This is a genomic window from Pseudomonas sp. TH04 (assembly GCF_016651355.1).
Lineage (GTDB): Bacteria > Pseudomonadota > Gammaproteobacteria > Pseudomonadales > Pseudomonadaceae > Aquipseudomonas > Aquipseudomonas fluorescens.
In genome coordinates, this window is record NZ_JAEKEA010000001.1 from 6,058,953 (window position 1) to 6,171,972 (window position 113,020).

General features: G+C 59.7%; 104 protein-coding genes, 1 tRNA gene and 4 pseudogenes (2 of these 109 only partly in view). 42 read left to right on the plus strand and 67 right to left on the minus strand.

What is annotated here, in order from left to right; translation table 11 throughout:
- The 16 genes from nuoH to JFT85_RS27440 all read right to left on the minus strand — a co-directional run.
- Window positions 1–759, minus strand: partial view of an NADH-quinone oxidoreductase subunit NuoH gene (nuoH, locus tag JFT85_RS27365; protein WP_053256843.1) — the 5' portion only. It extends 249 nt beyond the left edge of the window; 759 of the gene's 1,008 nt are visible here — the first part of the coding sequence; its start codon is at window positions 757–759; the stop codon falls past the left edge of the window.
- Entirely contained in the window at window positions 756–3,470 is a 2,715-nt protein-coding gene (gene nuoG / locus JFT85_RS27370) for an NADH-quinone oxidoreductase subunit NuoG (RefSeq protein ID WP_069552849.1), read from the minus strand. The genes nuoH and nuoG overlap by 4 nt, the downstream gene beginning before the upstream one ends.
- A gap of 135 nt (window positions 3,471–3,605) precedes the next feature.
- Window positions 3,606–4,961, minus strand: coding sequence for an NADH-quinone oxidoreductase subunit NuoF (gene nuoF, locus JFT85_RS27375; RefSeq protein ID WP_053256841.1), 1,356 nt, complete (start codon window positions 4,959–4,961; stop codon window positions 3,606–3,608).
- Window positions 4,958–5,455: an NADH-quinone oxidoreductase subunit NuoE gene (gene nuoE / locus JFT85_RS27380; RefSeq protein WP_003174721.1), complete on the minus strand. Its 498-nt coding sequence runs from the start codon at window positions 5,453–5,455 to the stop codon at window positions 4,958–4,960. The genes nuoF and nuoE overlap by 4 nt, the downstream gene beginning before the upstream one ends.
- A gap of 2 nt (window positions 5,456–5,457) precedes the next feature.
- Window positions 5,458–7,242: an NADH-quinone oxidoreductase subunit C/D gene (gene nuoC, locus JFT85_RS27385; RefSeq protein ID WP_201230760.1), complete on the minus strand. Its 1,785-nt coding sequence runs from the start codon at window positions 7,240–7,242 to the stop codon at window positions 5,458–5,460.
- 72 nt (window positions 7,243–7,314) lie between these two features.
- A complete protein-coding gene (locus JFT85_RS27390; protein WP_012724951.1) occupies window positions 7,315–7,989 on the minus strand; it encodes a NuoB/complex I 20 kDa subunit family protein in 675 nt (224 codons plus the stop codon).
- A 10-nt stretch (window positions 7,990–7,999) separates the two neighbouring features.
- Complete coding sequence (locus JFT85_RS27395) at window positions 8,000–8,413, minus strand: NADH-quinone oxidoreductase subunit A (RefSeq protein ID WP_003219575.1); 414 nt, start codon at window positions 8,411–8,413, stop codon at window positions 8,000–8,002.
- A 655-nt stretch (window positions 8,414–9,068) separates the two neighbouring features.
- Window positions 9,069–10,394 carry an isocitrate lyase gene (gene aceA, locus JFT85_RS27400; RefSeq protein WP_053256839.1) on the minus strand — a complete coding sequence of 442 codons (1,326 nt, stop codon included), beginning with the start codon at window positions 10,392–10,394 and terminating at the stop codon, window positions 9,069–9,071.
- A 502-nt stretch (window positions 10,395–10,896) separates the two neighbouring features.
- A complete protein-coding gene (locus JFT85_RS27405; RefSeq protein WP_053256838.1) occupies window positions 10,897–11,634 on the minus strand; it encodes a secretin N-terminal domain-containing protein in 738 nt (245 codons plus the stop codon).
- 212 nt (window positions 11,635–11,846) lie between these two features.
- Entirely contained in the window at window positions 11,847–12,269 is a 423-nt protein-coding gene (locus JFT85_RS27410) for a GNAT family N-acetyltransferase (protein WP_053256837.1), read from the minus strand.
- Window positions 12,262–13,428, minus strand: a complete 1,167-nt coding sequence (locus tag JFT85_RS27415; RefSeq protein ID WP_053256836.1) for a ribosomal protein uL16 3-hydroxylase — start codon at window positions 13,426–13,428, stop codon at window positions 12,262–12,264. Before JFT85_RS27415 ends, JFT85_RS27410 begins: the two co-directional genes overlap by 8 nt.
- A gap of 85 nt (window positions 13,429–13,513) precedes the next feature.
- A complete protein-coding gene (purB, locus tag JFT85_RS27420) occupies window positions 13,514–14,884 on the minus strand; it encodes an adenylosuccinate lyase (protein ID WP_069552852.1) in 1,371 nt (456 codons plus the stop codon).
- A gap of 125 nt (window positions 14,885–15,009) precedes the next feature.
- Window positions 15,010–15,633 carry a high frequency lysogenization protein HflD gene (gene hflD / locus JFT85_RS27425; RefSeq protein ID WP_016969254.1) on the minus strand — a complete coding sequence of 208 codons (624 nt, stop codon included), beginning with the start codon at window positions 15,631–15,633 and terminating at the stop codon, window positions 15,010–15,012.
- Window positions 15,630–16,754, minus strand: a complete 1,125-nt coding sequence (gene mnmA, locus JFT85_RS27430) for a tRNA 2-thiouridine(34) synthase MnmA (protein WP_069552853.1) — start codon at window positions 16,752–16,754, stop codon at window positions 15,630–15,632. The genes hflD and mnmA overlap by 4 nt, the downstream gene beginning before the upstream one ends.
- A 59-nt stretch (window positions 16,755–16,813) precedes the next feature.
- Window positions 16,814–17,260 (minus strand): NUDIX hydrolase, encoded by a 447-nt coding sequence (locus JFT85_RS27435; RefSeq protein WP_053256833.1) that lies wholly within the window; start codon window positions 17,258–17,260, stop codon window positions 16,814–16,816.
- Window positions 17,261–17,488: 228 nt separating this feature from the next.
- Window positions 17,489–19,714 (minus strand): NADP-dependent isocitrate dehydrogenase, encoded by a 2,226-nt coding sequence (locus JFT85_RS27440; RefSeq protein WP_078826793.1) that lies wholly within the window; start codon window positions 19,712–19,714, stop codon window positions 17,489–17,491.
- 493 nt (window positions 19,715–20,207) lie between these two features.
- On the opposite strand from JFT85_RS27440, the gene icd reads away from it, so the two are divergent.
- Window positions 20,208–21,464 (plus strand): NADP-dependent isocitrate dehydrogenase, encoded by a 1,257-nt coding sequence (icd, locus tag JFT85_RS27445; protein WP_053256831.1) that lies wholly within the window; start codon window positions 20,208–20,210, stop codon window positions 21,462–21,464.
- Window positions 21,465–21,548: 84 nt separating this feature from the next.
- Here the strand turns inward: icd and cspD are convergent, their stop codons facing one another.
- Complete coding sequence (cspD, locus tag JFT85_RS27450) at window positions 21,549–21,830, minus strand: cold shock domain-containing protein CspD (protein ID WP_053256830.1); 282 nt, start codon at window positions 21,828–21,830, stop codon at window positions 21,549–21,551.
- Between the two features lie 223 nt (window positions 21,831–22,053).
- Here cspD and clpS point away from each other — a divergent pair, with 223 nt between their 5' ends.
- Entirely contained in the window at window positions 22,054–22,422 is a 369-nt protein-coding gene (gene clpS / locus JFT85_RS27455) for an ATP-dependent Clp protease adapter ClpS (RefSeq protein ID WP_053256829.1), read from the plus strand.
- Between the two features lie 29 nt (window positions 22,423–22,451).
- Complete coding sequence (gene clpA / locus JFT85_RS27460; protein WP_053256828.1) at window positions 22,452–24,722, plus strand: ATP-dependent Clp protease ATP-binding subunit ClpA; 2,271 nt, start codon at window positions 22,452–22,454, stop codon at window positions 24,720–24,722.
- Window positions 24,723–24,959: 237 nt separating this feature from the next.
- Here the strand turns inward: clpA and infA are convergent, their stop codons facing one another.
- From infA to aat, 3 genes are all read right to left on the minus strand, one after another.
- Complete coding sequence (gene infA, locus JFT85_RS27465) at window positions 24,960–25,178, minus strand: translation initiation factor IF-1 (protein ID WP_002553999.1); 219 nt, start codon at window positions 25,176–25,178, stop codon at window positions 24,960–24,962.
- A 100-nt stretch (window positions 25,179–25,278) separates the two neighbouring features.
- Entirely contained in the window at window positions 25,279–25,986 is a 708-nt protein-coding gene (locus JFT85_RS27470; protein ID WP_053256827.1) for an arginyltransferase, read from the minus strand.
- A gap of 56 nt (window positions 25,987–26,042) precedes the next feature.
- On the minus strand, window positions 26,043–26,723 hold the full coding sequence (gene aat, locus JFT85_RS27475; protein ID WP_201230761.1) for a leucyl/phenylalanyl-tRNA--protein transferase: 681 nt from the start codon (window positions 26,721–26,723) through the stop codon (window positions 26,043–26,045).
- Between the two features lie 498 nt (window positions 26,724–27,221).
- On the opposite strand from aat, the gene JFT85_RS27480 reads away from it, so the two are divergent.
- From JFT85_RS27480 to cysG, 6 genes are read left to right on the plus strand one after another with little or no spacing between them, the layout of a single operon-like run.
- On the plus strand, window positions 27,222–29,630 hold the full coding sequence (locus JFT85_RS27480; RefSeq protein WP_053256825.1) for a DNA translocase FtsK: 2,409 nt from the start codon (window positions 27,222–27,224) through the stop codon (window positions 29,628–29,630).
- 54 nt (window positions 29,631–29,684) lie between these two features.
- Entirely contained in the window at window positions 29,685–30,308 is a 624-nt protein-coding gene (gene lolA / locus JFT85_RS27485; protein WP_064452889.1) for an outer membrane lipoprotein chaperone LolA, read from the plus strand.
- Between the two features lie 27 nt (window positions 30,309–30,335).
- The gene (locus tag JFT85_RS27490; RefSeq protein WP_053256823.1) at window positions 30,336–31,658 is read left to right on the plus strand and encodes a replication-associated recombination protein A; all 1,323 of its coding nucleotides are present in this window, start codon (window positions 30,336–30,338) and stop codon (window positions 31,656–31,658) included.
- The gene (gene crcB, locus JFT85_RS27495; RefSeq protein WP_034098661.1) at window positions 31,658–32,032 is read left to right on the plus strand and encodes a fluoride efflux transporter CrcB; all 375 of its coding nucleotides are present in this window, start codon (window positions 31,658–31,660) and stop codon (window positions 32,030–32,032) included. Before JFT85_RS27490 ends, crcB begins: the two co-directional genes overlap by 1 nt.
- 16 nt (window positions 32,033–32,048) lie before the next feature.
- Window positions 32,049–33,329 carry a serine--tRNA ligase gene (serS, locus tag JFT85_RS27500; protein WP_053256822.1) on the plus strand — a complete coding sequence of 427 codons (1,281 nt, stop codon included), beginning with the start codon at window positions 32,049–32,051 and terminating at the stop codon, window positions 33,327–33,329.
- Window positions 33,330–34,724: a siroheme synthase CysG gene (gene cysG, locus JFT85_RS27505; protein WP_053256821.1), complete on the plus strand. Its 1,395-nt coding sequence runs from the start codon at window positions 33,330–33,332 to the stop codon at window positions 34,722–34,724.
- A gap of 113 nt (window positions 34,725–34,837) precedes the next feature.
- Here cysG and JFT85_RS27510 read toward each other — a convergent pair whose 3' ends face one another.
- From JFT85_RS27510 to tusD, 6 genes are all read right to left on the minus strand, one after another.
- A complete protein-coding gene (locus JFT85_RS27510) occupies window positions 34,838–35,833 on the minus strand; it encodes a glutathione S-transferase family protein (RefSeq protein ID WP_201230762.1) in 996 nt (331 codons plus the stop codon).
- 88 nt (window positions 35,834–35,921) lie between these two features.
- Window positions 35,922–36,923, minus strand: coding sequence for a glycosyl transferase family protein (locus JFT85_RS27515; RefSeq protein ID WP_201230763.1), 1,002 nt, complete (start codon window positions 36,921–36,923; stop codon window positions 35,922–35,924).
- Entirely contained in the window at window positions 36,920–37,255 is a 336-nt protein-coding gene (locus JFT85_RS27520; protein WP_053256818.1) for a TusE/DsrC/DsvC family sulfur relay protein, read from the minus strand. The genes JFT85_RS27515 and JFT85_RS27520 overlap by 4 nt, the downstream gene beginning before the upstream one ends.
- A complete protein-coding gene (gene tusB, locus JFT85_RS27525; RefSeq protein WP_053256817.1) occupies window positions 37,252–37,530 on the minus strand; it encodes a sulfurtransferase complex subunit TusB in 279 nt (92 codons plus the stop codon). The genes JFT85_RS27520 and tusB overlap by 4 nt, the downstream gene beginning before the upstream one ends.
- Window positions 37,530–37,880 (minus strand): sulfurtransferase complex subunit TusC, encoded by a 351-nt coding sequence (gene tusC, locus JFT85_RS27530; protein ID WP_053256816.1) that lies wholly within the window; start codon window positions 37,878–37,880, stop codon window positions 37,530–37,532. Before tusC ends, tusB begins: the two co-directional genes overlap by 1 nt.
- Before the next feature lies 1 nt (window position 37,881).
- On the minus strand, window positions 37,882–38,274 hold the full coding sequence (gene tusD / locus JFT85_RS27535) for a sulfurtransferase complex subunit TusD (RefSeq protein ID WP_053256815.1): 393 nt from the start codon (window positions 38,272–38,274) through the stop codon (window positions 37,882–37,884).
- A gap of 157 nt (window positions 38,275–38,431) precedes the next feature.
- Here tusD and JFT85_RS27540 point away from each other — a divergent pair, with 157 nt between their 5' ends.
- Window positions 38,432–39,613: a CaiB/BaiF CoA transferase family protein gene (locus JFT85_RS27540; RefSeq protein WP_201230764.1), complete on the plus strand. Its 1,182-nt coding sequence runs from the start codon at window positions 38,432–38,434 to the stop codon at window positions 39,611–39,613.
- 33 nt (window positions 39,614–39,646) lie between these two features.
- Here the strand turns inward: JFT85_RS27540 and JFT85_RS27545 are convergent, their stop codons facing one another.
- Window positions 39,647–40,141, minus strand: a complete 495-nt coding sequence (locus JFT85_RS27545) for a SprT family zinc-dependent metalloprotease (RefSeq protein WP_053257992.1) — start codon at window positions 40,139–40,141, stop codon at window positions 39,647–39,649.
- A gap of 127 nt (window positions 40,142–40,268) precedes the next feature.
- Window positions 40,269–40,871, minus strand: coding sequence for a Yip1 family protein (locus JFT85_RS27550; RefSeq protein WP_053256813.1), 603 nt, complete (start codon window positions 40,869–40,871; stop codon window positions 40,269–40,271).
- A gap of 301 nt (window positions 40,872–41,172) precedes the next feature.
- On the opposite strand from JFT85_RS27550, the gene ttcA reads away from it, so the two are divergent.
- Together ttcA and JFT85_RS27560 are read left to right on the plus strand one after the other, a co-directional pair.
- The gene (gene ttcA / locus JFT85_RS27555; RefSeq protein WP_053256812.1) at window positions 41,173–41,997 is read left to right on the plus strand and encodes a tRNA 2-thiocytidine(32) synthetase TtcA; all 825 of its coding nucleotides are present in this window, start codon (window positions 41,173–41,175) and stop codon (window positions 41,995–41,997) included.
- A gap of 67 nt (window positions 41,998–42,064) precedes the next feature.
- Window positions 42,065–42,736 (plus strand): DNA-3-methyladenine glycosylase I, encoded by a 672-nt coding sequence (locus tag JFT85_RS27560; protein ID WP_201230765.1) that lies wholly within the window; start codon window positions 42,065–42,067, stop codon window positions 42,734–42,736.
- Window positions 42,737–42,860: 124 nt separating this feature from the next.
- On the opposite strand, the gene JFT85_RS27565 is transcribed toward JFT85_RS27560, so the two are convergent.
- From JFT85_RS27565 to arsC, 3 genes are read right to left on the minus strand one after another with little or no spacing between them, the layout of a single operon-like run.
- Entirely contained in the window at window positions 42,861–43,268 is a 408-nt protein-coding gene (locus JFT85_RS27565) for a DUF2069 domain-containing protein (protein ID WP_053256810.1), read from the minus strand.
- Window positions 43,252–43,866, minus strand: coding sequence for an NAD(P)H:quinone oxidoreductase (gene wrbA, locus JFT85_RS27570; protein ID WP_053256809.1), 615 nt, complete (start codon window positions 43,864–43,866; stop codon window positions 43,252–43,254). Before wrbA ends, JFT85_RS27565 begins: the two co-directional genes overlap by 17 nt.
- On the minus strand, window positions 43,863–44,216 hold the full coding sequence (gene arsC / locus JFT85_RS27575) for an arsenate reductase (glutaredoxin) (protein ID WP_201230766.1): 354 nt from the start codon (window positions 44,214–44,216) through the stop codon (window positions 43,863–43,865). Before arsC ends, wrbA begins: the two co-directional genes overlap by 4 nt.
- 115 nt (window positions 44,217–44,331) lie before the next feature.
- Between arsC and JFT85_RS27580 the strand changes: the two genes are divergently transcribed.
- Window positions 44,332–44,793 carry a TlpA disulfide reductase family protein gene (locus JFT85_RS27580; RefSeq protein ID WP_053256807.1) on the plus strand — a complete coding sequence of 154 codons (462 nt, stop codon included), beginning with the start codon at window positions 44,332–44,334 and terminating at the stop codon, window positions 44,791–44,793.
- Between the two features lie 137 nt (window positions 44,794–44,930).
- Here JFT85_RS27580 and JFT85_RS27585 read toward each other — a convergent pair whose 3' ends face one another.
- The 4 genes from JFT85_RS27585 to JFT85_RS27600 form a co-directional block, all read right to left on the minus strand.
- Complete coding sequence (locus JFT85_RS27585) at window positions 44,931–45,335, minus strand: META domain-containing protein (RefSeq protein ID WP_201230767.1); 405 nt, start codon at window positions 45,333–45,335, stop codon at window positions 44,931–44,933.
- Window positions 45,332–45,772, minus strand: a complete 441-nt coding sequence (locus tag JFT85_RS27590; RefSeq protein ID WP_053256805.1) for a hypothetical protein — start codon at window positions 45,770–45,772, stop codon at window positions 45,332–45,334. The genes JFT85_RS27585 and JFT85_RS27590 overlap by 4 nt, the downstream gene beginning before the upstream one ends.
- Before the next feature lie 71 nt (window positions 45,773–45,843).
- Complete coding sequence (locus JFT85_RS27595) at window positions 45,844–46,833, minus strand: 2-hydroxyacid dehydrogenase (RefSeq protein WP_053256804.1); 990 nt, start codon at window positions 46,831–46,833, stop codon at window positions 45,844–45,846.
- A 77-nt stretch (window positions 46,834–46,910) separates the two neighbouring features.
- Window positions 46,911–49,664, minus strand: coding sequence for a response regulator (locus JFT85_RS27600; RefSeq protein ID WP_069552753.1), 2,754 nt, complete (start codon window positions 49,662–49,664; stop codon window positions 46,911–46,913).
- A gap of 205 nt (window positions 49,665–49,869) precedes the next feature.
- Here JFT85_RS27600 and JFT85_RS27605 point away from each other — a divergent pair, with 205 nt between their 5' ends.
- Window positions 49,870–50,598, plus strand: a complete 729-nt coding sequence (locus tag JFT85_RS27605; protein ID WP_069552727.1) for a response regulator transcription factor — start codon at window positions 49,870–49,872, stop codon at window positions 50,596–50,598.
- A complete protein-coding gene (locus JFT85_RS27610) occupies window positions 50,585–51,943 on the plus strand; it encodes a sensor histidine kinase (RefSeq protein ID WP_053256802.1) in 1,359 nt (452 codons plus the stop codon). Before JFT85_RS27605 ends, JFT85_RS27610 begins: the two co-directional genes overlap by 14 nt.
- Here JFT85_RS27610 and JFT85_RS27615 read toward each other — a convergent pair.
- Complete coding sequence (locus JFT85_RS27615) at window positions 51,940–52,461, minus strand: DUF2062 domain-containing protein (protein WP_069552728.1); 522 nt, start codon at window positions 52,459–52,461, stop codon at window positions 51,940–51,942. The two genes, JFT85_RS27610 and JFT85_RS27615, sit on opposite strands and share 4 nt — an antisense overlap.
- 135 nt (window positions 52,462–52,596) lie before the next feature.
- Between JFT85_RS27615 and JFT85_RS27620 the strand changes: the two genes are divergently transcribed.
- The 9 genes from JFT85_RS27620 (at window position 52,597) to JFT85_RS27660 (ending at window position 60,784) form a co-directional block, all read left to right on the plus strand.
- On the plus strand, window positions 52,597–54,822 hold the full coding sequence (locus tag JFT85_RS27620) for a DNA internalization-related competence protein ComEC/Rec2 (protein ID WP_078826786.1): 2,226 nt from the start codon (window positions 52,597–52,599) through the stop codon (window positions 54,820–54,822).
- A gap of 109 nt (window positions 54,823–54,931) precedes the next feature.
- On the plus strand, window positions 54,932–55,567 hold the full coding sequence (locus JFT85_RS27625) for a MotA/TolQ/ExbB proton channel family protein (RefSeq protein WP_053256799.1): 636 nt from the start codon (window positions 54,932–54,934) through the stop codon (window positions 55,565–55,567).
- The gene (locus JFT85_RS27630; RefSeq protein WP_053256798.1) at window positions 55,564–55,992 is read left to right on the plus strand and encodes an ExbD/TolR family protein; all 429 of its coding nucleotides are present in this window, start codon (window positions 55,564–55,566) and stop codon (window positions 55,990–55,992) included. The genes JFT85_RS27625 and JFT85_RS27630 overlap by 4 nt, the downstream gene beginning before the upstream one ends.
- On the plus strand, window positions 55,992–57,002 hold the full coding sequence (lpxK, locus tag JFT85_RS27635; protein WP_078826785.1) for a tetraacyldisaccharide 4'-kinase: 1,011 nt from the start codon (window positions 55,992–55,994) through the stop codon (window positions 57,000–57,002). The genes JFT85_RS27630 and lpxK overlap by 1 nt, the downstream gene beginning before the upstream one ends.
- A 23-nt stretch (window positions 57,003–57,025) precedes the next feature.
- The gene (locus JFT85_RS27640) at window positions 57,026–57,211 is read left to right on the plus strand and encodes a Trm112 family protein (RefSeq protein WP_003174668.1); all 186 of its coding nucleotides are present in this window, start codon (window positions 57,026–57,028) and stop codon (window positions 57,209–57,211) included.
- On the plus strand, window positions 57,208–57,972 hold the full coding sequence (gene kdsB / locus JFT85_RS27645) for a 3-deoxy-manno-octulosonate cytidylyltransferase (protein WP_078826784.1): 765 nt from the start codon (window positions 57,208–57,210) through the stop codon (window positions 57,970–57,972). Before JFT85_RS27640 ends, kdsB begins: the two co-directional genes overlap by 4 nt.
- Window positions 57,972–58,436, plus strand: coding sequence for a low molecular weight protein-tyrosine-phosphatase (locus tag JFT85_RS27650; RefSeq protein ID WP_053256795.1), 465 nt, complete (start codon window positions 57,972–57,974; stop codon window positions 58,434–58,436). Before kdsB ends, JFT85_RS27650 begins: the two co-directional genes overlap by 1 nt.
- The gene (gene murB / locus JFT85_RS27655; protein WP_053256794.1) at window positions 58,433–59,452 is read left to right on the plus strand and encodes a UDP-N-acetylmuramate dehydrogenase; all 1,020 of its coding nucleotides are present in this window, start codon (window positions 58,433–58,435) and stop codon (window positions 59,450–59,452) included. Before JFT85_RS27650 ends, murB begins: the two co-directional genes overlap by 4 nt.
- A 109-nt stretch (window positions 59,453–59,561) precedes the next feature.
- Window positions 59,562–60,784, plus strand: a protein-coding gene (locus JFT85_RS27660; protein WP_167422752.1) for an IS3 family transposase whose coding sequence is annotated in 2 segments (ribosomal slippage) — window positions 59,562–59,913 and window positions 59,913–60,784 — 1,224 coding nt in all. Because the reading frame shifts where the segments join, the coding sequence is not laid out codon by codon here.
- A gap of 46 nt (window positions 60,785–60,830) precedes the next feature.
- On the opposite strand, the gene JFT85_RS27665 is transcribed toward JFT85_RS27660, so the two are convergent.
- A complete protein-coding gene (locus JFT85_RS27665; protein WP_053256786.1) occupies window positions 60,831–61,502 on the minus strand; it encodes a Bax inhibitor-1/YccA family protein in 672 nt (223 codons plus the stop codon).
- A gap of 152 nt (window positions 61,503–61,654) precedes the next feature.
- Between JFT85_RS27665 and JFT85_RS27670 the strand changes: the two genes are divergently transcribed.
- A tRNA-Ser gene (locus tag JFT85_RS27670) sits at window positions 61,655–61,745 on the plus strand.
- A 94-nt stretch (window positions 61,746–61,839) separates the two neighbouring features.
- On the opposite strand, the gene JFT85_RS27675 is transcribed toward JFT85_RS27670, so the two are convergent.
- Together JFT85_RS27675 and JFT85_RS27680 are read right to left on the minus strand one after the other, a co-directional pair.
- Window positions 61,840–62,400 (minus strand): tyrosine-type recombinase/integrase, encoded by a 561-nt coding sequence (locus tag JFT85_RS27675; RefSeq protein WP_446739708.1) that lies wholly within the window; start codon window positions 62,398–62,400, stop codon window positions 61,840–61,842.
- Window positions 62,401–62,650: 250 nt separating this feature from the next.
- The gene (locus JFT85_RS27680; RefSeq protein ID WP_242486559.1) at window positions 62,651–62,977 is read right to left on the minus strand and encodes a hypothetical protein; all 327 of its coding nucleotides are present in this window, start codon (window positions 62,975–62,977) and stop codon (window positions 62,651–62,653) included.
- Window positions 62,978–63,000: 23 nt separating this feature from the next.
- Here JFT85_RS27680 and JFT85_RS28530 point away from each other — a divergent pair.
- A pseudogene (locus JFT85_RS28530) lies at window positions 63,001–63,758 on the plus strand (DUF4113 domain-containing protein); the annotation flags it as partial.
- Between the two features lie 165 nt (window positions 63,759–63,923).
- Here JFT85_RS28530 and JFT85_RS27690 read toward each other — a convergent pair.
- The gene (locus JFT85_RS27690; RefSeq protein ID WP_201230769.1) at window positions 63,924–65,147 is read right to left on the minus strand and encodes a hypothetical protein; all 1,224 of its coding nucleotides are present in this window, start codon (window positions 65,145–65,147) and stop codon (window positions 63,924–63,926) included.
- 372 nt (window positions 65,148–65,519) lie between these two features.
- The gene (locus tag JFT85_RS27695) at window positions 65,520–67,202 is read right to left on the minus strand and encodes an RNA-binding domain-containing protein (protein ID WP_201230770.1); all 1,683 of its coding nucleotides are present in this window, start codon (window positions 67,200–67,202) and stop codon (window positions 65,520–65,522) included.
- A 343-nt stretch (window positions 67,203–67,545) separates the two neighbouring features.
- Between JFT85_RS27695 and JFT85_RS27700 the strand changes: the two genes are divergently transcribed.
- From JFT85_RS27700 to JFT85_RS27735, 7 genes and pseudogenes are all read left to right on the plus strand, one after another.
- Window positions 67,546–67,743, plus strand: a complete 198-nt coding sequence (locus tag JFT85_RS27700; RefSeq protein WP_201230771.1) for a hypothetical protein — start codon at window positions 67,546–67,548, stop codon at window positions 67,741–67,743.
- A 116-nt stretch (window positions 67,744–67,859) separates the two neighbouring features.
- A complete protein-coding gene (locus JFT85_RS27705; protein ID WP_201230772.1) occupies window positions 67,860–68,084 on the plus strand; it encodes a hypothetical protein in 225 nt (74 codons plus the stop codon).
- A gap of 1,082 nt (window positions 68,085–69,166) precedes the next feature.
- Window positions 69,167–69,400: a hypothetical protein gene (locus JFT85_RS27715; protein WP_053256713.1), complete on the plus strand. Its 234-nt coding sequence runs from the start codon at window positions 69,167–69,169 to the stop codon at window positions 69,398–69,400.
- Window positions 69,401–69,532: 132 nt separating this feature from the next.
- Window positions 69,533–69,730, plus strand: coding sequence for a hypothetical protein (locus JFT85_RS27720; RefSeq protein WP_069552733.1), 198 nt, complete (start codon window positions 69,533–69,535; stop codon window positions 69,728–69,730).
- Between the two features lie 84 nt (window positions 69,731–69,814).
- Window positions 69,815–70,001: pseudogene (locus JFT85_RS27725) on the plus strand (zinc finger domain-containing protein).
- A gap of 8 nt (window positions 70,002–70,009) precedes the next feature.
- On the plus strand, window positions 70,010–70,408 hold the full coding sequence (locus JFT85_RS27730) for a 3-methyladenine DNA glycosylase (RefSeq protein ID WP_242486560.1): 399 nt from the start codon (window positions 70,010–70,012) through the stop codon (window positions 70,406–70,408).
- A gap of 157 nt (window positions 70,409–70,565) precedes the next feature.
- On the plus strand, window positions 70,566–70,898 hold the full coding sequence (locus JFT85_RS27735) for a phage holin, lambda family (RefSeq protein ID WP_069552734.1): 333 nt from the start codon (window positions 70,566–70,568) through the stop codon (window positions 70,896–70,898).
- 44 nt (window positions 70,899–70,942) lie between these two features.
- Here the strand turns inward: JFT85_RS27735 and JFT85_RS27740 are convergent, their stop codons facing one another.
- A complete protein-coding gene (locus JFT85_RS27740) occupies window positions 70,943–71,383 on the minus strand; it encodes a hypothetical protein (RefSeq protein ID WP_053256709.1) in 441 nt (146 codons plus the stop codon).
- Between the two features lie 503 nt (window positions 71,384–71,886).
- On the opposite strand from JFT85_RS27740, the gene JFT85_RS27745 reads away from it, so the two are divergent.
- Window positions 71,887–72,348: an anti-virulence regulator CigR family protein gene (locus tag JFT85_RS27745; protein WP_053256708.1), complete on the plus strand. Its 462-nt coding sequence runs from the start codon at window positions 71,887–71,889 to the stop codon at window positions 72,346–72,348.
- 275 nt (window positions 72,349–72,623) lie between these two features.
- Window positions 72,624–73,082: an Hsp20 family protein gene (locus JFT85_RS27750; RefSeq protein ID WP_053256707.1), complete on the plus strand. Its 459-nt coding sequence runs from the start codon at window positions 72,624–72,626 to the stop codon at window positions 73,080–73,082.
- A gap of 159 nt (window positions 73,083–73,241) precedes the next feature.
- On the opposite strand, the gene JFT85_RS27755 is transcribed toward JFT85_RS27750, so the two are convergent.
- Together JFT85_RS27755 and JFT85_RS27760 are read right to left on the minus strand one after the other, a co-directional pair.
- A complete protein-coding gene (locus tag JFT85_RS27755; RefSeq protein ID WP_053256706.1) occupies window positions 73,242–73,802 on the minus strand; it encodes a fasciclin domain-containing protein in 561 nt (186 codons plus the stop codon).
- Between the two features lie 205 nt (window positions 73,803–74,007).
- Window positions 74,008–74,526: a GNAT family N-acetyltransferase gene (locus JFT85_RS27760; RefSeq protein WP_053256705.1), complete on the minus strand. Its 519-nt coding sequence runs from the start codon at window positions 74,524–74,526 to the stop codon at window positions 74,008–74,010.
- A 913-nt stretch (window positions 74,527–75,439) separates the two neighbouring features.
- On the opposite strand from JFT85_RS27760, the gene JFT85_RS27765 reads away from it, so the two are divergent.
- The gene (locus JFT85_RS27765) at window positions 75,440–75,745 is read left to right on the plus strand and encodes a putative quinol monooxygenase (protein WP_201230773.1); all 306 of its coding nucleotides are present in this window, start codon (window positions 75,440–75,442) and stop codon (window positions 75,743–75,745) included.
- Between the two features lie 8 nt (window positions 75,746–75,753).
- Here JFT85_RS27765 and JFT85_RS27770 read toward each other — a convergent pair whose 3' ends face one another.
- From JFT85_RS27770 to JFT85_RS27830, 13 genes are all read right to left on the minus strand, one after another.
- A complete protein-coding gene (locus JFT85_RS27770) occupies window positions 75,754–76,803 on the minus strand; it encodes a hypothetical protein (protein WP_201230774.1) in 1,050 nt (349 codons plus the stop codon).
- A gap of 11 nt (window positions 76,804–76,814) precedes the next feature.
- Entirely contained in the window at window positions 76,815–78,623 is a 1,809-nt protein-coding gene (locus JFT85_RS27775) for a hypothetical protein (protein WP_073637777.1), read from the minus strand.
- A gap of 3 nt (window positions 78,624–78,626) precedes the next feature.
- Window positions 78,627–79,913 carry a hypothetical protein gene (locus tag JFT85_RS27780; protein ID WP_053256701.1) on the minus strand — a complete coding sequence of 429 codons (1,287 nt, stop codon included), beginning with the start codon at window positions 79,911–79,913 and terminating at the stop codon, window positions 78,627–78,629.
- Between the two features lie 19 nt (window positions 79,914–79,932).
- Window positions 79,933–80,856 (minus strand): hypothetical protein, encoded by a 924-nt coding sequence (locus tag JFT85_RS27785; protein ID WP_053256700.1) that lies wholly within the window; start codon window positions 80,854–80,856, stop codon window positions 79,933–79,935.
- A gap of 58 nt (window positions 80,857–80,914) precedes the next feature.
- Entirely contained in the window at window positions 80,915–83,278 is a 2,364-nt protein-coding gene (locus JFT85_RS27790) for a hypothetical protein (protein WP_053256699.1), read from the minus strand.
- Between the two features lie 10 nt (window positions 83,279–83,288).
- Window positions 83,289–84,428 (minus strand): hypothetical protein, encoded by a 1,140-nt coding sequence (locus JFT85_RS27795; RefSeq protein ID WP_201230775.1) that lies wholly within the window; start codon window positions 84,426–84,428, stop codon window positions 83,289–83,291.
- On the minus strand, window positions 84,407–85,843 hold the full coding sequence (locus tag JFT85_RS27800; protein WP_201230776.1) for an alkaline phosphatase family protein: 1,437 nt from the start codon (window positions 85,841–85,843) through the stop codon (window positions 84,407–84,409). Before JFT85_RS27800 ends, JFT85_RS27795 begins: the two co-directional genes overlap by 22 nt.
- On the minus strand, window positions 85,833–87,053 hold the full coding sequence (eboE, locus tag JFT85_RS27805; protein ID WP_201230783.1) for a metabolite traffic protein EboE: 1,221 nt from the start codon (window positions 87,051–87,053) through the stop codon (window positions 85,833–85,835). The genes JFT85_RS27800 and eboE overlap by 11 nt, the downstream gene beginning before the upstream one ends.
- On the minus strand, window positions 87,050–87,934 hold the full coding sequence (locus JFT85_RS27810) for a TatD family hydrolase (RefSeq protein ID WP_069552741.1): 885 nt from the start codon (window positions 87,932–87,934) through the stop codon (window positions 87,050–87,052). Before JFT85_RS27810 ends, eboE begins: the two co-directional genes overlap by 4 nt.
- Window positions 87,935–87,966: 32 nt before the next feature.
- Window positions 87,967–88,650 (minus strand): EboA domain-containing protein, encoded by a 684-nt coding sequence (locus JFT85_RS27815; protein ID WP_201230785.1) that lies wholly within the window; start codon window positions 88,648–88,650, stop codon window positions 87,967–87,969.
- Window positions 88,647–89,516 carry a UbiA family prenyltransferase gene (locus JFT85_RS27820; RefSeq protein ID WP_201230940.1) on the minus strand — a complete coding sequence of 290 codons (870 nt, stop codon included), beginning with the start codon at window positions 89,514–89,516 and terminating at the stop codon, window positions 88,647–88,649. The genes JFT85_RS27815 and JFT85_RS27820 overlap by 4 nt, the downstream gene beginning before the upstream one ends.
- Before the next feature lie 5 nt (window positions 89,517–89,521).
- A complete protein-coding gene (locus tag JFT85_RS27825) occupies window positions 89,522–91,387 on the minus strand; it encodes a 3-dehydroquinate synthase (protein WP_201230787.1) in 1,866 nt (621 codons plus the stop codon).
- Between the two features lie 412 nt (window positions 91,388–91,799).
- A complete protein-coding gene (locus JFT85_RS27830) occupies window positions 91,800–92,738 on the minus strand; it encodes a LysR family transcriptional regulator (protein WP_053256691.1) in 939 nt (312 codons plus the stop codon).
- Window positions 92,739–92,847: 109 nt separating this feature from the next.
- Here JFT85_RS27830 and JFT85_RS27835 point away from each other — a divergent pair, with 109 nt between their 5' ends.
- Window positions 92,848–94,347, plus strand: coding sequence for a CoA-acylating methylmalonate-semialdehyde dehydrogenase (locus JFT85_RS27835; RefSeq protein ID WP_078828494.1), 1,500 nt, complete (start codon window positions 92,848–92,850; stop codon window positions 94,345–94,347).
- 210 nt (window positions 94,348–94,557) lie between these two features.
- On the opposite strand, the gene JFT85_RS27840 is transcribed toward JFT85_RS27835, so the two are convergent.
- On the minus strand, window positions 94,558–94,854 hold the full coding sequence (locus JFT85_RS27840; RefSeq protein ID WP_053256690.1) for a DUF6124 family protein: 297 nt from the start codon (window positions 94,852–94,854) through the stop codon (window positions 94,558–94,560).
- 517 nt (window positions 94,855–95,371) lie between these two features.
- Here JFT85_RS27840 and JFT85_RS27845 point away from each other — a divergent pair.
- Together JFT85_RS27845 and JFT85_RS27850 are read left to right on the plus strand one after the other, a co-directional pair.
- Window positions 95,372–96,310 (plus strand): pectate lyase family protein, encoded by a 939-nt coding sequence (locus JFT85_RS27845; RefSeq protein WP_053256689.1) that lies wholly within the window; start codon window positions 95,372–95,374, stop codon window positions 96,308–96,310.
- A gap of 252 nt (window positions 96,311–96,562) precedes the next feature.
- Window positions 96,563–97,810 carry a glycoside hydrolase family 68 protein gene (locus JFT85_RS27850; protein ID WP_053256688.1) on the plus strand — a complete coding sequence of 416 codons (1,248 nt, stop codon included), beginning with the start codon at window positions 96,563–96,565 and terminating at the stop codon, window positions 97,808–97,810.
- A 53-nt stretch (window positions 97,811–97,863) separates the two neighbouring features.
- Here JFT85_RS27850 and JFT85_RS27855 read toward each other — a convergent pair whose 3' ends face one another.
- From JFT85_RS27855 to xylA, 4 genes are all read right to left on the minus strand, one after another.
- Window positions 97,864–99,000: a sugar ABC transporter permease gene (locus tag JFT85_RS27855; protein ID WP_053256687.1), complete on the minus strand. Its 1,137-nt coding sequence runs from the start codon at window positions 98,998–99,000 to the stop codon at window positions 97,864–97,866.
- Window positions 99,001–100,545, minus strand: a complete 1,545-nt coding sequence (xylG, locus tag JFT85_RS27860) for a D-xylose ABC transporter ATP-binding protein (protein ID WP_176152417.1) — start codon at window positions 100,543–100,545, stop codon at window positions 99,001–99,003.
- Between the two features lie 5 nt (window positions 100,546–100,550).
- Window positions 100,551–101,552 carry a D-xylose ABC transporter substrate-binding protein gene (xylF, locus tag JFT85_RS27865; RefSeq protein ID WP_053256685.1) on the minus strand — a complete coding sequence of 334 codons (1,002 nt, stop codon included), beginning with the start codon at window positions 101,550–101,552 and terminating at the stop codon, window positions 100,551–100,553.
- A 101-nt stretch (window positions 101,553–101,653) separates the two neighbouring features.
- Window positions 101,654–102,970, minus strand: coding sequence for a xylose isomerase (gene xylA, locus JFT85_RS27870; RefSeq protein ID WP_069552749.1), 1,317 nt, complete (start codon window positions 102,968–102,970; stop codon window positions 101,654–101,656).
- Window positions 102,971–103,110: 140 nt separating this feature from the next.
- Between xylA and JFT85_RS27875 the strand changes: the two genes are divergently transcribed.
- Window positions 103,111–104,292, plus strand: a complete 1,182-nt coding sequence (locus tag JFT85_RS27875) for a XylR family transcriptional regulator (protein WP_069552750.1) — start codon at window positions 103,111–103,113, stop codon at window positions 104,290–104,292.
- Between the two features lie 306 nt (window positions 104,293–104,598).
- Here JFT85_RS27875 and JFT85_RS27880 read toward each other — a convergent pair whose 3' ends face one another.
- The 5 genes and pseudogenes from JFT85_RS27880 to JFT85_RS27895 all read right to left on the minus strand — a co-directional run bounded on the left by JFT85_RS27880 (window position 104,599) and on the right by JFT85_RS27895 (window position 111,704).
- Complete coding sequence (locus tag JFT85_RS27880; protein WP_201230789.1) at window positions 104,599–105,864, minus strand: carbohydrate porin; 1,266 nt, start codon at window positions 105,862–105,864, stop codon at window positions 104,599–104,601.
- Between the two features lie 69 nt (window positions 105,865–105,933).
- Complete coding sequence (locus JFT85_RS27885; RefSeq protein WP_201230791.1) at window positions 105,934–108,342, minus strand: glucose/quinate/shikimate family membrane-bound PQQ-dependent dehydrogenase; 2,409 nt, start codon at window positions 108,340–108,342, stop codon at window positions 105,934–105,936.
- 379 nt (window positions 108,343–108,721) lie between these two features.
- A pseudogene (locus JFT85_RS28835) lies at window positions 108,722–109,258 on the minus strand (methyl-accepting chemotaxis protein); the annotation flags it as partial.
- A gap of 324 nt (window positions 109,259–109,582) precedes the next feature.
- A pseudogene (locus JFT85_RS28840) lies at window positions 109,583–110,665 on the minus strand (HAMP domain-containing protein); the annotation flags it as partial.
- Between the two features lie 148 nt (window positions 110,666–110,813).
- Window positions 110,814–111,704 carry a bestrophin family protein gene (locus JFT85_RS27895; RefSeq protein ID WP_053256679.1) on the minus strand — a complete coding sequence of 297 codons (891 nt, stop codon included), beginning with the start codon at window positions 111,702–111,704 and terminating at the stop codon, window positions 110,814–110,816.
- Window positions 111,705–112,140: 436 nt separating this feature from the next.
- Between JFT85_RS27895 and JFT85_RS27900 the strand changes: the two genes are divergently transcribed.
- Together JFT85_RS27900 and JFT85_RS27905 are read left to right on the plus strand one after the other, a co-directional pair.
- The gene (locus tag JFT85_RS27900) at window positions 112,141–112,725 is read left to right on the plus strand and encodes a papain-like cysteine protease family protein (RefSeq protein WP_201230800.1); all 585 of its coding nucleotides are present in this window, start codon (window positions 112,141–112,143) and stop codon (window positions 112,723–112,725) included.
- Between the two features lie 13 nt (window positions 112,726–112,738).
- Window positions 112,739–113,020, plus strand: the start of a protein-coding gene (locus JFT85_RS27905; protein WP_201230802.1) for a hypothetical protein. It continues 318 nt past the right edge of the window; the window shows 282 of its 600 coding nt (coding positions 1–282); the start codon lies at window positions 112,739–112,741; its stop codon lies beyond the right edge, outside the window.

Genomic DNA, 113,020 nt, shown 5'->3' on the forward strand with positions numbered 1-113,020 from the left:
CAGCAGGGCCGAGATCAAGATGATGCCGATGTACTCGCCAACGAAGAACATGCCCCATTTCATGCCGGCGTATTCAATGTGGTAACCGTCGGCCAGTTCCTGTTCCGCTTCCGGCTGGTCGAACGGGTGACGGTGAGTCACGGCGACGCCAGCGATGAAGAAGGTGCAGAAGCCAAAGAACTGCGGAATGATGAACCACAGGTTCTGCGCCTGGTACTCGACGATGTCGCGCATGTTGAACGAGCCGACCTGCACCACGATGCCCATCAGCGCGAGGCCCATGAACACTTCGTAGGACACGGTCTGGGCCGAAGCCCGCAAGCTGCCCAGCAGGGCGAACTTGTTGTTACTCGACCAACCGGCGAACAGCACCGCGTAGACCGACAGACCGGCCATGGCGAAGAAGAACAGCAAGCCGATGTTCAGGTCCGCCACGCCCCAGGTCGGGGTGATCGGGATAACGGCGAAGGCGATCAGCAAGGCGCTCATGGCCACGACCGGTGCCAGGGTGAAGATCACCTTGTCGGCAAACGGTGGGGTCCAGTCTTCCTTGAAGAACATTTTCAGCATGTCGGCGGCGATCTGGAACATACCAAACGGGCCAACGCGGTTCGGACCGTAACGGTCCTGCCACCAGCCCAGCAGGCGACGCTCGACGAAGCTGAGCAGGGCGCCCGCGACGACCACGGCCAACAGGATCACGATGGCCTTGACGACCGAGATGATCACGTCGATCACTTCAGGGGTGAACCAGGTCATTGCGCTGCCTCCTGCAGACCGTCAACGGTTTGGCCAAAGATCGCAGGCGGGATACCGGCGAGGCCTTTCGGCAGTGCCACCAGACCCGCACCCAACTCGTCGTTGATACGCAGCGGCAGACGCAGGGTCTTGCCACCGACGTTCAGGCTGAGCAGGGCGCCGTCGTTGACACCCAGGCGATCGGCTTCGGACTTGGCCACGGACACGTAGGCGGCCGGAATGCGCTCTTGAACCGGTGCGGCTTTGGAAGAGGTTTCTTCGCTGCCGAACAGGTGGAAGAACGGCACAACCTGCCAGGTGCCCTGGGCCGGGTTGAACGGACGCGGGACGGCGGCGAACCAGTTCAGCGCATCACCGGTGCTTTCGATCAGGCGGGTGCCTGGGTCGCCAGCGCGGATATGACCACCGACTTCGTCCTGGAACTTGTTCCAGGCCTGCGGCGAGTTCCAGCCCGGCGACCAGGCAAACGGCACCTGTTGACGCGGCTCGACCGAACCCGAATAACCTTCCATGGAGAAGGCGAACGCGGTGTCGTTGTCCTGCGGTGTACGCGGTTCGTGCACGCTGATGTCAGCACGCATGGCGGTACGCCCGGAGTAACGCAGCGGCTCACGGGCCAGCTTCATGCCCTTGATGCGGAACGCGGCGGACGGTGCCGCGTCGACAATGCGCGCCAGTTGCGGGGCGCTTGCGGCGACGGCTGCGGTGACGTGGTCGAGCTGGGTCCAGTCGAGTGGCTGGTTCAGCAGGGTCGAGCGCAGGGCATGCAGCCAGCGCCAGCCTTCGTGAACCAGGATGCTGGCGTCCATGTATTTCGGATCGAACACCTGGAAGAAGCGCTGGGCACGGCCTTCCTGGCTGACCAGGGTACCGTCGCCTTCGGCGAAGGTGGCGGCTGGCAGCACCAGATCGGCACGCTCGCTGGTGGCGGTCTTCTGGTGATCGGCAACGATCAGCACCTTGGCGGCGTCCAGCGCGGCGTCAACCTTGGCCGAATCGGTGCGGGTGTACAGGTCGTTTTCCAGTACCACGATGGCGTCGGCTTTGCCGTCGGTCACAGCCTGCAGGGCGGCGTCGAGGGACTCGCCACCGAGCATGGCCAGGCCAAGGCTGTTGGCTTCCGGCACAACCAGGCTGATGGAACCGTTCTTGTCGCGCAGCTTGAGGGCTTTGGCGATGTTGGCGGCGGCTTCGATCAGCGCCTTGGAACCCAACGAGGTGCCGGCAATGATCAATGGACGCTTGGCGGCCAGCAGGGCGTCGGCGATGCGCTGGGCCAGTTCCGCGGCTTCCGTGTCCAGGCCTTCGACGGCAGGCGCGCTGGCATCGAGGGCGTGGGCCACGGCGAAACCGATACGCGCCAGGTCATCCGGCGCGGCGTGCACGCATTCTTCGGCGATGTCGTCGAGCTTGGTTTCAGCCAGGCTTGCGATAAACAGCGGGTTCAGCGCGTGCTGGCCGATGTTTTTCACCGCGGCGTCAAGCCAAGGCTGTACGCGCATGGCGTCGGCCATGTCTTCGGCCTTGCCTTTGACCGACTGACGCAGCGACAGCGCGATACGCGCAGCGGTCTGGGTCAGGTCTTCGCCGAGGACGAAGATCGCATCGTGGTCTTCGATGTCGCGCATGTTCGGAACCGGCAGCGGGCTGTCGTTCAGCACCTGCAGGACCAGGCGAATGCGCTCCAGCTCAGCGGCTTCGATACCGGAGTAGAAGTGCTCGGCACCGACCAGCTCGCGCAACGCGAAGTTGCTTTCGAGGCTGGCGCGTGGCGAACCGATACCGACGATGTTGCGGCCGCGCAACAGGTCGGCGGCTTTATCCAGTGCTTCGTCGGTGCTCAGCTTGGCGCCACCGGCCAACAGCGGCTGGCGTGGGCGGTCTTCGCGGTTGACGTAGCCATAGCCGAAACGGCCACGGTCGCACAGGAAGTACTGGTTGACCGAACCGTTGAAGCGGTTTTCGATCCGGCGCAATTCGCCGTAGCGCTCGCCCGGGGAGATGTTGCAACCGCTGGAGCAGCCATGGCAGATGCTCGGTGCGAACTGCATGTCCCACTTACGGTTGTAACGCTCGGAGTGCGTCTTGTCGGTAAACACACCGGTCGGGCAGACCTCGGTGAGGTTGCCGGAGAACTCGCTTTCGAGCACGCCGTCTTCAACGCGACCGAAGTACACGTTGTCGTGGGCGCCGAATACGCCCAGGTCGGTGCCGCCGGCGTAGTCTTTATAGAAACGCACGCAACGGTAGCAGGCGATGCAGCGGTTCATTTCGTGGGAAATGAACGGGCCGAGGTCCTGGTTCTGGTGAGTGCGCTTGGTGAAGCGATAACGGCGCTCGTTGTGGCCGGTCATCACCGTCATGTCTTGCAGGTGGCAGTGACCGCCTTCCTCACAGACCGGGCAGTCGTGGGGGTGGTTGGTCATCAGCCATTCGACAACGCTGGCGCGGAACGCCTTGGATTCTTCATCTTCGATGGAGATCCAGGTGTTGTCGGTGGCTGGGGTCATGCAGGACATGACGATACGACCACGGGTGTCGTTTTCGTCGGTGTACTGCTTGACCGCACACTGGCGGCAGGCACCCACGCTACCAAGCGCGGGGTGCCAGCAGAAATAAGGGATGTCGAGGCCTAGTGACAGACATGCCTGTAACAGGTTGTCCGCCCCATCGACTTCGAGCGCTTTGCCGTCTACGTGGATAGTGGCCATGGTTCAAAGTTCTTCGTTGGCCCGTTGTCAGCGGGCGTGGCTAATGGAATCTTGTTATTCATGTGCATCTACACAGCCATACAGGCGTCAGCACATGAGCAGGCGAAGGGCACGGACCCTTCGCCTGGTTAAGCGTTACGCGCCGACTACGATCGGCCTCGCCAGAGGCGGGACGGCGGCGCTGGTAGGCGCGATGCCGGCTTCGAACTCCGAACGGAAGTATTTGATTGCGCTGCCCAATGGCTCCACGGCGCCCGGTGCGTGAGCACAGAAGGTCTTGCCTGGGCCGAGGAAGCCGACCAGACCCAGCAGGGTCTCGATGTCGCCTGGCTGGCCTTCGCCTTTCTCGATCGCCATCAACAGCTTCACACTCCATGGCAAACCGTCACGGCACGGGGTGCAGAAGCCGCAGGATTCGCGGGCGAAGAACTGCTCCATGTTGCGCAGCAACGACACCATGTTCACGGTGTTGTCCACCGCCATCGCCAAGCCAGTACCCATACGGGTGCCGACCTTGCCGATGCCGCCGGCGTACATTTGTGCGTCGAGGTGCTCGGGCAGCAGGAAGCCGGTGCCGGCGCCGCCTGGTTGCCAGGCCTTGAGGGTGTAGCCGTCGCGCATACCGCCGGCGTAGTCCTCAAACAACTCGCGGGCGGTCACGCCGAATGGCAATTCCCACAGGCCCGGGTTCTTGACCTTGCCGGAGAAGCCCATGAGCTTGGTGCCCATGTCTTCGCTGCCTTCGCGGGCCAACGATTTGTACCAGTCCACGCCGTCGGCGATGATCGCCGGCACGTTGCACAGGGTCTCGACGTTGTTCACGCACGTCGGCTTGCCCCACACGCCGACGGCGGCAGGGAAGGGCGGCTTGGAGCGCGGGTTGGCGCGGCGGCCTTCGAGGGAGTTGATCAGTGCGGTTTCTTCACCGCAGATATAACGCCCGGCGCCGGTGTGCACGAACAGTTCGAAGTCAAAACCGGAACCGAGGATGTTCTTGCCCAGCAGGCCGGCGGCCTTGGCTTCTTCCACGGCACGGTTCAGGTGCTTGGCGGCGGTGGTGTATTCGCCACGCAGGAAGATGTAGCCACGGTAGGTTTTCAGTGCACGGGCACTGATCAGCATGCCTTCGATCAGCAGATGGGGCAGTTGCTCCATCAGCATGCGGTCTTTCCAGGTGTTCGGCTCCATTTCATCCGCGTTGCACAGCAGGTAGCGAATGTTGATGGATTCGTCTTTGGGCATCAGCCCCCACTTAACGCCAGTGGGGAAGCCAGCACCGCCGCGACCTTTAAGGCCGGCGTCTTTCACGGTCTGGACGATATCGTCCTGGGCCATGTCGGCGAAGGCTTTGCGCGCCGCGGCGTAACCGTTCTTGGCCTGGTACTCGTCGAGCCATACCGGCTCGCCGTCGTCACGCAGGCGCCAGGTCAGCGGGTGGGTCTCGGCCGAACGCTTGATCAGGTTGGCCGGGCCGAAAGAAGTCAGGGTCATGGGTAGCCCTCGAGCAATTGGGTGACGCCAGCAGGTTGCACGTCACCGAATGTGTCGTCGTCGATCATCAACGCCGGCGCCTTGTCGCAGTTACCCAGGCAGCACACCGGCAGCAGCGTGAAGCGGCCATCCGGAGTGGTCTGGCCGAGGCCGATGCCCAGCTTGTTCTGGATCTCACTGACCACGGACTCGTGGCCACCGATGTAGCAGACCATGCTGTCGCACACGCGAATAATGTGGCGACCCACCGGCTGGCGGAAGATCTGGCTGTAGAACGTGGCCACACCTTCAACGTCGCTGGCGGGGATGCCAAGGATCTCGCCGATGGCGTAGAGGGCGCCGTCCGGCACCCAGCCACGTTCCTTCTGGACGATCTTCAAGGCTTCGATAGACGCCGCGCGCGGGTCTTCGTAGTGATGCAGCTCGTGCTCGATGGCCGAGCGCTCGGTTTCACTCAAGGTGAAACGGTCTGTCTGGATAAGCGTGCTGTTCATGCTTAGCGGTCCACGTCGGCCATAACGAAATCGATACTACCCAGGTACGCAATCAAGTCCGCGACCATTTCACCTTTGATCACCGAAGGGATCTGCTGCAGGTGCGGGAAGCTTGGAGTGCGAATCCGGGTGCGGTAGCTCATGGTGCCGCCATCGCTCGTCAGGTAATAACTGTTGATACCCTTGGTCGCTTCGATCATCTGGAAGGATTCGTTGGCCGGCATCACCGGGCCCCACGAAACCTGCAGGAAGTGCGTGATCAGGGTTTCGATGTGTTGCAGCGTGCGCTCTTTCGGCGGCGGCGTGGTCAGCGGGTGGTCCGCCTTGTACGGGCCTGCCGGCATGTTGCGCATGCATTGCTCGATGATCTTCAGGCTCTGGCGCATTTCTTCGACGCGCACGATGCAACGGTCGTAGGCATCGCCATTGGCCGCCAACGGCACTTCGAATTCGAAGTTCTCGTAGCCGGAGTACGGGCGCGCTTTACGCAGGTCGAAATCGCAACCGGTGGAACGCAGGCCAGCACCGGTGACGCCCCATTCCAGGGCCTCTTTGGTGTTGTAGGCCGCGACCCCAATGGTCCGGCCCTTGAGGATGCTGTTGTCCAGGGCGGCTTTCTGGTACTCGTCCAGACGCTTGGGCATCCAGTCGATGAATTCCTTGACCAGGCGTTCCCAGCCATTTGGCAGGTCGTGCGCGACACCGCCGATGCGGTACCAGGCCGGGTGCAGGCGGAAGCCGGTGATGGCTTCGATGACCTTGTAGGCGCGCTGACGGTCGGTGAAGGTGAAGAACACCGGGGTCATGGCGCCGACGTCCTGGATGTAGGTACCCAGGAACAGCAGGTGGCTGGTGATCCGGAAGAACTCGGCCATCATGATGCGGATGGTGTCGACGCGGTACGGCACCTTGATACCGGCCAGCTTCTCGACCGAGAGCACGTACGGCAGGTTGTTCATCACGCCGCCGAGGTAGTCGATACGGTCGGTGTACGGGATGAAGCTGTGCCACGACTGGCGCTCGGCCATCTTCTCGGCACCACGGTGGTGGTAACCGATGTCCGGCACGCAGTCGACGATTTCTTCGCCGTCCAGTTGCAGGATGATACGGAAGGCACCGTGCGCCGAAGGGTGGTTCGGGCCCAGGTTGAGGAACATGTAGTCCTCGTTGGTGCCGGAGCGTTTCATGCCCCAGTCTTCCGGCCGGAAGCGTGCAGCCTCTTCTTCAAGCTGTTGCTTGGCGAGGTTCAGGCTGAACGGGTCGAATTCGGTGGCGCGCGCAGGGAAGTCCTTGCGCAGCGGGTGACCTTCCCAGGTCGGCGGCATCATGATGCGCGTCAGGTGCGGGTGGCCCGGGAAGTCGATACCGAACATGTCCCAGACTTCACGCTCGTACCAGCTGGCGTTGGGCCAGATGCCGGTCACGGTCGGGACGCTCAGGTCGCTTTCGGAGAGGGCGACCTTGATCATCACGTCGCTGTTACGTTCGATCGACAGCAGGTGATAGAACACGGTGAAATCGGCGCCGCTCGGCAGGCCCTGGCGCTTGGTCCGCAGACGCTCGTCCACGCCATGCAGGTCATAGAGCATGACGTACGGCTTGGGCAGGTTGCGCAGGAAGGTCAGGACTTCGACGAGCCTGGCGCGCGCCACCCACAGCACCGGCATGCCGGTACGTGTGGCCTGGGCGGTAAAGGCGTCAGGGCCAAAACGGTTATTGAGTTCGACAACCACATCCTGGTCGTCTGCCTTATAAGGCGGGATGTACAGAGCACTGCCTGTAGTCATGGTTTTTTATCGCTTTCGGTCAACGTAAAGAATGAAGCCAGGTTTTCGTTCTATAAAAGAAGCGGTGCTGGATCAGACTTCGTCGGGGCTGCGCAGGTTGGTGACTGCGATTCGCTGTTCGCGGCGCTGTTCCTTTTGTGACGGCATCTCGGCGCGATACACGCCTTGATCTCCGACAACCCAGGACAGTGGGCGACGCTCCTTGCCAATCGATTCCTGCAACAGCATCAAGCCTTGCAGAAATGCTTCAGGGCGGGGCGGGCAGCCAGGCACGTAGACGTCCACGGGCAGGAACTTGTCCACCCCTTGAACGACGGAATAGATGTCGTACATGCCACCGGAGTTGGCGCACGAACCCATGGAGATAACCCACTTCGGTTCGAGCATTTGCTCGTAGAGACGCTGAATGATCGGCGCCATCTTGATAAAGCAGGTTCCGGCGATAACCATGAAATCCGCCTGACGCGGTGATGCCCGGATAACTTCGGCGCCAAAGCGCGCGATGTCGTGGGGCGCCGTGAAGGCGGTGGTCATTTCCACGTAGCAGCAGGACAGACCGAAGTTGTACGGCCACAGGGAGTTCTTACGTCCCCAGTTGACCGCGCCACTCAGCACGTCTTCCAGCTTGCCCATGTAGATGTTTTTGTGGACTTGATCTTCTAACGGATCGGAAACGGTTTCCCGTTCGCCGATAGGGTACTGATCGTTAGGAGCATCCGGGTCGATCCTGGTGAGATTGTATTGCATCGCCAAAGCCTCATTGTTTCAGCTTCGCTTGCCGCTTACGACGAGCTTCCGGAGCCCAGTCAAGGGCGCCCACTCGAAATAGGTAGACAAGGCCTGCCAACAGAATTGCTATGAAAACGAGGGCTTCGACGAATCCGGTCCAGCCGCTTTCGCGGACGGACACAGACCAGGCAAAGAGAAAGAGGGCTTCGATATCGAAGATCACGAACAGCATCGCGACCAGATAGAATTTGGCTGAGAGCCGCAAGCGGGCGCCACCTGTAGGCAGCATGCCGGACTCGAACGGTTCATTTTTGCTGCGGCCCCAGGCTTTTGACCCGAGGAGGCTGGAGACACCAAGCATGAAGGCACAAAGGCCGACAACACCGAGGAGGAAAATGGCAAAGCCCCAGTTGTGGGCCATGAGTCCTGTCGCTTCGGTCATGCTGGAAATCCTTAACAGAGAGCAAAGGTCTCTGAGCTCGAAAAAGTAACGATGCAGTGACGATATGTCGCACTGCAATCAATCGCGGTGATTTTATGGCTAAACACCGGGCAAGTAAAATTCCTATAGCGAAATTATTCGATGGAATAAGCACATAGTGCACCTTTGTGGGGCTGCAGCCCTTGCGGGGTGGGCATTAGCGGGCTTTTTATCAAATATGTTTTGTTTAAGCTGTAAAGAAGTTTTCATGGGCTAAATGATAATGACTATTGTTTGGGTGGGTGTTAAGCGGGTGCGCGTGATGTAGCGGGGGAAGTTACTGTTACTTGCTAGATTGCCGCTAGTTGCTCGAAGGGATCTTTTAACCGATTTTATTCAGGCAAATACCGCTCTGGATCAATGTTTTGCGCAAAGCCTTCAGGTTCGGCCCAGTCCCTGTGTGAGCCGGGCTTGCCCGCGACAGGGGTGTGCCAGCCTGTGAAAGGGCGCTGACGGACCGCTATCGCAGGCGAGCCAGCCCCCACCTTTGATGCGTGTGCTGTCCGAGGGCTTTTCTGCGCACCAAAAAAAACGCCCCGAACCAGTCGGGGCGTCAGATCGTGCGGCATTGCGGTTAGGTCTTCCGTGAACCCGCAATGGCCGTGTACTCAGTTGATCAGTGGAACTGTTCTTCTTCGGTCGAACCGGTCAGCGCGGTCACGGACGAGGTGCCGCCCTGGATCACGGTGGTCATGTCGTCGAAGTAGCCGGTGCCCACTTCCTGCTGGTGCGCCACGAAGGTGTAGCCTTTGGACGCGTCAGCGAACTCCTGCTCCTGCAGCTTCACGTAGGCCGTCATGTCGTTGCGGGCGTAGTCGTGCGCCAGGTTGAACATGCTGTGCCACATGTTGTGAATGCCGGCCAGGGTGATGAACTGGTGCTTGTAGCCCATGGCCGACAGTTCGCGCTGGAATTTGGCGATGGTCGCGTCGTCCAGGTTCTTCTTCCAGTTGAAAGAAGGCGAGCAGTTGTAGGACAGCAGTTGGTCCGGGTATTCCTTCTTGATCGCTTCGGCGAAACGACGCGCTTCGTCGAGGTCCGGCTTGGCGGTTTCGCACCAGATCAGGTCGGCGTACGGCGCGTAGGCCAGGCCGCGAGCGATGGCCTGGTCGAGGCCGGCGCGTACTTTATAGAAGCCTTCCTGGGTACGTTCGCCGGTGACGAATGGCTTGTCGTATGGGTCGCAATCGGACGTCAGCAGGTCAGCAGCGTTGGCGTCGGTACGTGCCAGGATGATGGTCGGGGTGCCGGCCACGTCAGCGGCCAGGCGCGCAGCGGTCAGCTTCTGTACGGCTTCCTGGGTAGGCACCAGCACTTTGCCGCCCATGTGCCCGCATTTTTTCACCGAAGCCAGCTGGTCTTCGAAGTGCACGCCGGCAGCGCCAGCCTCGATCATGCTTTTCATCAGCTCGTAGGCGTTCAGTACGCCGCCGAAACCGGCTTCAGCATCCGCCACGATCGGTGCGAAGTAGTCGATGTAGCCTTCATCGCCCGGGCCTTTACCGGCTTTCCACTGGATCTGGTCGGCACGACGGAACGAGTTGTTGATGCGCTTGACCACGGTTGGCACCGAGTCCACCGGGTACAGCGACTGGTCGGGGTACATGGATTCAGCGGAGTTGTTGTCCGCTGCCACTTGCCAGCCGGACAGGTAGATCGCCTGGATACCGGCTTTCACCTGTTGGACTGCCTGGCCACCGGTCAGGGCGCCCATGCAGTTGACGAAATCTTTGTCGGGACGGAAGGACGGCTTGGCACCTTGGGTTACCAGGTTCCACAGCTTCTCGGCGCCGAGTTTTGCAAAGGTGTGCTCTGGTTGAACCGAGCCACGCAGGCGGACGACGTCAGCAGCGGAATAAGCGCGGGTCACGCCTTTCCAGCGTGGGTTTTCAGCCCAGTCTTTTTCAAGGGCTGCAATTTGCTGTTCGCGTGTCAGTGCCATGGGAAAAACCTCGTCGCGTCTTCGTGTGGAAAAACAGTGTGGAAAGATCCGTTTGCCAGCCCTGCATTCACTGCACAGGCGTGGCGCTCGCTGACCAGAAGCTTAGGCGGTCAAGTCAGGTTCGGCGGGGAAGGCGACGGGATGAACGAGTAGCGAGAGGGGAGTTGGGCAGGTAAGGGCGAACTGCGAACAGTCTTCGGGCGTCGTGGGCCTTTGTACGATCCATCAGTGTGTAGCCGGGTTACCTGGTTAGCTTCCGTCCCTCGGGACAACTTCGTTCCAGTCGCAACCTCGTCAAACACACCTTGTGGGCGGTACAGACACGAATCGGCTCAGATGGGTAGCTTAGAGCGACGATCCGAAGGCCCTTGCCAGGGCCCCTGATTAGCGGGAGCGAGGCCATCATGCCCATGCTTTTTTGGATCGTCAAACGTTTTGTAGTGCTTTTTTTATAGCACTACATCTTTAGTCTAATACGACTCGCCAGTCAGTTTTCGGTGCTTCAGTTCAAGGTGTCGACCTTGACCCGCAAAGTCAGGTCATCGCGTCCCTGAGTAGAGTAGCTGCGGGTTGTAGAGGATTTGTCGGCCTGAGTCTCACGGTTGATGCCTGCCAGCGAGATCCATTCACCCAGGCGCCCGCTGACGGTTGTGTCGGTACTCTGTACGTTCACTACATCGGGACGTTCCTGGCTCATACGGTCACGGTTGGTACTGATGGCCAGGTGTACGGTCTCGCCAGTGACGCTGGCGGTGACGTAAAAACCTTGGGTCACGTTGCGATACTGGGTCTGGTTTTGCGGGCGGCCATAGGCGTCTGGCTGGGTCGTTGTCAGTGGCACGCTCTGGCCCACCTGGATCAGCGCGGGCACTCCTTCGCTGGCCTGGATCTGCTGGATGCCTCCATCGCGGCTGGCGGTGCCGTAACTGATGATGCGCGTCTGGCTGTCGCCGGTGTTCTGCTGATTGTTTTCGTTGCTGTCGACGGTGATCAGCAGGCGCTTGGCGGGTGTGTCGAGTTGGGCGAGCAATGCGCGCAGGTCCTGGATCTTGCCGGGGTCGGCTTTGACAATCAGCTGGTTGCCGTAGGCGCTGACGGTGCCGTCCTTGCCGATGAAATTCTGCGCCACGGGCAGTAAATCAGCGCTGGTGCGATTGCTCAGGTTGACGACTTCGGTGTCAGCCATTGCTGAGACGCTGGCGGTCAGGAGGAGAGCGGTGAGCAGGGTGCGTAGGGACATGTCCGTTATCTCTGCGAGTCATTTAAGCTTGATAGTGCCAGTTTGTCGGCCTGGCAGGTCGCAAGTTGAATCGTAGACGGCAAAATGCCCTGGCAGGCAGGGCATTTTGGGTATTGCTGATGACGCTATCGCAGGCAAGCCAGCTCCGACAGGGGAATGCATTCCAAATGTGGCAGCTGGCTTGCCTGCGATAAGGGCGACTCGGTCTCGAATCAGCCCTCGCGCACCATATCGACATGTGGAATCCCGACTTCCAGGAACTCATCACTGACAATCTTGAAGCCCAGTCGCTCATAAAACGGCGCCGCATACACCTGCGCACTGAGGAACTGCTTGGTCTGGCCACGTTGCTCGGCCATGCCAATCACGGCTTCCATCAGCTTGTCGCCGACCTTCAGCCCGCGCCAGTCCTTAAGCACCGATACGCGGCCGATTTCGCCGCTGGGCAGCAGGCGCGCGGTGCCAATCGGAAAGTCACCTTCAAAGGCGAGAAAATGCACGGCGTCAGCGTCGTCTGCGTCCCATTCAAGCTCAGGTGGAACCGATTGTTCAGCGATGAATACCGCTTCACGAATGCGCCGAATCTCAGCGATATCCTTTTGCCAGTCCGCGACACTTACGTGAATCTTATTCATCGGCAAATCCCAGGCTTCCTTGCTTGACCAATTCGCACAGCAGGTCGCGACCGTCTTCGTCTGCGAGCCATGTACCAAGATTTTCGCTGTGCAGGGCGTCGGCCGAGCAGATCAGCTTCAACAGCTCGCGCAGTTTGCCTGGCAGGTAACGGCTCTGGCCGCTGGCGAACAGCAAGACATCATCGTCCACTTCCGACCACGCCATGCGGGCGCTTGGGTTGCGGACTAAAATCGCGCCGTCTTCCAGGCTGGCGATAAAGTCTTCTTCGACCAACTCTTCGCCTGCGACCATTTCCGGGTAGCGTGGCTCGGTCATGAACTGGCCGAACCAGGTCAGCAGCATGCGCTCGTCGCTCATGTGCTCGGCCAGAAGGCTTTTCAGGCGGTCAAGTGCATCGCCTTGAATCTGGTGCGGGTCGCTGACCGGTTGGGCGTCGGCGTCGGTGTAACGCTCTTCGTCCGTCAGGTATTGGCTGAGGAAGTCGGTGAAGTGGGTCAGGACTTCAGCGGCGCTCGGTGCGCGGAAGCCGACCGAGTAGGTCATGCAGTCATCTTCAGCGATGCCGAAGTGCGCCAGGCGCGGCGGCAGGTAGAGCATGTCGCCCGGTTCCAGCACCCATTCTTCGCTTTGTTCGAATTCGGCGAGGATGCGCAGGTCAGCGTGCTGCAGCAGCGGGCTTTCGGAGTTGCACATCTGGCCGATTTTCCAGTTGCGCTTGCCTTGGGCCTGCAGCAGGAACACGTCGTAGTTATCGAAGTGCGGGCCGACGCTGCCGCCGGGTGCGGCAAAGCTGATCATCACGTCGTCGATACGCCAGCTTGGCAGGAAGCGGAAGTGCTCCAGCAGCTCGGCCACTTCCGGCACGAACTGGTCGACAGCCTGCACCAGCAGCGTCCACTCGCGCTCGGGCAGGGTGCTGAAGGCGTCTTCGGCGAAAGGCCCGCGGCGCAGCTCCCATGGGCGCTCGCCGTGCTCGATCACCAGGCGCGATTCGACTTCTTCTTCCAGGGCCAGGCCGGCCAGTTCGTCGGCATCGATCGGGCTTTCGAAATCAGGGATGGCCTGGCGGATCAGCAGCGGTTTTTTCTGCCAGTAGTCGCGCAGGAATTCGCGTGCCGTGATGCCGCCCAGAAGTTGAAGAGGAATATCAGGATTCATGTGTAACCTATTGAAAAAAAGCACTTTTAAGACAGGAATAAAAACGCCCGGCGCGGCCGGGCGTCTCAAGAGGGCTTGCGCTAAATCAGATGCGCTTGGCTTGGGCCACCGCATTGCCGATGTAGTTGGCCGGGGTGAGCAATTTCAGCTCGGCCTTGGCGGCGGCTGGCATGTCCAGGCCGTCGATGAAAGTTTGCAGCGCGTCGGCAGTGATGCCCTTGCCGCGCGTCAACTCTTTGAGCTTTTCGTAAGGGTTTTCGATGTTGTAGCGGCGCATCACGGTCTGGATCGGCTCGGCCAATACTTCCCAGCAGGCATCCAGGTCAGCGGCGATTTTCTGCGCGTTGAGTTCCAGTTTGCTGATGCCTTTGAGGCTGGCTTCGTACGCGATCACGCTGTGGGCGAAGCCTACGCCGAGGTTGCGCAGTACGGTGGAGTCGGTCAGGTCGCGCTGCCAGCGGGAAATCGGCAACTTGCTGGCCAGGTGCTGGAACAGCGCGTTGGCGATACCGAGGTTGCCTTCGGAGTTTTCGAAGTCGATCGGGTTGACCTTGTGCGGCATGGTCGACGAGCCGATTTCACCGGCAATGGTGCGCTGCTTGAAGTAGCCCAGAGAGATGTAGCCCCAGATATCGCGATCGAAGTCGATCAGGATGGTGTTGAAGCGCGCAATGGCGTCGAACAGTTCGGCGATGTAGTCGTGCGGTTCGATCTGAGTGGTGTACGGGTTGAAACCCAGGCCCAGCTCGTCTTCGATGAAGGCGCGGGCGTTTTCTTCCCAGTCGATTTCAGGGTAGGCCGACAGGTGCGCGTTGTAGTTGCCTACGGCACCGTTGATCTTGCCCAGCAGTGGCACGGCGGCGACTTGAGCGATCTGGCGCTCAAGGCGGTACACCACGTTCGCCAGCTCTTTGCCCAGGGTGGTCGGCGAGGCCGGCTGACCATGGGTGCGCGACAGCATCGGCACGTCGGCGAAACGGATGGCCAGTTCGCGGATGGCGTTGGCGGTCTGGCGCATCAGCGGCAGCATCACGTCATCACGGCCTTCGCGCAGCATCAGGGCGTGGGACAGGTTGTTGATGTCCTCGCTGGTGCAGGCAAAGTGGATGAACTCGCTGACCTGGGCCAGTTCCGGCAGCTTGGCTGCTTGCTCTTTGAGCAGGTACTCAATGGCTTTAACGTCGTGGTTGGTGGTGCGCTCGATCTCTTTCACACGCTCGGCGTGCTCCAGAGAGAAGTTTTCCGCCAGGGTGTTCAGTACAGCGTTGGCTTCGGCGGAAAACGCCGGCACTTCGCTGATGGCGGGGTGAGCGGCCAGGCGCTGGAGCCAGCGCACTTCAACCAGAACACGAGCACGGATCAAGCCGTATTCGCTGAAAATAGGGCGCAGGGCCTGGGTTTTGCCGGCGTAGCGGCCGTCAACAGGGGAAACCGCAGTGAGCGAAGAGAGCTGCATGGGGTGTTCTCGGACAGTCGGGCAACGAAATGGGGCGCGTATCATACATGAAAAAATCCGCCGGTCCGTTGCCAACTGACCGGCGTATTACGCGTAACGGCTTGAAAATGGCCTGTCGGTGCGACTTATTCGTTGCGCATCAACGGGTAAAGCTCTTTGAGCAATTTGCGACGACTGATCACCAGTTGCCAGCGATGGCCGCCCAACTGCCGCCACAACCGTGCCGAGCGAATACCGGCCAGGAGCAGGGCGCGGATTTTCGAGGCGTTATTGGGTTGCTGCAGGTTGCGCATGTCGCCGTGTACCTGGATTCGCTGGCGCAAGGTGCTCAAGGTGTCCTGATACAGCGCGCCGCAAGCGGCAATCACGTTTTCGTGGGCCGGGCCGAAGTGTTCCACCTGGGACTGAATCTGCGGCAGGCGTTTGCCGATGGTTTCCAGCATGTCTTCGCGTTTGGCCAGTTGGCGTTCAAGGCCGAGCATCGACAGCGCATAGCGCAATGGCTCGCGCTGCAAGGTGCTCGGGTCGCGCTCCAGCGCGCCGATCAGCGCGCGATAACCTTCGCGCAGCGCCAAATCGTCACCGCCATAGACTTCCAGGGTGTCCTTGGGATCGCGGATCAGCAAGCTGCCGAGCATGCAGGTCAGGCCGGCTTCGGTGACCTGGCCGGTCTTGGCGATCTTGTCGACCAGCACGGCAGCGAGGAAAACCCCGCCAAGCGCCGTCAATTGCTCCTGGGTCGGGCTCATGCCGGGTTGCTCCAGGGCTCGGCGACTTCAATCACGCCGCCGCCCAGGCAAATTTCGCCGTCATAGAACACCACGGACTGGCCTGGGGTGACCGCGCGTTGCGGGTCATCAAAGGTGGCACGATAGCCGGTGGCGGTTTTTTCCAGGGTGCAGGGCTGATCACTCTGGCGATAGCGCACTTTGGCGGTCAGGCGGCGCGGAGTGCTCAGGTCGACAGGGTTGACCCAATAGATCTCCGAAGCGAGCAGGGCGCCGGAGAACAGCAGTGGGTGTTCATTGCCCTGGCCGACGATCAGCACGTTGTGCTCCAGATCCTTGATCAGCACGTACCACGGCTCTTCGCCGGCGTCTTTCAAGCCGCCGATACCCAGGCCCTGGCGCTGACCGATGGTGTGGTACATCAGGCCATGGTGACGGCCGATGACGTCGCCTTCCGTCGTCTTGATCTCGCCCGGTTGTGCCGGCAGGTACTGCTTGAGGAAATCACTGAAACGGCGCTCACCGATAAAGCAGATCCCAGTGGAGTCCTTTTTCTTGGCGGTGGCCAGGCCGTGTTTCTCGGCAATCCTGCGCACTTCGGGTTTTTCCAGCTCGCCGACCGGGAACAGGGTCTTGGCGATCTGTTCGCCGCCGACGGCATGCAGGAAGTAGCTCTGGTCCTTGTTCGGGTCCAGGCCTTTAAGCAGTTCGGTGTGACCCTCGATGTCGCGACGGCGCACGTAGTGGCCTGTGGCGATCAGGTCGGCGCCAAGGATCATGGCGTAGTCGAGGAACGCCTTGAACTTGATTTCGCGGTTACACAGGATGTCCGGGTTCGGCGTGCGACCTGCCTTGTATTCGGCCAGGAAGTGCTCGAACACGTTGTCCCAGTACTCGGCTGCGAAGTTAGCAGTGTGCAGCTTGATGCCTATCTTGTCGCACACGGCCTGGGCGTCCGCCAGGTCGTCCATGGCGGTGCAATATTCCGTTCCATCGTCTTCTTCCCAGTTCTTCATGAACAGGCCTTCCACCTCATAACCCTGCTCCATGAGCAGAACGGCGGAAACGGAAGAATCCACGCCGCCGGACATGCCGACGATGACGCGCTTCTTTTGTGTGTCAGAAGGGGCTGGATCACGCATAGGGTTTCAACGGGTGTCTTGAAAAAGGACGCGATTCTATCAGGCCCAAGCCCTCAAGGCTAAAGAGAAGGGCGGATCAATTCGAGACTGTGGCGCTGGCCGGCCAAATAATCATCGATACAGCGGATGATCAGCTCGCTGCGCCAGTCGTCGCGCACGGCCATCAGCTCGTCACGGGTGAGCCAGCGGGCGCGGATGATGCCGTCGTCCAGTTGATACTCCGGGTGGTGTTTGAGGGCCTTGGCGGTGAAGCACACGCGCTGGTAGGTCACACCATTGCTGGGCGCGGTGTACAGGTAAATGCCGACAATGCCGGTAGCTTCGACGTCCCAGCCGGTTTCTTCGAGGGTCTCGCGTACGGCGGCTTCGGTCAGGGTTTCGTTCGGGTCCAGGTGGCCGGCGGGCTGGTTGAGCACGGCGCGCCCGCCCTTGAGTTCTTCGACCATCAGGAAGCGGCCGTTGTCTTCGACGAGGGTGGCGACGGTGATGTGGGGTTGCCAGGTCATTCAAAACCTCGATTCATGATGCGGTGCGGTCTTTGGGCGGGGTTGCAGTCAGTGTGGGAGCGGGCTTGCTCGCGAATGCAATGGGTCAGATATGCATCAGGTGACTGGCACAGCGCATTCGCGAGCAAGCCGGCTCCCATATGTTGATTCGGTGTGTTCTGCAAAACCGCAGTGTGCTGAAACAGAAACCCCGGCGCGGGGCCGGGGCTTCTTTGCATCCTTACAACCTTACTTCAACTTGGCAATGGCCGCGTTGAGGGTGGTGCTTGGGCGCATGGCTTTGCTGGTCAGCTCCGGGTTCGGCGCGTAGTAGCCGCCGATGTCCACTGGCTTGCCCTGTACGGCGTTCAGCTCGGCAACGATCGTCGCCTCGTTTTCGCTCAGGGTTTTAGCCAGTTCGCCGAACTGCGCTTGCAGTGCAGTGTCTTCGGTCTGGGCGGCCAGGGCTTGAGCCCAGTACAGCGCCAGGTAGAAGTGGCTGCCGCGGTTGTCGATGTTGCCGACTTTGCGCGATGGCGACTTGTTGTTGTCGAGGAACTGGCCGGTGGCCTGGTCCAGGGTCTTGGACAGCACCAGGGCTTTCGGGTTGTTGTAAGTCACACCCAAATGCTCAAGGGAAGCGGCCAGGGCCAGGAACTCGCCCAGGGAATCCCAGCGCAGGAAGTTCTCTTCCACCAGCTGTTGCACGTGCTTTGGAGCCGAACCGCCGGCGCCGGTTTCGAACAGGCCGCCACCGTTCATCAGCGGTACGATCGACAGCATCTTGGCGCTGGTGCCTAGTTCCATGATCGGGAACAGGTCAGTCAGGTAGTCGCGCAGTACGTTGCCGGTCACCGAGATGGTGTCCTGGCCCTTGCGGGTACGCTCCAGGGTGAACTTCATCGCGTCGACCGGCGACATGATGCGGATGTCCAGGCCTTCGGTGTTGTGGTCTTTCAGGTAAGCCTGAACTTTCTCAACCACGACGCCGTCGTGCGCGCGCTGTGGGTCCAGCCAGAAAATCGCTGGGGTGTTGCTGGCGCGGGCACGGTTGACGGCCAGTTTGACCCAGTCCTGGATCGGCGCGTCTTTGGTCTGGCACATGCGGAAGATGTCGCCGGCTTCAACAGCCTGTTCCATCAGCAGGGTGCCCTTGCTGTCGGTGACGCGGACGACGCCGTCAGCCTTGATCTGGAAGGTCTTGTCGTGGGAGCCGTACTCTTCGGCTTTCTTCGCCATCAGGCCAACGTTTGGCACGCTGCCCATGGTGGTTGGGTCGAAAGCGCCATGCGCCTTGCAGTCTTCGATGACGGCTTGGTAGATGGTGGCGTAGCAGCGATCCGGGATCACCGCCTTGGTGTCGTGCAGCTGGCCGTCGGTGCCCCACATTTTGCCGGAGTCACGGATCATGGCCGGCATCGAGGCGTCGACGATCACGTCGCTCGGCACGTGCAGGTTGGTGATGCCTTTGTCGGAGTTGACCATCGCCAGGGAAGGGCGAGCGGCGTAGACCGCCTGAATGTCAGCTTCGATCTGCGCTTGCTGATCGGCAGGCAATGCCTTGATGCGAGCGTACAGGTCGCCGATGCCGTTGTTCAGGTTGAAGCCGATCTGCTCCAGCACGGCAGCGTGCTTGGCCAGGGCATCTTTATAGAACTCGGCAACAATCTGGCCGAACATGATCGGGTCGGAAACCTTCATCATGGTGGCTTTCAGGTGAACCGACAGCAGCACGCCTTGTTTCTTGGCGTCTTCGATTTCAGCGGCGATGAAGCTGCGCAGGGCTTTCTTGCTCAGCACGGCCGTGTCGATGATTTCGCCGGCTTGTACCGAGGTCTTCTCTTTCAGAACGGTCGCGGTGCCGTCTTTGGCGACCAGCTCGATCTTCACAGCGTCAGCGGCTTCGATCTGTACGGCTTTTTCGCTGCCGTAGAAGTCGCCGTTGCTCATGTGAGCGACGTGCGATTTGGAGTCCGCAGCCCAGGCGCCCATTTTGTGCGGGTGCTTGCGGGCGTAGTTCTTGACCGACAGCGGTGCGCGGCGGTCGGAGTTGCCTTCGCGCAGGACCGGGTTCACGGCGCTGCCCTTGACCTTGTCGTAACGTGCACGGGTTTCTTTTTCCGCGTCGGTGGTTACGGTTTCCGGGTAGTCCGGCAGGGCGTAGCCCTGGGCCTGCAGTTCCTTGATCGCAGCTTGCAGCTGAGGGGTCGAGGCGCTGATGTTAGGCAGCTTGATGATGTTGGCTTCAGGTGTAACGGCCAGGTCGCCCAGTTCGGCGAGGTGGTCCGGGATAGCCTGGGTACCCAGTTGCTCGGGGAAGCTTGCGAGGATGCGCGCGGCGAGGGAGATGTCGCGGGTTTCCACAGCAATATCAGCGGAAGCGGTGAAGGCCTCTACGATAGGCAGCAGTGAATAGGTGGCGAGGGCTGGGGCTTCGTCGGTGAAGGTGTAGATGATCTTCGAGCGGGTGGGCATATTCGGATTAACTCTCTTCTTTGCTGAAAGCGTGCGCAGAAACTCGAGATGCGCCGGGTGGAGCGCGTTCGTTCAAAGTCATCCATGAGCGAAATGTCGAGGTTTCTTCGCGGTGATGTTGGGTTGCATCAGTCGAGCGTCAAGCGGGTGGACTATTGTAATAGTCCTGCTTTCTGGCTGAAGGCTACTGTCTAGAGCGGTCAGCTGTCGTGACTCTTGGGTCAGCGGCGGCATTATACATAGGTCGCTATGCTTACGCCGAGCCTTCATACAAAAGGTGAGTCGTCCATTGGTCTAAAGGTCGCAGGGCCCAGACTGCGACCAAAGTCGCACGATGTGCTCAAGATTGGCGATTTTGCCTTTGCTTTCAGGCTTGTAGGCGACCAAATATGCTGTTTTCGATGCAAATGAGGATGGCGCGAGGTTTCAGTCGCCATTTATCTGGAGTAGGCTCGAACGCAGCCAGATGTTCAATCCATAGATGGAGTTCAGCATGGGATACAAGAAGATTCAGGTTCCGGCAGTCGGCGACAAAATCACCGTCAATGCAGACCATTCTCTCAATGTTCCTGACCAACCGATCATCCCTTATATAGAAGGCGACGGTATTGGCGTCGACATCAGCCCGGTGATGATCAAGGTGGTCGACGCAGCTGTTGAAAAGGCTTATGGCGGCAAGCGCAAAATCTCCTGGATGGAGGTTTATGCGGGCGAGAAGGCCACTCAAGTTTACGACCAGGACACCTGGCTGCCCCAGGAAACCCTGGATGCGGTCAGAGATTACGTGGTTTCCATCAAGGGTCCGCTGACCACGCCGGTTGGCGGCGGCATTCGTTCGTTGAACGTGGCCCTGCGTCAACAGCTCGACCTGTATGTGTGTCTGCGCCCGGTGCGTTGGTTCGAAGGCGTGCCCAGCCCGGTCAAGAAGCCTGGCGATGTCGACATGACCATCTTTCGTGAGAACTCCGAGGATATTTACGCCGGCATCGAGTGGAAGGCCGGTTCGCCGGAAGCGATCAAGGTGATCAAGTTCCTGAAGGAAGAGATGGGCGTCACCAAGATTCGTTTCGATCAGGATTGCGGCATTGGCATCAAGCCAGTGTCCCTGGAAGGTACCAAGCGTCTGGCGCGCAAAGCCCTGCAGTATGTCGTGGATAACGACCGCGACTCGCTGACGATCGTGCACAAAGGCAACATCATGAAGTTCACCGAAGGTGCCTTCAAGGAGTGGGCCTACGAGGTGGCGGCTGAAGAGTTCGGGGCGACACTGCTCGACGGCGGCCCGTGGATGCAGTTCAAAAACCCGAAAACCGGCAAGAATGTGGTGGTCAAGGATGCGATTGCCGATGCAATGCTCCAGCAGATCCTGTTGCGTCCGGCCGAATACGATGTAATCGCGACCCTCAACCTGAACGGCGACTACCTCTCGGACGCCTTGGCGGCGGAAGTGGGCGGCATCGGGATTGCCCCGGGGGCCAACCTCTCGGACACCGTGGCGATGTTTGAAGCCACCCACGGCACGGCGCCAAAATACGCAGGCAAAGACCAGGTCAACCCCGGTTCATTGATTCTGTCGGCAGAAATGATGCTGCGGCACATGGGGTGGACGGAGGCGGCTGACTTGATTATCAAGGGCACCAATGGCGCTATTTCGGCCAAGACCGTGACCTATGACTTCGAGCGCTTGATGGAGGGCGCCAAGCTGGTGTCGTCTTCGGGCTTCGGCGATGCGCTGATCTCACACATGTAAACAGCGGGCAATAAAAAAAACCGGCCATCTCTAATGGTTTGAGATGGCCGGTTTTTTATTGCAACCTGCTGGTTCAGTGGCGGATCAGGCCACGACTTTCTTTTCTTTTTTAGCAGCTGGGGTTGCGGGTTTTTCGTGTACTACGGCGTTCACTGTATCGATGTTCACTGCGTGCAGTCCTTTCGGTCCTTCGATCGTTTCAAAACTGACTGCTTGGCCTGCTTTCAGCGTCTTGTATCCATCCATGGTAATTGCCGAGTAATGCGCAAAAAGATCTTCGTCGGGTTTCCCTTCCGCGTTAATGAACCCGTACCCTTTGGCATTATTGAACCATTTGACCTTGCCATTGATCTTGACGCCAGACATACCATATCCCTCTGCACCAGACTCCATCACTGGAGTATCATCCAGTTTATCCGTCCTAACCCGAATAAATAAGGTTGACTGCGCGGACCTTTTTTACCCACTGTGGGCTCTATTGGTTGTAACACCGTTTCGCCGATAGTCAAGGCGACCGTATAGTCAGAGTTGAAATTCCGGCAGGTCGCCCCCACCACTGTATTTGAACCACTGACGAACCTTTCTTTCCATGCATGCAATCAGCCAGATTCGACTAACATTCAATCAGGATCGCCCGGATCAGGAACACGATGACGACGGTTCTGCAGGCATTGCTGTTCAGGAGGCTAAGCCTGCTCTACAGGCGCCGCCGATGTACAAGGTGGTTTTGTTCAATGATGACTACACACCGATGGATTTCGTGGTCGAAGTGCTCGAGGTGTTTTTTAACCTGAACCGCGAGTTGGCGACCAAGGTAATGCTGGCCGTTCACACAGAAGGACGGGCAGTATGTGGAGTGTTTACCCGCGACATCGCCGAGACAAAGGCCATGCAGGTCAACCAGTACGCCAGGGAAAGCCAGCATCCGCTACTCTGTGAAATCGAGAAGGACGGTTAACGCCGACCACTTGGGTATGAGGTGAAGCTATGTTAAACCGCGAGCTCGAAGTCACCCTCAATCTTGCCTTCAAGGAGGCTCGTTCGAAGCGTCATGAATTCATGACCGTCGAACACCTGCTGCTGGCACTTTTGGATAACGAAGCTGCCGCCACCGTTCTGCGTGCGTGCGGCGCCAACCTCGACAAACTCAAGCATGACCTGCAGGAGTTTATCGACTCCACCACGCCACTGATCCCCGTGCATGACGAGGACCGTGAGACTCAGCCGACGCTGGGCTTTCAGCGGGTGTTGCAGCGTGCTGTGTTCCACGTACAGAGCTCCGGTAAGCGTGAAGTCACAGGCGCCAACGTGCTTGTGGCGATTTTCAGCGAACAGGAAAGTCAGGCAGTGTTCCTGCTTAAACAGCAGAGCGTTGCCCGTATTGATGTCGTCAACTACATCGCCCACGGTATCTCCAAAGTGCCAGGGCACGGCGATCATTCCGAGGGTGAGCAGGATATGCAGGATGACGAGGGTGGTGAGTCTTCCTCTTCGGGTAATCCACTGGATGCCTATGCCAGCAACCTTAACGAATTGGCGCGCCAGGGGCGGATCGATCCGCTGGTGGGGCGTGAGCTTGAGGTCGAGCGTGTAGCGCAGATCCTCGCTCGTCGTCGCAAAAACAATCCGTTGCTGGTGGGTGAGGCAGGCGTGGGTAAAACCGCAATCGCCGAAGGCCTGGCCAAGCGCATTGTTGATAACCAGGTGCCTGACTTGCTGGCCAACAGCGTCGTCTACTCCCTTGATCTCGGGGCGTTGCTCGCCGGGACCAAGTACCGTGGCGATTTCGAGAAGCGCTTCAAGGCGCTGCTCGGTGAGCTGAAAAAACGCCCGCAAGCGATCCTGTTTATCGACGAGATCCACACCATCATTGGTGCCGGCGCGGCATCCGGTGGGGTGATGGATGCCTCGAATCTACTGAAGCCGTTGTTGTCGTCGGGTGATATCCGCTGCATTGGCTCGACCACGTTCCAGGAATTTCGCGGGATCTTCGAAAAAGACCGTGCCCTGGCGCGTCGTTTCCAGAAAGTCGACGTCTCCGAGCCTTCGGTTGAAGACACCATCGGCATCCTGCGCGGGCTCAAGGGGCGTTTTGAGGCGCACCATGGCATCGAGTACACCGATGAAGCGTTGCGCGCGGCCGCTGAGCTGGCGTCGCGCTACATCAATGATCGCCACATGCCGGACAAGGCGATCGACGTGATCGACGAAGCAGGGGCCTACCAGCGCCTGCAGCCGGTCGAGAAACGCGTGAAGCGCATCGACGTGCCTCAAGTCGAGGACATCGTGGCGAAGATCGCGCGGATTCCGCCTAAGCACGTCAACAGTTCCGACAAGGAGCTGCTGCGTAATCTGGAGCGTGACCTCAAGCTGACCGTGTTCGGACAGGATGCGGCCATCGACGCGCTGTCCACGGCGATCAAGTTGTCGCGTGCGGGCCTCAAGTCGCCGGACAAGCCGGTCGGTTCGTTCCTGTTTGCAGGCCCTACCGGCGTCGGCAAGACCGAAGCGGCGCGGCAGTTGGCCAAGGCCATGGGGATCGAGCTGGTGCGCTTCGACATGTCCGAATACATGGAGCGCCACACCGTGTCGCGCCTGATCGGTGCGCCTCCAGGCTATGTCGGGTTCGACCAGGGCGGTCTGCTGACCGAAGCGATCACCAAGCAACCGCATTGCGTATTGCTGCTCGATGAAATCGAGAAGGCCCACCCGGAAGTCTTCAACCTGCTGCTGCAGGTCATGGACCACGGGACCCTGACCGACAACAACGGGCGCAAGGCGGACTTCCGCAACGTCATCGTGATCATGACCACCAACGCCGGTGCTGAAACCGCTGCGCGAGCCTCTATCGGCTTTACGCATCAGGATCACTCTTCGGATGCGATGGAAGTGATCAAGAAGAGCTTCACGCCGGAATTCCGCAACCGTCTGGACACCATTATCCAGTTTGGTCGCCTCAGCCATGAGGTTATCAAAAGCGTGGTGGACAAGTTCCTTACCGAGCTTCAGGCGCAGCTGGAAGACAAGCGCGTGCAGCTGGACGTGACGGACGCAGCGCGCAATTGGCTTGCGCAGGGTGGCTACGATTCGGCAATGGGCGCTCGCCCAATGGCGCGTCTGATCCAGGACAAGATCAAGCGGCCACTGGCCGAAGAGATCCTGTTCGGCGAGCTTTCCGACCATGGCGGTGTGGTGCACATCGACTTGAAGGATGGCGAGTTGACCTTCGAGTTCGAAACCACGGCCGAGATGGCCTGATAGCTGACTGCAACACAGCAAAAAGGCGCCGAAAGGCGCCTTTTTGCTGTCTCCTGAACACTGAAGATCAAATGTGGGAGGGGGCTTGCTCCCGATGACGGTGTGTCAGTCGCTGAATATATTGACTGGCCCGCCGCTATCGAGAGCAAGCCTCCCCTCCCACAGGGTTTACAGTGTCAGGCAAATAGCGCACACACAAAAACGCCCGGCATAACCGGGCGTCTTGTATTGACTTGATTAACGAGCGCGGTAAGTGATGCGCCCTTTGCTCAAGTCATAGGGCGTCAGCTCGACGCGCACTTTGTCACCGGTAAGAATACGAATGTAATTCTTGCGCATCTTGCCGGAGATATGCGCGGTTACGACGTGCCCATTTTCCAACTCCACACGAAACATGGTGTTGGGCAGGGTGTCGACGACAGTGCCTTCCATTTCGAAGCTGTCTTCTTTCGACATGCAGTAAAGCCCTCGGTATCCAGTGAATGGCCCGGTGCAACTGCGCCAGGCAAAAGCGGCGTGCATTGTGCCCGAAAAAGGGTGTTCAAGCCAAGGGGTTCTAGTTAAGCGTTACCCATCTTTGATTAATCAGTAGCTCAATGGGCCGATATTGGGTCTTGTAGTTCATCTTTTTGCAGTTCTTGATCCAGTATCCGAGGTACACCGCTTCCAGTTCCAGGCGCAAGGCTTCGCCGATTTGCCAGAGAATGGCGAAGCGCCCGAGGCTGCGACGTTCTTCCATGGGTTCATAGAAGGTGTACACCGCCGACAGGCCATTGGGCAGCAGGTCGGTCACGGCGACCGCGAGCAGGCGCCCGTCGAGGCGGAATTCGTAGAAGCGGCAGAAGGGCAGGTCGCGCACCAGGAATGTCGAAAACTGATCGCGGCTGGGCGGAAACATGTCGCCGTCGGCATGACGCTGCTCGATGTAGCGCTGGTAAAGATCGAAATATTCTTCGCTGAAGTGTGGCTTGGTGGCGGTGACTGTCAGGTCGGCATTGCGCTTGAGGATGCGTTTCTGGTTGCGGTCCGGCAAAAACTGCGCGACCGGGATGCGTGCCGGTACACAGGCATTGCAGTTCTGGCAATGTGGCCGGTACAGGTGATCGCCGCTACGCCGAAAACCCATCTCTGAAAGGTCGGCATACACATGCACATCCATGGGCTGGCTGGGGTCGAGGAACAGCGTCGTTGCCTGCTCGTCGGGCAGATAGCTACAGGAGTGAGCTTGAGTGGCATAAAACTTCAAGCGCGCCAGCTCGGTCATGATCAACCCTCGGGATAAGCTTTGAAATAAGTGTAAGCCAGGTGCGAGGAAGTCGCCTAGGAAACCCACGGTCCAGAGCTGCGTTGGTCCAAATGCTTGCGCAGAAACTCAGCGAAATCACTGCGCGGTATGGCGCGGGCGCCAAGGCTGTGCAGGTGATCATTGGGCATCTGGCAGTCGATCAGCACAAAACCCCAGGCCTGGAGCTGACGGGTGAGTGTGGCAAAGCCGAATTTGGAGGCATTGTCGGCGCGGCTGAACATGGACTCGCCAAAAAATAGTTGGCCCATTGCCAGGCCGTACAGACCACCGACCAACTGCCCGTGATCCCAAACCTCCACCGAGTGCGCGTAGCCGCGCTGGTGCAGCTCCAGGTAGGCGTGCTGGATGCCTTCGGTGATCCACGTGCCGTCGGCATAGCTGCGCGGCGCGGCACACGCCTGGATGACGGCAGCGAAGTCCTGGTCGAATGTCACGGTATACCGCTGCTGGCGCAATAATTTGCCGAGGCTGCGCGAAACATGCAGTTCGTCGGGGAATATCACCGTGCGCGGGTCCGGAGACCACCAGAGAATGGGTTGGCCCTCTGAGAACCACGGAAAGCAGCCATGGCGATAGGCCTGGACCAGTCGTTCGGCCGACAGGTCGCCACCGGCGGCGAGCAAGCCATTGGGTTCGCGCATGGCCTTGGCCAGTGGCGGAAAAGTCAGCGAATCGCGTTGCAACCAGGTCAGCATGGTATCCAGGCTTATGGAAGGGGAGGGGAGTGGCAGGTCAGTCGCCTGCCGCAAGAGTGCTGATTATTGTCGACGCAGCGCTGTGGGGCCAGCCCGAATAGGGCATTGAGTGGGATTAGCGTGAGCGGGTGTTTCTGCAACTCTATGCCTGGGGCGCGGTCGTAATCGGGTCTGTGCCGTGGAGGCCATTGGCCAAGCTTGCCTGGTTTGCTAAATACAGCTCATAAGCCTTTGTCAGCAAAGGCAATGCATGCTCAAATTGAACAGGCTGTGACACTTCAATTGTCCAGGCCGCCGAGTGAAGGGCAAGGACGTGGCATCGCCGACGCAAACCCGTACAATGCGGCCATTATGGCGTGATCGTCATTTCGTCGATCCATCATCCGGTGTTAAAAAGTAGATTCAACGACGCTCGTTCATTTTTCATCTGCTCGGATTGGGCAGTATTTACAGTCATTCAATAGATGGACGCGCTAAAGGCGCAGGAAAAGACCCGTTTTGAAGAAATCCGCCGCAACACCTAAAGCAGCAGTCGTGCCGGCCTGGCGTCAGCACCTGCACTACCGACTCAAGGAAGGTGCGCTGATCGCCATTGGCGCGCTGTGCCTGTTCCTGATGATGGCCTTGCTCACCTATGGCAAGGACGATCCGGGCTGGAGCCACAACAGCAAGATCGAAGACGTACAGAACTTCGGCGGCCCCGCCGGTTCCTACAGCGCCGATATTCTGTTCATGGTGCTCGGCTACTTTGCCTACATCTTCCCGCTGCTGCTGGCGATCAAGACCTGGCAGATCTTCCGCCAGCGTCACGAACCGTGGCAGTGGAGCGGCTGGCTGTTCTCCTGGCGCCTGATCGGCCTGGTGTTCCTGGTGCTCTCCGGCGCGGCGCTGGCGCATATCCATTTCCACGCACCCACCGGCCTGCCGGCGGGCGCAGGCGGGGCGCTGGGCGAAAGCCTCGGTGACCTGGCGCGCAAGACCCTGAATATCCAGGGCAGCACCTTGATGTTTATCGCGCTGTTCCTGTTCGGCCTTACCGTGTTCACCGACCTGTCGTGGTTCAAGGTGATGGACGTGACCGGCAAGATCACGCTCGACCTGCTCGAACTGTTTCAGGGCGCCGCCAACCGCTGGTGGTCGGCCCGGGTTGATCGCAAGCGCATGGTCGCGCAACTGCGCGAGGTCGATACCCGTGTCAACGAAGTGGTGGCGCCGAGCACCCCGGACCGACGTGAGCAAGCCAAGGTCAAGGAACGCCTGATCGAACGCGAACAGGCCCTGAGCAAGCACATGTCGGACCGCGAGAAGCAGGTGCCGCCAGTGATTACGCCGGCGCCGGCCAAGGCGCCCGAGCCCAGTGCCCGCGTGCAGAAAGAGAAACAGGCGCCGTTGTTTGTCGACAGCGCCGTCGAAGGCACCTTGCCGCCGATCTCGATTCTCGACCCGGCCGAAAAGAAACAGCTCAACTATTCTCCGGAGTCGCTGGCGGCGGTAGGCCACCTGCTGGAAATCAAACTCAAGGAATTCGGCGTCGAAGTCACCGTGGATTCGATCCACCCAGGCCCGGTCATTACCCGTTACGAGATTCAGCCGGCCGCAGGCGTCAAGGTCAGCCGTATTTCCAACCTGGCGAAAGACCTGGCGCGTTCCCTGGCGGTGACCAGCGTTCGTGTGGTGGAAGTGATTCCCGGCAAGACCACCGTCGGTATCGAGATTCCCAACGAAGACCGCCAGATCGTGCGCTTCTCCGAAGTGCTGTCGACCCCGGAATACGACAACTTCAAATCGCCGGTCACCTTGGCGCTGGGTCATGACATCGGCGGCAAGCCGGTGATTACCGACCTGGCCAAAATGCCGCACTTGCTGGTTGCCGGTACGACGGGTTCCGGTAAGTCGGTGGGTGTGAACGCGATGATTCTGTCGATCCTGTTCAAGTCCGGCCCCGATGACGCCAAGCTGATCATGATCGACCCGAAGATGTTGGAACTGTCGATCTACGAAGGCATTCCGCACCTGTTGTGCCCGGTCGTGACCGACATGAAGGACGCCGCCAACGCGCTGCGCTGGAGCGTCGCCGAGATGGAGCGCCGCTACAAGCTGATGGCGAAGATGGGCGTGCGTAACCTGTCCGGCTTCAACGCCAAGGTCAAGGAAGCCCAGGATGCCGGCACACCGCTGACCGACCCGCTGTACAAGCGCGAAAGCATTCACGACGAAGCGCCGCTGCTGACCAAGCTGCCGACCATCGTGGTGGTGGTCGATGAGTTTGCCGACATGATGATGATCGTCGGCAAGAAGGTTGAAGAACTGATTGCCCGTATCGCCCAGAAGGCGCGTGCCGCCGGTATTCACTTGATTCTCGCCACCCAGCGTCCGTCGGTGGATGTCATCACGGGTCTGATCAAGGCCAACATCCCGACGCGGATGGCGTTCCAGGTGTCCAGCAAGATCGACTCGCGGACCATCATCGACCAGGGCGGCGCCGAGCAACTGCTTGGCCACGGTGACATGCTTTACATGCCGCCGGGCACCAGCCTGCCGATTCGTGTGCATGGCGCCTTTGTGTCCGATGACGAAGTACACCGCGTGGTGGAAGCGTGGAAGCTGCGCGGCGCACCGGAATACAACGACGATATCCTCGCGGGCGTTGAAGAAGCCGGCAGCGGCTTCGACGGCGGCAGTGGTGGTGGCGACGACGATGCCGAAACCGACGCGCTGTATGACGAAGCCGTGGCGTTCGTGCTCGAAAGTCGCCGCGCTTCGATCTCCGCAGTGCAGCGCAAACTGAAAATCGGCTACAACCGCGCCGCCCGCATGATCGAAGCCATGGAAAACGCTGGCGTTGTGACTGCTATGAACACCAACGGCTCGCGTGAAGTCATCGCCCCCGGGCAAATGCGCGACTGATCACATGCCGCGTGGCAGCACGCGGCTCGCCCTAACGACTCAATGAGGACTCCCATGCGTCTTATCCGCATGCTGTTGTTGCCGGCACTGGCCCTGACGGCTGTTTCGGCCCACGCCGACCCGGCCTCCGTAGCCAGCCTGAAGAACCTGTTGGACAAATCCCAGACCCTCACCGCGCGCTTCTCTCAGCTGACCCTGGACGCCGGTGGCACCCAGCTGCAGCAAACCGAGGGTGAAATGGCCGTGCAGCGCCCAGGGCTGTTCTACTGGCACACCGAAGGGAAGTCCGAGCAGACCATCGTTTCCGATGGCCAGAAAGTCACGCTGTGGGACCCGGACCTGGAGCAGGCGACCATCAAGAAGCTGGACCCGCGCCTGAACCAGACCCCGGCGCTGCTGCTCTCGGGCGACGTGTCGAAAATCAACGACAGCTTCGAGATCACCTCCAAGCAAACCAGCAACGTTATCGAGTTCACCCTCAAGCCGAAATCCAAGGACACGTTGTTTGACAGCCTGAACCTGTCGTTCGGCAACGGCGTGATCAACAACATGCGCCTGATCGACAGTGTCGGCCAGCGCACCGATATCCTGTTCTCCGGGGTCAAGGCCAACCAGCCGGTGCCGGCATCCAAGTTCAAGTTCGACATCCCCAAGGGTGCCGATGTGATCCAGGAATAACCTGCCTAGAGGTTTCAAACGCTGCCCATGGACCTGTTTCGAAGTGACCCGATTGCTCAGCCCCTGGCCGCACGCTTGCGTTCGACCAACCTGGATGAGTACGTCGGGCAAGAACACCTGCTCGCTCGCGGCAAGCCATTGCGCGAAGCCCTGGAGCAGGGTGCGCTGCACTCGATGATTTTCTGGGGGCCGCCGGGCGTGGGTAAAACCACCCTGGCACGCCTGCTGGCAAAGGTGTCGGATGCACACTTCGAAACGGTTTCTGCGGTGCTGGCCGGGGTCAAGGAGATCCGCCAGGCGGTGGAAGTCGCCAAGCAGCAGGCCGGGCAATATGGCAAGCGCACCATCCTGTTCGTCGATGAAGTGCACCGCTTCAACAAGTCCCAGCAGGATGCGTTTTTGCCGTATGTCGAAGACGGCACGCTGATTTTTATCGGCGCGACCACTGAAAACCCCTCGTTTGAACTCAATAACGCTTTGCTCTCACGGGCGCGCGTCTACGTGCTCAAGAGCCTGGACGAAGCGGCGATGCGAAAGCTGTTGCACCGCGCCTTGAGCGAAGACAAGGGCTTGGGCAAGCGTCAGCTCAGTCTCAGTGACGAAGGCTTCAAGATTCTGCTGAGCGCCGCCGATGGCGACGGCCGGCGTTTTCTCAATCTGTTGGAGAATGCCTCCGACCTCGCCGAAGACGGCAACGAGATCGGCGTCGACCTTCTGCAAAGTCTGCTCGGCGACACCCGCCGCCGCTTCGACAAGGGCGGTGAAGCCTTCTACGATCAGATCTCGGCGCTGCACAAATCCGTGCGCGGCTCCAACCCCGACGGCGCGCTGTACTGGTTTGCGCGGATGATCGACGGTGGTTGCGACCCGCTGTACCTGGCGCGCCGCGTGGTGCGCATGGCCAGCGAAGACATCGGCAACGCCGACCCGCGCGCGTTGAGCCTGTGCCTGGCCGCCTGGGAGGTGCAGGAACGCCTTGGCAGCCCGGAAGGCGAGTTGGCCGTTGCACAGGCCATTACGTATCTGGCCTGCGCGCCGAAAAGCAACGCGGTGTACATGGGCTTCAAATCGGCCCTGCGCGCCGCCGCCGAACATGGCTCGCTCGAAGTGCCGCTGCACCTGCGCAACGCACCGACCAAACTGATGAAACAACTGGGCTACGGTGATGAATATCGCTATGCCCATGACGAGCCGGACGCCTACGCGGCCGGCGAAGATTACTTCCCCGATGAGCTTGAGCCGCAGCCGTTCTACCAGCCGGTCCCTCGTGGTCTGGAGCTGAAGATCGGTGAAAAGCTCAATCACCTCGCCCAACTCGATCGCCTCAGCCCCAAACAGCGGAGAAAGTAGTGCTCAAGACGATTCTTGCCGTGTCCGTAGCCGGCATCGCTGGTACATTATTGCGTTTCGCCACCGGAACGTGGGTCAGCGCCAATTGGCCGAAGCATTTTTATGCGGCGACCCTGGCGGTCAACCTGGTGGGCTGCTTGATCATCGGGCTGTTGTACGGGTGGTTCCTGTTGCGCCCGGAAGTGCCGATTGAAATTCGGGCCGGCTTGATTGTCGGCTTTGTAGGCGGTCTGACGACCTTTTCATCCTTTTCACTGGATACGTTGCGCCTGCTGGAAAGCGGGCAGGCCCTGGTAGCCTTCGGTTACCTGGGCATCAGCGTGTTCGGCGGGCTGCTCGCCACTTGGGCTGGCCTGTCCTTGACCAAACTTTGATAAACGAGAGACCGACATGCTCGATTCCAAACTGTTACGTAGCAACCTTCAGGACGTAGCGGACCGCCTGGCATCCCGTGGCTTTGCCTTGGATGTTGCGCGCATCGAAGCGCTGGAAGAACAGCGCAAGACCGTCCAGACCCGCACCGAAGCACTGCAGGCTGAGCGGAATGCGCGTTCCAAATCCATCGGTCAGGCCAAGCAGCGCGGCGAAGACATTGCGCCGTTGATGGCGGACGTCGAGCGCATGGGCACCGAGCTGTCCGACGGCAAAGTCGAGCTGGAAGGCATTCAGAGCGAGCTGGATTCGATCCTGCTGGGCATTCCCAACCTGCCGCACGAGTCCGTGCCGATTGGCGAAGACGAAGACGGCAACGTCGAAGTGCGCCGTTGGGGCACACCCAAAGCCTTTGATTTCGAGATCAAGGACCATGTTGCCCTGGGCGAATTGACCGGTGGCCTGGATTTCGAAACTGCCGCCAAGATGTCCGGCGCGCGTTTTGCCTTGCTGCGCGGTCCGATTGCGCGCATGCACCGTGCCCTGGCGCAGTTCATGATCAACCTGCATACCGGCGAACACGGCTACGAAGAAGCCTACACCCCGTATCTGGTGCAGGCGCCGGCGCTGATGGGCACCAGCCAGTTGCCGAAATTCGAAGAAGACCTGTTCAAGATCAGCCGTGATGGCGAAGCTGATTTGTACCTGATCCCGACGGCCGAAGTGTCGCTGACCAATATTGTGGCCGGCGAGATCCTCGATGCCAAACAGCTGCCGATCAAGTTCGTCGCTCACAGCCCATGCTTTCGCAGTGAAGCTGGTGCGTCGGGCCGTGACACCCGCGGCATGATCCGCCAGCACCAGTTCGACAAGGTCGAGATGGTGCAAGTGGTTGAGCCGTCGACCTCCATGGAAGCCCTGGAAGGCCTGACTGCCAACGCCGAGCGCGTCCTGCAACTGCTTGAGCTGCCTTACCGCGTGCTGGCGCTGTGCACCGGCGACATGGGCTTCAGCGCCGTGAAGACCTACGACCTTGAAGTGTGGGTGCCGAGCCAGGACAAATACCGCGAAATTTCGTCGTGCTCCAACTGCGGTGATTTCCAGGCCCGTCGCATGCAGGCGCGTTTCCGTAACCCGGAAACCGGCAAGCCGGAACTGGTGCATACCCTCAACGGTTCGGGGCTGGCGGTGGGTCGCACCCTGGTAGCCGTGCTGGAAAACTACCAGCAGGCTGACGGTTCGATCCGTGTGCCTGAGGTGCTCAAGCCTTACATGGCGGGCGTTGAGGTCATCGGCTAAATGGAATTTCTGCCGCTGTTTCATAACCTGCGCGGCAGTCGTGTGTTGGTCGTCGGTGGCGGGGAGATTGCGTTGCGCAAATCCCGGCTGCTGGCCGACGCCGGTGCGTTGCTGCGGGTGGTTGCTCCCCAGATCGAAGACCAGTTGCGTGAATTGGTACTGGGCAGTGGCGGGGAACTGATTTTGCGCGGTTATCAGGAGCCCGACCTTGATGGTTGCGTGCTGATTATCGCGGCGACGGACGACGAGCCGCTGAACGCGCAAGTGTCCAGTGATGCCAAGCGTCGTTGTGTGCCGGTCAATGTGGTGGACGCGCCAGCCTTGTGCAGCGTGATCTTCCCGGCGATTGTCGACCGTTCACCGTTGGTGATTGCAGTGTCCAGCGGCGGCGATGCGCCGGTGCTGGCGCGCTTGATCCGGGCCAAGCTGGAAACCTGGATTCCGTCCACTTACGGCCAGTTGGCCGGGTTGGCGGCGCGCTTCCGTGCCCAGGTCAAAGGTTTGTACCCGGACGTTCAGCAGCGTCGTGCGTTTTGGGAAGAGGTTTTCCAGGGGCCGATCGCCGACCGACAGTTGGCCGGGCAGGGCGATGAAGCTGAGCGCTTGCTGATTGAAAAGGTCAACGGCGCGCCACCGTACGCGCCGGGCGAGGTTTATTTGGTGGGCGCAGGCCCGGGTGATCCGGACCTGCTGACCTTCCGCGCCCTGCGCCTGATGCAGCAAGCCGACGTGGTGCTGTATGACCGTCTGGTTGCTCCGGCGATTCTCGAACTGTGCCGCCGTGATGCCGAGCGCATTTACGTCGGCAAACGTCGCGCCGACCATGCCGTGCCGCAAGACCAGATCAACCAGCAATTGGTGGACCTGGCCAAGCAAGGCAAGCGCGTGCTGCGCCTCAAAGGTGGCGATCCGTTCATCTTTGGTCGTGGTGGCGAAGAGATCGAGGAGCTGGCGGCCCATGGCATTCCGTTCCAGGTAGTGCCGGGCATCACCGCCGCCAGTGGCTGCGCGGCTTATGCCGGGATTCCGCTGACGCACCGTGACTATGCCCAGTCGGTACGGTTTATCACCGGGCATTTGAAGAACGGGACGTCAGACCTGCCTTGGCAGGATCTGGTGGGGCCGTCGCAGACCCTGGTGTTCTACATGGGGTTGATTGGCTTGCCGATCATCTGCGAACAACTGATCAAGCACGGTCGCGCAGCGGATACCCCGGCGGCGTTGATCCAGCAGGGCACCACGTCCAATCAGCGCGTGTTTACCGGCACCCTGGCGGACTTGCCGCGCATGGTGGCGGAGCATGAAGTGCACGCGCCGACCTTGGTCATCGTCGGTGAAGTGGTGGTGTTGCGCGAGAAGCTCAAGTGGTTTGAGGGCGCGCAATCCCAGGTCTGATCCTTTAACGCATCGCAGGTAAGCCCGCTCCCACATTGGCCTGTGTGCACAGACCCAAATGTGGGAGGGGGCTTGCCCCCGATGAGGCCTTCAAACACAGCGACTGATTCGGATCAGCCCTGGACGCCTTTGCCACTTAGCCGCTTCCTGTCATGCCCGGCATCAAAGGTTTGCAACGGCCCTTTCGGCACAATCCCCGTCGGATTGATCGTCCGATGGCTCGCGTAGTAATGCCCCTTGATGTGCGCAAAATCCACCGTCTCGGCCACGCCCGGCCATTGGTACATCTCCCGCAGCCAGTTCGACAAGTTCGGATAATCGGCAATCCGCCGCAGGTTGCATTTGAAGTGGCTGTAATACACCGCATCAAAACGAATCAGCGTGGTGAACAGCCGCACATCGGCTTCGGTCAGGTATTCACCGGCCAGGTAACGGTGCGCGTCCAAGTGCCGCTCCAGGTGATCGAGCTCGGCAAACACATCATCAAATGCGCTTTCATAGGCCTTTTGCGAGGTGGCGAAGCCTGCGCGGTACACGCCATTGTTCATGGCCGGGTAGATGCGGTCGTTCAGCGCGTCGATGCTTGCACGTAGTGCTTCGGGGTAGAAGTCCAGCGTGTTGCCGGTCAGGTCGTTGAAGGCGCTGTTGAACATGCGGATGATTTCCGCGGATTCATTGCTCACGATGCGCTTGAGCTTTTTGTCCCAGAGCACCGGTACGGTGACGCGGCCGGTGTAGTCGGCAGTGTCCGCGGTGTAGCGCTGGTGCATGAATTCGAACCCATCGAGCCTGTCGCCGGTGGAGCCGTGGGCCTTGTCGAAGGTCCAGCCGTTTTCCAGCATCAGCCAACTGACCACGGAAACGTCAATCAGGCTTTCCAGGCCCTTGAGCTTGCGCAGGATCAAGGTGCGGTGGGCCCACGGGCAGGCGAGGGAAACATACAGATGATAGCGACCGGCTTCTGCCTGGAAGCCGCCTTCGCCGCTGGGGCCGGGCTCGCCGTTGGCTGTCACCCAGTGACGCCGTTGCGCCTGTTCGCGCTGGAAAGCGCCGTCTGCACTGCTTTCGTACCACTGGTCTTTCCAGTGTCCTTCGATCAGCAAACCCATGACTGGCTCCTTGGCTAATAAGCGTTGGAGCCCAGTCTAAAGGGATGAGTTCGAACTAAAAGCGCAAAGACTGCGGGGTAATGATCGATTAAATCGATTTGTCCCGCGCGTCCCAGTAATGCTGGGCCAGTTCAAAGGCCTGTTCCCGTGGGTGGCCGAGGCCGCGCAAGGCGAGGGCCATGGTGGCGATCAGGGCCAGTTGCGGGTAGCTGTCCTCGACATCGCCGCGCCACAGCGCTTTCAAATGCTCGGGCTCCAGGGTCGCGGGTTTGACGTGGCGCTGGTCGGAGAGGGCGGGCCACTCTTCGTCCCAGCTTTCGCCGCCGGTGGTGCCATAGAGGTGGCTCAAGGTGTCGGGGTTGATCTCGACCTCGCCACCATCGCCCTTGACCACAATCACGTTGTCACCGAGCAGGCCGCTGGCGTCACGGTGCACGCCCTGATAACCGGGGTGGAAAATACTTTGCAGGCCGCAACGTGCATTCAGCGGGTTGAGCAGACGCGCCAGGGAATGGATCGGCGAGCGCAGGCCCAGGGTGTTACGCAAATCAATCATGCGTTGCAGTTGCGGTGCCCAGTCACCCAGAGGCATAAACGCCAGGTTGCCGTGTTCGAACGCGCTTTCAACCTGCTGCCAATTACGGCACAACGGGATCTGCAGCCCGTCCAGCAATTGCTCGGTGTACAACCGGCCAGCGGTGTGAGCGCCGCCGCCGTGCATCAGGATGCGCACACCGTTCTGCGCCAGGCATTTGGCCGCCAGCAAATACCACGGCAGGTGGCGTTTTTTGCCGGCGTAGGTAGGCCAGTCGATATCAACGTTCAACGCCGGCGCATTCAGGCGTTCGCGCACCGCTTCGGTAAACCCGGCGAGTTCTTCCGGGCTTTCTTCCTTGTGCCGCAGCAACATCAGGAAGGCGCCGAGCTGGGTGTCTTCGACTTTTTCGTCGAGCAGCATGCCCATGGCCTCACGGGCTTCTTCGCGGGTGAGGTTGCGCGCGCCGCGCTTGCCTTTGCCCAGGATGCGCACGAACTGCGCAAACGGGTGTTCGGCAGGGGTTTGAAGGGGCAGCGGGGCAAAATCGGTCATAAGCAATTCGTCGGCCTGGGCAGGCCCGCCAGCTTGGCGGCGAGTTTGGCGGGAGTGCCGTTGAACAGTGTGTTGAGGTGCAGGCTATTGCCCTTTTCCGGGCCCAGTTTCAAGGCGGTGTACTTGATCAGTGGGCGCGTGGCGGGGGACAACTGAAACTCGGCGTAGAAACCCCGCAGCAGTTCGAGGATTTCCCAGTGGTCTGCCGTCAATTCCAGACGTTCGGCGGCGGCAAGGGCGTTGGCCACGTCGGTGGACCATTGATTCAGGTCGACGAGATAGCCGTCCTTGTCCAGTTCCAGGGTGCGCGAACCTACGGTCAAGGTGTTCATAGCCAGGTGTTGACCTTGTCGTAGTCGATCGACAACTGCACGAACCCTGGATAGTCCACGCTGTCGGCCCAGTCTGGCAGGGGCAGATTGCGCGCCTGCATGTCTTCGGCCAGCACAAAGACCTTCACGCCCTTGGTGTGCAGCGCTGCATCGTGCAGGCCGTAGGCGCCATCGCCGCACAGCAGGATCGCGTCTTCGGCGCCGCAAACGCGCAGGCAACTGGCGAGGCGGCTATCGGTGAATGGGGAGTGGGACACCACATGTAAAGTCGACATCAGAGGGTAATCACCTGGTCGTAACGGTCAATCAGTTGGGAAATCTGCTCGTTGCCCAAGGCCTGAGCACTGGCGGGTGGCGCGAGCCCGCGCGCGGCCAGGCTGTGGCTGCAGGCAAACACGTCATCGATCCCGAACAGGCCCAACGCCTGCAAGTTGGCGCTGAGGTCTTTTTGCTGCACGGCCTTGGCGTCCTGGTGTGGCGCCAGCTGAAACACGCCGTCATCCATAAACAGCAGGCCGATCGGCAGATCAAATGCGCCACCGGCCAGCACGATATCCAGCGCTTCACGCGCGCTCGGCCCGGACCACGGTGCCTGACGGCTGATTACCAATAAGGATTTGGACATCTCACGGCCCTCCAAAGCAGATCAGGCGGTCAGCGGCCTGGGCGGCGTCATGCAACTGCCCAAGGCCCGACAGCGCCCACGGCGCGTCGAGGTTCACAGCGCTGCGTTGATAGCGCGTGGCCTCTTCCTTGTTCAGCACGCCGCGGCGCAAGGCAGCGGCGATGCACACCACGCCGTCGAGCTGGTGCGCGCTGACAAACTCGCGCCATTGCCGGGCGATGTCTTGCTCATCCTGGGGCGCAACGATGTTAGTGGAGGCGCTGTACACCCCGTCCTGATAAAAAAACAGCCGCACAATCTCATGCCCACCGGCCAGCGCGGCCTGTGCGAACAGCAAGGCGCGGCGCGAGGAGGGCGCATGGGCGGCGGAAAACAACGCAATCGCAAACTTCATGGAACACTCTGCAAGCAAACGTAGGCCAATCATAAAGCCGCCGCCGCGAAAAAGCCCGCCGTGATCAAAACGGTCACTCGCGGTGATTGTTCTGACGATTGCCGCCAGGCGCAAGGCTGCCTACGCTGTGGGCATTCGAACCCCAAATGGAGTCGCCATGGCAGGTCCCTTGGCTTCGCTCAAAGTGCTGGATTTTTCCACCTTGCTGCCGGGTCCGTTCGCGTCCTTGATGCTGGCGGACATGGGCGCCGAGGTATTGCGCATCGAATCGCCCACGCGCATGGACCTCTTGCGGGTGTTGCCGCCGCATGATCAGGGGACATCGGCGAGCCATGCCTATCTCAATCGCAATAAACGCAGCCTGGCGCTGGATCTCAAGCAGGCCGAGGCCCTGGAGATCGTGCGCGAGTTGGTCAAAGACTACGACATCGTCCTTGAGCAATTCCGGCCTGGGGTGATGGAGCGTCTGGGCCTGGGTTATGAGGCGTTGAAGGCGATCAACCCGAAGCTGATTTATGTGTCGATTACCGGCTATGGCCAGACCGGCCCTTACAAAGACCGGGCCGGGCACGATATCAACTACCTGGCGCTGGCCGGTGTCGCCAGTTACACCGGTCGTCAAGACAGCGGGCCGCTGCCGCTCGGCGTGCAATTGGCGGATGTCGGCGGTGGTTCGCTGCACGCGGTAGTCGGTTTGCTCGCGGCGGTGATTGCCCGACAACAGACCGGGGTTGGCCAATACCTGGATGTGAGCATGACCGATTGCTCGTTCAGCCTGAACGCGATGGCCGGGGCAGGGTATCTGGCCTGTGGTGTGGAGCCGGGTTGGGAGACGCATGTGCTGAACGGCGGCAGCTTCTACGATTATTACCGCTCCCGCGATGGCCGCTGGATGTCGGTCGGCAGTCTGGAACCCGCGTTTATGCAGGCCTTGTGCGCGGGATTGGGGCGGCCGGAGTTGGCGGCCCACGGCCTGTCGCCCAAACCGGAACAGCAAAAAGCGCTGAAGCTGGGATTGCAGGTCGAGTTCGAGAAACGCAGCTTTGATGAGTTGTGCGAGCTATTTGCCGGGCTGGATGCATGTGTCGAGCCGGTACTGAGCTTGAGTGAGGCTGTGGAGCATCCGCAGTTGAAGGCGCGGCAACTGGTCAGCCAGGTGCCGCGCGGCGATGGCTCGACCCAGGCGCAAATCGCCTGTCCGTTGAAGTTTTCCGACGGGTTGCCGCAGCCTCGGCATATTGGCGCGGCTGTGGGGGCGCACAGTGATGAAGTGCTCGCCGAGTTAGGCTTCAGTGCTCAGCGGATCGACGCCTTGCGGCGGGCCAAGGTGGTTGGGTAGTGCCCGGGCAGGCGCTACCGCAGGCACCCTCCATCACTCCACCCGAGTTTCCCCGGTGTACACCAAGGTATGCCGGCACCGTCGGCACAAATAACGCCGCCCCTGGTTCACCAACCCATGCCGCTGGGCTGAGAACGGGAAGTCGCTGTCGGCACACGGGCAGCGGTAGATATAGCGGGTCACTTGTCGACGCTTGACTGCATAGGTGTGGCAGCGATCCGGCGGCAGTTCGTAAACCCCGCGCATGATCAATTGCCATTCCTCGCCATGGGGCTGGATGCGCTCGCCAAACAATTGGTGGGCAATCAGGTGCGCCACTTCATGGGCCACGGTCTGTTTAAGGAAGTGCTGGCTGTTTTCGCGGTACAACTGTGGGTTGAAGCGCAGCAGGTTCTCGTGCAAATGCGCGACACCGGCTTTCTGGCCCCGCAGCTTGAGGCTGACCTGGGGGCGTTTAAAGCTTCGTTTGAAAAAGGATTCGGCTTGCAGGAAACAATCTTCGACGCGGGTATTGAGTTGCTCGGGCATGCTGTACATATCTCCAGAGACGTCCAGTATGCCGCAAAAGCAGGTGTTTCCGAATCTGTCAGGCGCCGAATGGTCATGCATAACGCACAAAGCCACCTTGCGGTGGCCTTGCCCAGGGTTTATCAGCCTAATTGGTATAGATCGGTCCCACGCCCAGGCCCCAGACGATCACAGTAAACGCCATGATCGCCACCAGTACCACCAGGCCCACGGCCAGTACCGAGCTGGAAAACAGGAAGCCCTCGTCCGGGTCAATGCTCATAAAGGTCGGCAGCCCCACATACAGCAGGTACACCGTGTAGCAGATCGCCGCCGTGCCCACGACCATTCCCAGCCACATGTGCGGGTAGAGCGCTGCCAGCCCGCCGATAAACAGTGGGGTCGCCGTGTAAGTGGCAAACGCGACACACCGCGCCATGCTGGGGCTTGCGTCATAGGTACGGGCCATCCAGTGAATGAACGCGCCCATCACCGCCACGCCGCCAAGCATGGCCGCATACGACATCAGGGTCATCCACAGTGCGCTTTCCTGGGTCAGCATGACCGGGGAGCGGTTGCCAATGACCCAGCCGACGCGGGTGGTGCCGATAAAGGCAGAGACGGCGGGGATCGCCGCGAGAATCAAGGTGTGAGTGAGGTACATGTGGCCGATACTTTCTTCTTTATCGCCACGAATTTCCCGCCATTCCTGGTCGGGATGGGTAAACAGCCCCACGACGTGATGGATCATGCCAGTCACTCCTGTCGTAATTACCATCGCCCCCCATCGGAGCGCCCACGGGCCAAATGGCCTCAAAGGTCCTGGATAGTTGTGCGACCTCAAGTCGCAGTATAGGAAGTCATGACCGGAAAAACTGTAGGGCTTTAGAGCAAATTGCGCTGTAAACATTGGCGCTAATCGCGGTGAGGTCTGTCGGCCGCCACGCGAACGGCAGGGTGGGCTGCGGGCGCGCTCCCACCTTGGAACTTGGGCGTCCTTACCGCTAAAATACCGCGCTTTTCGTCACACACCTCTAGCGGATCCAAGCGCCATGGGCACTCTTACGGTCAACCAGAACAAACTGCAAAAACGCCTGCGTCGCCTGGCCGGTGAAGCGGTCGCCGATTTCAACATGATCGAAGAGGGCGACAAGGTCATGGTCTGCCTCTCCGGCGGCAAAGACAGCTACACCCTGCTTGACGTGCTGCTGCACCTGCAGAAGGTCGCACCGATCAAGTTCGAGATCGTCGCCGTCAACATGGACCAGAAACAACCGGGTTTCCCCGAGCATGTCCTGCCGGCCTATCTGAAAGCATTGGGCGTCGAGTATCACATCGTCGAGAAAGACACCTATTCGGTGGTCAAGGAACTGATCCCGGAAGGCAAAACCACCTGTTCGCTGTGCTCGCGCCTGCGCCGTGGCACGCTCTACACCTTTGCCGATGAAATCGGCGCGACCAAGATGGCCCTCGGTCATCACCGCGATGACATCGTCGAGACGTTTTTCCTCAATATGTTCTTCAACGGCTCGCTCAAGGCCATGCCGCCCAAGCTGCGCGCCGATGACGGGCGCAACGTGGTGATCCGCCCGCTGGCGTACTGCAACGAGAAAGACATCCAGGCCTACTCCGACTTCAAGCAATTCCCGATCATCCCGTGCAACCTGTGTGGCTCCCAGGAAAACCTGCAACGCCAGGTGGTCAAGGAAATGCTCGTGGATTGGGAACGCAAGACACCCGGGCGCACCGAAAGCATCTTCCGCAGCTTACAGAATGTGCAGCCGTCGCAATTGGCCGACCGCAACCTGTTCGACTTCACCAGCCTGAAAATTGATGAGACCGCCGCTTCGCGCTTCGTCAATGTTGTGAACCTCTAGCCCGTTTCAACGCTCTGAAAGACGGCGCTTGCGGGCGCCGTTTTCAATTCAATTGCCAGGAGAGGGCATGCGCGATTACAAGTGGCTGCACGAATATTGTCTGAACCGCTTCGGTTCGGCGGCCGAGTTGGAAGCCCATCTGCCTGTACCCAAGACCCCGGCGCAATTGCGCAAAATCAGTGATGACCGTTACCTGTCGACCCTCGCGCTGCGCGTATTCCGCGCGGGCCTGAAGCACAGTGTGGTGGATTCGAAGTGGCCTGCGTTCGAGCAGGTCTTCTTCGGCTTCGACCCGGAAAAGGTGGTGTTGATGGGCGCAGAGCACCTGGAGCGCTTGATGCAGGACACTCGTATCATCCGTCACCTGGGCAAACTCAAAAGTGTGCCGCGCAATGCGCAGATGATGCTGGACATCGAGCAGGAAAAGGGCAGTTTCGGCGCGTTTATCGCCGACTGGCCAGTGACCGATATCGTCGGTTTGTGGAAGTACCTGAGCAAGCACGGCCATCAATTGGGCGGGCTGTCGGCGCCGCGCTTCCTGCGCATGGTAGGCAAGGACACCTTTGTGCCGAGCGACGACGTGGTGGCGGCCTTGAATGCGCAGAAAATCGTCGACAAAGCGCCGACCAGCCTGCGTGATCTGGCGACGGTGCAGGGCGCGTTCAACCAGTGGCACGCCCAGAGTGGGCGGCCGATGTGCCAGTTGTCGATGATGCTGGCTTACACCGTCAACCATTGAGACCGAGGTGATGCCTTCGCGAGCAAGCCCGCTCCCACATTCGACCGCATTCCAAAGGATGTACGCGGACAAATGTGGGAGCGGGCTTGCTCGCGAAGACTGACTATCAGGCGCCGAATCTCTATCAGGCCTCAGCCAACCGCCGATTCAACTGATGCCGCCACCGCACATACAACAACGCGGTGCAAAACACCGCCAGGCTCGCGAGCATTTCCAGCACGCCGAACCACTGCCGGTTCGGGTCATACGCGGCCAGCGCGCCCTTGATGAAGTACAGGTTCACCACAAAGCACATCCACGAATGCCCGCGCGCGCTGCCGAGCAGCATCCCTGGGGCCAACAACACCAATGGCACCAGTTCGATGAGCAGGATTACCCATGGACGTGCGCCGTGCAGGTCGGCGACGAACAGGTAATACCCGCACAACAAACCCACCAACCCAAGAAACGCCAGCAGGCTCAGCACCCGTGCGACCTTGACCCGTGGTTCCAGCCACGCCCGGGGCGGCAGGACTTTAGGCTTTCTGGCCACGGCCGTTCTCCAGCAACACGGCGGTGTTGGCCAGGCGCAAGCCCAAGGCGCGGCACAGGGTGATTTCGTGTTGATCGAGCATGCGCTTGCCATCGGGCCCGGCGTGATGGCTGGCGCCATACGGCGTGCCGCCGCCCTGGGTGTCCAGCAGCGCCTGCTCGCTGTAAGGCAGGCCGGTGATCAGCATGCCGTGGTGCAACAGCGGCAACAGCATCGACATCAGTGTGGTTTCCTGGCCGCCATGCAAGCTGGCGGTGGAAGTGAATACACCCGCGGGCTTGCCGACGAGCGCGCCGGTGAGCCACAGGTTGCTGGTGCCATCCAGAAAGTATTTGAGCGGTGCGGCCATGTTGCCGAAGCGCGTCGGGCTGCCGAGGGCCAGGGCCGAGCAGTTTTTCAAATCATCCAGGCTTGCATACAGCGCGCCTTCGTCCGGGATACTCGGCGCCACGGCTTCGCATTCGGCGGAGATCGCCGGCACGGTACGTAAGCGCGCTTCCAGGCCACCTTGCTCGATACCTCGGGCAATCTGACGGGCCATTTCGCTCACCGAACCATTGCGGCTGTAATACAACACCAGCACATAGGGCGCAGTCACGGCAGGATCTCCAGCACGTTTTCCGGCGGACGGCCAATGATGGCTTTATCGCGGGTTTCCAGAATCGGGCGTTCCATCAGCTTCGGATGTTCGGCGATGGCGGCGATCAACTGGGTTTCGCTGAGGCTGGCGTCGGTCAGGTTGAGGGCTTTGTATTCCTCTTCGCCGGTGCGCAGCAGTTGGCGCGCGCTGATCCCCAGCTTGCCGAGCAAAGCCTTTAATTGCGCGGCGTTCAGCGGGGTTTCGAGGTAGCGAACCACGCTCGGATTGAGGCCGCGAGCTTCCAGCAGTTCGAGCGCTCCGCGGGATTTCGAGCAGCGCGGGTTGTGATAAAGCGTCAGATCGGTCATGTGCGGGTCGCATCTTGCGTAAGGTGGCGGGTATTCTACCTGCGCTGCGGCCCGTCCTTAAACCGTAAGAGGCGATAGGTCGCAGCCAACGTTCATTTTTGCGAAGGATTACCCCATGACTAGGCGACTGATCGGTGCATTGGCGATCATCACAACCCTGCTGCTCAGCGGCTGCGGTAACGATTACGGCGTTGACCAATACGGCAAGAAAGTGGCGGCCGAACGCTTGGACAAACAATGGGTGGTGGTCAACTACTGGGCCGAATGGTGTGGCCCGTGCCGTACGGAAATTCCCGAACTGAATGCCTTGGCCGAGCAGTTGAAAGGGCAGAACGTGGGCGTGTTCGGGGTCAATTTCGACAACGTACAGGGTGAAGAACTCAAGGCCGCCAGCGAGAAGCTGGGGATCAAGTTCACCGTGCTGGCGCAGAACCCCGAGGAGATTTTTGATATTCCGCGCAGTGAGGCGTTGCCAGTGACCTACATCATTGATGACAAGGGCAAGGTGCGTGAACAGTTGATGGGTGAGCAGACAGCGCAAGGCGTGTTGGCCAAACTTAAAGCCTTACGCGGCTAAAGCAACCACAAACCAATGTGGGAGGGGGCTTGCTTCCGATGGCAGTCTGTCAGCGACTTATTAGTGGACTGACCCACGGCTATCGGGAGCAAGCCCCCTCCCACATTTAGACCTCACCCGTATCTGGATCGGGGCTATCAGCCTTCTTCAAGCCACAGGCGAATCGGCTTGCCGTCGGCCGGCCAGAAGCGCGTCTGCTCGATCGGCGAGATGTCCCAACGCTCAACGCCTTGCAGGGCCTGGAAGAAGCGGTGTTCCTGCTCCATCAAGGCCTCGGCGCACAGTTTGCGGGTGCTGCCGATCTTGCCGAAGCTGAGCTTGTCGCCCTCGACGGTGTACGGTGCGAACCAGTGGTTGCAGCCGCCATTGCCATAGGCGCGGCCATCGGCACCGAGGGTGACGGTCAGGTTGGCGTAGTCCATCAGCGGGCGCTCGCCAATCCATTCCACGACATAGCTGTGATCCTGCTCAAGCTTCACGGCATCCCCGGCACAGCCCGTCAGGCCAACCGCGATGGCGGCGAGCATAAGCGCGCCTTTCATTGCGCGGCCTGCTGGCATTTCGGGCAGCGGTGCTTGTCGCCTTCGCTGGCCCAGCCCAATTCCTTGATGCGCGCGTTGGCGGCCGGTTGCAGCGGCTCTTTGGTCAGCTTGGTTTCCACCGCGAATTCAAACTCCAGCACGCTGTCGCAGCTGTCGCAATTGACCTTCCAGGTGTGAATCTCCAGCTCGCCGAATTTCGGCCCCTGGGCCATGGCGACCCATTGGCCCGCCGGACGGATGGAATAGCGCGCGTCACCTTCGACGGTCAGGCGCATCGACAGGGTTTTACTGCCGCGCAGGGTGACGATCAGAATGTCGCCATGCTTGATCGAACCGCCGTTGCCAGTGACTTGGTAACGGCCCGGCACCAGGGCGCGGCATTCGATCAGGGTGTGTTGCGGGCTCAGCAAGCTGAAGCGGAAATCGTGTTCGGCCATGGATCCTCCAAATAGGCGCGGCATCCTATCACGGGTGCCGGCCGATCATGAGCCTGGTATGTGACCGCTGATCAACCGTCGACCAGGTTCTGCGGCTGGCCATTGGCCCAGGCGGCAATGTTGGCCAAGGTGGTGCCGGCGATTGCCGCCAGGGCCTCACGGGTAAGAAATGCCTGGTGTGCGGTGATGATCACGTTGGGGAAGGTCAGCAGGCGCGCGAGCACATCGTCTTGCAGGGGCAGGTCGGAGCGGTCCTCAAAAAACAGTTGGGCCTCTTCTTCGTACACGTCCAGCCCCAGGTAGCCGAGTTGGCCGTCCTTGAGGGCTTCGATCAGCGCCGGGGTCTCTACCAAACCACCGCGACCGGTGTTGATCAGCATCGCGCCAGGTTGCAGCTGCGCCAAAGAGCGGGCGTTGATCAGGTGCTTGCTGTCGGCGGTCAGCGGGCAGTGCAGGCTGATGATCTGCGCTTGCGCCAGCAGTTCAGGCAGGCTGACGTAACGGGCGCCGAGGGCCTGGACCTGCGGGTTGGGGAAGGGGTCAAAGGCGAGCAACTGGCAGCCGAACCCGGCCATGATTTTCGCGAACGTGGCCCCGATCTGCCCGGTGCCGACCACGCCGACGGTCTTGCCCACCAGGTCGAAACCGGTCAGTCCATGCAGGCTGAAATCACCGTCGCGGGTGCGGTTGTAGGCGCGGTGCAGGCGGCGGTTGAGGGCCAGGATCAGCGCGACCGCGTGCTCGGCCACCGCGTGAGGCGAGTAGGCAGGAACGCGCACGATGCTCAGGCCCAGGCGCTTGGCGGCGGGCAAGTCGACATGGTTGTAACCGGCCGAGCGCAGGGCAATCAGGCGCGTGCCGCCTGCGGCCAACTGTTCCAGCACCGGAGCGCTGAGGTCATCATTGATAAACGCACAGACCACGTCGTGGTGTTCGGCCAGGGCCACGGTGTCGAGGTTGAGCCGGGCAGGTTGAAATTGCAGTTCAAGGCCGGTTGGCAGTGGCTCGCCGAGAAAACTGTCACGGTCGTAGGTCTGGCTGCTGAAAAGAATCACGCGCATGAAAAAGCTCCCTGCACTCGCGGAAAAAAATACATGACCCCGGTGGGCGCGGGCTTGCCCGCCCCCACACAGGCGCCTTAAACGCTGACGCGCGCCTCGCTGGCCAGCCGTGCAATGGCCATGTCCAGCTCGTCCAGCGCGGTGACGGCTTTGGCGTCGTCTTGCTTAAGCAAGGTTTCTGCACGTTGGCAGGCGGCGCGCAATTGCGGCACACCACAGTAGCGCGTGGCGCCATGCAAGCGGTGGACGCGCTCGATCAGGGCGTTGTTGTCTTTGGCTTCACGGGCGGCGGTAATGGCCAGGCGATCAGCTTCCAGCGAGGCCAGCAACATGGCGAGCATATCGGCCGCCAGGTCAGCTTTGTTGGCCGCCAGGCGCAGGCCTTCGTCATGGTCCAGTACCAGCAGTTGTACGCCTGGGCCAAAACTGTCAGTGGTGCGTTCCGGCCCTTGGTTGCGCAGGGCCAGGCCGGTCCATTTCAACACCACTTGGGCCAGTTGCCGCTCGCTGATGGGTTTGGTCAGGTAGTCGTCCATGCCGCTTTGCAGCAGGGCGCGTTTTTCGTTGGCCATGGCGTGGGCGGTGAGGGCGACCACCGGCAATGGCGTGCCGTGGCGCTCGCTTTCCCATTGGCGGATCGCCTCGGTGCTTTGGCGGCCGTCCATACCGGGCATTTGCACGTCCATCAGCACCAGGTCGAAGGTTTCCTGCTTCACAGCGTCGATGGCCGCGTAACCGCTTTCCACGGCCTGGACCTTGGCACCCATGTCTTCGAGCAGGGTTTGCACCAGCAGCAGGTTTGCCGGGTTGTCGTCCACGCAAAGCACACGGGGTGCGCGGCTGGACAGGGGCTCACCAGGCTCACTGCGCAACGGGCGCGGGCTGATCAGGTCGGCAAGGGCACGGCGCAGCTTGCGCGTACAGGCCGGCTTGGCCTGCAATTGGCTGTTGGGGTTGGGCACCGACTGGTTGAACAGCATCTGCTCGGTGGTCGGGCACAGCACCAGCACTTTGCAACCCAGGTGTTCAAGGTCCCAGAGATGCTGGTTGAGGCGTTCGGGCGGAATGTCATTGGCGGTGATGCCGAGCACGGCCAGGTCAATTGCCTGTTCGGTCTGATGGGCGCTGGTGATGCCGTTGGTGAGGCTTTCCAGGGTATTGAATGGCGTGACTTCCAGGCCGCAGTCTTCCAGTTGATGTTGCAGGGCCTGGCGCGCCAACTCGTGGTTTTCCAGCACGGCCACACGACGGCCGAGCAGCGGCGCGGAGGGCAGGTCTTCGGCGTCGTCGCGGGTTTTGGGCAGGTTCAGGCTGATCCAGAACTCCGAACCTTCGCCCGGCGTGCTGTCGACCCCGATTTCACCGCCCATCTGCTCGATCAGGCGCTTGGAGATCACCAGGCCCAGGCCGGTGCCGCCCGGTTGCCGCGACAGCGAGTTGTCGGCCTGGCTGAAGGCTTGGAACAGCGCGCGTACATCCTGGTTGGACAGCCCGATGCCGGTGTCTTGCACGCTGATGCGCAGTTGGACGCTGTCTTCCTGTTCGTCCTCGACCATCGCCCTGGCGACGATGGTGCCCTCGCGGGTGAACTTGATCGCATTGCTGATCAGGTTGGTGAGGATCTGTTTGAGGCGCAGCGGGTCACCCACCAGCGCCAACGGCGTGTCGCGGTACACCAGGCTGACCAGTTCCAGCTGTTTGGCATGGGCGGCGGGGGCGAGGATGGTCAATGTGTCTTGCAGCAAATCGCGCAGGTTGAACGGCACGCTGTCGAGCACCAGCTTGCCCGCTTCGATTTTCGAGAAATCGAGGATTTCGTTGATGATGCCCAACAGGTTGTCGGCAGATTTCTCGATGGTGCCCAGGTAATCCAACTGACGCGGCGACAGCTCGCTTTTTTGCAGCAGGTGGGTAAAGCCGAGGATGCCGTTGAGTGGCGTGCGGATTTCATGGCTCATGTTGGCGAGGAATTCCGACTTGATACGGCTGGCTTCCAGGGCCTCCTTGCGCGCCAGGTCCAGCTCGATGTTCTGGATCTCGATGGTCTCCAGGTTCTGGCGCACGTCTTCGGTGGCCTGGTCGATACTGTGTTGCAGTTCTTCCTGGGCATTTTGCAGGGTTTCGGCCATGCGGTTGATGCCCGAGGCCAATTGGTCCAGCTCCTGGCTGCCCAAAGGCGGCAAACGGGTTTCCAGGTTGCCGTCCTTCAGTTGTGCCACGGCCTGCTTGATCTGGCCGATCGGCGAGTTGATCGTGCGGCTGATCCGCAGCGCCAGGGCCGCGGTGAAAATCAGGCCGATGGCGATCAACAGCAGGCTGGCAAACAGGCTGCGATAGCCGCGCAGCAACATGCCATTGTGTGAAAGCTCCACTTCGACCCAGCCGAGCAGGCGGTCAGCTTCGTCGGGGATCAATTCGCCGGCAAGGTTGCGATGGCGACCGAATACCGGCAGCAGGTAGCGCGTGGCGTCATTGCCGGTGCGTTGCAGCAGGTGGGAGCTGTTGCCGACGGGCGGCTGGTTAAGCATGGTCGGGCCGGCGTGGGCCAGGGATGAACGGTCCGGCGCAAGGAACGACACGGCGCGCACGTCCGGTTGCTCCAGCGACTGGGTAGCGATGCGCTCCAGCAGGTCGGTGTTCTTGCTGCTTAACGCAGGGGCCACCAGCGGTGCCAATTGTTCAGCGATCATTTCGCCGCGTTGCAGCAATTGGGACTGCAATTCCGACAGCTGCATCCAGGTGAAATAGCCCCCTAACAGCAGGGCCATCAAGCTGGTCGGTAATAAGGTCAGCAACAGTACGCGGCCTTTTATCCCCATTTTTGTAAGCACGCCACTCTCCTGTTGCCACATTGTTTTCAATGATCCGCGCGGGCATCCGGCCCACGCCACCTGCGCAGTGTAGCCATTTGCGCGGTGCGGAATCTCGCAAATTAATGACAGACCGCAATCTGCGGGCCATTGGGCGCCAGCTGGCGATTGCCTGCGACAGTTTAATCTTGAATAATCAGTGATTGAGAATGACTTGCAGACGCTAATGAATCCCGCCGTGGTTGCTCTACCCAATATCCTGACGATCGAAGATGACCCTGTGCTGGGCGCGTACGTCCATGAACACCTGGGCCGCTGCGGCTTTGAGGTCACCTGGTGTCGCAACGGCGAACAGGGCCTGCAACTGGCGCGTGACCAGGTGTTCGACGTGGTGTTGATGGATATCCTGCTGCCCGGCATGGACGGCTTGTCGATCCTCACGCATCTGCGCCAGAGCCAGACAATCCCGGTGATCCTCATGTCTGCGTTGGGCGCCGAAGCCGATCGCGTCAGCGGCTTTCGTCTCGGTGCGGACGATTACCTGCCCAAGCCGTTCAGCATGGTCGAATTGCGCGTACGCATCGAGGCGATCCTGCGTCGCGTGGCCCTGGACCGTCGCCCGCCGCCCACTGTTTTACCGGCACGCGACGACAGTCGCCCCCTGTGCTTTGACGATGAGCTGTATGACGTCTGCTACCAGACGCTCTGGGCAGGGCTGACCCGCAGTGAATTTCGCCTGCTGGAAACCCTGCACCGCAATGCCGATGAAGTGCTCAGCAAAGCGTTCCTTTATCAGCATGTGTTGCAGCGCGGTTATGCGCCCCACGACCGTAGCCTGGACATGCACATCAGCCAGATTCGCCGCAAGCTCAAGGCCATCGGCTACAACGAGCGCGAAGTACGCACCGTGTGGGGCAAGGGCTATGTGCTGAGCGTGCATGATGAAGGGCTTTGAGCAACTGCCCGGCAAGCATTCGTTATTCTGGAAACTTGCCTGCCTGCTGATCGCCTTCTGTTTACTGATGATTTGGCTCAGTTGGTCGTGGGGCCGATACATGGAACAGCGCAGTGCCTATGTGGCCGAAGAGTCGCGGGCGATTCTGCGCGGCTATGCGGCGGGAGCGGAACTGGCATGGAGTACGCAGGGCCGCGCAGGCGTGGATGCCTGGCTACAGCTGATGGCCAAGCGCGAATCCACGTGGCTGGGGGTGATCGGGCACGACTTGCAGTCGCTGAGCAGCACGCCCTTGAGCGACAAAGAGAGCCAGCGCCTGACCTTCCTGCGTGGGCTGGAGTGGCCGGTCAGTCGGCATGTTAAAGGCCTGCCGTGGGTGAAAATCCCCTTCCCGGTGGACGCTGGGGTCGGTTCGCTGGTGATGGAGTTGCCGCAACGCTTTATGCCGGGGCGCTACCAAGTGTTCTGGCGCGTGGTCACCAATGGGGTGATTCCCGGCCTGTTTACCTTGCTGCTCTGTGTGGGCCTCTACCGGCTGCTGATCATGCCCCTCAACCAATTGCGCGAGCAGGCCAATGCGTGGCGGGCCGATCAATTGAATACGCGAATGTCCAACGAGGCCACCAGCCGCCAGGATGAATTGGGGGAGTTGGGCCGGGCCTTTGACCACATGTCCGAGCGTTTGCAGGGCACCGTGTTGTTGCAGCAACAGCTGCTGCGGGATATGTCCCACGAACTGCGCACCCCGTTAAGTCGATTGCGGGTGGCCTGTGACAGTGAGCAGGATCTGGCGCAATTGCGTGAGCGATTGAGTCGGGAAATCGACGCCATGCAGCGCCTGGTAGAAGACAGTCTGCAACTGGCGTGGCTGGATAGCGAAACAGCGCCGCTGCCCAACGAAGATATTCAGCTCCAGGCGTTGTGGGACATGCTGCGGGAAAACGCCTGTTATGAAAGCCACTGGCCGGCGTCGCGTTTGCCCTGCCGGTTGCCGGCGGATTGCTGGGTGCGGGGCAACCTGAATGCGCTGGCCCAGGCCCTGGAAAACATTCTGCGCAATGCCATCAGGCATTCTCCCGCCCACGGGGTGGTAACGCTGGACGGCTGTCGCGAAGGTGATGAGTGGCATATCTGGCTGGAAGACCAGGGCGGCGGCATTGCCGAGCAGGACTTGGAACGTATTTTCGCGCCGTTTACCCGATTGGAGGGCTCACGGCCCGGTAATGGCGGTTTCGGCCTGGGCTTGAGCATCGCCCGCAACGCTGTACAGCGCCAGGGCGGGCGTTTGTGGGCGGAAAATAGCGGGCAAGGCTTGCGCGTGCATCTGCGACTGCGGGCCGGTTAGCTTCCAGCGCGACGCTGCTTGCGCTTCTTCCACTGGTGCGCGACCCACCAACGCCAGTACCCCATCGTCAGGCAGTACGCCAGCGCGGCCAGCACCAGGCCGCACACCACGGAACCCAGCAGGAACGGTTGCCACAGGGTGCTCAACTGGCTGCTGATCCATTCCCAGGTCAAGTCATCGGGCAAGCTGCGTGGCGGCGTGTTCATCAGCCACGCCCCGGTCAGGTACGTACAGAAGAACACCACCGGCATGGTGATCGGGTTGGTCAGCCACACCAGGCTGACAGCAATCGGCATATTGCCGCGCACCGCGATCGCCAGGATCGCGGCCAATAACATCTGCAGCGGAATCGGGATAAACGCCGCGAACAGGCCCACCGCCATAGCGCGCGCGACGGAGTGCCGGTTCAGGTGCCAGAGGTTCGGGTCATGCAGCAACGTGCCGAGAAATCGTAAGGACTTGTGTTCCCGGATACTCGTGGGATCGGGCATGTACCGTTTAAAGAGGCGCCGGGGCATAAGGGGTCCAGGTCAGTGCGAGGGGCAAGTATGCCCGCATTCTATAAACAGAAAATTCAGACTTTGTGACAAAACATCATAGGCCGTGCTGAGCGGGCGACTAAGACTGAGTGAATCACTTGAAAAGGATGATTCATGAGAACAGGCATGTTCGCGCTCGGACTTGGATTGCTTACGCTGCGATTTTTACCGGCACTGCCGCCCACCGCATGGCTGCTGGCCATGTTCGTGCTGGCGTTGATGCTGTTGCCGTTTCGCACCTACCCGCTGGCGTTCTTCCTGCTGGGGTTGGGTTGGGCCTGCATCAGCGCGCAATGGGCGTTGAATGATCGGCTCCAGCCGGCACTGGACGGGCAGACGCGGTGGGTAGAGGGCCGTGTGGTTGGGCTGCCACAGCAAACGAGCACCGGCGTGCGCTTCGAATTGGCCGACGGCCGGTCGCGTACGGCTCGGTTGCCCCAGCGTATCCGAGTGTCCTGGCAGGGTGGCCCGCCGGTAAACAGCGGCGAGCGCTGGCGGCTGGCGATCACCTTGAAACGGCCCGCGGGGCTGCTTAATTTTCATGGCTTTGACTATGAGGCCTGGTTGCTCGCCCAGCGTATGGGGGCCACCGGTTCGGTGAAGGATGGCCAACGCCTGGCGCCGGCCCGCAATGCCTGGCGTGACAGCGTCCGGCAGCGCTTGAAAGCAGTTGATGCTCAAGGTCGCGAGGCGGGCTTGGCGGCGTTGGTGCTGGGCGATGGCTCGGGGCTGGCGACCGCGGATTGGCAGGTGTTGCAAGACACCGGAACCGTGCACCTGCTGGTGATTTCCGGTCAGCACATCGGCTTGCTCGCGGGGTTGATCTACGGCCTGGTAGCCGGGCTGGCACGCTACGGTTGCTGGCCCCGAGCCTTGCCGTGGCTGCCGTGGGCGTGCGGCCTGGCGTTTACCGCTGCGCTCGGTTACGGCCTGTTGGCGGGGTTCGGTGTACCGGTGCAGCGGGCCTGCGTGATGGTCGGGCTGGTATTGCTGTGGCGTCTGCGTTTTCGGCATTTAGGCGTGTGGTGGCCGTTATTACTCGCCCTCGATGGCGTGCTGGTGCTGGAGCCGTTGGCCAGTTTGCAGCCGGGGTTCTGGTTGTCGTTTGCAGCCGTGGCGGTGCTGGTTCTGGCGTTCAGCGGGCGCTTGGGCCCGTGGCGCATCTGGCAGGCCTGGACGCGTCCCCAAGGGTTGATCGCCATCGGTTTGTTTCCGGTATTGCTGGTGCTGGGCTTGCCCATCAGCCTCAGCGCGCCGGTTGCCAACCTGTTTGCCGTGCCGTGGATCAGCTTGGTGGTGTTGCCTCTGGCACTGCTGGGGACCTTGCTTATGGCGGTGCCGTGGGTGGGCGAGGGCTTGTTGTGGTTGGCCGGTGGAGCGCTTGATGGTCTGTTCAGGGGCTTGACGCTGTTGGCGGGGTTGCGCTCGGCCTGGGTGCCTGCCGAGGTGCCCGTGGGTTATTGGTTATTAAGCGCTGTGGGCGCGGTGTTATTGCTGTTGCCCAAAGGCGTGCCGTTTCGGCTGCTGGGCTGGCCGATGTTGATGGTGGCAATCTTTCCGCCGCGGGCACTGGTGCCGCATGGGCAGGTGGAGGTGCTGCAACTGGATGTCGGCCAGGGGCAAGCGGTGATCCTGCGCACGCGCCATCACACAATGCTCTACGACGCAGGGCCGCGCTCCGGGGCGGCCGACCTCGGTGCGCGCGTGGTGTTGCCGGCGCTGCAAAAACTGGGGGTAGGGGCGCTGGACCTCATGGTGATCAGCCACGCCCACGCTGACCATGCCGGCGGCGCCACCGCGGTTGCCCGTGCGCTTGCGGTCGGGCGGGTTGTCGGCGGAGAGTCCGCAGGGCTGCCGGCGTTTCTCGATACGCAGCCTTGCATCAGTGGTGAGCAATGGGAGTGGGATGGCGTGTCGTTTGAGCTGTGGCAATGGTCAGGCGCCACGAGCCCTAATCCGAAATCCTGCGTGTTGCGCGTGCAAGCCCAGGGCGAACGCCTGCTGCTGACGGGGGATATCGATCAAGCCGCTGAAAGGGCGTTCCTCACATCCCCGCTGGCGGTGCCGACGGATTGGCTGCAAGCGCCCCACCATGGCAGCCGCAGCTCCTCATCCTGGCCTTTGCTGCAACGCCTTGCGCCCAGCTCGGTACTGATCTCACGCGGGCGTGGCAATGCATTTGGTCATCCCCACCCACAGGTAATGGAGCGTTATCAAGCGTTGGGCAGCCAAGTCTACGACAGCGCGGAACGGGGGGCCGTGCGTCTGCAATTGGGTACCTTCCAAGCACCGGTTGTTGCGCGTAGTCAACGTAGATTCTGGCGCGAGGCGTTACCGTAATCCAGGGTTACCAAACACCCTGGTCCGTGAACGGCGGGCCTTTGGCCGGCGAACCACGCTGGCGAACCTATATGGTAAAGTGGCGCACTTTTTCGAGGGGACATTCACTGTGTGGGAATTGGTCAAATCCGGCGGCTGGATGATGTTGCCGATTATATTGAGCTCCATCGCCGCCCTTGGCATCATTGCCGAACGCCTGTGGACCCTGCGCGCCAGCCGGATAACGCCTGAGCATCTGTTGGGGCAAGTCTGGGGCTGGATCAAGAACAAGCAGCTGGATAAAGAAAAGCTCAAGGAATTACGCGCCAACTCGCCTTTAGGTGAAATCCTCGCGGCCGGCCTTGCCAACTCCAAGCATGGTCGAGAGATCATGAAAGAGTGCATCGAGGAGGCCGCTGCCCGGGTCATCCATGAAATGGAGCGCTATATCAACGCGCTTGGCACCATTGCGGCCATGGCACCGTTGCTCGGCCTGTTGGGTACGGTGCTGGGCATGATCGATATTTTCAGCTCGTTCATGGGGTCCGGCATGACCACTAACGCCGCCGTGCTGGCGGGCGGTATCTCCAAGGCGTTGATTACCACGGCTGCGGGCCTGATGGTCGGCATCCCTTCGGTATTTTTCCATCGTTTCCTGCAACGTCGCATCGATGAGCTGGTGGTCGGTATGGAGCAGGAAGCCATCAAGCTGGTCGAAGTGGTGCAGGGCGATCGTGATGTCGATTTCGTCGAGGGCCGAGCGTGAAATTTCGCCGCAAGCAACGGGAGAACGTGGATATCAACCTGGCGTCGTTGATCGACGTGGTCTTTATCCTGCTGCTGTTTTTTGTTGTCACCACCACGTTCACCCGGGAAACCCAGCTGCGTGTCGACTTGCCGGAAGCGGTGAGCGGCTCGCCGGCCGAAGACCAGGAAGTCAAGCAACTGGACATCGCCATCAGTGCCGACGGCGTCTTTTCGGTGAATAACCAATTGCTCGAGAAAAACGACCTGGCCAGCCTGATGGACGCCCTGCAGAAAGAGTCCGGCGGCGACACCAAAATGCCGCTGTCGATCAGTGCGGACGGCAAAACCCAGCACCAAGCCGTTATCACCGCCATGGACGCTGCCGGCAAGCTGGGTTTCAGCCACCTGCGCATGACCACCGTCGAGGCGGCGAGCCAACCCTGATGGCCATTTCCGATCGTCTGCTCAAGGCCTGGTACGAAGGGCATCCGGCACTCATGCTGCTGCGGCCGTTGGAGTGCTTATATCGCCGTGTGGTGCAGCGCAAGCGCGCGCGCTTCGTGGCCGGCGAGGGGGAGATCTACCAATCACCGGTGCCTGTGGTGGTGGTGGGGAATATTACCGTAGGTGGCACGGGCAAGACGCCGTTGATCCTGTGGCTGATCCAGCACTGTCAGCGCAGTGGCTTGCGTGTTGGGGTGGTCAGTCGCGGTTACGGTGCAAAGCCGCCACAGTTGCCCTGGCGGGTCGAGGCCAGCCACAGCGCAGCGGTAGCCGGGGATGAACCGCTGCTGATCGTGCAGCGCTGCGGTGTGCCGCTGATGATTGATCCTGACCGTAGCCGCGCGGTGCAAGCGCTGCTGGCCAGCGAGCACCTTGACCTGATTCTCTCTGACGACGGCCTGCAGCACTACCGCCTGGCTCGCGACCTGGAATTGGTGCTGATCGACGCCGCCCGTGGCTTGGGTAACCGCCGTTGCCTACCGGCCGGGCCGTTGCGTGAGCCAGTGGAACGCCTGCACAGCGTCGATGCGCTGTTGTACAACGGTGCAGGCTCCGACCCTCAGGATGGTTTTGCCTTTCGTCTGTTACCGACGGCGTTGATCAACTTGAGCACCGGCGAGCGCTGCCCGGTCGATCATTTTCCGCTTGGCCAGCAGGTTCATGCGGTCGCCGGCATCGGTAACCCGCAACGTTTCTTCAATACCCTTGAAACGCTACACTGGCAGCCGATACCCCATGCGTTTGCCGACCATGCGCCCTACAGCGCAGAGGTCCTGAATTTTACGCCGTCGTTACCGCTGGTCATGACCGAAAAGGACGCGGTGAAGTGCCGCGCCTTCGCCCAGCCCGACTGGTGGTACCTTGCGGTGGATGCAGTGCCGTCACCGGCGTTTGTGGCCTGGTTCGACACGCAACTGATGCGCCTGCTGCCCGCCCGACTCTTGCCTTAAATCGCTTCTTCCAGGAAATACTCATGGACACCAAACTGCTCGACATCCTCGCTTGCCCGATCTGCAAAGGCCCGCTCAAGCTCAGCGCCGACAAAACCGAGCTGATCAGCAAGGGGGCTGGCCTGGCTTACCCGATCCGTGATGGCATCCCGGTAATGCTCGAAAGCGAAGCCCGCACCCTGACCACCGATGAGCGCCTGGATAAATGACCACAGCCTTTACCGTCGTCATTCCATCACGCTATGCATCGACGCGCCTGCCGGGCAAGCCGCTGCAATTGATCGGCAACAAGCCGATGATCCAGCTGGTGTGGGAACAGGCCTGTAAAAGCAGCGCCGAACGGGTCGTGGTCGCCACCGATGACCCGCGCATCATCGAGGCCTGCAAGGGTTTCGGCGCCGAAGCGTTATTAACCCGCGAAGACCATAACTCCGGCACTGATCGCCTGGCCGAAGTCGCGACGCAACTCGGCCTGGCCGCCGATGCGATCGTGGTCAATGTGCAAGGTGACGAGCCCTTGATCCCGCCGAGCGTGATCGATCAGGTCGCCGCCAACCTGGCTGCCCATGGCGAGGCGCGCATGGCGACCCTGGCCGAACCGATCGAAGACATCGCCACCCTGTTCAACCCGAACGTGGTGAAGGTGGTCAGCGACATCAATGGCCTTGCGCTGACGTTCAGCCGCTCGACATTGCCGTGGGCGCGAGACGCCTTCGCCAGCAACCCTGACGTGTTGCCGGACGGCGTGCCGTATCGCCGCCATATCGGCATCTATGCCTATCGCGCCGGTTTCCTGCATGACTTCGTCAGCTGGGGCCCGTGCTGGCTGGAAAACACCGAGTCCCTGGAACAGCTACGCGCCCTGTGGCACGGCGTGCGCATTCATGTGGCAGACGCCCTCGAAGCGCCACCTGCCGGTGTCGACACCCCGGAAGACCTTGAGCGCGTTCGTCGCCTGCTGGGGGCCTGATGGAGGTCTTGTTCGTCTGCCTGGGCAATATCTGCCGTTCGCCCACCGCTGAGGGCGTCCTGCGCCACAAATTGCGCGAGGCGGGGTTGGCAGACCAGGTTGAGGTGGCGTCCGCCGGAACCGGTGAATGGCATGTCGGCAACCCACCGGACAAGCGTAGCCAGCGCGCGGCACTGGCGCGGGGCTACGATTTGTCCGCTCAGCGTGCCCAGCAGGTTTCCCGCGCTGACTTTGCGCGCTATGACCTGATCCTGGCCATGGACCACAGCAACCTGCGCAATCTCAAGGCGCTGCACCCCGGGCCAGGCAAGGCGGAGCTGGACTTGTTCCTGCGCCGGTATGACGCCGAGGTGGATGAAGTGCCAGACCCTTACTACGAAGGCGAGCAAGGCTTTGAGCGGGTTCTGGACCTGATCGAGCGAGCCTGTGATTTATTGGTGATCGAATTGAAGGGGCGGTTATGACCTTGCAAGTGCTTGCGCAGGTATCGCTCAAGCCATTCAACAGCTTCGGCATTGACGTGCGCGCCCAGTTGTTCGCCGAGGCCCATAGCGACGCCGATGTGCGTGAAGCCTTGACCTACGCTGCCGCACAGGCGTTGCCGCTGTTGGTGATTGGTGGTGGCAGCAACGTGTTGTTGACCCAGGATATCCCGGCGTTGGTGCTGCGCATGGCAACCCAGGGCATTCGCGTGCTGCAAGATGATGGCGTGCACGTGGTGGTCGAGGCCGAAGCCGGTGAAGCCTGGCATCCGTTTGTGCTGTGGACCCTGGAGCACGGTTTCTGCGGCCTGGAAAACCTCAGCCTGATCCCCGGCACCGTCGGTGCTGCGCCGATGCAGAACATCGGCGCCTACGGTGTGGAGATCAAGGACGTTTTTGCCGGCCTGACCGCATTGGATCGCCAAACCGGCGAGTTGCGCGATTTCAGCCTCGAAGCGTGCAACTTTGCTTACCGCGACAGTCTGTTCAAGCACGAGACAGGGCGCTGGCTGATCCTGCGTGTGCGCTTTGCCTTGAGCCGTGCCAGTCACTTGAAACTCGACTACGGCCCGGTGCAGCAGCGCCTGGCCGGGCAGGGCATCACCGAGGCGACGCCCAGTGACGTGAGCCGTGCCATTTGCAGCATCCGCCGCGAAAAACTGCCGGACCCGGCAGAGCTGGGCAATGCGGGCAGTTTCTTCAAGAACCCGCTGGTGTCGCAAACCCTGGCCGCAGAGTTGCAGGCGTTGTATCCGGACCTGGTGGCGTACCCGCAGGCTGACGGGCAGATGAAGCTCGCCGCCGGCTGGCTGATCGACAAGGCTGGCTGGAAGGGCTTTCGTGACGGCGATGCGGGCGTGCACAAGCTGCAGGCGCTCGTATTGGTCAACTATGGCGCTGCCACAGGGCACGACATTGCCAACCTGGCGCTGCGTATCCAGCAGGACATTGCTGAACGCTTCAAGGTTGACCTGGAGATGGAACCTAACCAGTACTGACGCGTTAACAACAAAAAGGCCCCGCATCGTTCGATGCGGGGCCTTTTTTATGCCGCTGTCCCGTCCTGAATAAGGTTTACACCTTCTGACCGATCTTCAGGAGGATTCAATGGATACGGGAAAAAGGCGGAGCCAGCGCGATTACACGCTAGCTTTTAAATTGTCAGTCGTAGATCAAGTCGAAAAAGGCGAGTTGAGTTATAAAGAGGCTCAACGGCGCTTTGGCATTCAAGGCCGGTCCACGGTGCTGGTTTGGTTACGCAAGCACGGCCGACAGGACTGGAGCCAAGGCGCCTCAATCCGAGCGCCGCGGAGCAGGCCGATGACCGACCCCAACCTCCCGCTGACACCCGAACAGCGGATCAAAGAGCTTGAAGAACAATTGGCGCTGAGCAATCAGAAGGCCCAGTTCTTTGAAGCTGTCGTGAACGTCTTGAAAAATGATTACGGTGTGTCCATCGTAAAAAAGCGACCCGGCAAGTCCTCTCGCAAGGGCAAATCCAAGACCTGAGCATTACCAGGGCTTGCCTGTTTATGGGCATTTCGCGCCAAGCGTATTACAAGCGCAACCGAGCCTTTGATGCGAGAGTTTGCCAAGACCAGCAGGTAGTGGAATTCGTTCTGGAAAAGCGTCGTCGCCAGCCGAGGCTTGGGACGCGCAAACTACACCACCTGATGGTAATTGAAGCCGCAGCGGCGCTACGTGTCGGTCGAGACCGCCTGTTTTCCATCTTGCGTGAGGCGCGAGAGCTGGTCCCTCGCAAACGTGCTTATCATAAAACCACGCATAGCCATCATCGCTTCCGCCGTCACCCCAACCTACTCAAAGCTGGCCCGGAACAAGTTGTAGCCAGCAGACCTGAGCAGGTTTGGGTCGCAGACATTACCTATCTCCCAACGCGGGAAAGTGTCGCTTACGTCAGCCTGATAACAGACGCGTACTCCCGCAAAATCGTGGGTCATCATGTGCACGGCAGCCTGCATACGGAGTCGGTGGTCAGGGCACTGCAGAAGGCTGTTAGTCAGCGAAAATCCAATCAACCGCTCATTCATCATTCAGATCGCGGAGCCCAGTATTGCTCCGATTTATACCAACGGATGCATGCCCGGCACGGAATCAGGTGCTCAATGACTGACGGCTATGATTGCTATCAGAACGCGATGGCGGAGAGGATAAATGGGATTTTGAAGACTGAGTTTTTGCTGCATCGTCCCAAAGACCTGGCGGATGCAGTGAAAATGGTGGATGAATCGGTGCAAATCTACAATCGGGAGCGGCCGCACTTATCCCTGAAATACAAAACGCCCGATGCGGTGCATCGGGCGTTTTGAGACTGAAACAGGTGTAAACCTATTTCAGGACTAGACACGCTAGTAATCAGTCATCACGGCTCATGATGCCGAAGATCTGCAACAGGCTGATGAACAGATTGTAGATCGATACATACAGGCTGATGGTTGCCATGATGTAGTTGCGCTCACCGCCGTGGATGATCGCGCTGGTCTGGAACAGGATGCACACGGAGGAGAACAGCACGAAACCGGCGCTGATCGCCAACTGCAGACCGCTGATCTGGAAGAACATGCCGGCGACAACGGCCGCCAGCAACACGAAGAAGCCTGCGGTGATGAAACCACCCAGGAAGCTCATGTCCTTACGGCTGATCAGCACGTAGGCCGACAGGCCGCCAAACACCAGGGCAGTCATGGCAAATGCCGAGCTGACCACTTCCGCGCCGCCGGCCATGCCGAGGTAACGGTTAAGGATCGGGCCGAGGATAAAGCCCATGAAACCGGTCAAGGCAAACGCCGACACCAGGCCCCAGGCCGAGTCGCGCAGTTTGTTGGTCAGGAAAAACAGGCCGTAGAAGCCGATCAGCACGACGAAGATATTCGGGTAGCCAACGCGCATTTGCTGCGCTACATACGCCATTACGCCGCTGAATGCGAGGGTAAGGGCGAGCAAGCCGTAGGTGTTGCGCAACACGCGGCTGACTTCAAGCTGCTCAGCCTGCGCGTTACCATTCACTGCGTAATTCTGTTCGCGCATGGCGACACTCCTTCAGTTTTGAAACATTCAGTCGCAAGGATCATAACAGACGCTCTGTAACAAGCCATGGCAAGAGTTTGACAGTGTGTTTCATTCGGGTATTATGGCGCCCGCTGACACGGGATGGGCTACTATAATCCTGTGATGCAAAAGGGAAATTGGCAGAGTGGTTGAATGCACCGGTCTTGAAAACCGGCGGACGTTAATAGCGTCTCCAGGGTTCGAATCCCTGGTTTCCCGCCAAGATTTATACGAAAGCCTCGCGAAAGCGGGGCTTTTGTGTTTTTGGGGTTTGGGTAGATAACGCCGGTTTTGGATAGGCGTTCCGAAACTTTGTCTATTTTGATGGTTTAGCAGTGGCGCCAATCCTCCTGTAAACCCGTTTGGTGATCTCCTGTTTGCTATGTCCCAGCAGTAGGCTTGCGTCGCCAATATCGATGATTTCCGATGCCCCCTTGGGACGGATGTCGCGAAACTGAAACTCTCCAATCCTTGCTGCGAGCATAGGGTCGCCCTGATCCAGCGCTTTTTGCTGCGCTTTCTCCCTTGCCTTGTCCCAGCGCAGGCGCAACATGCCTTTCGTCATCCTTTTTCCGTACTGGTTGATTAGTAGGTACTTGGAGGGGTGGTGTGCATTTCTTTCGGTTATCTCTCTAACCAATTTCCCGAGACTGTTTTCTCCGGATTCTGTCCGAATCAGAATTCTGAGTTTCTGCCCGGTTTTACCCTGGGTGACCAGGAAATAATCACCCTCAGTATCGTCGCTACGCATGATGATCACATCGGCAGGTCTCTGGCCGGTCAGGTAGGCCAGGTCCATGGCTTCCTTGAGTTCCGGGCCCGCCATACCGTAGACGGCGTCCCAAACCACCGCATTGGCGTAGTAGTCGCGTGGCACCTCCTATTCTTCCTGACGCCTTGGCAAGGATTCTCCCTCTCAGTGAGGCCCCGATCGCGTGACATATTGAACACGTGAGACAGAAGGGCCCCGCGCAGCTTTTCGTGGGGTATAAGTGCCTCTGCAGTAGCGCTGGTGGGAGCAATAATGCCTGCTGCTACGCAGGAGAGACTGTTTGTTTCTAGCGTGTCGACGCCGCTGTCAGCGCGGAGCAAAGCGGGCAGGGCGTTGGTGTTGTCCTGGTGGTTCGTCATGCCGCTTTTCTCCGGTGTTCAATAGCGAGTTGGTCCATCAGCCGCTGGTGGTAGGTGAGCCGAGCTTCGGCGGCAGGCCATGGGCGGATGGTTTCAATCATGGGTTCAACGCCGACCAAGCAATCCCAGATAGCCGGATCGGTTGGCATGAGGTCGCGGCGTTCGGTCGCCAGTGCAATCAGGTCGGCTTTGTAAATGCAGGCTGGGAGTTCTGGGACGATGTCGAACCGCTCGCAAACACGCCACCAGATACAGTCCTCGAAGTGTTGATAGGCGCTAATCCATTGCTTGAGTGGCCGCGTCATGTCGCCCAGGTACGCCATGGATGCGTCATGTAGTAATGCCGCGAGACTGGGTTTTGCGCAACACGGGTGTAGAGGAAGTGTGGGGTGTTGGTCGCAAGATGAAACTCCACCTGGATGCGATGGGCATTAGGTCGGCCATGGACCTGGCTAAGGCGGACCCCTGGACGCTACGCAAGAAGTTCAGCATTGTTATCGAGAAGACGGCCAGGGAGCTGGGCGGCATGTCGTGCTTGGAGTTGGGCGAGCCCGATCTACCGAAGCAAGAGATCTGCTGCAGCCGGATGTTTGGTAAGCGGCTGACTGAGCTGGCACCGATCAAGGAAGCGGTGGCGACTTATATGATGCGGGCCTCGGAAAAGCTGCGGGCGCACAACTCGCTGTGCAAGAAGGTTCGCGTCTGCATTCGAACCGGCATGTTCAACCCAGAGGAAGCGAAGTACGCCAACGGAGTGATAGTGGACATGCCGTACCGGCCGCTGACGTACGGCTACTTACGAAAGCAGCGGTCGACGCACTTGATCGAGTCTTCCGGCCAGGCTTTAAGTACAGCAAGGCCGAGGTAATGCTGCTGAACCTCTGTCAGCCAGGTGAGTACACCGACGATCTCTTCGCTACATCACAGCCGGCAGACGCTACTCGGGTGATGATGGTACTGGACCAGATCAACGAACGATGGGGCAGGGGCACCCTGCGTCCGGCCAGTGTGCCGACGAACCCAGGATGGGCCATGCGTCGTAATTTGATGAGTCGGAGCTATACGACAAAGCTTGATCAGTTGTGGGCCGTGAGCTGCAGGTAGGAGGATCTAATATTATTTGTTCGGATGCACATTATAAGTGTTTCCAGTGTTTTATCGTGTGAGTATTAAACTCATTTTGATTGATTGTATATAGAATATGTTTTTATTGGTCCGCTGGTCTTGAAAGGGGGAAAGGTGGTTGGGTTCTATGAGGAGTGATGGTGTCTAGTCGGTGCTAATGAATTTCATGACAGCTTTTAGGCGAGAGATTTGCTCTGATATATTTGTTGCCTCGGTGCTTAATGAGATGAAGGCCCCTATTTCCTGTGTGTTTTTATGTTTAAAATGATTGCTTATAAAGAATCGAAGTAAGTGCTCTATGTAAAGACATAATTGGAACATTTTGATATCTATATTTGTCGGTTTTTTACCTGCGTGTATATGTGTGTTTCTTGAGTGGCGAAGTGATTTTAAAATTGATCTGTGTAAGTCTTGTTTGGAGTAAAAGAAGGAAACTCTTTTGGTTAGTTTTTCTGTGTCGTCAGCCATGACTAACTGCTCAATAGTCACCCATAGTTTTGTTAGCCGTAGCTCTGCATTAACACATGATATTGCAGTTGAGTAGTTTCTAAGTCCGCTTTTTACATGTGTGTTATATGGGAGCTTTTGAATTTTTTTGAGCGTTTTTTTTAAATGAGAAATCGTAGCTGATGGATTCTTTAGACTTATTGGGTGTTGATTGGCTTTGAAGTCTGGATTTTCCCATAAGGAGTTTGGGTGGCAATGACCTCTTTGATCATGAATTGTTTGAAATTGACCTAGGCTCAATATACATTTGGTTGGGTATCGGAATTCATCTGTTGAACCAAGAAAATTAATGCTTTTTTTGAATCCTATTTGTAATGTTGCTAAGACGATATCAAACGCTTCACTGCTACGGCTAATGGCGGATTCTATATTTGGAGCTATGGTTGATACAGTAACTATTGTATGCTTGCTCTCCTGCTCACCTAGGCTTGATGAGGCGGTCTGGATTTCTTGAGTTCTATGTTTTTTGTACTTTAAAGGAGTAGTGTTGTAAAAGGTTATAATGCATTCATCGATATGGAGTCGTGGGAAAGCGTAAATATTTTTTAGAGCTATAGGGAATACAATAGTAAATTTTTCTTTTTTATTTGATTTGTGACAGCGCTTGTCAAATTCCACGAGCAGATGATTGTGGTTTTTTATCATGTCTTTTTTGAAGCAGTAAAAAATAGACTCTTTAAAGGTTTTAAAGAGTGTTTCGCTGTCTAAGTTATGGTTGTGCTCAATGAGGCCGTACAAGCTGTCAAAGTTGAAGTCTGCGCCAATGCGATAGGATACCTGGCCTTGAGGCGATAAGCTCAGCAATGATATAGTTTCATTAATTAAGGAGGTCGGGCAATTGTAAATCCATTTAGACGCCATATTAAACCTTGGTTTGATAGATTTGAAATGATGAGCTGAGAGTTTTTACTATTTCGATACTAACTGATCACGTTAATTGTTGCGAGAACCCGCTTGAGCTTCGCTGCCACGAAGGCTGTCATGCAGCCCTACAAAGCACTTTACATTGCCAGCAATCACTCTTGCCCGAAGCATTCATGAGCTCGATGGAAAAGATAGGAATGGGGCAAAAATGGGGCAATCCAAAGGCCAATCTATGCCATCTCATGCCAATTATGCATTTATGCAACATTTCGTAGGATGGCGTTACAGCCAACAATCACGGGCCGATCCCTCAAAATCCCCCACATACTCCTACACAATCGGCGTATGTATGAGGTAAGTCCGAATGGATCAAACCTGCTTAATCAGTGACCATTTAGCGCTTGGACCGTTGCCCGTTCGCATAGTGTAAGAAGCTTTTCTTAGAAAAGCACTGGTGTGAGTTGTGTTTTTATGGGCTAGAATTTGCGTAATGTTCTCGTTAGAGGCTTCTTTGAATTCCTGCAGATAATCGAATAATTTTACATGTTTGCTAGACGTTTTGCTGATTTTAAGAGGGTTCTGAGCTTTGAAATAGTTAGCCCATACAGGCTTGAATCGTACGAATATACCTTTATTAGTCCCGCACAGTTCAAGTTCGCTGTGGCGTTTTACGGAAGATTTGATGGTTTGCCAAGCGTTGCCGTCGTGCGCCGCTATCCTTTTTGCAAGGTCTACAACGTCCATATATCCTACTCGATACAAGCTATTGAATATCACTAGGTCAGGTAGGCTAAATTTTTCGGGGGAGGTTTGAACCTTTACAAATATCTCTGGAATAATCGCCTTTGCGGAAAGTGAAACTTCAACAGTGTCGAAAGCTTCTTTGAATGAAGGGAATTCCCTCCCGTAAGCGAGTGAGCCGAAGGTCATACGCTTTACTCCCATGCCGGCTCGATCGACAAGTTGGAAGTTCATTAATAGTTTGGCTAGCGCTTTATTTCGGTGGCGGGGTTGATGCGAGCTAATGTTTTCGGCTGTAACTCCGCCGTAAAAAACGCCTGGGTTGGTAACCATCATTCTGTCGAAGTTATAGTCGACTACAACCATGCCTTCTATAGAGTAGTCGCGATGGACCATGGAATTCATGAAGCACTCATGGAAAGCTATAGTATCTAATTTTTTGCACGGGTGTGTTTTGCCTGCATACTCAAGGAGAATTTCCGAGTTGCAGGAGTTGAAAAGGTCCTTCGTGCGTTGGATAGTGTTCCATAGGTTGTCATCCCAGACGACGTTCTTAATGAGTTCGCCAGCACTTTTTCGCCAGGTAAATCTATACTCATATGTTCCAAGCCATTTAGTTATGTCATTTGGTTTTCCAAGAAATAGAAGTCCGGATTTTGTCACCGCACCATTTGTTGTTGCGCCAATAGCTTCTAGAAAGGCAGCTATATTCGGACGTTTATCGTCGGAGTATTCTTTTCTGATGCAATAGTCTTGGAATGCGGCGTCGACGGCTTGGTGGTCGAGAGCTGTGTCAGGTATGTGGTCCAATACTTCTGCGGTCCAGTCATAATTGACAAGACCTGACACCGCCAAGCGAATCTCTCCTGGCTCCATCGGTCTACTGGAGCGGCCGTCGCGAATGCATGTTTTGCCACTTGAAGTCGAAACCAGCGTGTCTCTACGCGTTGGAACGTGAATCGCGAGGTAGTTCTTTCCTTCAAATTCTAAATATTGGGCTTTGAGATCTATATGAGGTCGAAGCTTACCTTTTATACGTTGCTCAATTTCGATATTGTCGGCTAGTTCAAAGCCTACGAGTTGGCTTGCCCACTCCTGATTTTTGACGTTTCCACCGTCTCTAATCCCAACAACAATGACGCCGCCCTTTTTGTTTGCTAGAGCGGAAACCTCTTCAGCTAACTCCTTTGAACCATGTAGAGATGATACGCTCGCGAACTCCTTGAATTCAACTTCCTCGCTCTCCAGGACCTCGCTGTTGACGTGCTTACAAGCTTGGATGATTGCTATGAGTTCGTCTTCGCTCTTCATGTACATTGGTTCCGAAATCCTATTCGCGCGGGGTGATGGATGAATCCTACATCATGGCGATTGGCTATGCCTATCCCAGCGCCAGTGAATAAAAGCGGTAGGGTTGGGCAGTGGCAACCATAGGCGCCTAGAGGGGCATAGCTGCACCCTTCATCAGGAAGGATGCAGCCCACTATCTCGAGACACACCACATCGAGTGGCTCTTAAGCGGGGGAGCCGATACGGTGGGAAATACTTTAGCGCTTTGACCCAATGGTCATAGAATAATGCACGTGCTAGACGACCAGGCAGATAGACAGCTTCTGGCGGCAAGGTTGAACGCTCACTAATACAGGTGCGGATTGTGGAAGAAGAAATTAGTTTTAATCATGGCGGAGTTACCCACACCGGCAGTTACAACGTGGAAGGAGATGAGCTAATTGTTAACCTTCCCGATGGTAGTCAACGGGCTACTACCCTGCGTGGCCTGGGCCCTGAAACGGCTGCATTGACTCATTTACGGGCGTTTGTGCTGCACTTGAAAAAAGGTATATCGGCTTAAAAACTACTCGCATAGGTATGGGTACGGCCGCTGCCGACGAAGACGACAAATGGTAGGTTTTATTTTAGTTGGCTAGGGATAATCTATTAATGCCATTCGCTTGAAAGGTATTAGCTATGATTCCTCGAACGCCAAGCAACAACGCAAAAATGGCTGCCGCCATGAAGTGGTCGGTCGAAGATGCAAGTCGGTTTGTGGTTGAAATCGTTGCCAAGTCTGATAATTCTGGGTACCGGCTTCATATCCACCAGGATATGCCTGGACGTATCCAATTGAAGCCACGCTACCTGGGTGACAAGTGGGTGATCGAAACCGGCCCAATCAACTTTGATACGCAGTGAAGCCGATGTCGCGGGGGCTCGACGATTTCTTCATCAGAGCCTCCGCAGTTTCTGGTCAAGCGGCGAGCGCCGGGTGGGGCAGAATCAGTTCCCAAATTAAAATCGTGCCCCTTGTAGAGTAAGGCTTGTAGCCTGACGGCTAACAGGGAGTTATGGAACGCTGTTCCCCTCAACACATCGGTCCGCTTGAATTTGCCTATCGGTCTTGAAAACCGGCGGACGTTAATAGCGTCTCCAGGGTTCGAATCCCTGGTTTCCCGCCAAGATTTACACAAAAGCCTCGCGAAAGCGGGGCTTTTGCGTTTCTGGGGTTTGATGCAGCCATCAGCTTGGGGTCTGATCGTTTCTGCATCATTTCAGACAGTTTCCGCAACGCCGCATAATTCACCTTCTGCGAGTCGGTTTGTAGATGAAGACGTAGGCGAACCGGAGGGCGGAGATCATGGCGTCACCTCGCGCTATTGTTCATACCCTTCGCCATATTCCCAGCAGTAGGTTGCCGGCCACGCTCCGCGAGTCGCTCGGTCAACGATGTTGTAGCTCCAACCGCCTTTCGCTGGTGTGGTTTTGATCCAGACGTGCTGTGCGCCGCCGAGATTCCAGTCGCCCTAATCCTTGACGACCTCGACCATGAACTCGCGCACGTCGTGGTGCCCGCGACTCATCACTATGTAGGTGTCACCGCCAATGCTCTCGACAGCGAGCGGATACTTTTCTTCAGGCATGCCCGGCTCCTTGCCACTAAAGCGGCTATCAAATTCATAGATTGGAGCGGTATCTTCACCTCTTCATAAATCGAGGTGAGATGTGGTCGTACACGGAGTTGAATAGCGGTTTTGCTGCGCCTCAAGCGTCGCCGTAGGACACGATGGCCTTGCGATGGAGTGCTGGAAAGGTAACCGCGGACCGAGGCACAGCTGGCGCGGGATTTGAAATAACCGCTATACAAATGTCATCACCGGCCATATAGGTTGTGCTATCGCAAGAACTCAGAGCGCTCGGCCATTGTGCCGGGTTTTTTATTGCGCTCAGTTTGTGCAAGGTCGAAAATAGAGCTTCCGACTATAAACTGAGAGAGCGTCATGGTTTTGCGTGGCATGGCACAGATGCATGTCGACGACTTGGCGGAACGGTTCAAGAAGTTGGTTGTAGGGCAGGCTGGTGAAGCGAATATTCAGTTTGCGTGGGTTGTTTTTTATCAGGGCCGAATGTTCGGGGCTTATTCAACGGCCGAGCTTGCGCTGGAGAAAATAACCGACATCGAGCACTGCATTAGCATCGACGAGGCCCCAGTCCCGCAAGCCTCAGACGACTAAAGTTTTCATTAAGCCCCGCCTGGAACGGGGCTTTTTGCTTTTCGCCGTTCGTCCAGTGTTCGGCACTCACTGCAACCTGCCGACTACCATGTTTAAGCACGGATATTCCGAGCGTTTGAACGGAGAGGCAGCATGGATATTGATAAGAATGCCCCAGGCAATATTTCGCAGCAGGAAGTGACACGCGGCACGGACAATGAAGCGGGTCACGACCCTCGCCGGGATGAACACGAGATCCGGCCGCCTCAGAATGACGATGCCTCCCTCGAAGAGGATATGTCGGATGTGGACGCTGCCGATTCGGTGGCGAGCGAGCATCCCGATAACTGACGAGTTTCATGTCAACGAGCCCGGCCATCGCGTCGGGTTTTTTATTGCTCACGGAAAGGGCGATTCAGCAAAAGGAATTTGCAGATGTTGAAAGAATTCAGATGCGGTAACTGCAAAAGACTTATCGCCCGTACGGAAAGGGTTTACAGAGCTCCAGATCAAATGTTCCCGATGTGGGACCTTGAATCATGTGAAGGCCACGCGCCTCGAGCAATCGCCTTTGAGCGATATGAAAGCGGAAATCTCCGCACCAAATCATTCGACTCAATAGGTGACAAAATGACTGTACGAGTACTCGGCAAACACTTCAAAAACGACCTAAAGTTCAGTGGTAGCGCCAGTCAGGTAGCGACGTTGTTCCCGCCACAAAAAAACGGGAATGGCATTATTTTTTATGACATTCGTACCTGGGCCCAAAACACCGTAAGTGTTGGTCTGACTCCACCACCCTATCGTTTTCAATTTACCCTATCGATCATTTATACGGGGGGTGAGGTATTTCAGCCCATCATGATTCCTGCGGGTCTTGGGGTTTATATGCAGTTGAGCGACAGCTACAACATTCCCGTGTATCTGTGCTGGGAGTATCTCAACGCCGACGGCACTGTGGCTCAACTCCCGCTGATGACGGCAGGTCTGTATAAGTGCGGGCCTACCCAGCAATATCGCGCAGCTTAGGTCGCGCAACTTTTCAAGGCCTCACCATCGTGCGGGGCCTTTTCGTTTTCGGCTCCACCACACCCGTTGCTCCCAGCTAGGAGTGCTGTGTGAGCCGATTAAATTCCGCAGGTCACGGCCTGTCGTGTTCCTAACTCCCTGACGGGGAGGAACTGAGATGCCCACCATGCCAGACAAACCAGAGACCTGGGCGATTGCGCTTGCGTGGTTGAGCCAATATTCGCCAATCCTCTATGCGGCTGCGTTGTCCTGCGCCATGGCCGTCCTACAAATCACCTACGGCGGTGGTACGCGGCGCCAAATGATTGTGGAAGGCGCTATCTGCGGCGGGCTGGCCCTGACCATAATCAGTGGGCTTGAGTTCTTCTCGCTACCCCAGAGCATGGCGACATTCGTCGGTGGGTGGCTTGGCTTCCTGGGTGTGGAGAAGATCCGCACCATTGCCGATCGCGTGACGGACTACAAGCTACCAAGCCGCAAGGTTGATTAGTCAGCGCCACGTTTTCGAGTGCGCCAAATCGTGGTGCGGGATTACTACGGCGTATGAGTGGGACTGGTTGATGCGGCGTAGCAAGCGCGCAAGGTCTGTTGATATTGCTCCATCATTACCTCAAGGGAACCAACCCGCTCTGGGTAGTATTTCATTGCCGAGCTGATGTCTGACCTTATATCGTCGACATCCAATTTGATGGGCGTACACCGATCGTTTTCCAACTGACGCACTCTCTCCTCTGAAGTTGCGAGTGTTGCGGCCTGCTTGTTGTACGCCGCTATCCATTGGTTTAGTGAAGTATTGAGGCCATCGTTTGTCTTTTTGAAGTCTTCTACTCGTTCTCTGACATTAATAAGGTCGCTGTCTTGGCGGCCGTAGTGAACCCCAACTGTCGCGATTGTTGATGCCACTCCAAGAGCAAAAGACCAAAATGCGATTGTGAGTTTAGGGCGGAGAGGAACCGCTTGTTTCATTTCACTCATGTGGACTTCCTTGTGATTTGACCACTATCAATACCGTTAACCTTTCACCAGTTCAAGGCGGAGTAGCACACCGATGACGACCATTGCCTACAAAGACGGCGTCATCGAAACGCAGTCGAAGCAGGTGCTTGGTCACCTGCCTGCCATCCTCTGTGATCACTGGATAGGGCCCCCGCACGCTGCGAGAACGTCTCTGCTCTATTAAGTCGGACGACCAAAACTCCCAGGTCATTCAGCACTCCAGGTTTCTTCGGTTGCGTTAAATTCTCGCGATACCTCTTTGTTCTTCCGCACGCCGGCGGCAGGGGGGACGATGAGACCTCACTCGTGTGCGATGTTGTAAATGTGCGACAGAAGCGAGATGTCCCGGTTGTCACGTACCTTCGCGGTACGGCCGTCTCGGTACTGGGCGATGACTTGCGGCGTTACCGCGTCTATGCGGAGCTAAAACCTGCAATACCGTCTACCTTTCAAGGTGGCATTCCCTTCCGGAGAAGACAGTCATGTTTAAATCTCGCTCGCTTGTAGTCACCGTTACCTGCCTTGCGTTGGCCGTAGGCTCAATGACAACCCTGGCCGACCCGGGCAATGGCAAGGGGCAGGGCAATGGGAAAGGCAACGCCGAGGGCGGCCAAGGGCATGGCAACCAAGGCAAGAAGGGGAAGGGCTCCAGCGAAGGTGATTGGGCGCGCGGGCCCAGCATTGACAGAGGTGGTGTACTGGGCGTGCTCGGTGGCTACCGTGACTATTGGCGGCCAGGCCCTTCGCTGCCACCCGGAATACAAAAGAATCTAGCCAGAGGAAAACCGCTTCCTCCAGGCATTGCCAAGAAGCTGGATGGCCGGCTGCTGGGCAGGCTGCCCCATTACGACGGCTATGAATGGCAGCAGGCGGGCACTGATCTGATTCTTGTCGCAATTGCTTCCGGCATTATTTACGAAGTTCTCAACGGAGCCTTTGATTGAGGGGCTTACGGTTCAATGCTCAAATCCAACACAGTCAATAGCTCGCAAGGAATCAGATTGGGTCAGTGACATCTCGGCCAGAGGGTCAATTCGGCATCAGCGCCGACAAGCGGGGCCACCTGCCGAGAACCTCGTTAAACACGGCTTTGCCTAGGCATTGTAAAATTTTTTATCTCCCCTCTTGAAATTTTTCCCGTCGCACATAAATTTTTATCACGCGACGCCGAATGCGGGTCGCGCACTTAATCACTTGGATTTAATCAGGAGATTTAGAGATGGCTACTACCCTTTCGTTGGCCCCGCTGTTCCGTCAATCTGTGGGCTTCGATCGTTTCAATGACCTGTTTGAGTCGGCGCTTCGCAGCGAGGCTCCGAATACCTATCCGCCTCACAATGTGGAAAAGCATGGTGATGACGAATACCGTATTGTCATCGCAGTAGCTGGGCTCACTGAAGCGGATCTGGATATCCAGGTCGAGAAGGGGGTTTTAACAGTCGTTGGCGACAAGCGTGAAACCGGGAAAGAAGTAACTTATCTGCACCAGGGCATCGCGCAACGAGCATTCCGATTGTCGTTCCGGTTGGCGGACCACATTGAGGTTCGCGGTGCTTCGATGAGCAATGGACTGTTGAGCATTGACTTGCTGCGCGTGATTCCTGAAGAAGCCAAACCGAAAAAAATCGCTATCGGTGGCGAAGCTACGCCCGAGCTGCGTCAGGTTGGCTTGCAGTAAGTTGGCGGTAAAAAAGGCGCTCTTAGTAGCGCCTTTTTTTGTGGCGCTGGAGTGAAGGCTTAGCCCTATGTACAGAGCCTGCAAACCTCTGGAGCCGTTTCCTTGACAGGCACGTCCCAACACCCGGCAAGCGCTGCACCTGCCGGGTATGCCGAGCGTTTAAGGCATCAACACCGAGTCGACAACGTGGATCACACCGTTGGACTGCATCACGTCTGCGATGCTGATACCGGCTTTGCCGCCCTTGGCATCGACCACCCACAGTTTGCCGTCGTGCAGTTTGATATTCAGCGACTCGCCTTGAACGGTTTTCAGCACAACGGTGCCTCCGTTCTTTTTGGCGTCGGCCATCAGCTGTGCCGATGTGTGAGTGCCAGGCACAACATGGTAGGTGAGGATTTTAGTCAGGTCGGCCTTGTGTTCAGGCTTGACCAGTGTGTCGACGGTACCTGCCGGCAGTTTGGCAAAGGCTTCGTTTGTCGGGGCGAATACGGTGAAGGGGCCTTTGCTGTTGAGGGTATCAACCAGCCCGGCGGCCTTGACTGCGGCAACGAGTGTTGTGTGGTCCTTAGAGTTGACCGCGTTTTCTACGATGGTTTTACTGGGGTACATCGCTGCGCCTCCGACCATCACGGTGTCGGCGGCAACGCTGAGCGTTGCGGTGACGGAGAGAATTGTGAAGCAGGCAGCTGCAGCAAGTTTTTTGTAAAAAGCGTGCATGATGTATCTCCTTGGCTCTTATGCCCTCCGAGTGAGGGTATTGAATCTACGAGCCAACGATCAAAGTGGATGCACCCCGTCCTGAAATAATTGTTCAAGCACTGCGCGGGCCTGTCCAGACCCGTGTTGCTGCCAGCGATGTGCGATTCACAATGGCCACTTGGCCAGGCCGCGCGTAACAAAAAACGCCTTCTATTTGCCTGGCTCAACCGGGTAAGTGCAGCCCATACCTCACCTCTGCCAGTGCTGCGCCGCCGCGCTGAAGTGTGCGCTCACTGCCTGTTTCCTCCACGCACCCGGCCCTGCGATAAAATCGGATAGCCCTGTCATTTTCGGTCAAGACCCAAAGCGTCAGGCGCTGATACCCCTGCTCAATCAAGCACTGCAAGCCTGCTTTCCACAAGGCCCGCCCGACGCCGGTTTGCCAATGGCTGGCTAGCACATAGATGGCCATGACCTCGCCTGTGTTGCCTTCAGTGGCATCTTCGTCACGGCTGGCGCCGACGGATACCCAGCCGACGACCTGCTGGTTCAGTTCCGCGACCCATACGTTTGACTCGTCTGATTCAATCGAGCGAGCCCAGGATGATTCGCGCTGAGCCAGCGTTGCGTCCAGCGCGTTCAAATAGTCGGCAGGCATCAGGTCACGATACGCGTCCTGCCAACTGCTGATGTGCACCTGAGCAATGGCCTGTGCGTCGCGGGGTAATGCTTTACGAATCATTGATGAACTCCGTGTTCGAGCACTGAATGCTCTGCGGTCATTCCTGTAAGCCCGTCGCTGGCGAAACGCGTGGTGTTGACGTGGTCCAACCTGAAAGCACCCACGTAGTCCAGCACAAATTTCTGTCAGTTCAGTTACTCCAGACGCACGTTGAGCGCGCTTATGGCTCCGTCGTTGCGATAAGCAAGCCGTCTAGATCAATGGTTGTAACGCAATTGAGGGTTGCCACAGGGAATTTTGGCCGCTAACCTGAAAATGTATGAATTGTTACGAATAGTTTCGTGCGTGACCTGTTTCGGGTTGCGCGACTTCAGGATGAGGAACGAAAAATGTTTTCACACGAAGGTCCCGCACTAGAGCTGTTGCTGTTCATTTTTGGCTTGGCAGGCCTGCTTTTGGTCGTTTGGTTTTTTCACCATCGATACGAGCGAAAGAACGGGAAAGGCGTAAAAAAACAACAAAATCGTAACGAAAGTCGCTCTGCGTAGGCGGTTGCTTACGATCAGATCAAATCAGATCGGGCCGGAGCAGTGGCGGCTTCCATCATGAGAAGTGGCCAGGCTCCGAGCCGGGTGCGGACTGGCCGCAAGCGATGCTTGAATACGCCGTGTCCGGTGTTCCAGCGAGCAAAATATGCTCAGGCCTGACGGCTACGACGACAGCGCCGGTAAACACGTGCAGTGGGTGCATGATGCGAAGGTGATTTCAGCGCCTATAGCCACGGTTCACCGGACAAAGAAAAGCCCACGATGGGGGCGCGGGCTTAAAAGGTGTTCACTTAGGAGCTGGATTAAGCCTAGGCGCTCAACTGTGAAAACCCCGTGAAATAAAAGTGCCGGTTATGTCTTTTACCGCCGACTGTTTGCTCGCGTACTGTGCGGGTTTCCTATCCCACCTATGCAACGGTGTTTTCATGTCAGATGAAGTTCGGCTTGTCGTGATTATCCAGACCCAGCCCGGTAAAGGTTCGCAGCAGTTGGCCGCATTCGAAGGGCTGGCGCCCAAGGTCAGGGCCGAGCATGGCTGCCTGCACTATGATTTGCACCCGGTTGCGGGCAACTCGGACCATTTTGTCCTGATCGAAACGTGGGCCTCCCAGGATGCACTGGATGCCCATCACCTGGCAGCCCATAGGGTGGAAGCGGCCAGGCACAATCCCTCGTTTCGTGCCGGGCCGGCTACCGTTCTGGTTTTAGACGACGCGGTCCTGTCTGCATAAGGCGGCGTTCAGAGCAGCACCCGGCGCAACCGGCCACTCAACGGCACCCCCGTGTTGTCGGGTGTGGGGATGCGCCGGCCGGCCAGCCCCATGCCTTCGCTCACTAACACCGCGCCGTGCACCCTGCACAGGTTGGACGGCGTATCCAGCCCGCGCGCCAATACTTCGACCGGCCCGGTGTGCAGGTTGCAACGCAACAATCGCCCACTGAAGCGAGTAAAACCGCCATGCAGCGGCTCGCCGCTCCAGTCCGGCGGCAAGGGTTGTTGCAGGTGGTTGCATAGCTCCAGCACCAGCAGGTTGCCCTGTGGGCACAGCGCCAGGCCCGTGGGCCATTGCAGGCCGCGTATCACCACCTCAATCTGCCCGCTGGCCGGGTGCACTCGCACCACTTGGCCTGCGAAGTCGGCAAAGTCGATGCCCTTGCGTGCCGGGTCGCCGTGCAGCTCCCCGGAGAACAGGCTGATCAGCACCGCGTCTGTCTGCGGTTCATACACCAGGGTTACGGGGACGGCTTCCTGGCCCATGTCCAGTTCGGGCAGTTGCACCAGCACCTGCTCGTCCTGGCCGTCGCGAAATTCCACCAGTTGGTTGGTATCGGGCTTGACCGCCAGCCAACTGTTGCGGGTCGGGTGATAACACAGCGCATTCAAATTGCCACGGCTGTGAAACACCGGCTCGGGCGGGCTGTATTGCAGGTCGAGCAGTTTCGAGCCGCCGACATAATCGGTCTGGCTGGCCAGGCAACGGCCGCCGCCGCAGGCGATGTCCGACAAGCCCATGATTTCATCACGCAGCATGCGCGCCTGCATGTTCATGGCGCGAAAGCCTTGTGCGAGGGGCTCGCTGGGCAGGTAGGCACCGGGCTGCAACGGGTCGGGACGCAGCCGACTGACGCGGCCGCTGAACGGCTGGTCGGCCAGGCCTGAGCCGGCCTCGGCCACTAGCAGGCTGCCATCGGCTTGCTCGCACACCCCGCGAGGGTTGAGCAGGTTCTCGGCAATCAGTGTGCTTGGGCGCAGGTTTTCGATGGGCTGCGCCGGGATATGCAGAGTCATGGGCGTTGCTCCTATTGCGGCGGCTGCCACGGGCTGCCGGTGAGATAGGCGCGCAGCAGCGCCCGTTGGGCCGGCGACATCGAACGCACCACCGGCATGAACAGTGTGGTGCCTTTGTAGGCGTCCGAAGTGCGCGCGAGAATCGCGTTCTTCGCGCCCATGATCGCGTCGGGTTGGTTCAGCGGGATGTAGCGCGACATGGCGGGGAAGGCCAGGTAGTGAAAGCGCAGCACGTTCGGGTACATCTGCTGCCAGGTGATGATGCTGCCCTTGGGAATGCCAAAGTCGGTCTGGGCATATTTGCGGAAGTTGGTGAAGAAGGCGCCGTCGTCCACGCCGTTGGCGGTGCAGGTCAGCGCGACAAAACCTGCCTGGCTGGCGCTGCCGGATTTGAGGCTGACCGGAAAACTCACCGTCTGTTGGCCGGCATTGACGGTCAGTGACGTCGGAAAGTTGAGGAAGTCGGTGTATTGCTTTTGATCATAAACCCCAGGTGCGCTGGCCCCCAGGCTGACCTGGGTGGCGTTGGGCACCGGCCCGCCCAGGTAGCTGACCTGTAAGGTGATGGTCAGGCCGTTGGGGTAATCCTCCAGGTACACATTGCGCTGATCGGCGTAGACCCGATAGGTCGATTCGGTCGCGTTGAGTTTTTGACCGTTCACCGGGTTGGGGGCGGTGATGTTCAACGCGCTGGTCTTGACGGCTTGCTGCTGGCTGGCATTGAGCGTCACGTCGACGATGCCGCCGTACACGTAGTAATTGACCAACGGGCTGGCGGTTGGGTTGAGGGTCATCAACGCGGCAGCGCCGGCCGAAATCGTCACCGGCCCGTAATTCGCATTCGGCCCGATCGGGCTGGTGATGTCATCCCGCACGGCCCGGAAGGTTTGCTTGGGGATGACGTTGACCATATCGAGGCTCAGCAAACCATTGTTGCCCAGGGCCGCATAGGCGGCATTGCCCGTGACCTGGTTGACCAGTTGCCGACCCGGCTGGCAGCCCAGCGGTTCGCCGGCAAACGCCGGAGCGAGGGTGCCGATCACGCGGCCGATGCTCGGGTTGGGTGTGTATTTACCCGCCGCATAATCGGCGTCCAGTTGCGCGGTGGTCATCTGCGGGCACATCTCGAACATCACGAAGCGCAGCACAATCCCGGTCGCGCCGGGGGCCTGGATAATCGCCTTGAGGCCGCTGCTGTTTTTGTTCCAGCTGACAATGCTGCTCAATGGGAAAGTCAGCTGGAACGTGCCGCTTGCATGGAACGAGCCCGGCGCGTCCATCTTCGCCGGGTCGAGCACGCGGCCGGTCACGTCGAAACTGCTGCACACCGCATTGCAGCGGATCAGCAACTGGATATTGTCACCGCTGCCGATTTGCAGGCCGCCGACGAATATCTGTGTGGTGGTCGACGCGCTGGGGTCGAGGTCGACCATCATCGGGCCGGACACCGGGCCTTGTCCGGTAACCGGGTCCACTGAGCCCAGCAGGTACACGGGCTGGCCGACCTGGTCGCCGGTGGTGCTGATGTTGCCCGGCGCACCTTGGGAACTGATCAAGGCGTTCTGCATGTCCACCACATGCTGGCCATAGTGGTTCCAGCCGCCCGCGGTGTAGTAGTTGCCGGCCGGCGCGTTGATCATGTTGTTCAACTGGTCATCGGTATACGACTGCGCACCCGGCGCGAGGGTCGAGGTGGTCAGGTCGAACAGCGGCCAGTTCGGGTTGCCGTTGAAGGGAATGGTCGGTGAGTTGTTCGGCAAACTCACGTCCGTGCGGATGCCGCCCCAGAAATTCAGTCGTGGTCCGTTGAGGATGCTCATGGTCTATTCCTTGTCCGTGGCGTGTGGGGTGACAGGCGGATTGGCGAATTTGAACAGGTAGGAGAAGTCGGATTTGAACGGGCTCTTCACCGGTGTCGCCATGGAGTGGCAGTTCATGCAACTGCTGTTGGGCTGGATATAGCTTTCCATGGTCACGTTGGCCGACAGCGCCGGTGTCGGTTGGCCCAGCGGGTTACTCGGGTTGTTCGGCATCAGTGGGCGCTGGGTGGTGATGAGCTGGTAGTACTTCAACACGCTGCGCTGCAGGTCGGGGTTGGCCTGGTAATTGGCGTTCACCCAGCGTGTGGCATCGGCGATGGGTGTCACGCGGTTCAGCGGGTTCGGCGTCTGGAACGTGGTGCCGGGTGTGGGTACGCAGACCAACTGCGTGCCCTGGGTTTGCCAGTTGCACGGTGACTGGTTGAGCGTCGCAGCCGGCGCGAGTGGGTTGTAGTAGGAATAGGCGGTGCCGGCGACAGGCTGGTCGACCCACTGGCCGTTGACCTTGGCCTTGGGCGGCACGTTTTCGATTTGCTCGAAGGTCGACCAGATCCACTGCGGGTAGCCATTGACCTTGGTGATGATATGCAGGCCCACCAACCCCAGGTAAGCCTCGGTCACGCCGGTGCGTTGGCCCTGGTTATTGAAGGTGGCCACGCGCGCGAACTGCGTCAGGTAATGGCTGGCGTTGTCCTTGGGCGTAAGGATGCGCCAGCTCGATTTGATCTCGATGACCCCATTGGGGAAGCTGATGTTGCTGGCTTTGGACACCACGTTGGCGTTGTAGTAATTGTTGCCCACGATGTAGTTATAGGAAGCCTGGTTGGCCGAGATGTCGTAGTAGGTCGGGTTACCCGCCTGATCGATCAACCAGCCACCGACCGCCTGGTCGACGGCGTTGACCAGCGAACTGTTCTTCAGCGCGGCGATGTTGATGATGCCCAGGCTGCGGGCGGTCAGCGGGCTGTTCCAGGGCCCCGGGTTGGCGGCTCCCGGCAGGAAGATTTCGCTGACCGTCTTGTAGGTCTGCCACACCGTGTAGCCGGCGTCGCCCGGTTGTTTGTTGCAGTTGGGCGTGCCGCGTTGCCCGTCCTGGGCAGGCCAGTTCAAGGCGATAAACATCTGCCAGCTGTATTGATCGAACTGGTCCTGCGGCGCATTGGCGGCGGGTGCGCTGCTTGGCGGCTGGCAATTGAGCTGCGTGGCCTGCGTCGACGGCTGAGGCGCTTCCCGCGCTTGGGCCGACAGGCTGACCAGCGCAAATACCATCACACTGAATAACGTTTTCATGGCGATCCGTCCTTGTGGGTCAGGGTTTGCGCTGCATGAGCTGGTTCCACTGCGCCTTGCGGCCGTTGCTTTGCGACGCCGGCGGATCGAACAGCTGGCAAGGCGGCGGGTTCGACGGGCACATCGCGGCCACTTGGTCCCAGGTCTGTTTCGGGTCGGGCCTGGCGATACGGAAGTTCGTGTAGTTCTGGCTCACGATGGGCGCATTCGCGACGCTGGCGTCCCCCGAAAAGAAGAATGACTGGGGCAAACGGTAGGGCGGCGACCCCGACTGTTGTGTGTTGAAGGCATACCCGAACAGGATCGGCCCCGCCGGTGATTGCAGGTCCAACGCATACGCCTGCACGCTGCCGTTGAGGTTTTTGCTGCGCGCGGCGCTGTACGGCAAGTGTTCGATAAAGCTTTGGCGTGGCGGATGATTCATCGGTGAAAACATGCAGCAGGCCGGCATGTCCTTCGGGCGGTCCTGCGGGTAAGTCAGGAAGTACGCCTTGTTGCCCAGGGACACGAACGAGCAGCTGTAGTTGTTGTTCTTGATCGGGAAGATCGGGAGGCAGTACTTCTCGTAGTGCTCCATCATCGCGCCGAAGCCGTCGCCGTCCGCCGGGATGTAGCCGGTGTCGTAGTAGCTGGTGCCCTTGGACACCGTGTAATCCGCAGGCGTGAGGGTGGAAGGCGGATTGCTGTAGGGCGGCGGGTTTTTCTCGTAGTTGTTCATTACCCGGTACATCGTCCAGTCGCTGATCCATTGCGCTGGGAAAAACGGATCGGACGGGTCGCCGGGTGCGCGTTTGGCAATGCAGTTGCCATTCTGTTGATTACAGCCCTCGCTGTTGTGCACCCCGTTGGTGAAGTACACGGCGCCGCTGTCGCCTGCGGCAAATGCGCCGGGGCTGAGCAGCACAATCAGCAGCAACAGTCGGTTCAAAAGGTGGCTATTCATATGACACTCCTGTGGGAGCCGGGTGCTTGGTTCGCTACCCGGCGGTCCTGTGTGCGGCTTAGTCGTAGTCGCTCATGCTGAGTGGGACGGGCGGGTAATTGCGTTTCACCAGGGCTTGCGCCCACAGCTCCAGCACCGCGCGACGGCTTTGCGGCATGTCCCGCGTGATAGGCATCGCCAGGGTGCTTTGTTCCTGGTATTCCTTGCTGATCAACACAATCAATTGGTCGACGGCGCCCTCGATGCGCGTCAACGAGTTGAGCGGCATGAACTTGCTCATGATCGGGTACAGGTAATAGTACGGCTGCAGGATGAACGGGTAGATGAAGGTCTCCCAGATCACGCTGCCCGCGTCCTTGTTCATATAAATGCGGTTCCACGCATTGACGAAATCCTGCTGCAGCTGTGGCTCCAACGGCAGTACGCGCAGCGGTGCGAGGAAGTCGGTGAAGGCCGTCGGCAGCGGGAAGCTGAACGGAATGGTGGGGGCCTGCTGACCCTCCTGCAGGAAAAAACGCAAGGTGGGGAAACCCGGTGCCACGCCCGTGACGGTCAGGTTGGCGATGCCATTGGCGTCGGTCTGAATCTTGGTCAGGCTGTAGTGCACCGCACTGTTCAGCGGGTCCTGCAACGTGCCCTGCATGGCAATCGGGTTGGCGAACTTAAGCGTCGGGCTCAAGGCGACAGCGGCGGGTGTCGGTAGAAATGCCTGATAGGTCACCGGCGTCATTTGATCCGCTGCCACCGCGAGCCGCGTGGCCATCAGCTGGCGACCGGTGCCCTCGGTTACCTGGCTGAGCAGCGTCGATGCGCCCGTGAATTGCGGCAGGTTCGCGCTGTTATTGGCCGGGTTTTGCGGGTCATTGTTGAACAGCGTGAAGTTGGCCGGGTTGCTGAATGCCAAGTAATAATCGGTGGTGCACAGCATGTAGGCATTGCCGTATTCCGCCACCCACAACGTGGTGCCGGCCGGGGCGGGCAGGCCATCGTATTGCACCATGACCTGCAGCGTCCGGGTGTCGCCCACGTCGATAAAGCTGGCGCTTTCGACCACTTCGGCGGTCCACATCTGCTGGGTCGCGGCAGTGACGGCGGCGGCGCCCTGCAGTTGCAGTTCCAGGGTGCCGGTTTGCAGTTGCGTCTGTGCTTGCGCCGTCAGCGTCAGGTCGAGGATGCCGGAGCGTTTGTCGAACGCCGCCTGTTGATAGTCGTCATAACCGAAGCTGGCCAGCGGGTTGAATTGCCCATTCTGGCGAATGCCAATCTGGTAGTTGCCCGCCTGGTACTTGGCGGCTACCGGAATGGCCGCGGTTTTGTCGATCGGATAGAACGGGAAGGCGTTGCTCAGGTCCAGCGACAAGGTCGCGCCATGGGCCTGGGCCGAGATCACGCCCAGTTGCGCCGGTGTCGATTGCGCCGGCGTGGTTTTGTAGATGGGCACGGGGCTGGCGGGCACCAGGCGTCTGCCGGCAGGGGCGGTGGGGAATTCGTCTTCGAACCACAGGCCCAGGGTGCCCACGGTGCGGCTATAGGCGGGGTTGAAGAAAATATCGCTGACGTTGTCCAGCCCCTGCTGATACATGGCCTGCACCTTGGCCTGGGCTGCCGCACTGGAGCTGTGGGTGTCGATGGGCGGGTAATTGTTGAGGATGCCGTTCTTGTCGTAGCAGGTCAGGTAGGTGGAAAAGCGGAACATCAGGCCCTTGGCATTTTGTTGCGCCATTTGCGTTTGCAGGTTTTGCAGCAAGGCCGAGTTGCCGATCACCCACTCCAGGTTTTCCTTCGGGAAACAGGTTTGCCAGGTGGTGGTGACATAGGCCAGGCCGCCCAGGTTGGCCCAGTTGAAGTTCAGGAAGCGGTCGAGCATGCGGAACTGGCGGTTGAGCGTCAGGCCGCACTGCGCATTGCCCAGCACCAGCTTGTCGAAATACAGCGCGGTGAAGGTGTTCTGCCAAGGGCTCACATCCACGAAGCGTGCCGGGGAGCTTGGGGCGCCGCCGAAGGGGTTGCCGAGCAACTGGAAGCTCTGGTTGATCAGCGGGTCCTGGCTCACATAGCCACCGTCGGGCAACTCACCGCCGGTGACCACCGATTGGGTCTGGTTGTAGCTGACGGTGCCGCACGCGTTGTCGCCGAACAGGTTCCATTCGCCGGGGATCATCGGTGTACTCAACTGCCCGGCATTGCCGGGCACCTGCATGACGTACGCCGGTACGCTGGCGGGTGACAGCGGCGCGATGGTCCACGGCAGCAAGGTGCTGACGGCGTTTTCCGGGGTGATGTTGAAGGCCTTCAAGAACGGCCAGTTCATCTGCATTTTCACCGCATCGTAGAGCGGGTACATGTCGTTGTTGTTGGCGGTCGGCGGGTTCCAGAACATATGGCCGCCCAGGTAGATACGCGGGAAATTCAAGACGCTCATGTGAGGCTCCTTAGCGTTGCCACTGGGCGCGTTTGAGCGACCAGACAAAGTCCAGTTTGTGGTAGCCGACAAAGTCTGCGGGCGGCAGTTCGGCCGTGGGGTACACGATGCCGCCCTGTTGTTTGAGGGCGAAATTGAAGTAGCCTTTTTTCGCTGAATACGCGGCAGTGCTGTGGCAGGCGAAACACGAAGACTCGCTCTGGAACGCCGACTCCAGCTGGGAGTTGGCGAGCAACGTCGGCACGGTATTGGACTGCACGCCGATCAACTCGTACTGCGCCAGGGCCGGGAAGTTGGCCTGAAACGTCGTGTTCACCGGCTGCGCCGCCTTTGTCGGCCCGGTGCTGTTGGTCATCGGCGTTGCAGGCGTCGCGTTGGTCACCGTGTACTTGCTGTTGTTGCGGTTTTCGAAGGTGGTCCACACCCAGTCGGGGTTCAGTTTGTTGATCACATGCAAACCGCTGAGCGCGGCGTAGCCGACCCGGTATTGGCCGTCCTGCTGATAGTAGGCCTGGGCGATGTAGTAGCCATCCTTGACCAGTTGCTGCTGATAAGTCGGGTCGTTGCCGATCCACAGCCAGGCGGCCTTCAACTCCCAGGCGGTGGAGGGGAATGCCAGGTCGCTGGTCAGCGCGGCCTGGCCATTCACGTTGTAGACGTTCTGCTGCACGATGTAGTTGAAGGTGTCCTGGCCCATCAACAGTTGAAAACGCACCGGCTGGCCTTTTTGCGCCGCCGGCACCTGGCCGCCCATCTGCAGGATCAACCCGTCCACTTGCTGCGTGGCATTGAGGTTGTGAAACATCCGGTTGAGGTTCATGCCGAGTTTTTGTGCCTGTGCAATCACGTCGTTCGGCAGGGGCTCGCGCTCGGCATACGGCAGGGGCTGGGCGCCATCGCTCAGGTAGACCTGATCCGAAGGCTTCATGGTCTCCCAGACCCGATCCGGGCTTTGCGCGGAGACGGTCTGGTTCAGGCAGGCAAACCAGTTCCAGGCGAGCGTGTCGCGGCTTTGCACGAAGGCCGCGCGGGTCTTGTCGAGGTTGCCTCCAAACTGCAGGAACTGGGTGCAGTCGAAAGGGGTGGCGTCTTGGGCATGGGCCAATCCGGCCAGTGCACTCAGGACAGTTATAGATAAGGCTCGCCGCATGGAAACTCCTTGGCTGTGGCCAGTTCGAGGTGGGGGCGCCCCAGGAAATGTTCCAGGAGCAGTTGCTTCACTGCCGTCGCCGCCAGGTGTTGCGGCAACGCCAGTGCGCAATTGGTGATCAGCAGCGGGCCGGTCTGTGCGCTGCTGGGTAAGCGACCGTGGCTGCCGCGTACCAGGGCGGTGTCCAGGGGTATGAGGTCCATGTAGTAGCGAAAGCCGAGCTTTTTTTGCAGCACGCGGCGCGCCACTTTCAGTCTGGGGAAACGAATCGCCGGGTCGATAAACAGCTCGACCGGGTCGTAACCGGGCTTGCGGTGGATGTCCACGGTGCGCGCGAAATCCGGTGCTTTGCGATCGTCCAGCCAGTAGTAGTAATCGAACCAGAAACCGGCGGCGGCCACGGCCACCAACTCGCCGCTGCGCGGGTGGTCCAGCTGCCAGGCGCGTTGTTCGGCCTTGTCCAGCACCTGCTCGATGCCGGGCTGGCGTTGCAGCAAGGCCTTGACCCGCGGGATGTCCTGCGCCTGCTTCACGTAGACATGCGCGACCTGATGGTCGGCCACGGCAAACGCCGCGCTGGCGCCGGGGTCGAGCAATTCCCAGCTCAGGGACTGGCGCACCTGCAACAGGCCTTCGGCGCGCAACACACGGTTGATCGACAGCGACTGCTCGACGGCCTCAATGCCATATTCAGACAGCAGCATCACCGCCGCGCCTTGCGCTTGGGCGAAGGTCAGCAGGCGCCCCACTTGCATGTCGATGGCCCGCACTTCATCAGCAATCGACGGGTGATCGGGCCCCAGGCGCTGCAAGCTGTAATCGAGGTGCGGCAAGTAGATCAACTGCAGGTGGGGCCGGTTGATCTGGAACTCGGCCATCGCGCAATCGACGATCCAGCGGCTCGAAGCAATACCTGCCGCCGGGCCCCAGAACCCTGGAAACGGAAACTCGCCAATCTGCCGTTCGATCTGTTCGTGCAGCCCGGGCGGCGACGAATACAGGCCGAATTGTTTGCGACCATCCGCCGGGTAGTGCGGGCGCGGGGTGATTGCGGCGTCCACGTCGGCGTACATGTTGTACCACCAGAACAACTGGCTGCAGCGAAAGCCCGGAAGCTCACGCTTGAGCGTGTGCCAGACCTTTTCACCCTGGATCAGCGCATTGGGTTGCAGCCAGAAACGCACTTCGGCCTGGTCGCGAAAGTACCAGCCATTGCCGACGATGCCGTGCTGCGAGGGCGGTGCGCCGGTGAGGATCGAGGCCTGGACCGTTGAGGTGACGGCAGGGAACACCGGTTGCAAGTGGGCCATCTGGGCGGTCTTGAGCAGCGCATTGATGTGCGGCGTTGCCTCACCCAGCAGCGACGGCGTCAGCCCGACCACATTGATCAGCAGCAGCGGTTGCTCAGAGCGCATGGGCGTAGGCCTCGTGCATCAGCGCGAGCAGCAGGTTGCGCTGGCGCAGTTGCTCCTCGACCCAGCGCAACTCGGCGGCGATCCCTTCCAGTTGCGCCCGCTCGGTGGTGGGCCGCAGTTGCGCAGGCAACACACCCCAGCTGTAGGTTTCCACTTCGAGCACCGGGCGGAAGTCGCCATGGGCCGCCAGGTAATCGAACGTCTGTGCCAACGCGGCCTGGCTGCCGCTGAGTTCAGGCAACAGCAAGTGTTCGCTGAACAGCGGGATATGGAAATGAATACGCAGTTCGCGCAACCCGTTGCAGTCAGCGAGCGCGGCCGGCAGGTCCGGCCAGCTGATGACGCGGCCGTAGGGGTCGAGGGCTTTTACCTGATGCAGGTAGGTGGTTTCGGCGAAGGTGCTCAGGGTGTTGAGCACGTGTTCGCGGCGCAGTGCGTCCTGAGTCGGCAGGCGGCAGATCATCGCGTTGGACAGCTGGATCTTGCCCACGGGCACCTGGGCTTGGCGCAGCCTGGCCAGCGATTGGTAGCAGTCCTCGAACATCACCGCCTGGTGGCACACGTCAAAACACAGGGCCAGGTAAGCATGGTTCGGGTCCAGGCGCTGCCGGCGCTGGAAGAACGCGATGGCCTGCGCGGTGTTCTCCAGCACGCAATCGGGCTCCATCTCCAGGCAGAACACGATCTGCTTGCCGGTTTCCCGGTGCAGGCTGGCGAGTGCGGCAGTGAGCTGGTTGAGGTGCTCGTCGGCGCGTGCCTGCATTGGCGCGGTCCACGTGGCGGCATAACCCAGCGGCACCGTGGAAATCACCCCTTGGTGGCAGTCGGCCGGCAAGGCCTGCGCAAGGATGCGCGCCAGGTTCAGGCTGTAGTCCAGCCGCTGCGGGTCGGCCCAGTTGGGTAGATACACCGCGGCTTTCACCGCGCCCTGATGGAATTCGCCATAGGGAAAACCGTTCAGCGACGTCAGGCGCAAGCCGGTGCGATCGAGCAACTCCAGAAATGGCGCGCACGCTGCAGCCTGTTGTAATTGCGCCGCCGCGTGAGCGCAGATCCACAAGCCGCTGTCCTGTTCGCGCAGCCCCCGCAGCTGTCGCACACCCTGAAAGTGCTGCTCGATAGAGGCGCGTAACCCGGCCAGGTCACGGGTCGGGTGCACATTGCTGCAATACCCGACCTGGGGCGCGGTCCAGCCGCTGCGGCGGCTCATTTAACCACCGGTTCCTGGCCGCGCAGGGCCGAGTTTTCCTGCCATTGCTTGCGTTGGTCGATGGGCAGCGGGGTGCTGACCAGGCCTTTGTCCAGCTGGCCGCTCTGGGCAAAAAAGTCCACTGGGTTGTGGAACAGCACCTGTTCTACCTGGGCTTCAGTAAAGCCCGCCGCCAACATTGCCTGGCCGGTCTTGGGCACCTTGAGCGGGTCGCTGATGCCCCAGTCGGCGGCGCTGTTGACCACCATTTTCTCGGTGCCGTATTCCTTGAGCAGGGCGACCATGCGCTGCTCCGACATCTTGGTGTTGGGGTAGATGGAATGGCCGCGCCAGCACTCGCTGTCCAGCACCAGCGGCAGGGTCAGTTCGTTGAGGTGGTCAATAATCACCAGGTGCTCGGCAATCCCCACCTCGCGGATGACCGCCAGTGTGCGTTTGGTGCCACCGATCTTGTCGCGGTGCGGCGTATGCACCAGCACCGGCAGGTTGAATTGTTTCGCCAGCTCAAGCTGCGCCGCGAGAAAGCGATCCTCTTCGGGGGTGATGTCGTCGTAGCCGATTTCGCCCACCGCCACCACGCCGTCCTTCACCAGATAACGCGGCAGGATTTCCAGCACTTCATTGGCGATCGACAGGTCATTCGCTTCTTTGGGGTTAAGGCCGATGGTGCAGAAGTGATGGATGCCGAACATGCTCGCGCGAAAGCGTTCCCAGCCCAGCAGCGTGTCGAAGTAGTCGACGAAACTGCCGACGCTGGTGCGCGCCTGGCCTTGCCAGAACGCCGGTTCGATAACCCCGGTGATCCCGGCGGCGGCCATGTTCTGGTAGTCGTCGGTGGTGCGGCTGACCATATGAATATGCGGATCGAAGTACTTGAGCATGGTGAATCCTCGTCAAGGGCAGGCGGTGTGCATCAATTCAAGTAGGCGTGCCATTCCGGCGGCAGGCGCAAGCCGCGCAGGCGTTGGTGTTGCGCCGGGCTGAGCAGGTCAAAGGCGATCACTCGGGGCAAACCTGGGGACACGCTGCGTGCGGCCGCCAGTTGTTCATCGAGCAGGTCGAGCGCCAGTTGGTTGAGGCTGACGCTGTGGTGCTGCGGCAGGCCGACCAGGCGCCCGATGTCGAGGCCCATGCCGAGTGCTTTCAACACCAACTGGTGAAAGGCGCGCTCCGGGTAATGCCGTGACGGGTAGGCCGTGTCGAGGGCGAGGGCGGCGAACACCTGCGGGTTGCTGGTGCGCCCGGCCTGCAAGGCCAGTTCCAGGCACACCCCTTCACTGTCGAGCCAGTCGAGGGCGCCCAGCAGGGCGATTTTTTCCTGATCGTCGCCCCACAGGAACAGTTGGCGCAGCAGCGGCAAGTGTGCGTCCTGCGGGGTGTGTTCCAGCGCATGGGCCAACGCCAACGCACGTGCCAACGCGACGGCATGGCCGGGCAGATGACGCTTGCACTGGCCGCTCAACAGCGCCGCGGTGGTGGCGTCCGGTTGTTGCGCAAGCTGCGCCTGAGCCTGCTGCCACCACTGCAATTGGGGCGCCTGCAGTTGTTGGCGCAAGGCTTGGCGTTGTTCGGTGAGGCGATCCAGGCGCATGTTCATGTCGGCTTGATCCAACGCTGAAAGTGGGGGAGCAGGAAAAACACCAGCACACACAGCAGGCTGCCCAACGGCTGGTTGGCCACGGCCAGCACCAGCGCGTCAAACAGTGGCAAGGCGGCCAGGCCTGCCCCGATAAACGCACGCACCTTGCGCTGTTGCGGGTGGGCCAGGTACGTCCAGTAGTGCCAGCCCAACCACCCCAGCCAGAGCAGTAGCACCGGCCAGAACCACAGGTTGTTGGCGTAGATCGCCAAGGCCAGCGGGCTCAGCATCAACAGCAACGGCAGGCGGCTGATCAGTTGGTTGCGGTGCTCCTGACGGGCCAGGTAGGTCAAACCGCTGATGTACACCCCGAGCAGGATCGCGCACAGCCAGATCGGCTCCGGCGGCACGGCCAGGCTGGCGGCCGCTGTGAGGTACAGCGCCGAGCGGCAGGCGCCCATCAGCCAGACGCTGTGCGCGTATTTCTTGTGCAGCAGGTTGTAGCCGAAGATGCAGCCCACCAGCAGCACCACGCTGCCGAGCAGCCAGTGCGGCTCGGCGATCAGCCGGCTCAGGCCCAGCACTGCCGCCGCCGCGAGGATCAGCAGCAGCGCCGTGGCCAGGCCCACGTGCTGACGGCTGGCCAGGCCCAGGGTGATCGGCCGCGGGTTGTGGTGTTGCTGGTCCCAGTCGGCGTCCAGCCAGTCGTTGAGCAGCATGCCGGCCAGGTACAGCAACGACAGCGTGATCAACAGCAGCACCCACACCAGTGACGACGGCGGTGCCATTGCCCCTGCACTGCTGGCGAGCAGGGCGGCGGCCAGGGTGTTGGTCCACACCGTGGGCAGGTTGGACACCCGGCCAAGGGTCATCCAGGTTTTCATCGGGCTCATTGCGCGTAACCCTCGCCCAGGGGCACTACCGCATCGCTGCGGGTCGACAGCCGTAGCAGCGCCGCTTGCATCTTCGCGCCGTCGATTTCATGCAGGTCCACCGACTGGCCGATGCGGTTGAGCATGGGGATCGACAGCTGCCCACCCAAATGCTGGCGAAATTCCTCCAGGCCGAGCAACAGCGGTGAGCGGCCCTGCGCATCCTGCAAGCTCAGCTCCGGTGGGCACAAGTTGAACCCCAGCTTGAGCAACAGGCTGATCACCCGTTGCGTGTCGACGTCGCTCAACAGCCCGAGTGCATTGGCATACAGCCCGTCCAAGGCCATGCCCACCGCAACGGCTTCGCCATGGCGCAATCGGTGGTGGCTGAGGTTCTCCAGTTTGTGTGCGGCCCAGTGTCCGTAATCCAGGGGCCGGCCGTTGCCACGTTCGAAGGGGTCGCCGGCGCCGGTGATGTGCCCAAGGTGCAGCTCGGCGCAACGGCGAATCGCGTAGCGGCTTGCCGCGTGGTCGAAGTGGGCGAGGGCGTCGGCGTGGCGTTCCATCCACTCGAAGAATGCCGGGTCCTTGATCAGCGCGACTTTCACCGCTTCGGCCAGCCCGGCGATCTGGTCGCGGCGGGTCAGGCTGGTCAGCAACTGGAAGTCATTGATCACCGCCGTGGCGGGGTAGAAGGCGCCCAGCAGGTTCTTCTGGCCGAAGGCATTGATGCCGTTTTTCACGCCGATGCCGGCGTCGTTCTGGGCCAGCACGGTGCTGGGAATACGGATCAGGCGAATGCCCCGGTGGAACGTGGCGCAGGCGTAGCCCACCGCATCCAGCACCGCGCCACCGCCCAGGGCCAGCACGTAGCAATGCCGGTCGAGGCCGTGTTGCAGCATGTCGGTGTACAGCTGCTCCAACACCTGTGAGGTTTTGCTCAGTTCACCGGCCGGTACTGCGAGGGGCGCGGTTTGCAAATGCAGGTCGGCATGGGCGGCGAAATAGGCGTCGATCTGTTCGCGCAACTGCGGCGCGCTGTGCAGCAGTTGCTCATCGGCGAACACCATCACCGTCACCGGGGCGTGGTGTTGCGCGGTGAGCACGCGGTGCAGGCAAGGGTTGCGCGGTTCGAACAGGTGGTCGGTGAAGATCACCGGGTAGTCGTAACTGACCTCGAACCGCCCGCGCAGGGGCGGCTCCACACCGGGCTTGCGCTTGAGCAGGCTGTAGCCGGCAACAAACACCACCGGCAATACCATGCTGGCGAGAAGGGTCACCAGTAGCGCGTTCTGTTCGATCAGGAACGTGCCGATGGCCGTGTAGGCCAGCGCGAGACCGGCATTGGCCAAGGTGGTAATCAGCAAAAACGCCCGCAGCGGATAGCGTTGCATCCCGGCGGCCACCACCGAGGTTTCCGCCAACACCGGCACACCGCGCAGGCAGATCAACGACAGCGTGCCCAGCCGATACCCCAACTGCCCAGGCGAGCGTTGATGCAAGCCGAGGCGCCCGGCCAACAGCCGAAAATAGCCGGCGCCCAACGCATACCCCAGCCCGGCGCCGAGGCACAGGCCGATAACAATCACCAGGTAACCACCGACGCTGCCGAGCACTGCCACTGCCAGCAATGCGACCATGCTGGAAGGCACCGGCAGCACCACGTCGAGGGCGAGCAGGGCGATCAGCAGCAGTGCAAGGTTCAGCGTCTGTGCAGGCGTGGAAGGCTGGTATAGGTTCAGATGAACCAGGAAGTCTTCAATCTGTTGTTCAAACAGCAGAAAGCTGGCAATCACCAGTGCCGAAAAGCACAACAATGACAGCCAAAAATGTTCGGCTGGCCCCTTTTTCGAAAACGCACGATACCACCGGCTGCGCTTCATCAAAGCATCCCTTTTGAGTGTTAAGACTTAAGTTCCGTGTCAGTGTCTGGGGCTGTTTTTAGAGCAATAAACTCCCTCGCCTGGTGGGCTGGCTTTAGGCGTAATGGCTGATGGCTTTCACGTTATTCATGAACTTAGCCGGTTGTGGTTGTTTTGCAAGTTTGCGAATCAAGGAGTTTTAAGCGGGGGTTTTAACGAGGCTGGTTTAACGCAAAATGTGCAGTTTTTACAATTAGTTGTATGGCTTTTTGTGGGGCGTCAAAAACGCGCTGGCGACAGCGTGTAGACGTATCAAGTTGATGACAACGCCTGGGTGTTCGTTAGGTGGGTTATTGCCGTTGGCTATAAGTCGTTTATTAATATCGGGTTGTTGAGAATGACTCCGCTTAATCCGTATGAATAGGTGTAAGGATCACCCGGTAAACCTGAAGCCGCCTGACAACTTATCTTTTAGATAGCTCACTAACGTACTCACCGACTTCGGTACATGGGGCGAGTACGGCCGAATCAAGTAAATCTCATCGGCAAATGCGCCTTTGAGTGTCCACCCCTTGAGTACCTGTACCAACTTGCCGCTGGTGAGCGCGGCATGCGCGCTGAAATCCGGGAGCAGGGCGATGCCCAAGTGGTTGAGCGCCGAATCACGCAACGCTTCGCTGTTGTTGGTGGAAAAACTCCCGGAGATCGGCACCGTGACGCGTTCGACCGTTTTGCCGCCGCGTTCGAATGTCCACGCGGGATGGTCGGCGCCCCGTGGGTAATAGAGGCAGTTGTGTGCCGTGAGATCGCCGGGCTCGCGCGGTTCTCCGTGGTGTTGCAGGTAGTCCTGTGTAGCGACCAGGACCGAGGTGGTGTCGCACAACTTCCACGCCACATGAGTTTCCGGCACCTGGAAGCCGTGCCGCACGGCCAGGTCGTAACCTTCGGCCGCCAGTGAACTCAAGGCGTCGGACACATCCAACTGGATACGCACCTGGGGGTACTGCTGCAAAAACGCCGGCAGGTGCGGCACCAGTTGCTGCCGCGCAAACGCCACCGGCGCGGTGAGGCGCACCAGCCCGCGGATCTCCCCGGCCGAGTCGCGCACCGAAGAGAAACTGCGCGCAATGTGTTCATAGGCGCTGCGCACTTCGCGGGTCAACGACAGCCCGGCATCGGTCAGCCGTACGCTGCGCGTGGTGCGGGTGACCAACCGCGTGCCGGTGGCCTTTTCCAGGTCCGAGATGCGCTGGCTGACGGCGGATTTACTCACCCCCAGGCGTGCGGCGGCAGCGGTGTAGGTGCCGTGTTCTTCCAGCACCGACAGCCAATGAATGTGGGTCCACAACCCTTCGATCTCTGCTTTTTCCATGTGGCTATTGTTCGCCTGTGAGGACAATCAGTTCTGGATTCTGCTCTGGTTTGGAACAAACCGAAAGCCTATCGTGTGTTCCAACGTTACCGACCAAGGGGCCACGGCCATGACTGCAACGATCGAACACTACATCAACGATGAGCGCGTGAGCCGCGATGATCGCTATCAGGACGTCTACAACCCGGCCACCGGTGACGTGACCGCCCGCGTCGCCCTGGCCAGCCGCCAGACCGTGGGCGAAGCCGTCGCTGCCGCCCAGGCCGCGTTCGCCGGCTGGGCTGACACACCGCCGATCCGCCGTGCCCGCGTACTGTTCGAGTACCTGCACCTGTTGCGTGAACGCAAGGACGACCTGGCGCGCATCATTGTTGCCGAACACGGCAAGGTCTTCACCGACGCCCAGGGCGAGGTGGACCGTGGCATCGACATCCTTGAATTCGCCTGCGGCATTCCCAACCTGCTCAAGGGCGAACATTCCGACCAGGTGTCCCGTGGCATGGACAACTGGACCCTGCGCCAGCCCTTGGGGGTGGTGGCCGGCGTTACGCCGTTCAACTTCCCGGTGATGGTGCCGATGTGGATGTACCCGATCGCCATCGCGGCGGGTAACACCTTCATCCTCAAGCCAAGCCCGACTGACCCAAGTGCCTCGCTGTTCATGGCCGAGCTGCTGCGCGAAGCCGGCCTGCCCAAAGGTGTGTTCAACGTGGTGCAGGGCGACAAGGAGGCGGTGGACGCGCTGATCGAACACCCCGACGTCAGGGCCGTGAGCTTTGTCGGCTCCACGCCGATTGCGCAATACATCTACGAAACCGGCGCCCGCCACGGCAAGCGCGTCCAAGGCCTGGGCGGCGCCAAAAACCACATGGTGGTGATGCCCGACGCAGACATCGAAAAAACCGTCGACGCGCTGATGGGGGCCGCGTACGGCAGTGCCGGCGAACGTTGCATGGCCATCTCCGTAGCCGTGCTGGTCGGCGATGTGGGTGACAAAGTCATCGCCGCCCTGACCGAGCGCGCCAAGCAACTGCGCATCACCGACGGCCGCGACTTGAAGGCCGAGATGGGCCCGATCGTCTCGCGTGCTGCGCTGCAACGCATCAGCGGCTATATCGAACAAGGCGTGCAAGCCGGCGCGCAATTGCTGCTCGACGGGCGCGACTATGTGCCCAGCGAACCCGGCCTGCAGAATGGCTTCTGGCTCGGCGCCACCTTGTTCGACCACGTGACAAAAGACATGAGCATCTACCGCGAAGAAATCTTCGGCCCGGTGCTGGCCTGTGTGCGCGTGGATGACTTTGCCGAAGCGATCAAGCTGGTCAACGACCACGAATTCGGCAACGGCGTCAGCTGCTTTACCCGCGACGGCAACATCGCCCGCGAATTTGCACGGCGTATCGAAGTGGGCATGGTCGGCATCAACGTGCCGATCCCGGTGCCGATGGCCTGGCACGGCTTTGGCGGCTGGAAGAAGAGTTTGTTCGGCGACATGCATGCCTACGGCACTGAAGGCGTGCGCTTCTACACCAAGCAGAAGTCGATCATGCAGCGCTGGTCGGAGAGCATCGAGCAGGGCGCGGAGTTTGCGATGCCGGTGTCCAAATAACCCAAGAACGCTGTAGATCAACTGTGGGAGCGGGCTTGACCGAGTGTTGCCGTTGGATCAGCGCCAACGCCAAACCGGCAGCCGCCACCATCACTTCAGCCTGACGCTAAACCAACTGTGGGAGCGGGCTTGCTCGCGAATGCGGCGTATCAGTCAACATATGTAGCGACTGGCACCCTGCATTCGCGCGCAAGCCCGCTCCCACATTTTTTACCGCGTTTCAGGTTTCAGGCATTTGATCGAGCGATCCACCGTGGTCTTGGCCATCTCCAGCAAATGCCACACCGCCAGAATCTTCGCCCGCTCGGGGCTGGCCAGCATCTCACTGCAATTGAGCGTGGTGGCCGAAGCGCTGTCGAGCAAGCTGGCGGTGTAGAGCAGGGCATCTTCGAAGCTCAAGTCTTCGATTTGAACACCTTGGGTGGGCAGGTAATGGTCGATGGCGCGGTTGAACGCGGCACGCGCTTTGGCTGAGCTGAGGGGGGGATCGGGGACGGCTTTATTCATGGTGTAACTCCTCGTGTAAATAAGGAGCCAACACCTGTCGCGACTAAACGATGGGTGGCGGCTGTACGCAGGTTAGTCGACCGGCCACAAGGTAAATCCGGCGCACCCGAAGGTGCCCTGCGCACAGCCACCATAAAACTTCATGTGACCATGCGCCTTGTGCCATCCGAGCGACTAAACCCGATCACTGATGAGCAGTGACGGAGCGCAGACTAGCCATCGATTCCAACAGGCGCAAGGCGGCACGGATTGTCTAGGAAACGTCCTGCAATTAAAAGCGAAGCGCCTTGCTGGCCTTTTAAAAACCAGCAAAAAAGGCGATTTCCTACTCATTGGGTGTGATCGCGTGTTGACGACGTACTCAATGTCCAATACTGTATATAAACACAGTGTTTAAGCGCTGATCAGCCAACCTCGGCATCACCCGCCACGCCAAACACTGTGTGCAAGTTAACGGATTAACTTGAATGCGCGGGCTCGCACCGTCGAGCCGCTTTTTATGAAAGAGAGGGATCTCATGTCGTATCCAGAAAGCAAGCTCACCGGCTTGACCGGTTTCGCCCTTGCGGCAAAAGTCACCGGTGGCTGGGCGGGCCAGGTGGTCAGTATCACCACGCTGGACCAACTCAAAGCCAATATTGGCGACACCACCCCGCGGGTGCTGGTGATCAACAGCAATATCTCGGCGGCAAGCCTGACCAAAGTGAACATGGGGGCTAACAAGACCCTGATCGGCTCCTTCCAGAACCGCACGCTGGAGAACATCCACCTGCGTGCCACGGCGCAGTCGCAGAATATTATTCTGCAAAACATTATCTTCAAGCATTCGGCAAGTATTAAGGCCAATGACGATATCCAGGTGTACCTGAACTACGGCAGTCAATACTGGATCGACCATTGCTCTTTTGTCGGCCACAGCTGGTCCACCACGGACGGCAGTGAAGATAAACTGGTGTATATCGGTGAAAAGGCCGACTACGCGACCATCAGCAACTGCTTTTTTGGTAACCACAAGTACGGCTTGATCTTCGGCCACCCGGCCGATGACAACAACCCCGCGTTCAACGGTTACCCGCGCCTTACCCTGTGCCATAACCGCTTCGACAACATGGAAGTGCGCGCGCCGGGTTTGATGCGTTACGGTTATTTCCACGTATATAACAACTACGTGAACAACTTCCACTTGGGTTTTACCCTGGCGCAGAACGCCAATATCCTTTCTGAAAGTAATTACTTCGGCGAGGGCAGCCAGAATAACGGCATGTTGGACGATAAAGGCACTGGCACGTTCACCGACACCAACAGTGTGCCCGCCATCACCAACCAGAAGTCGCCTGATGCCAAGTGGACAGCGCGTTCCAACTATAACTACACCTTGAAAACCGCGGCTCAGGCCAAGGAATTCACGCAAAAGCACGCGGGCGCTCAGGCGGTAGCGCTGGTGTTTGGTAGTTGAGTAGCTCACTTTCTATTGATCAGGTTGTTCATGCGCAGTGCCACTGTTTTTATATCAAGGATATCAATACAGTGATGGCACTTGTGGCTTAAATAATTCTTCATGTTGTGATCGATAGGCGTACATGTTAAACCTTGTTTCGCACTTATTGAGCGCATAACCGCTCGCTCTTTTCAGCTGGCATCAAGTTGCCGGCTGTGAGTGTTATTTAATCTTCGCTTGTCACTAAAGCGTCAGTAAAAGGACATCATCATGAAACATGCGAATCACACACCCACGCGTTGGACTCGGGCCGATGCGCTTAAAGTTAATGAAAATGACCCGACGACCACACAGCCGTTAGTGAGTCCTGACTTTCCTGTCATGAGTGACACCGTGTTTATTTGGGACACCATGCCATTGCGTGAATTGGATGGCACGGTGGTATCGGTCGATGGTTGGTCGGTTATCTTCACCTTGACTGCAGACCGTCGCCCGCATGATCCACAATTTATCAACGCCGATGGCCGTTACGACATCAAGCGTGATTGGGAAGACCGCCACGGCCATGCGCGCATTTGCTACTGGTACTCACGCACCGGCAAGGACTGGGTCTTCGGCGGCCGCGTGATGGCCGAAGGGGTTTCGCCGACTACCCGTGAATGGGCAGGCACACCGATCCTGATCAACAACCACGGCGATATCGACCTGTATTACACCTGCGTAACCCCGGGGGCCACCATTGCCAAGGTCAGGGGCCGGGTGGTCACCTCCGACAGCGGCGTTACCCTTGAGGGCTTTACTGAAGTCAAACCGCTGTTCGAGGCCGACGGCACGTATTACCAGACCGAAGCGCAGAACGCGACGTGGAACTTTCGCGACCCCAGCCCGTTTATCGACCCCAACGACGGCAAGTTGTACATGGTGTTTGAAGGCAATGTCGCGGGTGAACGCGGCACTCACGCGGTGGGCCCGGATGAACTCGGTCTGGTGCCGCCTGGCCATGAAGATGTCGGCGGTGCGCGGTATCAGGTCGGTTGCATTGGCATCGCCGTGGCCAAGGACCTCAGCGGTGAAGAATGGGAAATCCTGCCGCCACTGGTGACGGCGGTTGGCGTGAACGATCAAACCGAACGCCCGCATTACGTGTTCCAGGACAACCAGTACTACCTGTTCACCATCAGTCATAAGTTCACCTACGCGGACGGCGTGACGGGGCCGGATGGCGTCTACGGTTTTGTGAGCGAGCATCTGTTTGGCCCCTATACGCCGATGAATGGCTCGGGGTTGGTGCTTGGCAACCCACCGTCGCAGCCGTTCCAGACGTATTCCCATTGCGTGATGCCCAATGGCCTGGTGACGTCGTTTATCGACAGCGTGCCCACCACCGGCGACGACTACCGCATCGGCGGCACTGAGGCGCCCACCGTGAGGATTGTATTGAAGGGTGACCGTTCGTTTGTGCAGGAGGCCTACGACTACGGTTACATCCCGCCAATGCGTGATGTAGTGCTGAGTTAATCGACCCGCCAATAAGAAGCCACTCATTCGAGTGGCTTTTTTATTGCGCTGAGTCAGCGCCGCCCGGCCCGGGTACTCACATCGACCCACACCGCCAGCACCAGAATGCTGCCTTTCACAATCATCTGCCAGTAACTGTCCACGTCCAGCATCGACATCCCATTGTCCAGGCTGGTAATCACCAACGCCCCAAGTAACGCGCCATACACCGTGCCGGAGCCGCCGCGCATGGAGGTGCCGCCGATAAAGCAGGCGGCGATGGCGTCGAGCTCGCCCATGTTGCCCGCCGAGGGCGAACCGGCGGCGAGGCGGGCGGTGTTGACCATGCCGGCGAGGGCGCACATCACGCCCATGATGCCGAAGATCCACAGCTTTACCGCCTGCACATTGATACCGGACAGGCGCGTGGCCTCCATGTTGCTGCCCACCGCATACACGCGGCGGCCGAACACGGTCTGGCTGGTGACGTAACTGAACACGCCGAGCAGCACCAGCAACAGCAGCACTGGCACCGGAATACCGTCGTAGCTGTTGAGGGTGGTGACGAAGCCCGCCAGCACGGCGCCGATCAGCGCCACGCGCAATAGGTCGCGCACCAGGGCGTGGGCGGCCAGGCCATGCAGCGCGCGGTTGCGCCGTTGTTTCCAGGTCAGGAACAGCGTCAAGGCAAAGAGCAACACGCCGAGCCCCACGCCGACGTTGTGCGGCAGATACCCTTGGCCCACATACACCAGCGACGGCGACACGGGCGCAATGGTGGTGCCGCCGGTGATGCCCAGCAGGATGCCGCGAAACGCCAGCATGCCGCCCAGGCCGACAATGAATGAGGGTATGCGCAGGTAGGCGGTCATGTAACCGTTGGCCAGGCCGATCATCAAGCCGCACAGCGCCACCAAGCTCAGGTTGGCCAGCAGCGGCAGGTGATAGACCACGTCCAGAATCGCCGCCAGGCCGCCCAACAACCCGAGCAACGAGCCCACCGACAAATCGATCTCGCCGCTGATGATCACCAGCACCATGCCGCACGCCAGAATCCCGGTGATGGACATCTGCCGCAGCAGGTTGGAGAGGTTGCGCGGCGTCACAAAGCCGCCGTCGGTCTGCCAGCTGAAAAACAGCCAGATGATCGCCACGGCAATCACCAGGGCGAGCATTTTGTAGCGGGTAAAAAGCTGTTTGACCTGATTCATCTACGCGGTCTTCCGAGGGTTATTGTGTTGGCTGAGCGCGGCGGCGAGCACCTGTTCCTGGGTCAGGCCCTGGTTGACGAAGTCACCGCGCAACTGACCTTCACCGATCACCAGCACGCGGTTGGACACGCCGAGCACTTCGGCCAGTTCCGAGGACACCATGATGATCGACACGCCCTCGGCAGCCAGTGCGCCCATCAGCTTGTAGATCTCATATTTGGCGCCTACGTCGACCCCGCGTGTCGGCTCATCGAGGATCAGTACACGCGGCTTGGCCATGAGCATTTTCGCCAGCACGGCCTTTTGCTGATTGCCGCCGGACAGGCTGGTGATCGGCAAGAACGGGCTGGCGGTCTTGAGGTGCATGCGCGCGATTTGCTGGTCGATGCTGCCCAGTTCGGCCTCGGCGTCGATGCGGGTCAGGTGTGCGTAGCGGTCGAGCACCGCCAGGGTGATGTTCTGGCCCACCCCGAAGTCGGGAATGATGCCTTGGCGCTTGCGGTCCTCGGGCACCATGCACAGCCCGGCGCGAATCGATTTGAGCGGCGTGCGCGTGTCGATCAGTTGGCCGTCCAGCCACACCTCGCAGGTATGGCGGCCGGGGTAGGCACCGAACAGTGCCGATACCAGCTCCGTGCGCCCGGCACCCACCAGCCCGGCAATGCCGAGGATTTCGCCGCGCTTGAGCACGAAGGAAATAGCGTCGACGCGCTTGCGCTTGGGGTTATCGACGTCATAGCAGGTGACGTTGCGCGCCTCGAAAATCACCTCGCCCACCTCGTGGGGCTCGGTGGGGTAGAGGTTGCTCATTTCGCGCCCGACCATTTGCGTGATGATCTGCGGGATATCCATATCGACCATGGCGGTGGTCGCAATGTGTTGACCATCGCGGATCACCGCGATGGTGTCGCACACCGCGGCGACTTCATCGAGCTTGTGGGAAATGTACACGCACGCCACGCCCTTGGCCTTGAGGCCTCGGATGATGTCGAGCAGTACCTCGATTTCCGAGCGGGTCAGGGCCGAGGAGGGCTCGTCGAGAATCAACAGGCGCGCCTGTTTGTTCAAGGCCTTGGCGATTTCCACCAGTTGCTGGTAGCCGCCGCCGTACTGTGAAACCGGCAGCGCCACGTTCATGTCCGGCACCTTGAGTTCGCGCATTAACGCTTCGGCGCGCTGCAGCATCGCCGGGTAGTTCATGCGCCCGCCGGGCAGGGTCAGTTCGTGGCCCATAAAGATGTTTTCGGCCACCGACAGGTCCGGCACCAGGGTCAGTTCCTGGTGGATAATGACGATGCCCGCGGCCTCGGTTTCGCTGATCGACTGGGCCTTGAGTGGCTGCCCGTCCCAGAGGATTTCACCGTCCCAGGTGCCATAGGGGTAAACCGCTGACAGCACCTTCATCAAGGTGGATTTGCCCGCACCGTTTTCACCGCACAGGCCGACACATTCCCCCGGCCTTACCTTGATATCGATGCCGTTCAGCGCCTTGACACCGCCAAAGGTTTTGACGATGCCGTTCATTTGCAGCAAGTAGTCGGCCATGGCGGTCACTGCCCGGCAATCTGCTCTTTGGTATAGAACCCGTCTTTCTCCAGCAGATCGATATTGGCCTTGGTCAACGGCGTAGGCGTGAGCAGGATGGTGTCGACCTTCTTGCTGCCGTTGTCGTATTGCGAGCTGTAGGTGGGTTTCTCATTGCGCGCCAGCTGCACCGAGAGTTTCGCCGCTTCCGAGGCAATCAGTTTCAGTGGCTTGTAAACGGTCATGGTCTGGGTGCCGTCGATCACGCGCTTGACGGCGGCGAGGTCGGCGTCCTGGCCGGAAATCGGCACTTTGCCCGCGAGTTTCTGCGCGGCCAGGGCCTGGATCGCGCCGCCGGCAGTCGCGTCGTTGGAGGCGACGATGGCGTCGATTTTGTTGTTGTTTCGGGTCAGGGCGTTTTCGACGATGCTCAAGGCTTCGGTGGGGTTCCATTCCTTGACCCACTGCTGGCCGACAACCTTGATGTCGCCCTTGTCGATGGCCGGTTGCAGCACTTTCATCTGGCCTTCGCGCAGCACCTTGGCGTTGTTGTCGGTGGGCGCGCCGCCGAGCAGGAAGTAGTTGCCTTTGGGCGCCGCTTGCAGCACGCCGTTGGCCTGCATCTCGCCGACTTTTTCGTTATCGAAGGAAATGTAGGCGTCGATATCGGCGTTGAGGATCAGGCGGTCATAGGACACCACCTTGATGCCGGCCTTCTTGGCTTCGGCGACGGCGTTGGTCAGCACGGTGGCGTTGAACGGCACGATAACGATCACATCGACGCCTCGGGAGATGAGGTTTTCGATCTGCGAGATTTGCTTCTGTTCATTGGCATCCGCCGACTGTACGAAGACCTTGGCGTCGAGTTTTTCGGCGGCGGCGACGAAGTAATCACGGTCACGTGACCAGCGTTCCAGGCGCAAGTCGTCAATCGAGAAGCCGATTTTGGGATGGGCGGAATCGGCCATTACCGGCAGGGCGAGCAGGGCCAGGGCAGTGGCGAGCAGGGTACGTTTGAATGCTTTCATGGTGGTGCGTCCTTTTATTGTTGTTGGAAAGACACAGCGTGATGCGGGTAGAACTGTAGAGCGTCTCTCGACGCCCTGGGCACAGATTTGTCGTGCAAATGTCACCGATAGATAAACCGGTTGACCACACCTTCGAGCATCTCCTGACGGCCACTCACAGCCTGCGGGTTCAGCTCATGGGCAAACGCGTGCTCGGCCAACGATGCCAGGCTGAACTCGCCGGCCAAGACCGCCTGGCCCAGTGGCTGGTTCCAACCGGCATAACGCTGGTCCTTGAACTGCTGCAGCCGGTCGTTCTGCACCATCGCCGCTGCGCGCTCCAGCGCCAGCGCCAGCACGTCCATAGCGGCGACGTGGCCGTGGAACAGGTCGACATCGTCCAGGCTCTGGCGGCGTACTTTGGAATCGAAATTGTAGCCGCCGTTCTTGAACCCACCGGCCTTGAGGATTTCATAGGTGGCCAGGGTCATCTCTTCGACACTGTTGGGGAACTGGTCGGTGTCCCAGCCGTTCTGCGGGTCGCCACGGTTGGCGTCGATACTGCCGAAAATCCCCAGGGACACGGCGGTGGCAATTTCATGGTGAAAACTGTGCCCGGCCAGGGTCGCGTGGTTGGCCTCGATATTCACTTTGATCTCGTGTTCCAGGCCGTACTCGTGCAGGAAACCGAACACCGTGGCGCTGTCGTAATCGTATTGGTGTTTGGTCGGCTCCTGGGGCTTGGGCTCAATCAACAGGTCGCCTTTGAAACCGATCTTGTGCTTGTGCTCCACCACCATGCGCATAAAGCGTCCGAGCTGTTCGCGCTCGCGTTTCAGGTCCGTGTTCAGCAGGGTTTCGTAGCCCTCGCGGCCGCCCCACAGCACATAGTTGGCACCCTTGAGCCGCAGCGTGGCGTTCATCGCGCTGAACACCTGCGCGGCGGCGTAGGCAAACACCTCCGGGTCCGGGTTGCTGGCCGCGCCGGCGGCAAAGCGCGGGTTGCTGAAGCAGTTGGCGGTGCCCCACAGCAATTGGATGCCGGTCTGTTCCTGGTGGCGCTCCAGGTGGTCGACCATTTGCGCAAAATGGTTGCGGTATTCCTTGAGCGAGCTGCCTTCGGGGGCGACGTCCGTGTCGTGGAAGCTGTAGTAATCAATGCCCAGTTTGGAGAAAAACTCGAACGCCGCTTCCGCCTTGCCGATGGCCAGTTCCAGCGGGTCGCCGCTGCGCTGCCAGGGGCGCTTGAAGGTGCCTACGCCAAACATATCCGCGCCCGGCCACACAAAGGTGTGCCAATAGCAGGCGGCCATGCGCAGGTGCTCGCGCATGGGTTTGCCGAGGATGATTTTGTTGGCGTCATAGTGGCGAAAGGCGAGGGCAGCGTCGCTGTCGGGGCCTTCGAAGCGAACCTTCTCGACACCGGGGAAGTACGGCATGGTGATTTCCTTATTGTTCTTGGCGGTGACTCGATACTAGCAACGGCATCGGGCCTGCCGATTATGAAAATCACCAAGGTGTGGTGCGATTTTGAGTAGAGAGGTCTAGGCTGTGACGACCGGCTTTAAGGATAAAAACAATGAAAACCCTTCCGCCTGTTCACCGCATTGCCCTGCTGTTCAATGGCAGCAAGATTTACGACCGCGGCATCATTACCGGCATCGGTAATTACCTGAGCAGCACGCGCGTGTCGTGGGATCTGTTCCTTGAGGAGGACTTTTTGTGTCGCCTCAAAGGCATCGAACGCTGGCAGGGCGACGGCATCATTGCCGACTTCGACGACCCGCTGATCGGCGAGGCGCTGGCCGACATCAAGCTCCCCGTGGTGGCCGTGGGCGGCTCCTATCAGGATGCGCGCGCTTACCCCACGGGCATTCCCTATGTCGCCACTGACAACCATGCGTTGATGCGGATGGCGTACGAGCATTTGATCGAGGCCGGCTTGAGCCGCTTCGCCTGCTTCAGCCTGCCGCAAGCCCAGGCCAATCGCTGGGCCCAGGAACGCGAGAATGCCTTCCGCAGCTTGTTGCAACGTGATGGCCTGCACGTCGAGGTCTATCGCGGCCTGGGCACCAGCGCGCCGTTGTGGGACAGCGCCGTGGAGCAACAGATTGCCTGGCTGCACAGTTTGCCCAAGCCCATCGGCATCATCGCCGTCACCGACGCCCGTGCGCGGCAACTGCTGCAAGCCTGCCTCACCGCCGGCATCGCGGTGCCGGAACAAGTGGCGTTGATTGGCATCGACAATGACCCGCTGACCCGCACGCTGACGCGGGTGCCGTTGAGCTCAGTCATCCAGGGCACCGAGACCATGGGCCGCACTGCGGCCGCGCTGCTGCACCAGATGCTGCACGGCAAACCCTGCGCGGGCACGCAGATTCTGGTGCCACCGGATGCGATCAATGTGCAGGCGTCCAGCTTGCATCAACCGTTGGGCAACCCGTACGTGATGCAGGCGCTGTTGTTCATCCGCCAATACGCCTGCCAGGGCATCAAGACCGCCCAGGTGGCGGCCTATGTCGGTGTGTCGCGCTCCTCCCTCGAATCACACTTTCGCAAGGCGCGTGGCTGCAGCGTGCACGATGAGATCCTGCGCTTCAAACTCGCGGCCGCCGCCAAGGGCCTGGAAAATCAGACCCTGGCGATTGCCGAGGTGGCGACACGGTGTGGCTTTAAATCGGCGCAGTACCTGCACACCGTGTTTCGGCGGGAGTTTGGCTGTACGCCGCGTGAGTACCAGCATGGCGCAATTACACCGTAGAACAACTGTGGGAGCTGGCTAAGATCGTTCCCACGTGCCACGTGGGAATGCATCCCGTGACGCGCCGCGTCACACTTGCGCAGGTGGCGGGACGCGGAGCGCCACATGAGGCATTCCCACGCAGAGCGTGGGAACGATCCTGGAACACCTGGCGCTGATAAGATCGTTCCCACGTTCCACGTGGGAATGCATCCCGTGACGCTCCGCGTCACACTTGCGCAGGTGGCGGGACGCGGAGCGTCCCATGAGGCATTCCCATGCAGAGCGTGGGAACGATCCTCAACAGGGTTGACCGTGTTCGGGCCTTTAGAATAAGGCTTTGACCTGCAAACCCAGCACCAGCGCGTTATCGATGTTCTCACCGGAAAACGCCCCCGGCTCGATGATGTATTGCACATCCGGGCGCAACGTCAGCCACGGCGTGGCCTGGTAGCCGTAACTGAGTTCGATCAGCTGCTCGGCGTTGTTCAGGTTCGGGTACTCCGTGCCCGCGTTGAACGCGGCCAACGCCTGCACATCGCGGCTGCGCGGGTTCGGCACCGCACGGCCATAACCCAGGGCAACGGTGTCGCGCGGGCGGCCTTCAAACGGTTTGTACAGCACCACGCCTGCGCCATACCACTTGCTGAACGGCGAGGCGGCTTCGCTGGCGGCCGAGTATTGGCCGAAGGCATGCAGCGCGCGACCGGCCGATGAGCGGGAGGCCCACACCGCCTGGTCAATCAGCAGGTAGTGGCCGCCGCGACCGCTCACGGTGTTGTTGCTGCCGATGCGTTTGACGTCGGAGCTGTCGTAGTAGTAACCCAGCTTGTATTCACCCGGCAGCGAGCCCGCATGTTTGTAGACCAGCTCGATCGGTACCACCGTGCCGGTGGTGCGTTTGGGGTCCAGGCGCCAGGCGCGGCTGGAGTTGCCGTTACTGTCCGGGTCGACATTGAACGCCGCCACGCGCAGTTGCCAGTTTGGCGAAAAGTCGTATTTCACCCGCGCACCCAGGCGCGCATTCGGGTAGTTGGTCCAGCCGCTGCCACCCGACATGTTCAGCGGGTGGCCGCAGAAACCGGCGTTCATGAAGTTGCACAAAATGCCGCTGTCGAGGCCGCCGAGGTCATTGCCCATCGCCATGTAACCGAGCTTGATGTTCAGCGCGGGGGTGAACAGTGTGCGTTCGTAGCTCAATTCGGTGAGACGGGTGTAGAGGCCACCGTAGTTTTCCTGGATCGGCAGGCGGTTGCCCACCAGGTCTTCGGAGGCGCTGTTGCCGCGCCGGTCGTTGATGGTCAGCTGGATGCGGTCGCCGTTGGTCAAGCCGTAGAGCTTGCCCAGGTCCAATTGCACACCCAGCTTGATGTTTTGTGAGTAGCGCGCCGCACGGTGCAGGCCGCCGTCGGCGTTATAGGCGGTCTCGCCGCTGTAGTCGCCGGTGAAGCGGATGCCTTGCGCGTCGAGTTCACGGCGCAGGCCGCCCCAGTCGCCGGTCAGGGTGGTGTCGTCGGCTTGAGCGGGCAGGGCGGCAGCAAAGGCCAAGCCCAGCACCAGGCGCCCAATCGGTCGTTGAGAAGTGGAGGTCATGCAGGATTTTCCAAACGGCATGTGTAGTCGCAACGCGCGGTGCGGGAGCACCGCGCGAACAGAGGGTGGTTACGGCAGGGCGTAGGCGATCACGTAGTCGCCACGGTCAGTGGACTGGCGTGCGCCGCCGGCAGTGATGACGATGTATTGCTTACCGGTTTTCGGCGAAACGTAGGTCATCGGGCCGCCCTGGCTGCCGACGGGCAGGCGGGCTTTCCACACTTCATCACCGTTGCCGCTGTTGAAGGCGCGCAGGTAGAAGTCCTGGGTGCCGGCGATAAAGATCAGGCCGCCCTGAGTCGACAGTGTACCGCCGAGGGTCGGCAGGCCAACCTTGATCGGCAGGTGCATGCGGATACCCAGTGGGCCGGTGTCTTCAACGGTGCCGACCGGCACTTGCCAGGCGATCTGCTGGGTCTTCATGTCGATGGCGGTCAGGGTGCCGAACGGCGGCGCCTGGCACGGAATGCCGGCCACCGACAGGAAGCGGTTTTTGTTCACCGCGTAAGGCGTGCCCTTGAGCGGCACGGCGCCCATGCCGGTGTTCAGGGCTTCGCCACCGGACGCGGCCTGGGCCTTGTTCTGCGACGGGATCATCTGGATCCACAGGCCCAGGCGCATGTCGTTGACGAAGATAAAGCCGTGCACCGGGTCGGTGGAGATGCTGCCCCAGTTCATGCCGCCCAGGGAGCCCGGAAAGCTCAGCGATTTATCCGTGCCCGGCGCGGTGTACAGGCCGTCGTAGCGCATGCCTTTGAAGTCGATACGGCACAGCAACTGGTCGTACGGCGTGGCGCCCCACATGTCCGATTCGCGCAGCGTCTGTGCGCCGATCTGCGGCATGCCGACCGATTTTGGCTGGGTCAGCGAGTAAGGCTCATTGGGGATGTTCGCGGCCTTGACCGGGACTTCCTTGACGTCGGTCAGCGGCTTGCCGGTGGCGCGGTCGAGCACATAAATCTGCCCGGCCTTGGTGCCGATCACCACGGCCGGCACAGGCTTGTTGCTGCCCGGTGGGGTGAAGTCGATCAGGCTCGGCTGCATCGGCAGGTCGAAGTCCCACAGGTCATTGTGGACAGTCTGGTACACCCACTTTTCTGCGCCGGTGGAGGCGTCCAGGGCCAGTACCGAGGCGCCGTACTTGTGGTTGAGCTGGGTGCGTTCCACGCCATAGATGTCGGTGGAGGAGCTGCCCATTGGCAGGAACACCGTGTTCATCAGCGGGTCGTAAGACATCGGCGCCCAGCTGTTCGGTGTGCTGCGCACATAGGTACTGCCGGCCGCTGGGGCCTGCTTGTCTTCGGGGTTGCCTGGGTCGAAGGCCCAGCGCATTTGCCCGCTGATCACGTCGAAACCACGGATCACGCCGCCCGGCATGTCGGTTTGCACGTTATCGGCGACACGCCCGCCGACCACCACGGTGGTGCCGGCGATCAACGGTGCCGAGGACAGTTGGTAGTAGCTGTCCGGTACCGCGCCCAGGCCGGCTTTCAGGTCCACTTGGCCGTGGGAACCGAAGTCTTCGCAGAATTTACCGGTGTCGGCATCCACGGCGATCAGGCGTGCATCGATGGTGTTGGTCAGCAAACGGCGCTGGCATTGCGCACCGGCCGGGACGCTGGCGGCAATGATCGGCGAGCTGTTCGGTTGGGTCGGCTGGGCGATCGGCGCGGTGGCATCGAAATAGGCCATGCCACGGCAACGCTGCCATACCGCCGACTTGGCGTTGACCTCGTTCTTCCACAGCTCTTTGCCGGTATCGGCGTCCAGCGCGATCAGGTTGTTATGCGGTGTGCAGATGAACACCTTGTTGCCGATCTGCAGGGGCGTCAGTTGGTCTTCGGCACCGTTGCCGTCGCTGATGGCCACGTCGCCGGTGTGGTAGGTCCACGCCACCTTGAGCTTATTGACGGTGTCGCGGTTGATCTGGTCCAGCGCCGCAAAACGGCTGCCGCCTTCGGTATTGCCGTAGTGCGCCCAATCTTTTTGCGCGTCAGCTGCGGCGACCGGCGTGATGCCAGGGCCGGCGCCGGTTGGGGCGACGCTTGGGTGAGCGACGAACATATTGCCCGCCGCAACCGCCACGCCGACGGCCATCACGGCAGCGATGCCATACGCACCGCGTGCAGGCCGGCCAACCAGCAGCGGATACATCAGCGCCACCACCAGGCCGATCACCGCAAACATGAACAGCCGCGAGAACAGCGGCCAGAACACCAGCCCCACATCCGCCACCGCCCATACGGCCGTGCCGACCAAGAAGGCTGCGAATAGCCACGCGCCGGCCGGTTTGCGCTGCGCAATCATCAGGCCGGACACCGCCATGGCCACGCCACCGACGAGGAAGTACCAGGAACCGCCCAGGCTGACCAGCTTGGCGCCGCCAACGGCCAGGGCCACGCCGAGCAAGGCGATGACCACGCCCAGGCCCAGCAGGAGATATCGTGAGGCGCCAGTGGCGCGGGATGCTCGTTTCATGTCGACAGGACTCAACGGTGAGTGACTAAGGGTCGAATGTTAGCAAGATAAGTAACTGGTTAGTACATTCTGTCCTGTAATAGTCTTTTACAGGCTTGAGGGGGATCGGCGGTCTGCGGCGTCATGCCGCAGCCGCCTCGCTGGAACGCAGCCAGGCCGGTCATGTGCGCGGGCGGCGGGCTGACCTCATTCGGTCGGTGTGCAGGGCGCCTGCGGGGGGAGGGATGCGCCAGGCATCGAGCAACCGTCACTCGTGAGGCGACGCCTTAAAGGACAGTCGCCATGCCTGTTAAACCAACGCGCCATACGGCAATAGTCACGCGCTCATCGGCATCGCGACGCTGCGCTTTGCCTGTGGCGATTGCCGTGGCCCACTTTTCTAGAACTTGAAGCGCCCCACCAACCCTTTGAGCTGACCGGAAATGTCGGTCAAGCGGCCCGAGCCGGTCTGTGCCGAGTGGGCAAAGCCTTCCACCAACTGAGCATCGGCATGGATCTGCGCGATGTGCCGGTTGATTTCTTCGGCCACCTGATGCTGCTCTTCAGCGGCCGTGGCGATCTGGGTGTTCTGATCGCGAATCGAGTCCACCGAGCCACGGATCTTGTCGAAGCTGTCGCGGGCTTGCTGGATGCGCTCCACGCTGGTGTGCGACACCAGCAGGCTCCCCTGCATCTGCTGGGTGACTTCCTGAGTGCGGCGGGCGAGGTTGCCCAGCAGGCTGTCGATCTCGCCGGTGGAGTCGGCGGTGCGCCGGGCCAGGGCGCGCACCTCGTCGGCGACCACCGCAAAGCCACGGCCCTGGTCCCCGGCGCGTGCCGCCTCGATCGCTGCGTTGAGCGCGAGCAGGTTGGTCTGTTCGGCGATTGAGCGAATGGTGTCGAGGATGGTGTTGATGTTCTTGCTGTCCTGCTCCAGCAACTGCATGGTCTGGGTCGAGCGCTGCAGGTCTTCGCTCAGCTTGAGCACGCTGCCGGTGGCTTCACCGATGTGCTGCTGGCCGTCGTGCACGTCGCGGTAGCCTTCGTCGGCACTCGACGCGGCGGCGCTGCACGAGCGTGCGACTTCGTTGGCGGTGGCCACCATTTCATTGAAGGCGGTGCTCACCAGCTCCACGGCTTCGCGCTGGCGACCGGCCGCCTGGTTCATGTTGTTGGCCACTTCGCTGGTGTCGGCGGCAGCGGCTTGCAAGTCGGTTGAGGCACTGCCGATACGCTGCACCAGCTGGGCGATCATGCCCAGGAACTGGTTGAACCAGCCCGCCAGGCTGGCGGTTTCGTCCTTGCCCTGGACCTTGAGTTGGCGGGTCAGGTCGCCTTCCCCTTCGGCAATCTCTTGCAGGCCATCGGCGACCCCGCGAATCGGCCGCACGATGACCCGGGCGAAGCTGGCGCCGACAATTGCGAAGATCACCGCCAACACCGCAGCAATCGCCGCGATCAGCCAGGTGAGGCTGGAAGCTTGCGCCATCACTTCATCGCGTTTGATCAGGCCGATAAAGCGCCAGCCCAAATCTTTGGAACTGACCACGTTGGCCATGTAGGCCACGCCGTCGATGTCGATCTGGGTCACGCCGTCGCCGCGCTTGGCCAGCTCGGCGTAGTTGGCGCCCAGGTCCGCCAGGGGCTTGAAGTTGTGCTTGGCATCGCTGGGGTCCACCAGCACGTTGCCGTTGGCTTCCACCAGCATCAGGTAGCCGCTGTCACCCAGCTTGATGTTGCGCACCAGCTCGGTGAGTTGCTTGAGCGACACGTCCAGGCCGACCACACCGAGAATCGCGCCGCTGGCATCGGCAACCGTGTGCACGGTGCCGATCAGCGTCACATCGTCCGGCGCCCAGTAGTAGGCCCCGGTGCGCACGGTTTTGCCCGGTGCGGCGACGGCGGCCTGGTACCAAGGGCGCACACGCGGGTCGTAGTTGCTCAGTTTGGTGTCATCAGGCCAACTGGCGTAGCCGCCGTCCTTCAAGCCCAGGGACAAGTAGGCGGTGCTCGGGTGGCTCTTGGCGAACTGGTCGAAAATCGCCAACAGTTCTTGGTTGGTCGGCGTCAGCGGGATTTGCGCGGCGTCGGCGCCGGCGTAACGCTTCAGGTCTTTGGCCGCGACAACGCGCGGGTCCTTGGCCACGTACTCGACGTTCTGGCTGATGCCGTCGAAAAACTGCTTCATGCCATTGTCGATCTGGCGGATCTCACGGCCACTGCTGTCGAGGAAATTGGCCAGGGCCCCCTCGCGCAGGTTCAACACGACGAGCACGGCGACCAGGATAACCGGCACGCACGCGACAGCGGCAAATGCCCAGGTCAGCTTTTGCTTGATATTCATGACTTCTCCCGCGGGTATTTATAGTTTTGGCAAGGGGGAACGGTGCACGTCGCATGTGTTTTTAAGGAAGGAAGCGGCCCATGCTTACCCCGGTATATCGACCGGGGCAGCGGGCACTTGAGGGCTTAAACGCTGGGAAGACAGGTGGTCAACCGATACGGTCGCCACCCAGGGCATCACGCTGCATCGACTGCAGGTTTTTCTCGATGGTTTCGCAGATGGTTTCCATCTGGATCTGGTGTTCGCTGGAGCGGAACGGGCTTTGCAGGTCGGTGCCAATGCGCTCGATTGCCAGCAGCATAAAGCCCACCACCGTCGACGCCAGCGGGGTAAACCAACCCAGGGACTCCACCAGGCCCACCGGCACGATCAGGCAGAACAGCGAAATAAACAGCCGTGGAAAGTACACGTAGGGGTAGGGCAGCGGCGTGTTGGCGATACGCTCCATGCCGCCCTGGGCGTTGGACAGGTCCACCAGCGTCGACTCCAGGCGTGCCAGGCGAATGCTGTCCAGGTGCCCCGCCTTGTACTCCTTGGCCAGCAATGCCGCCGAGCCGGTGAGGATGTCATTGGCAAAGTTGTTGGTGGCGCCGTTGCGCGCGAACTCTGCGGCCGGGATAAACGCGCGCACTTCATCAGGGCACGGCTTGCCCCTGAGGTGCGCCGCCAGGCAATTCACATACGCCACATGGCGGCGTAGCAGGGTGGCTTTGATCGGGTTAACGTCGCCGTCCGCATCATCCAGCAGGGTCAGCACCTGGCGCGCGAAGCTACGTGAGTTATTCACCATGGCGCCCCACAGCGTGCGCGCTTCCCACCAGCGGTTATAGGCGCTGCTGTTACGAAAACTGATCAGCACCACCAGCGCCGAACCCAGCAGGGTAAGGGGCATCAGCGGCAAAGTGATCTTGGTGGTCAGGAACAGCATGAAGTCCACCGTGACGGCGACATCCCACAACAAGAGCCAGAACAGGGACCAGCCCACATAGCCCATGGTCTTGATGACCAAACGGTACTTTTTGATGATGGCGGCTTTCAAATGTGAACCTCGCGGCGGGCGGTAAGCAACAGTGCTTAAGCTCGGACGTCGGTTTGTGGAGAAAGGTTCGTGCTGGGCCTGAATCGTTTAAGTTACCTGAGACTCTGTTTCAAACATTCACTGACAGCCGGGTCGGCCAGGCGCACATTGCGAAGCGACGACGGGGTTGATTGTTACACAGCAAAAAAACCGCCGATTCGCATAGATCAGGCTTCCAGATAATCCATCACCTTTTAAACGCTGTCACTTTTGATAAAGGGCAAATATGCGCATATGCATTTAATTGTTTGCGCTAATGCATATTCACACCTAGGGTTACCTCGAGCCAGATCGGTACGCGCCCTCGAATACGGGCATCCCGGAACGTCGATAGCTCAGCAACACCGCTGCACCTTTACACGCTGGACGCGTGTGTTCATTCATGGAGGATTGAAAAATGTTAACCCCTGAAACAACCCGGTTCACCGGCGATACACAGCCCAACTGCCTGGTCGGCCATCTGCTCGACCCGCAATTGGTCGAGGTAGACGCGGCTCATCAGCTCAAAGCAATGGCCGCCGCCGGCCTGAATTTCAGCATGCAGAAACAAACCCAGACCAACTGGTGTTGGGCGGCGGTTTCCGCGTCGGTCGGTCACTACTACGGCACCGGGTCCTGGACCCAATGCGGCGTGGCCAGCAACGCGCTGGACCGCAACTGCTGCAACCAGCCGGGACCGTGCAACGTCTACGGCTATCTGGACGCCGCTTTGCGGATCACGCGCAGTTACAACGGCATGAATCAAGGCTCGCTGCAGATGTCGGCCATCCAGAAGCAGCTCAACATGGGCCGCCCCATCGGTTTGCGTTGCGCCTGGTACGGTGGCGGTGCGCACTTTCTGGTGATCTATGGCACCAACGGCAATTACCTGTTGATCGCCGACTCGATCTACGGCTATTCGACCCGTGCCTTGAACGCGTTCCCCGGTTCGTACAACGGCGGCGGCAATTGGACCAACACGTACTTCACCGTAAAGAACTGAGGAGGGCTGCATCATGCAACTGACTTATCCAAAGGCGCCTTCCAACGGCGTACAGGTACTGCGTCCAGCGCTGCAAGCTGCGCTGCACACCCAGGGCTTCGGCATCAATCGCCAATTCGCGGCCGCTGTGCCGGGCCAAATCAGGCTGAGCGAAGGCTATCGTGGCTACTCGCTCAGCCTGGAGGACCTGAGCCTCGGTAAAGGCCTGAAAGACGCTAAGGTCGGTGATTGGCATTACCTGGTGTTTGCCGATGGCGCGACGATTGCCGACGCGCAATTGGCCGACGTACGCGGG

What these genes read in the sequence shown, in the direction of transcription:
- nuoG (WP_069552849.1), bottom strand. Translation starts at nt 3,470, where the DNA reads ATGGCCACTATCCACGTAGACGGCAAAGCGCTCGAAGTCGATGGGGCG.
- nuoF (WP_053256841.1), bottom strand. Translation starts at nt 4,961, where the DNA reads ATGACCCTGACTTCTTTCGGCCCGGCCAACCTGATCAAGCGTTCGGCC.
- nuoE (WP_003174721.1), bottom strand. Translation starts at nt 5,455, where the DNA reads ATGAACAGCACGCTTATCCAGACAGACCGTTTCACCTTGAGTGAAACC.
- nuoC (WP_201230760.1), bottom strand. Translation starts at nt 7,242, where the DNA reads ATGACTACAGGCAGTGCTCTGTACATCCCGCCTTATAAGGCAGACGAC.
- JFT85_RS27390 (WP_012724951.1), bottom strand. Translation starts at nt 7,989, where the DNA reads ATGCAATACAATCTCACCAGGATCGACCCGGATGCTCCTAACGATCAG.
- JFT85_RS27395 (WP_003219575.1), bottom strand. Translation starts at nt 8,413, where the DNA reads ATGACCGAAGCGACAGGACTCATGGCCCACAACTGGGGCTTTGCCATT.
- aceA (WP_053256839.1), bottom strand. Translation starts at nt 10,394, where the DNA reads ATGGCACTGACACGCGAACAGCAAATTGCAGCCCTTGAAAAAGACTGG.
- JFT85_RS27405 (WP_053256838.1), bottom strand. Translation starts at nt 11,634, where the DNA reads ATGTCCCTACGCACCCTGCTCACCGCTCTCCTCCTGACCGCCAGCGTC.
- JFT85_RS27410 (WP_053256837.1), bottom strand. Translation starts at nt 12,269, where the DNA reads ATGAATAAGATTCACGTAAGTGTCGCGGACTGGCAAAAGGATATCGCT.
- JFT85_RS27415 (WP_053256836.1), bottom strand. Translation starts at nt 13,428, where the DNA reads ATGAATCCTGATATTCCTCTTCAACTTCTGGGCGGCATCACGGCACGC.
- purB (WP_069552852.1), bottom strand. Translation starts at nt 14,884, where the DNA reads ATGCAGCTCTCTTCGCTCACTGCGGTTTCCCCTGTTGACGGCCGCTAC.
- hflD (WP_016969254.1), bottom strand. Translation starts at nt 15,633, where the DNA reads ATGAGCCCGACCCAGGAGCAATTGACGGCGCTTGGCGGGGTTTTCCTC.
- mnmA (WP_069552853.1), bottom strand. Translation starts at nt 16,754, where the DNA reads ATGCGTGATCCAGCCCCTTCTGACACACAAAAGAAGCGCGTCATCGTC.
- JFT85_RS27435 (WP_053256833.1), bottom strand. Translation starts at nt 17,260, where the DNA reads ATGACCTGGCAACCCCACATCACCGTCGCCACCCTCGTCGAAGACAAC.
- JFT85_RS27440 (WP_078826793.1), bottom strand. Translation starts at nt 19,714, where the DNA reads ATGCCCACCCGCTCGAAGATCATCTACACCTTCACCGACGAAGCCCCA.
- icd (WP_053256831.1), top strand. Translation starts at nt 20,208, where the DNA reads ATGGGATACAAGAAGATTCAGGTTCCGGCAGTCGGCGACAAAATCACC.
- cspD (WP_053256830.1), bottom strand. Translation starts at nt 21,830, where the DNA reads ATGTCTGGCGTCAAGATCAATGGCAAGGTCAAATGGTTCAATAATGCC.
- clpS (WP_053256829.1), top strand. Translation starts at nt 22,054, where the DNA reads ATGCATGCAATCAGCCAGATTCGACTAACATTCAATCAGGATCGCCCG.
- clpA (WP_053256828.1), top strand. Translation starts at nt 22,452, where the DNA reads ATGTTAAACCGCGAGCTCGAAGTCACCCTCAATCTTGCCTTCAAGGAG.
- infA (WP_002553999.1), bottom strand. Translation starts at nt 25,178, where the DNA reads ATGTCGAAAGAAGACAGCTTCGAAATGGAAGGCACTGTCGTCGACACC.
- JFT85_RS27470 (WP_053256827.1), bottom strand. Translation starts at nt 25,986, where the DNA reads ATGACCGAGCTGGCGCGCTTGAAGTTTTATGCCACTCAAGCTCACTCC.
- aat (WP_201230761.1), bottom strand. Translation starts at nt 26,723, where the DNA reads ATGCTGACCTGGTTGCAACGCGATTCGCTGACTTTTCCGCCACTGGCC.
- lolA (WP_064452889.1), top strand. Translation starts at nt 29,685, where the DNA reads ATGCGTCTTATCCGCATGCTGTTGTTGCCGGCACTGGCCCTGACGGCT.
- JFT85_RS27490 (WP_053256823.1), top strand. Translation starts at nt 30,336, where the DNA reads ATGGACCTGTTTCGAAGTGACCCGATTGCTCAGCCCCTGGCCGCACGC.
- serS (WP_053256822.1), top strand. Translation starts at nt 32,049, where the DNA reads ATGCTCGATTCCAAACTGTTACGTAGCAACCTTCAGGACGTAGCGGAC.
- cysG (WP_053256821.1), top strand. Translation starts at nt 33,330, where the DNA reads ATGGAATTTCTGCCGCTGTTTCATAACCTGCGCGGCAGTCGTGTGTTG.
- JFT85_RS27510 (WP_201230762.1), bottom strand. Translation starts at nt 35,833, where the DNA reads ATGGGTTTGCTGATCGAAGGACACTGGAAAGACCAGTGGTACGAAAGC.
- JFT85_RS27515 (WP_201230763.1), bottom strand. Translation starts at nt 36,923, where the DNA reads ATGACCGATTTTGCCCCGCTGCCCCTTCAAACCCCTGCCGAACACCCG.
- JFT85_RS27520 (WP_053256818.1), bottom strand. Translation starts at nt 37,255, where the DNA reads ATGAACACCTTGACCGTAGGTTCGCGCACCCTGGAACTGGACAAGGAC.
- tusB (WP_053256817.1), bottom strand. Translation starts at nt 37,530, where the DNA reads ATGTCGACTTTACATGTGGTGTCCCACTCCCCATTCACCGATAGCCGC.
- tusC (WP_053256816.1), bottom strand. Translation starts at nt 37,880, where the DNA reads ATGTCCAAATCCTTATTGGTAATCAGCCGTCAGGCACCGTGGTCCGGG.
- tusD (WP_053256815.1), bottom strand. Translation starts at nt 38,274, where the DNA reads ATGAAGTTTGCGATTGCGTTGTTTTCCGCCGCCCATGCGCCCTCCTCG.
- JFT85_RS27540 (WP_201230764.1), top strand. Translation starts at nt 38,432, where the DNA reads ATGGCAGGTCCCTTGGCTTCGCTCAAAGTGCTGGATTTTTCCACCTTG.
- JFT85_RS27545 (WP_053257992.1), bottom strand. Translation starts at nt 40,141, where the DNA reads ATGCCCGAGCAACTCAATACCCGCGTCGAAGATTGTTTCCTGCAAGCC.
- JFT85_RS27550 (WP_053256813.1), bottom strand. Translation starts at nt 40,871, where the DNA reads ATGATCCATCACGTCGTGGGGCTGTTTACCCATCCCGACCAGGAATGG.
- ttcA (WP_053256812.1), top strand. Translation starts at nt 41,173, where the DNA reads ATGGGCACTCTTACGGTCAACCAGAACAAACTGCAAAAACGCCTGCGT.
- JFT85_RS27560 (WP_201230765.1), top strand. Translation starts at nt 42,065, where the DNA reads ATGCGCGATTACAAGTGGCTGCACGAATATTGTCTGAACCGCTTCGGT.
- arsC (WP_201230766.1), bottom strand. Translation starts at nt 44,216, where the DNA reads ATGACCGATCTGACGCTTTATCACAACCCGCGCTGCTCGAAATCCCGC.
- JFT85_RS27580 (WP_053256807.1), top strand. Translation starts at nt 44,332, where the DNA reads ATGACTAGGCGACTGATCGGTGCATTGGCGATCATCACAACCCTGCTG.
- JFT85_RS27585 (WP_201230767.1), bottom strand. Translation starts at nt 45,335, where the DNA reads ATGAAAGGCGCGCTTATGCTCGCCGCCATCGCGGTTGGCCTGACGGGC.
- JFT85_RS27590 (WP_053256805.1), bottom strand. Translation starts at nt 45,772, where the DNA reads ATGGCCGAACACGATTTCCGCTTCAGCTTGCTGAGCCCGCAACACACC.
- JFT85_RS27595 (WP_053256804.1), bottom strand. Translation starts at nt 46,833, where the DNA reads ATGCGCGTGATTCTTTTCAGCAGCCAGACCTACGACCGTGACAGTTTT.
- JFT85_RS27605 (WP_069552727.1), top strand. Translation starts at nt 49,870, where the DNA reads ATGAATCCCGCCGTGGTTGCTCTACCCAATATCCTGACGATCGAAGAT.
- JFT85_RS27610 (WP_053256802.1), top strand. Translation starts at nt 50,585, where the DNA reads ATGAAGGGCTTTGAGCAACTGCCCGGCAAGCATTCGTTATTCTGGAAA.
- JFT85_RS27615 (WP_069552728.1), bottom strand. Translation starts at nt 52,461, where the DNA reads ATGCCCCGGCGCCTCTTTAAACGGTACATGCCCGATCCCACGAGTATC.
- JFT85_RS27620 (WP_078826786.1), top strand. Translation starts at nt 52,597, where the DNA reads ATGAGAACAGGCATGTTCGCGCTCGGACTTGGATTGCTTACGCTGCGA.
- lpxK (WP_078826785.1), top strand. Translation starts at nt 55,992, where the DNA reads ATGGCCATTTCCGATCGTCTGCTCAAGGCCTGGTACGAAGGGCATCCG.
- JFT85_RS27640 (WP_003174668.1), top strand. Translation starts at nt 57,026, where the DNA reads ATGGACACCAAACTGCTCGACATCCTCGCTTGCCCGATCTGCAAAGGC.
- kdsB (WP_078826784.1), top strand. Translation starts at nt 57,208, where the DNA reads ATGACCACAGCCTTTACCGTCGTCATTCCATCACGCTATGCATCGACG.
- JFT85_RS27650 (WP_053256795.1), top strand. Translation starts at nt 57,972, where the DNA reads ATGGAGGTCTTGTTCGTCTGCCTGGGCAATATCTGCCGTTCGCCCACC.
- murB (WP_053256794.1), top strand. Translation starts at nt 58,433, where the DNA reads ATGACCTTGCAAGTGCTTGCGCAGGTATCGCTCAAGCCATTCAACAGC.
- JFT85_RS27665 (WP_053256786.1), bottom strand. Translation starts at nt 61,502, where the DNA reads ATGCGCGAACAGAATTACGCAGTGAATGGTAACGCGCAGGCTGAGCAG.
- JFT85_RS27680 (WP_242486559.1), bottom strand. Translation starts at nt 62,977, where the DNA reads ATGGCGTACCTGGGCGACATGACGCGGCCACTCAAGCAATGGATTAGC.
- JFT85_RS27690 (WP_201230769.1), bottom strand. Translation starts at nt 65,147, where the DNA reads ATGGCGTCTAAATGGATTTACAATTGCCCGACCTCCTTAATTAATGAA.
- JFT85_RS27695 (WP_201230770.1), bottom strand. Translation starts at nt 67,202, where the DNA reads ATGAAGAGCGAAGACGAACTCATAGCAATCATCCAAGCTTGTAAGCAC.
- JFT85_RS27705 (WP_201230772.1), top strand. Translation starts at nt 67,860, where the DNA reads ATGATTCCTCGAACGCCAAGCAACAACGCAAAAATGGCTGCCGCCATG.
- JFT85_RS27715 (WP_053256713.1), top strand. Translation starts at nt 69,167, where the DNA reads ATGGTTTTGCGTGGCATGGCACAGATGCATGTCGACGACTTGGCGGAA.
- JFT85_RS27720 (WP_069552733.1), top strand. Translation starts at nt 69,533, where the DNA reads ATGGATATTGATAAGAATGCCCCAGGCAATATTTCGCAGCAGGAAGTG.
- JFT85_RS27730 (WP_242486560.1), top strand. Translation starts at nt 70,010, where the DNA reads ATGACTGTACGAGTACTCGGCAAACACTTCAAAAACGACCTAAAGTTC.
- JFT85_RS27735 (WP_069552734.1), top strand. Translation starts at nt 70,566, where the DNA reads ATGCCCACCATGCCAGACAAACCAGAGACCTGGGCGATTGCGCTTGCG.
- JFT85_RS27740 (WP_053256709.1), bottom strand. Translation starts at nt 71,383, where the DNA reads ATGAGTGAAATGAAACAAGCGGTTCCTCTCCGCCCTAAACTCACAATC.
- JFT85_RS27745 (WP_053256708.1), top strand. Translation starts at nt 71,887, where the DNA reads ATGTTTAAATCTCGCTCGCTTGTAGTCACCGTTACCTGCCTTGCGTTG.
- JFT85_RS27750 (WP_053256707.1), top strand. Translation starts at nt 72,624, where the DNA reads ATGGCTACTACCCTTTCGTTGGCCCCGCTGTTCCGTCAATCTGTGGGC.
- JFT85_RS27755 (WP_053256706.1), bottom strand. Translation starts at nt 73,802, where the DNA reads ATGCACGCTTTTTACAAAAAACTTGCTGCAGCTGCCTGCTTCACAATT.
- JFT85_RS27760 (WP_053256705.1), bottom strand. Translation starts at nt 74,526, where the DNA reads ATGATTCGTAAAGCATTACCCCGCGACGCACAGGCCATTGCTCAGGTG.
- JFT85_RS27765 (WP_201230773.1), top strand. Translation starts at nt 75,440, where the DNA reads ATGTCAGATGAAGTTCGGCTTGTCGTGATTATCCAGACCCAGCCCGGT.
- JFT85_RS27770 (WP_201230774.1), bottom strand. Translation starts at nt 76,803, where the DNA reads ATGACTCTGCATATCCCGGCGCAGCCCATCGAAAACCTGCGCCCAAGC.
- JFT85_RS27775 (WP_073637777.1), bottom strand. Translation starts at nt 78,623, where the DNA reads ATGAGCATCCTCAACGGACCACGACTGAATTTCTGGGGCGGCATCCGC.
- JFT85_RS27780 (WP_053256701.1), bottom strand. Translation starts at nt 79,913, where the DNA reads ATGAAAACGTTATTCAGTGTGATGGTATTTGCGCTGGTCAGCCTGTCG.
- JFT85_RS27785 (WP_053256700.1), bottom strand. Translation starts at nt 80,856, where the DNA reads ATGAATAGCCACCTTTTGAACCGACTGTTGCTGCTGATTGTGCTGCTC.
- JFT85_RS27790 (WP_053256699.1), bottom strand. Translation starts at nt 83,278, where the DNA reads ATGAGCGTCTTGAATTTCCCGCGTATCTACCTGGGCGGCCATATGTTC.
- JFT85_RS27795 (WP_201230775.1), bottom strand. Translation starts at nt 84,428, where the DNA reads ATGCGGCGAGCCTTATCTATAACTGTCCTGAGTGCACTGGCCGGATTG.
- JFT85_RS27800 (WP_201230776.1), bottom strand. Translation starts at nt 85,843, where the DNA reads ATGCGCTCTGAGCAACCGCTGCTGCTGATCAATGTGGTCGGGCTGACG.
- eboE (WP_201230783.1), bottom strand. Translation starts at nt 87,053, where the DNA reads ATGAGCCGCCGCAGCGGCTGGACCGCGCCCCAGGTCGGGTATTGCAGC.
- JFT85_RS27810 (WP_069552741.1), bottom strand. Translation starts at nt 87,934, where the DNA reads ATGCTCAAGTACTTCGATCCGCATATTCATATGGTCAGCCGCACCACC.
- JFT85_RS27815 (WP_201230785.1), bottom strand. Translation starts at nt 88,650, where the DNA reads ATGAACATGCGCCTGGATCGCCTCACCGAACAACGCCAAGCCTTGCGC.
- JFT85_RS27820 (WP_201230940.1), bottom strand. Translation starts at nt 89,516, where the DNA reads ATGAAAACCTGGATGACCCTTGGCCGGGTGTCCAACCTGCCCACGGTG.
- JFT85_RS27825 (WP_201230787.1), bottom strand. Translation starts at nt 91,387, where the DNA reads ATGAAGCGCAGCCGGTGGTATCGTGCGTTTTCGAAAAAGGGGCCAGCC.
- JFT85_RS27830 (WP_053256691.1), bottom strand. Translation starts at nt 92,738, where the DNA reads ATGGAAAAAGCAGAGATCGAAGGGTTGTGGACCCACATTCATTGGCTG.
- JFT85_RS27835 (WP_078828494.1), top strand. Translation starts at nt 92,848, where the DNA reads ATGACTGCAACGATCGAACACTACATCAACGATGAGCGCGTGAGCCGC.
- JFT85_RS27840 (WP_053256690.1), bottom strand. Translation starts at nt 94,854, where the DNA reads ATGAATAAAGCCGTCCCCGATCCCCCCCTCAGCTCAGCCAAAGCGCGT.
- JFT85_RS27845 (WP_053256689.1), top strand. Translation starts at nt 95,372, where the DNA reads ATGTCGTATCCAGAAAGCAAGCTCACCGGCTTGACCGGTTTCGCCCTT.
- JFT85_RS27850 (WP_053256688.1), top strand. Translation starts at nt 96,563, where the DNA reads ATGAAACATGCGAATCACACACCCACGCGTTGGACTCGGGCCGATGCG.
- JFT85_RS27855 (WP_053256687.1), bottom strand. Translation starts at nt 99,000, where the DNA reads ATGAATCAGGTCAAACAGCTTTTTACCCGCTACAAAATGCTCGCCCTG.
- xylG (WP_176152417.1), bottom strand. Translation starts at nt 100,545, where the DNA reads ATGGCCGACTACTTGCTGCAAATGAACGGCATCGTCAAAACCTTTGGC.
- xylF (WP_053256685.1), bottom strand. Translation starts at nt 101,552, where the DNA reads ATGAAAGCATTCAAACGTACCCTGCTCGCCACTGCCCTGGCCCTGCTC.
- xylA (WP_069552749.1), bottom strand. Translation starts at nt 102,970, where the DNA reads ATGCCGTACTTCCCCGGTGTCGAGAAGGTTCGCTTCGAAGGCCCCGAC.
- JFT85_RS27875 (WP_069552750.1), top strand. Translation starts at nt 103,111, where the DNA reads ATGAAAACCCTTCCGCCTGTTCACCGCATTGCCCTGCTGTTCAATGGC.
- JFT85_RS27880 (WP_201230789.1), bottom strand. Translation starts at nt 105,864, where the DNA reads ATGACCTCCACTTCTCAACGACCGATTGGGCGCCTGGTGCTGGGCTTG.
- JFT85_RS27885 (WP_201230791.1), bottom strand. Translation starts at nt 108,342, where the DNA reads ATGAAACGAGCATCCCGCGCCACTGGCGCCTCACGATATCTCCTGCTG.
- JFT85_RS27900 (WP_201230800.1), top strand. Translation starts at nt 112,141, where the DNA reads ATGTTAACCCCTGAAACAACCCGGTTCACCGGCGATACACAGCCCAAC.